Origin of the sequence: Nocardia aurantiaca (assembly GCF_009708175.1) — a bacterium.
GTDB classification, from domain to species: domain Bacteria; phylum Actinomycetota; class Actinomycetes; order Mycobacteriales; family Mycobacteriaceae; genus Nocardia; species Nocardia aurantiaca.
This window is the reverse complement of sequence record NZ_WMBB01000018.1, coordinates 1-115343: the sequence shown is the minus strand read 5'-3', so window position 1 is coordinate 115343 and position 115343 is coordinate 1. Positions and strand designations below refer to the sequence as shown.

At 69.8% G+C, this 115343-nt stretch carries 41 protein-coding genes (1 of these 41 running past the window's edge); 28 read left to right on the top strand and 13 right to left on the bottom strand.

What is annotated here, in order from left to right; all coding sequences use genetic code 11:
* Together GLP40_RS30270 and mftR2 are read right to left on the bottom strand one after the other, a co-directional pair.
* Nucleotides 1–490: the beginning of a ferredoxin--NADP reductase gene (locus GLP40_RS30270; protein WP_154791435.1), read on the bottom strand. The gene continues 566 nt to the left of window position 1, outside the view; only the first 490 of its 1056 coding nucleotides appear in the window; the start codon lies at nt 488–490; its stop codon lies off the left edge, out of view.
* A 71-nt stretch (nt 491–561) separates the two neighbouring features.
* On the bottom strand, nt 562–1182 hold the full coding sequence (mftR2, locus tag GLP40_RS30265; RefSeq protein WP_154791434.1) for a mycofactocin system transcriptional regulator MftR2: 621 nt from the start codon (nt 1180–1182) through the stop codon (nt 562–564).
* Between the two features lie 424 nt (nt 1183–1606).
* On the opposite strand from mftR2, the gene mftF reads away from it, so the two are divergent.
* The gene (gene mftF / locus GLP40_RS30260) at nt 1607–3007 is read left to right on the top strand and encodes a mycofactocin biosynthesis glycosyltransferase MftF (protein ID WP_154791433.1); all 1401 of its coding nucleotides are present in this window, start codon (nt 1607–1609) and stop codon (nt 3005–3007) included.
* 125 nt (nt 3008–3132) lie between these two features.
* Here the strand turns inward: mftF and GLP40_RS30255 are convergent, their stop codons facing one another.
* Entirely contained in the window at nt 3133–4407 is a 1275-nt protein-coding gene (locus tag GLP40_RS30255) for a cytochrome P450 (RefSeq protein WP_196054851.1), read from the bottom strand.
* Nucleotides 4408–4755: 348 nt separating this feature from the next.
* Here GLP40_RS30255 and GLP40_RS34615 point away from each other — a divergent pair, with 348 nt between their 5' ends.
* The 5 genes from GLP40_RS34615 to GLP40_RS30230 all read left to right on the top strand — a co-directional run bounded on the left by GLP40_RS34615 (nt 4756) and on the right by GLP40_RS30230 (nt 44355).
* On the top strand, nt 4756–6108 hold the full coding sequence (locus GLP40_RS34615; RefSeq protein WP_154791431.1) for a GAF domain-containing protein: 1353 nt from the start codon (nt 4756–4758) through the stop codon (nt 6106–6108).
* A 440-nt stretch (nt 6109–6548) separates the two neighbouring features.
* Complete coding sequence (locus GLP40_RS30245) at nt 6549–24680, top strand: non-ribosomal peptide synthase/polyketide synthase (protein WP_154791430.1); 18132 nt, start codon at nt 6549–6551, stop codon at nt 24678–24680.
* Complete coding sequence (locus GLP40_RS30240; protein ID WP_154791429.1) at nt 24680–43843, top strand: non-ribosomal peptide synthase/polyketide synthase; 19164 nt, start codon at nt 24680–24682, stop codon at nt 43841–43843. Before GLP40_RS30245 ends, GLP40_RS30240 begins: the two co-directional genes overlap by 1 nt.
* 30 nt (nt 43844–43873) lie before the next feature.
* Complete coding sequence (locus GLP40_RS30235; RefSeq protein ID WP_154791428.1) at nt 43874–44092, top strand: MbtH family protein; 219 nt, start codon at nt 43874–43876, stop codon at nt 44090–44092.
* A gap of 119 nt (nt 44093–44211) precedes the next feature.
* The gene (locus GLP40_RS30230) at nt 44212–44355 is read left to right on the top strand and encodes a hypothetical protein (protein ID WP_154791427.1); all 144 of its coding nucleotides are present in this window, start codon (nt 44212–44214) and stop codon (nt 44353–44355) included.
* A gap of 311 nt (nt 44356–44666) precedes the next feature.
* On the opposite strand, the gene GLP40_RS30225 is transcribed toward GLP40_RS30230, so the two are convergent.
* Complete coding sequence (locus GLP40_RS30225; protein ID WP_328290825.1) at nt 44667–45125, bottom strand: ester cyclase; 459 nt, start codon at nt 45123–45125, stop codon at nt 44667–44669.
* Between the two features lie 101 nt (nt 45126–45226).
* Between GLP40_RS30225 and GLP40_RS30220 the strand changes: the two genes are divergently transcribed.
* Nucleotides 45227–45892 carry a TetR/AcrR family transcriptional regulator C-terminal domain-containing protein gene (locus GLP40_RS30220; RefSeq protein WP_154791426.1) on the top strand — a complete coding sequence of 222 codons (666 nt, stop codon included), beginning with the start codon at nt 45227–45229 and terminating at the stop codon, nt 45890–45892.
* A gap of 139 nt (nt 45893–46031) precedes the next feature.
* On the opposite strand, the gene GLP40_RS30215 is transcribed toward GLP40_RS30220, so the two are convergent.
* A complete protein-coding gene (locus GLP40_RS30215) occupies nt 46032–46202 on the bottom strand; it encodes a hypothetical protein (RefSeq protein ID WP_154791425.1) in 171 nt (56 codons plus the stop codon).
* A 291-nt stretch (nt 46203–46493) separates the two neighbouring features.
* Between GLP40_RS30215 and GLP40_RS30210 the strand changes: the two genes are divergently transcribed.
* The gene (locus tag GLP40_RS30210; RefSeq protein WP_154791424.1) at nt 46494–46805 is read left to right on the top strand and encodes a hypothetical protein; all 312 of its coding nucleotides are present in this window, start codon (nt 46494–46496) and stop codon (nt 46803–46805) included.
* 3 nt (nt 46806–46808) lie between these two features.
* Here the strand turns inward: GLP40_RS30210 and GLP40_RS30205 are convergent, their stop codons facing one another.
* Nucleotides 46809–48029, bottom strand: a complete 1221-nt coding sequence (locus GLP40_RS30205) for a TetR/AcrR family transcriptional regulator (RefSeq protein ID WP_154791423.1) — start codon at nt 48027–48029, stop codon at nt 46809–46811.
* A gap of 95 nt (nt 48030–48124) precedes the next feature.
* Here GLP40_RS30205 and GLP40_RS30200 point away from each other — a divergent pair, with 95 nt between their 5' ends.
* On the top strand, nt 48125–48568 hold the full coding sequence (locus tag GLP40_RS30200; protein WP_154791422.1) for an SRPBCC family protein: 444 nt from the start codon (nt 48125–48127) through the stop codon (nt 48566–48568).
* A gap of 21 nt (nt 48569–48589) precedes the next feature.
* Nucleotides 48590–49351, top strand: a complete 762-nt coding sequence (locus GLP40_RS30195) for an enoyl-CoA hydratase (RefSeq protein ID WP_154791421.1) — start codon at nt 48590–48592, stop codon at nt 49349–49351.
* A gap of 170 nt (nt 49352–49521) precedes the next feature.
* Here GLP40_RS30195 and GLP40_RS30190 read toward each other — a convergent pair whose 3' ends face one another.
* Complete coding sequence (locus GLP40_RS30190) at nt 49522–50112, bottom strand: SACE_7040 family transcriptional regulator (protein ID WP_328290824.1); 591 nt, start codon at nt 50110–50112, stop codon at nt 49522–49524.
* A gap of 112 nt (nt 50113–50224) precedes the next feature.
* On the opposite strand from GLP40_RS30190, the gene GLP40_RS30185 reads away from it, so the two are divergent.
* The 6 genes from GLP40_RS30185 to GLP40_RS30160 are packed head-to-tail and all read left to right on the top strand — an operon-like array spanning nt 50225 to nt 58271.
* Nucleotides 50225–51820, top strand: a complete 1596-nt coding sequence (locus tag GLP40_RS30185; protein WP_154791420.1) for a carboxyl transferase domain-containing protein — start codon at nt 50225–50227, stop codon at nt 51818–51820.
* Nucleotides 51821–51828: 8 nt separating this feature from the next.
* Nucleotides 51829–53832, top strand: coding sequence for an ATP-binding protein (locus tag GLP40_RS30180; protein WP_154791419.1), 2004 nt, complete (start codon nt 51829–51831; stop codon nt 53830–53832).
* Entirely contained in the window at nt 53829–54989 is a 1161-nt protein-coding gene (locus GLP40_RS30175) for an acyl-CoA dehydrogenase family protein (RefSeq protein ID WP_154791418.1), read from the top strand. The genes GLP40_RS30180 and GLP40_RS30175 overlap by 4 nt, the downstream gene beginning before the upstream one ends.
* On the top strand, nt 54986–55495 hold the full coding sequence (locus GLP40_RS30170) for a MaoC family dehydratase (protein ID WP_328290823.1): 510 nt from the start codon (nt 54986–54988) through the stop codon (nt 55493–55495). Before GLP40_RS30175 ends, GLP40_RS30170 begins: the two co-directional genes overlap by 4 nt.
* On the top strand, nt 55492–56325 hold the full coding sequence (locus tag GLP40_RS30165) for an HpcH/HpaI aldolase/citrate lyase family protein (RefSeq protein WP_154791417.1): 834 nt from the start codon (nt 55492–55494) through the stop codon (nt 56323–56325). Before GLP40_RS30170 ends, GLP40_RS30165 begins: the two co-directional genes overlap by 4 nt.
* An 11-nt stretch (nt 56326–56336) precedes the next feature.
* On the top strand, nt 56337–58271 hold the full coding sequence (locus GLP40_RS30160; RefSeq protein ID WP_328290822.1) for an acetoacetate--CoA ligase: 1935 nt from the start codon (nt 56337–56339) through the stop codon (nt 58269–58271).
* Nucleotides 58272–58303: 32 nt separating this feature from the next.
* Here the strand turns inward: GLP40_RS30160 and GLP40_RS30155 are convergent, their stop codons facing one another.
* From GLP40_RS30155 to GLP40_RS30140, 4 genes are all read right to left on the bottom strand, one after another.
* Entirely contained in the window at nt 58304–58729 is a 426-nt protein-coding gene (locus tag GLP40_RS30155; RefSeq protein WP_154791416.1) for a DUF4254 domain-containing protein, read from the bottom strand.
* Nucleotides 58730–58868: 139 nt separating this feature from the next.
* Nucleotides 58869–59630, bottom strand: a complete 762-nt coding sequence (locus GLP40_RS30150; protein WP_154791415.1) for an SDR family NAD(P)-dependent oxidoreductase — start codon at nt 59628–59630, stop codon at nt 58869–58871.
* Between the two features lie 79 nt (nt 59631–59709).
* A complete protein-coding gene (locus GLP40_RS30145; RefSeq protein WP_154791414.1) occupies nt 59710–60291 on the bottom strand; it encodes a TetR/AcrR family transcriptional regulator in 582 nt (193 codons plus the stop codon).
* 33 nt (nt 60292–60324) lie between these two features.
* On the bottom strand, nt 60325–61035 hold the full coding sequence (locus GLP40_RS30140) for an epoxide hydrolase family protein (protein ID WP_230330087.1): 711 nt from the start codon (nt 61033–61035) through the stop codon (nt 60325–60327).
* A 93-nt stretch (nt 61036–61128) separates the two neighbouring features.
* Between GLP40_RS30140 and GLP40_RS30135 the strand changes: the two genes are divergently transcribed.
* Both GLP40_RS30135 and GLP40_RS30130 read left to right on the top strand, forming a co-directional pair.
* Nucleotides 61129–62097 carry a helix-turn-helix transcriptional regulator gene (locus tag GLP40_RS30135; RefSeq protein ID WP_154791413.1) on the top strand — a complete coding sequence of 323 codons (969 nt, stop codon included), beginning with the start codon at nt 61129–61131 and terminating at the stop codon, nt 62095–62097.
* A gap of 20 nt (nt 62098–62117) precedes the next feature.
* Nucleotides 62118–62258, top strand: coding sequence for a hypothetical protein (locus GLP40_RS30130; RefSeq protein ID WP_154791412.1), 141 nt, complete (start codon nt 62118–62120; stop codon nt 62256–62258).
* Nucleotides 62259–62296: 38 nt separating this feature from the next.
* Here the strand turns inward: GLP40_RS30130 and GLP40_RS30125 are convergent, their stop codons facing one another.
* Together GLP40_RS30125 and GLP40_RS30120 are read right to left on the bottom strand one after the other, a co-directional pair.
* Nucleotides 62297–63022, bottom strand: coding sequence for an ABC transporter ATP-binding protein (locus GLP40_RS30125; protein WP_154791411.1), 726 nt, complete (start codon nt 63020–63022; stop codon nt 62297–62299).
* A gap of 35 nt (nt 63023–63057) precedes the next feature.
* Complete coding sequence (locus GLP40_RS30120; protein ID WP_154791410.1) at nt 63058–64107, bottom strand: ABC transporter permease; 1050 nt, start codon at nt 64105–64107, stop codon at nt 63058–63060.
* 129 nt (nt 64108–64236) lie between these two features.
* On the opposite strand from GLP40_RS30120, the gene GLP40_RS30115 reads away from it, so the two are divergent.
* The 10 genes from GLP40_RS30115 to GLP40_RS30075 form a co-directional block, all read left to right on the top strand.
* On the top strand, nt 64237–65415 hold the full coding sequence (locus tag GLP40_RS30115) for a sensor histidine kinase (RefSeq protein WP_328290821.1): 1179 nt from the start codon (nt 64237–64239) through the stop codon (nt 65413–65415).
* Nucleotides 65412–66047, top strand: coding sequence for a LuxR C-terminal-related transcriptional regulator (locus GLP40_RS30110; RefSeq protein ID WP_154791409.1), 636 nt, complete (start codon nt 65412–65414; stop codon nt 66045–66047). The genes GLP40_RS30115 and GLP40_RS30110 overlap by 4 nt, the downstream gene beginning before the upstream one ends.
* A gap of 102 nt (nt 66048–66149) precedes the next feature.
* Nucleotides 66150–66416 (top strand): type II toxin-antitoxin system Phd/YefM family antitoxin, encoded by a 267-nt coding sequence (locus GLP40_RS30105; RefSeq protein ID WP_154791408.1) that lies wholly within the window; start codon nt 66150–66152, stop codon nt 66414–66416.
* Nucleotides 66413–66802, top strand: a complete 390-nt coding sequence (locus GLP40_RS30100; RefSeq protein WP_154791407.1) for a type II toxin-antitoxin system VapC family toxin — start codon at nt 66413–66415, stop codon at nt 66800–66802. The genes GLP40_RS30105 and GLP40_RS30100 overlap by 4 nt, the downstream gene beginning before the upstream one ends.
* 31 nt (nt 66803–66833) lie before the next feature.
* Complete coding sequence (gene cobM, locus GLP40_RS30095; protein ID WP_154791406.1) at nt 66834–67592, top strand: precorrin-4 C(11)-methyltransferase; 759 nt, start codon at nt 66834–66836, stop codon at nt 67590–67592.
* Between the two features lie 301 nt (nt 67593–67893).
* Nucleotides 67894–112530: a non-ribosomal peptide synthase/polyketide synthase gene (locus GLP40_RS30090; RefSeq protein WP_154791405.1), complete on the top strand. Its 44637-nt coding sequence runs from the start codon at nt 67894–67896 to the stop codon at nt 112528–112530.
* Between the two features lie 97 nt (nt 112531–112627).
* The gene (locus GLP40_RS30085; protein ID WP_154791404.1) at nt 112628–112846 is read left to right on the top strand and encodes a hypothetical protein; all 219 of its coding nucleotides are present in this window, start codon (nt 112628–112630) and stop codon (nt 112844–112846) included.
* Between the two features lie 776 nt (nt 112847–113622).
* Nucleotides 113623–113877, top strand: coding sequence for an epoxide hydrolase N-terminal domain-containing protein (locus GLP40_RS34195; RefSeq protein ID WP_230330086.1), 255 nt, complete (start codon nt 113623–113625; stop codon nt 113875–113877).
* Complete coding sequence (locus GLP40_RS30080) at nt 113874–114632, top strand: alpha/beta fold hydrolase (RefSeq protein WP_230330085.1); 759 nt, start codon at nt 113874–113876, stop codon at nt 114630–114632. The genes GLP40_RS34195 and GLP40_RS30080 overlap by 4 nt, the downstream gene beginning before the upstream one ends.
* Before the next feature lie 266 nt (nt 114633–114898).
* The coding region (locus GLP40_RS30075) for a DUF222 domain-containing protein (RefSeq protein WP_154791403.1) at nt 114899–115343 on the top strand (445 nt) is incomplete at its 3' end.

The following is a 115343-nucleotide window of genomic DNA, read 5'->3' as shown; positions in this document are numbered from 1 at the left end:
CGAAGATGACGGAGTCATGGTCGCGGTTGGCGTAGACCACCACGATGCGGCCGTTGCCGCGGGCCAGCGCCGACTTGAGGATGGACATCACGGGGGTGATGCCGCTGCCGGCCGCGAACAGCAGCATGTCCTCGTCGAGATTCTTCGGCGTGAAGACGCCCGAGGGCGGCAGCACCTCGACGGAGTCCCCGGCTTTCACGTTGTCGCACACCCAGTTCGACGCGTAACCGTCGACGGTGCGCTTGATGGTCACCTTGGGTTTGTCGTCGGTGTGCGGCGAGCTGGCCAGCGAGTAGCAGCGGGCGACGGACCCGGTGAGGTCGCTGGGGATACGCAGGGTCAGGAACTGGCCCGGCTGGTAGGTGAAGCGCTCACGCAGGTCCTCGGGCACGTCGAATACCAGCGAGCAGGAGTCGGCCGTCTCGTTGATGACCGCGGAGACCCGCAGCACGGCCGATCGCGAGCTGTGCGGTACGTCGACGGTGGTCATTTGTGTCCTCTCGAACCCGGCAGTGTGTCGGCCGGTGCAGTCTATCGAAACTAGAACGTGTTCTAATTTCACTATACGTGGCTGTCTCGCTGCCGGACAAGCTGAGCTTCCAGCCCCGCGATCAGCACGTCCATCGAGAAGTCGTAGGCGTATTTGCCGCGCAGATCCGCCAGGTGTTTGGTCGCGCGTTCCACCGCCTCCGGGAGCACCCGGTCCAGTAGCCCCGCGCGGTCGCGCGGGTTCACCTTGGAGCGCCCGAACAGATAGGTGTGGATGGTGGCGTAGGCGGAGAGCACATTGCGTTCGTCGAATCCGGCGTCGAAGAGGATTTCCATGACGGCGGCGATCAGGTCCAGCTGTTTGCCGAGCATCTGCTCGATCAGCACATCACCGAGCCCCGGGTGCTTGCGCAATTTCTCGTCGATCTGGTCGATCAGATCCCGCAATCGCATTTGCCACGTACCGAATTCCGGTGGCGGCTTGCGTACCCCGGCGAGAGCGGCGGTGGCGACCAGATCGAGTAGCTCCCGCTTGTCAGCGACGTAGTAATAGGGCGCCATCGGTGAAACTCCGAGTTCGCGGGAGAGCCGTCGCATCGACAGCTTCTCCACACCGTCCTGCCGGACCACCCGCAGGGCGGCCTCGACGATCTCGGATTCCGAGAGAGTGTTACCGCCCCCGCCTGTCTGCATGCGCCCGACTCCCATACCGCCTCGACCACCACGGGCACGGATTTCCGTCCCCAACCTGTTCAACTGCCTGTTCAACTGCCGATTTTCCTCCCGCAGTGTAGAGCGCCCGACACCCGACCCGTCGACCTACGGCTCGATGCGTGGACAAGCCGAACCTGACGCATGGACAAGCCTGAATCTGATGCGCGGACAAGCCCGAATCCGCAAGCACGACTTCAACCAGGTACTCATCGGTAGGATCTCACCCCCAGTTCGCGGCCGTCTCGATTCTGGACTGACGGAGCGGGGGAGCGAAGCGGAGGAGCGGAGGAGGGAAGAATCGAGACCTCAGGGCCGCGAACCCGCCCCGGAGCGAAGCGGAGGGGCAATTAAACACAGCGCGCCAATCATCATTGCTGGTGGTTCGCTGACTTAGCATTCGAGAATGCGCCATGATCGCCTTCCCGATGGTTTCGGGGTGCGAATCGATCCCAGGGTGCGCACTTATTCCGGTGGACGGCTCCTGGTCGGCGGCACGCCGACGAGGATGCTGCGGCTCGCCCCGGAAGCTGCGGCCTTGATCGGAGACGGGTATCTCGAGGTAACCGACCCCGCGTCGGCCCGGGTTGCCAGACGTCTTCTCGATTCCGGCGTCGCCAATCCACGCCCGCGGCTGCTGCCGTCGGTGGAAGACGTCACGGTGATCGTGCCGGTGCACAACAATGCCCCCGAATTGTCGCGGCTGCTTTCGGCGCTGCGCGGCCACACGGTGATCGTGGTGGACGACGGCTCGGATCAGCCGGTGCGGATCCCGGACATGCGCAGCCGCTGCCGCATCACGGTGCTGCGTCGCGATCGCCGGCACGGGGCTGCAGCGGCGCGCAATTTCGGATTGCGCGCCGCGGCAACCGAATTCGTGGCCTTCCTGGATCCGGAAGTGGTGCCCCGCACGGGCTGGCTGGAGGTCATGCTCGGGCATTTCAGCGATCCCAAGGTTGCGCTGGTGGCCCCGCGCATTCTGGCCATGGACCCGGATTCCACGCTGCTGGCCCGCTACGAGCACACCCGTGGTTCGGTGCACCGCGGCCGTCGCGAGTCGGCGGTGCACGCGCACGGCCCGGTGCCGTACGTGCCGAGTTCGGCGCTGCTGGTGCGCCGTCTGGCGCTGCTGGGCGAGGGCGGGTTCGATGAGGACATGGCGGCCGGCGGCGATGTCGACCTGTGCTGGCGGCTGGACCGCGCGGGCTGGCGGCTGCGCTACGAGCCGGCTGCCCGGGTGGCGCACAGCAATCCGGTGTCGCTGCGAAAGTGGTTCGCCCACAAGGTCACCCATGGCACCGGTGTGGCCCCGCTGGCCGAACGGCATCCGGGGCTGGCTTCCCCGCTGTCGCTGCCGATCTGGACGGCGGTGTCGGCGGTGCTGCTGGGGACGCTGTCGCGCTGGGGCATTGTCGGCGGTGTGCTGACGCTGGGCGCGACCCTGGTCCGGCTCCGTCGGGTCTTCGCCGGGCTGGACAATCCGACACGGGTGGCGGCCATTTATATGACGCGCGGTTTCACCGGCGGCGTGTGGCGGCTGGCGTCGGCCATGTGCCGGCACTACTGGCCCATCACGCTGCTGGGCATGCTGTGCTCGCGGCGGGTCCGGCATGTCGCGATCACCCTGGCCATGGCCGAGGGGTTGGCGGACTGGTTCACCCATCGGGAGCCTGGCAGCCTGGACCCGATCCGGTATGTGCTGTGCCGGCGGCTGGACGATCTCGCCTATGGCACAGGCCTGTGGTGGGGCGCGGCGCGCGTTCGCAGTGCGGCGGCGCTCGAGCCGACCCTGCCGCCGCACTGGTGATCAGAGATCGAACCGAGCTCGAAGGGCGCTATGAGGCTGCGTCGGCAACGCTGCCGACAATCGCCCCTGTGGCTCGATGAACGCGCTCCTGGGGGAAGGCGGTCATCGCGTGCGGTGCGATGACCTCATCGTTCGGAATCTGCACCGTCTCGCGTCTTCATGCGTGGCTTCAATCGGACCGGCATGTGCCGTACGCCGGTGTGCTTGTTGCTGCGGGTGTATTCGACGGGCGCGGTGAGCTCGGCGGTGCCGACGCGGTCGAGCAGGGCGTCGAACACGACGCGCATCTCCATGCGGGCCAGGTTGGAGCCGAGACAGAAGTGGCCGCCGCGGCCGAAGGCCAGATGCGGATTGGGGCGGCGGGTGATGTCGAAGCGGTGCGGGTCGGGGAAGACGCGCGCGTCGCGGTTGGCGGATGTCCACCACAGGGTGACCTTGTCCCCGGCCCGGATTCGCCGAGCGCCGAGGTCGGTGTCGCGGGTGGCGGTGCGGCGGTTGTACGAGGTGGAGGAGGCCCAACGCAGCATTTCCTCGACCGCGCCGTCCAATTGGGAGCGATCGGCCTGCAGCGTCCGCCAAACCTCCGGGCGTTCGATGAGCGCGAGCATGCCGATCGCGATCGAATTGCGGGTGGTCTCGCTGCCGGCCGCGATGAGCAGACTGAACAGCATGGCCTTCTCCATCTCGGTGAGCGGCTGCCCGTCGATGGTGGCGTGCGCGGCCAGCGACATCAGGTCGTCGCCGGGCGCGGCGGTCTTGGCGGTGAAGAGTCTCGCTCCGTAGGCCCGGGTCTCCGCGACCGCCCGCTGGGTCCGCGCGGTGGCCTCGCCCAGCTCTCGATCGTCGTAGTCCAGTGCCACATTCGCCCAGCCGAACAGCTGGTGCCGATCCTCCTGCGGCACGCCGAGCAGCTGTGCGACCGCCTGGAGCGGCAGTTCGGCGGCGAGATCGATCAGAAAGTCGCACTCGCCCTCGGCCAGTGCCGCGTCCACGATGGCCGCGGCGCGTTGCCGCAGGTCGTCCTCGATGAGTTCGAGTGTGCGGGGTGCGACGCTGGGCATGAGCAGCTTGCGTACCCTCGCGTGACGAGGGTCGTCCATCATATTGAGCAGGACGCCGACCGCCCAGTCCACCGGCAGATCCTCGATGAGCGTGCCCCCGCCCCGGCGCTCGCCGCCGCGTTCGGAGGAGTAGGTGGCCGAATCCCCGGCCACGGCAACGATGTCCGCGTATCGGCTGACCACCCAGAACCCCTCCCCGTCGGGGGTGTGCACGGTGGGCGGGTGCCACCACACCGGCTCTTCGGCGCGGAGATGATCGAAGACCGCGTGCGGGAAGCCGTGCGCGAAGCGGTCGAGGTCGGTCAGGTCGATGTCCTCCACGGACCCACCCTGGCACAGTGGACAAGGGTCCGGCAGCGCATTCGGCGAACCGAGCGGTGGTGAAAGGCTGAGCGCTGCAGGCTGATTCGCCACAGCGGCCGACGCGTTTCCGCAATGGAAGTGCTGGGAGTTCGCGGCCTGCCGCGATTGTGGACCCATGGGGCGGGGAAGCGAACGGCTCCGTAGACCCGTGCCTCGGAGGAGAGAAGAATCGGGGTCACGAGGGTCGCGAACCGCCAGAGGCAAATAGACGCACCTCACATTTTGCGGGGCTCTTGTTGGCGTGTGACCTGTCGGACAAACGTCCGGCTTCTGCCTTGGGCTCTCCGATGCGCCGGTACTCTTTGGGGGCGGAAAGAAAGGCAAATGGTCAGCAATCTCGCAGGTGGTGGGCAACCCAACCACGGCGTCGAACCGGGCAGTCAGCTCGGGGCGCTCGAAACATATGCCGCCCAGGCACACGGATACCTCAGTGTGGGCGGGGATCAACTGGGGCAGTTGCCCGGCCTGCTGCGGCCGATGGTGCTGGAATCGTGGCTGCGCAGTCTGCGCGGCGGCGTGGATCCCATGGACGACGGAGACGGTCGCGGCCTGCGCGGCGCCGATCTCGAGCGTTATCGCGACGCGCATCCGATCGCCGCGGTCATGCCGTTGGTGGACAAGCTATTACTGCGCGATGCGACCGGCACCGGCCTGATCGTGGTGGTGGCCGACCAGTTCGGCCGGGTGCTCTCGGTGCACGGCAATGCCGATCGGGTGCAGGCGGCCGCGGAGGCGGGCCTGCGTGAGGGCAATGACCTGAGCGAACGCCGGGTCGGGACCAATGCCGTGGGCCTGGTGGTGCGGACCGGCCGCGCGGCCTGGATCCACGGGCCGGAGCATTTTCTGCACCGTATGCACCAGATCACGGGAGCCGCTGCGCCGGTGCACGATCCGGACGGGCGTCTGGTGGGCGTGCTCATGATCGCCGGCGGAGTGCGGGTGGCGCGTCCGGAGATCCTGGCGCTGGTGAAGGCGGCGGCGACGGCCGCGGAGATGGATCTGCTGCTGGCCGCTGTCCGTTCGGGCCAGGATCGGCGCGCGAACGCCGATGCGCCGGCGCCGGAGCGGCTGGGCCTGGAGGTGCTCGGGCTGGGGCAACCGCAGCTGACGGTGGCGGGTGAGCGAGTTCCGTTGTCACAGCGCCATGCCGAGATCCTGCTGCTGCTGGCCGAGCACACCGAGGGCCTGTCGGCGGATCACCTGGCGCTGCTGCTGGACGACGCCGATCTGGATAATGCCACCATTCGCGCGGCCATGTCGCGGCTGCGGTCGGTGGTGGGCTCGAACGTGTTCGGTTCGCGTCCCTATCGTTTGCGCGTCCCGATCGCCACCGATGTGGAGGCGCTGCGCGCCGCATTGGATTCCGGAGATGTGGACGCCGCGGTGCGTTTGTACGCGGGCCCGGTGCTGCCGCGGTCGACCGCGCCGGGAGTTATAGACATTCGCGATGAATTGCGGGTGCGTTTGCGTACCGCTGTATTACGTTCCGGCGACGCTTCGGTACTGAGTCGGTGGACCGCGGGCGCCGAGGGGCGTGACGATGCGGCCGCGTGGGCGGCCTATCGCGCCACGGTGGACCGCGAGTCTCCGCTATATGCGCAGATCGAGGCGAAGATTCGCGTGCTGGATCGGCGCATGGGCGCCGATGCAACGCAGTTGCAACGTTTCGACTCATAGTCTCCACATCCGAAAGTGTGGTCGGTCACACCGTTGCCTCGTCATGTGGTCGTACCCACATTTATGGCGATCTTCGCGTGAGCGCGCCGCCCAACTAGACGCTCGTCCAACTTTTTTTTTGGAAAAAGTTCCTTTTTATTGTGTAAACGCCTAGTGTTCGCATGCATGAACGGCATCCCTGTGATGCAGGTGACAGTTGGAGGAGATCGGCAGCAGCACAACCCGGATGCGATGACCCGGAGGCAATCGCATCCCGGCCGGTGAGCCAGTAGGGCCCGGCCGCTTCGAGCACTAGTTGGATCACGCGCGGACTCGCCGCGCACTCGTCGAATCACCCAGGGCGGTGCGATTTTTCGCGGCCTGGTGCGCCCTCGTCAGCCGAGCGCACCCCAGGTCCATTTCGCGATGCCCGAAACCGTTGGTCGACATAGCAATTCGCCATGACAAGGGAGGCTCTGGTGCAGGGTACGGACTCGAGTGATCTCGGACCGAGTGAAGTTCAGTCGTCGGATATCTCAGCGCCTTTTCCCCTCGGACCCGCACAGATCGGCGTCTGGTACGCCCAGCTGCTGAACCCTGACGTCCCGCTGACCATGGCCCAGTACGTCGACATCGAGGGCGATTTCGACGTCGACCTGCTGCTCCGGGTATCCGAGGACGGCGTGCCGATCTGGCGCACCTCCCAGCTGCGCTTCACCGAGATCGACGGTCAGCCCGTCCAATACATCGACCCCTCCGCCGGCCACAACACCACGCTGATGGACCTGCGCGCAGCGGCGGATCCCATTGCGGCGGCGCATGAATGGATGCGGTCGCAGATCGTCGAGCCGGTGAACGTGCTCACCGATGGCGAGAAGCTCTTCGCGCCCACGCTGATCCGGGTCGCCGACCAGCGCTGGTTCTGGTTCGTGCTGGGCCACCACATCGTGGGCGACGGCTATGCCGCCATGAACACCATGCAGTGGTCGGCCCGCCGCTACACCGCCCTGCGGCGCGGTCTCGAACCGGAGACAGTGAAGGTCGGCACGCTGCGGGAACTGGTCGAGTCGGAGCTGGCCTACCGCGAGAGCAGCCGCTTCCTGACCGACCGCGCGCACTGGGCCGAGCGCACCGCCGGCCTGGAGGGCGGCACCACCCTCAAGGGTCGCGCGGCCCCGCCCCACGCGGGCAATCTGCACTACGGCGCACCGCTGTCCGAGGACCTGCAGCGGCGGGTCGAAGAGGTTGGCGCGCAGCATGATTCGGGCCTGGCCGGGGTGATCGTCGCGGCTTTCGCGGCCTATCTGGCCCGGCTCACCGGCAAGGACGAGGCGGTGCTGAGCCTGCCGGTGACGGCCCGCACCACCGCGATCATGCGGCGCTCGACGGGCATGCTGTCGAATATCGTGCCGCTGCGTGTCCCGGTCCGCGAGGACACCACCTGGGGTGAGCTGCTGACCTCGGCGCGCGTCGAGATCTCGGGCGCGCTGCGCCACCAGCGCTATCGGCACGAGGACATCCACCGCGATGCCGCGCTCCAGGGCGGGCCGGTGTCGCGGGCGCTGTTCGGCCCGATGGTCAACATCATGCTGTTCCATCCGGAGCTGGAGTTCGGGGATATCAAGGCGCGCTTGCACCTGCTGTCCACCAGCCCCGTCGAGGACCTGAGCCTCAACCTCTTCTACGGGGAGAACGACCGGATCCGCGTCGATCTCGAGGTGAATCCGAACCTCTACACCAGAGCCGAGACGGTCCGGCACCACCGGCGCTTCCTGAAATTCCTGGAGCGGCTGGTCGCACTGGATTCCGCCGAGCGGCCCGCGACGGTGGACATCTGCACCGAGCTGGAGCGCGATGTGGTGCTGCGGCTGTGGAACGACACCGCGTACCCGCGAGACGCCGCGGCCACGCTGGTGTCGATGTTCGACGAGCAGGCGGCCCGCACGCCGTCGGCCATGGCCGTCCGTTTCGCCGGTGAGCCCGCCCGTGACCTCGGCTACGGCGAGTTCGCCGAGCGCGTGAATCGGCTTGCCCGCCATCTGATCTCGCTCGGTGCGGGCCCGGAGTCGCTGGTCGCCCTGCACCTGCGCCGGTCGCCGGAGCTGGTGGTGGCCATGTACGCCGTGCAGGCCGCGGGTGCGGCCTATGTGCCGCTGGATCCGGATCACCCGGCCGAGCGCACCGCGCACATCCTGAAGACGGCCGCGCCCGCGCTGGTGCTGACCACCTCGACCGATCGCCCCGAAACCGATGTCATAGCACTGGATCTGGACGAGCTGGGCGGCGACGCGCTGGCCGGATACTCGGCCGCGCCGCTGACCGACGCCGAGCGCCGGGCGCCGCTGCGCCCGGACAACACCGCGTACGTCATCTTCACCTCGGGCTCCACCGGACGCCCCAAGGGCGTGGCGGTGACCCATGCCGCCATCGTGAACCGCCTGGTGTGGATGCAGCAGACCTACCGGCTGGCCGAGACCGACGTGGTGCTGCAGAAGACGCCCGCCACCTTCGACGTGTCGGTATGGGAGTTCTTCTGGCCGCTGCAGATCGGCGCGACCCTGGTGCTCGCGCAGCCCGACGGCCACCGCGACCCCGCCTACCTGCACGCCGTGATCGCCGAATACGGCGTCACCACAGTGCATTTCGTTCCCTCGATGCTGGACGCGTACATCGCCGAGCTGGAGGGGGAATCCTCGCTGGTTCGCGGCGCGAGCGCGGGGGGACCGAGCGGAGCGGAGGAAGGGGAGAACGAGACTTTCGGCGCCGCGCCCGGAGCCGAGCGGAAGGCGACCGAACTCCGCCGGGTCTTCGCCTCGGGTGAGGCGCTGCCGGCCCGGACCGCCCAGCGGCTGCGCGCGCTGACCGGCGCCGCCCTGCACAATCTCTACGGTCCCACCGAAGCTGCGGTCGATGTCACCTTCCATGAGGTGACGGCCGCGGACACCGTTTCCGTGCCGATCGGCGCACCGGTGTTCAATACCCGGCTGTACGTGCTCGACGCGCGGTTGCGGCCGGTCCCCGTGGGGACCCCGGGTGAGCTGTATCTGTCGGGGGTTCAGCTCGCCCGGGGCTATGTGGCGCGGCCGGGGTTGACGGCCGAGCGCTTCGTGGCCGATCCCTTCGCCGGCGTCGGCGGTGCGCTCATGTACCGCACCGGCGATCTGGTCAGCTGGACCGACAATGGTGAGCTGGAGTACCTGGGCCGCACCGATTTCCAGGTGAAGGTGCGCGGTCTGCGCATCGAGCTCGGCGAGATCGAGTCGGTGCTGGCGGCCGTGGACGGCGTTTCCCGCGCGGTGGTGGTCGTGCGCGAGGACCAACTGGTGGCCTATGTGGTCGCGCCCGCCGAGACGGACGCGACCCGCCTCAAGGCCGCGGCGGCGCGGGCATTGCCGGGATACATGGTGCCGAGCGCGTACGTGGTGCTGGAAGGCTTGCCGGTCAACGCCTCCGGCAAGCTGGACCGGGCCGCGCTGCCCGAACCGGTCCGTACGGCGGCGCGGTACGAGGCGCCGGCCACCGTGACCGAGCAGGCCGTGGCCCGGATGTTCGGCGAGGTACTGGGCGCCGCCGAGGTCGGCCGCACCGACGATTTCTTCGCCCTGGGCGGTAACAGCCTGGTCGCCACCCAGGTCGCGTCGCGCCTGAACGCCGAGCTGGGCTGCCATCTGACCGTGCGCGAGATGTTCTCCGCCACCGGCGTGTCCGAGCTGGCCGCGCTGGTCGACGCCCAATTCCTGGACGCCGACGCGGATTCGCGCAGCGCGGTCGCCCTGGTGCGGCGGGAGCGCCCGGAGTCGCTGCCGCTGTCCCCCGCGCAGCAGCGCATCTGGTTCCTGAACCGCTTCGACACCGGCAGCGCCGGCTACAACATGCCGTTCGTGGTGCGCCTGCGCGGCGAGGCCGACGAGGCGGCGATGCGGGCCGCGCTGGCCGATGTGCTGGATCGACACGAGGTGCTGCGCACCGTATTCCCCTCGACGACAGCGGGTTTCGCACGCCAGGAGGTGCTGCCGGTCGCGGCGGCGGCGGAGCCGGTGGCGCACGAGGCCTGCGATGCCGATGATCTGGACGTCCGGTTGCGGGAGTTCGCGTCCCGCGGCTTCGACCTCGAGCACGAGATCCCGTTCCGGGCAAGATTGTTCGCCGTGACCGGCGCGGTCGCCTCGGATTGCGGCCTCGGCGGTCCGGCAGTGGTGGACGCGGCCGAACCGGATGTGCCCGAGTTCGCCATCGCCATCGTGTTGCACCACATCGCCGCCGACGGTCTGTCGCTCCCGATCCTGGCGCGCGACCTCATCACGGCCTACCTTGCGCGCTCCGAGGGCCGGGCCCCGGCCTGGCAGCCGCTCGCGGTGCAGTACGCCGATTACACGCTGTGGCAGCGGGATCGACTCGGTGCGGCCGACGATCCGGACTCGTTGCTGTCGCGGCAGCTGGACTTCTGGCGGCAGACCCTGGCCGGCGCGCCGGATCTGCTGGAGCTGCCGGCCGATCGCCCTCGCCCGGCGACGGCCACCGGCCGCGGCGCCAAACTCGATGTCGAACTGCCCGTCGAGTTGCATACGCGCGTTGCGGAAACGGCTCGCGCCGAGGGTATTTCGACCTTCATGCTGATGCACGCCGCGCTGGCGGTGCTGCTGTCGCGCCTGTCCGGCCAATCCGACATCGTCATCGGCACCCCCGTCGGTGGCCGCGGTGCGCGCGAACTCGACGATCTGATCGGCATGTTCGTCAATACGCTGCCGCTGCGCACCGAGATCGACGGCAGGCTGAGCTTCCGCGAACTCGCGCATCGGGTCCGCGACGCCGATCTCGCGGCCTTCGCGCACGGGGATGTTCCCTTCGAACAGCTTGTCGAGGTATTGAATCCGGCGCGCTCGCAGTCCCGCCATCCGCTGTTCCAGGTGGCGCTGTCGTTCACGGCCACCGGAGACATCAGCCTCGAACTGCCCGGGCTGCTTGCCACCACGGGTACGCTGGACACCGAGGTGACCAAATTCGACCTGTCGGTCGCGGTCACCGAAAGCTTCGCCGGTGCCGGTCCCGGGGAAGGTCCGGCACCGGCGGGGATCCACGCGGAGTTCGAGTTCGCGGTGGATCTGTTCGATCCCGCCACCGTCGAGGTGTTCGCGCACCGCTATGTGCGCCTGCTGGAGGCCATCACCGCCGATCCGGCCGTGATCGTGGATGCCCTGCCGCTGCTGTCCGACACCGAATACACCGATCTGACAACCCGTTCCGGCGCAGCGGTGGACTCGATCCGGTTGCTGCCGGAGCTGATGGCGGCGGCCGTGGCGGCCGCTCCGGACCGGCTCGCCCTGGTCGAGGGGGACGTCGAGTACACCTACGCAGAACTGGACGCGACGTCGAATCGCCTGGCGCGGCTGCTGATCGAACGCGGTCTGGGCACCGAGGATCTGGTGGCCGTGAGCCTGCCGCGGTCCGTGGAGTACATCGTGGCGGTCTGGGCGATCGCGAAGACCGGCGCCGGATGGGTGCCGGTGGACCCGGCCTACCCCGCCGAGCGCATCGCGTACGTGGTGCGGGATGCGGGTGCCGTGCTCGGCCTGACCGTGCACGCCGTGCGGGACTCGCTGCCGGACACGCTGGCGTGGCTGCTGCTCGACGATGCCGAACTCACGAACGCCTGCGCGGCTTTCCCGGCCGGCCCGATCGCCGACGCGAACCGGGTGCGCCCGCTGCGCGCCGACAATGTCGTGTACTCCATCTACACCTCCGGTTCGACCGGTCTGCCCAAGGGCGTCCTGGTCACCCACACGGGTCTGTCCGGTCTCGCCGAGGCGCAGTACCAGCGCTACCGCGGCGCCGCCGACGCGCGGGTGCTGCAGGTCACCAGCCCCTCGTTCGATATCTCGGTCGGCGAGCTGCTGCTGGCTCTGCGTTGCGCCGCCACCCTGGTGATCGCTCCGACGGGTGCGCACATGGGCGAGGAGCTGGCGGAAGTCATTCGGGCGCAACGGGTGACGCACGTCGTCATGACCCCGTCCGGTATCGGCACCATCGATCCGTCCGATGTTCCGAGCCTGCGTCACATCGCGGTGGGCGGCGAGGCGCTGTCGCCGGAGACGGTGCGGCGGTGGGCCGAGGCCGGGCGCGACATGGTCAATGCCTACGGCCCCACCGAGACCACCGTGGTCGTGAACATCACCGAGCCGCTGGCCGCGGGCCGGCCAGTGACGATCGGTCATTTGGTGCCGGGGTCGCGGGAGTGGATCCTCGACGACCGCCTGCGGCCGGTGCCGGTCGGCGCGATCGGTGAACTGTATGTGGCGGGCCTGCCGGTGACGCGCGGCTACCGCGGTCGCCCGGCCCTCACGGCGGGCCGGTTCGTGGCCTGCCCGTGGGCGCCTGGCGAACGCATGTACCGCACCGGCGATCTGGTGCGCTGGACTGTCGGCGGCGAGGTGGAGTACCTGGGCCGCAACGACTCTCAGGTGAAGCTGCGCGGCTTCCGCATCGAGCTCGGTGAGATCGAGGCGGCGCTGGCGGCCCTGCCGCAGGTGCGCACCGCCGTGGTAGTGCTGCACAACGACGCCGTGCGCGGCGACCAGTTGGTGGCCTACCTGGTGCCGGTCGCGGAGGGCCTGGACGTGGCCGAGGTGCGGACGGCGCTGGCGGGCCGGTTGGCGGCGTACATGATTCCGGCCGCCTTCATGGTCCTCGACGCCGTGCCGATGACCGTCAACGGCAAGCTCGACTACCGCGCGCTGCCCGCGCCGGTCTTCGCCGCGCGGGAATTCCGCGCTCCCGCAACGCCGATCGAGATGCTGGTGGCGGAGGTCTTCGCCGAGGTGCTCGGCCTTGCCCCCGCCGACGGCGCACCCGCGGACACGGCCGGCGCCTCGGAGCTGCTGGCCGCGACGGCGCTGGCCGGCCATTCGGCGGCCGCGGCGGCGACCCCGAGCGCCTCGGTGGCGCAGCAGCTTTCGGCCGAGCCGGCCGCCGCCGGAGTCGGTGCGGACGACGACTTCTTCGAGCTGGGCGGCAACTCACTGGTCGCTACCCAGGTGGCGGCCAGGCTGGGCGCGGCGCTGGATACCCAGGTGCCGGTCCGGCTGCTGTTCGAGGCGTCCAGTGTCGCCGAGCTGGCGGCCCGGCTGGCCGAGCTGGCCGGGTCGGGCGGCCGGGCGCCGCTGGTGGCGGGGGAGCGGCCCGAGGTGGTGCCGCTGTCCTACGCCCAGCAGCGCATGTGGTTCCTGAATCGCTTCGACAACAGCTCCATCGCCGACAACCTGGTCGCCGCCATCCGGCTGGACGGTCCGCTGGACGAGGCGGCGCTGGCGGCGGCGGTCACCGATGTGGTGGGGCGACACGAGACGCTGCGCACCGTGTACCCGGCCGTGGACGGGGTGGGACGCCAGCTGGTGCTGCCGGTCGAAGCGGCGGGTGTCGCACTGGCGTCGGAGCAGGTGCAGGCCGCCGACCTGGAGGCTCGGATCTTCGGGCTCGCGGTGCTGCCGTTCGCGGTGGATGAGCAGGCCCCCGCGCGGCTGACCCTGCTGCGGGTCGCGCCCGAGACCCACGTGCTGGTGCTGGCTGTGCACCACATCGCCGCCGACGGCTGGTCCATCGCGCCGCTGACCCGGGATCTCATGCTGGCCTACGCGTCCCGGCGCGGCGGCGCGGCTCCGCGGTGGACGCCGCTGCCGGTGCAGTACGCCGATTACACCTTGTGGCAGCGTCAACTGCTGGGTGCCGAGGACGACCCGGAATCGTTGCTGGCGGACCAGATTCGCTTCTGGCGTGCCGAATTGTCCGGGCAGCCGGAGACTTTGGAACTACCCGGCGATCGGCCCCGTCCGGCCGTGGCGACCCGCCGGGGCGCGCAGTACCGCTTCGCGATATCCGCCGAGCGGCACGCGCGCCTGCGGGAATTCGCCGAGGGCGATCGCGCCACCCTGTTCATGGCGATGCACGCGGCGTTCGCGACGCTGCTCGCGAAACTGTCCGGCACCAGCGACATTTCGATCGGCTCGGTCGTCGCGGGCCGTGGCGAGCAGGCGCTCGACGATCTCGTCGGCATGTTCGTCAACACCCTCGTGCTGCGCACCGAGGTCGCTCCGCACCGGTCCTTCCGGGAGCTGCTGGCCCAGGTGCGCGAGGTCGATCTGCGCGCCTTCGCGCACGCGGACGTGCCGTTCGAGCGGCTGGTCGAGGTGCTCAGCCCGATGCGCTCGCAGGCTCGGCACCCGCTGTTCCAGGTGGCCCTGGATCTGCAGAACACCACGCAGACGACGCTGGAGCTGGACGGTCTGACGGCGTCACGGATCGATCTGGATCCCGGCATCGCCAAGTTCGACCTGCAGCTGTCGCTGGTGGAGGACAGCGCGGCGGACGGGCTCGACGCCGTGTTCACCTATGCCACCGACATTTTCGACGAGGCCACGGTCGCGGCCTTCGCGCGCCGGCTGGATCTGGTGCTGGACGCCGTCACCACCGCCCCGGACCGCCCGGTCGGCGATATCGACCTGCTCACGGCCGACGAGCGGTCCCGGGTGCTGACGGACTGGAACGACACCGTCCACGACATCCGCGCGGCGCTGCCGGTCGGCGATTCGGGCGAGACCGTCCCCGCGACCTTGGTCGCCCTGTTCGACGCGCGGGCGCTGACCTGCCCGGACGCCCCCGCCGTCGAATTCGAGGGAACCACACTGTCCTACGGCGAGTTCGCCGACCGCGTGCACCGTCTGGCCCGCAAGCTGGTCGAGTCCGGCGTGGGCCCGGAATCCCGGGTGGCGCTGGCTATCCGGCGGTCCACCGAGCTGCTCGTGGGCATGTACGCGATTCTCGCCGCCGGTGGCGCCTATGTGCCGGTGGATCCGGACCAGCCGGAGCAGCGCACCGATTACGTGCTCGACGCGGCGGGCCCGGTGATCATCCTGACGACCGGCCGGGACGGATTCACCACGGCGCGCGACATTCCGGTGCTGGAGATCGACGCCCTCGACCTCGACGGCTACGCCGCCACCCCGCTCACCGACGCGGATCGCCGTGCGCCGCTGCGCGAATCGAACGCCTGCTATGTCATCTTCACCTCGGGCTCGACCGGTCGTCCCAAGGGCGTGGCGGTGTCACACGCCGCGGTGGTGAACCGCCTGGTGTGGGGTCAGGCCCAGTACGGCCTGACCGCCGCCGACGTAGTGCTGCAGAAGACGCCGTTCACCTTCGACGTGTCGGTGTGGGAGTTCTTCTGGCCCCTGCAGATCGGCGCCCGCCTGGTGGTAGCCGCACCGGACGGCCACCGCGATCCCAAGTACCTGGCCGACATCATCGCCCGGGCGGGCGTGACCGTCGTCCACTTCGTGCCGTCCATGCTGACCGTATTCGTCGCAGAACTCGAGATCGCCCATCACAGTGGGCAAGCCGCGAACGCGCCGGAGCGAAGCGGAGGCAAATTGAACACCGTGTTCGCCTCCGGTGAGGGCCTGCCCGTCGGCACGGCCTTCAAGCTGCGCGAGCTCACCGGTGCGCGCCTGCACAATCTGTACGGCCCGACCGAGGCGGCCGTCGAGGTCACCCACCACGAGGTCGTGGACACCGACACCGCGTTCGTCCCGATGGGCCGCCCGGTGTGGAACACCCGGACCTATGTGCTGGACGCCCGGCTGAACCCGGTGGCGCCGGGTGTCGCGGGTGAGCTCTATCTGGCGGGCGATCAGCTGGCCCGCGGCTACCTGGGCCGGCCGGACCTGTCCGCGGACCGCTTCGTGGCCAACCCGTTCGCGGCGGGCGAGCGCATGTACCGCACCGGCGACCTCGTCACCTGGAATGCCGACGGCGAGCTGATCTATCTGGGCCGCACCGATTTCCAGGTGAAGCTCCGCGGTCTGCGCATCGAGCTGGGCGAGATCGAGGCGGCGCTGCTGGCGCAGCCGGGCGTCGCCCAGGCGGTCGTGGTGGTGCGCTCCGACCCGCACGCCGGCGAAGCGCGGGGAGGCGGAGCGCAGCTGGCCGGGTACCTGCTGCGCGATCCCGGCGCCGTGATCGATCTGGACGCGATCAAGATGGCGCTGGGCGCCACCCTGCCGGGTTACATGGTTCCGGCCGCGTTCGTGGTGCTGGATGCCTTCCCGGTCAATGCCTCCGGCAAGCTGGACCGCGCGGCGCTGCCCGCCCCGGTCTTCGAGACGGCCGTCTACCGCGCGCCCGAGACCGTGGCCGAGGAGGTGGTGGCCGGCGTCTTCGCGGATCTGCTGGGCGCCGACCGGATCGGCGCGCACGACGACTTCTTCTCGCTCGGCGGCAGTTCGCTGGTCGCCGCGCGCGTCGTGGCCCGGGTGGGCGCGGCGCTGGACGCCGAGCTGTCGGTGCGCGACCTGTTCGACGCCCCGACGGTGTCCGGGCTCGCGGCCATCGCTGAGGCCCGGTCGGGCAGCGGTACGCCGTTGCCGCTGGTCGCGCGGCCGCGCCCGGAGCGGGTGCCGCTCTCGGATGCCCAGCGCCGCATCTGGTTCCTCAACCGCTACCACGCCGGTGAGGCCGGTATGGGCTCCGGCGCGGCCGCGGACAATATTCCGCTCGTGCTGCGGGTGTCCGGCCACCTGGATATCGCGGTATCGAATGCCGCGCTGCGGGACGTGGTTTCGCGCCAGGAGACGCTGCGCACCATCTACCCGGACGGCCCGGACGGTCCCGAGCAGCAGGTGCTGGCGACCTCCGACGCGGCGCTGCTCACCGAGCGGGTGGCCGCGGACGAGGTGGCCGGCCGAGTGGCCGCCATGATCGGCATGCCCTTCGACCTGACGCGTGAAACGCCCTTGCGCGCAGCACTGTTCAGTCTGTCCGAGACCGAGCACGTGCTGATGCTGGTGGTCCACCACATCAGTGCGGACGGGTTCTCGCTGGGCCCGCTGGCCGTCGACTTCATGACCGCGTACCAGGCCCGCCGCGAGGGCGGCGAACCCGCCTGGACGGCGCTGCCGGTCCAGTACGCCGACTACACCCTGTGGCAGGCCGAGCGCCGCGGTGACGACGCCGACCCGCGGTCCCTGGCTCACCGGCAGCTGCAATTCTGGCAGCGGCGCCTGGCCGGGCTGCCCGAGCAACTGGAACTGCCCGCGGATCGGCCGCGTCCCGCGGTGTCCACCCAGCGCGGCAGTGAGTTCCGCGCGGTGGTCGGCGCTGATGTGCACGCGGGACTGCGTGATCTGGCCCGCGCGCACGACGCCACCCTGTTCAGCACCGTGCACGCGGCGCTGGCCGTGCTGCTGGCCCGGCTGTCGGGGACCACCGACATCGCCATCGGAACGCCGGTGGCCGGGCGCGGGGAGCAGGCGCTCGACGGTCTGGTCGGCATGTTCGTCAACACGCTGGTGCTGCGCACCGAGGTCGATCTGCGAGCCGGTTTCGACATCGTGCTGAAGACGGTGCGCGAGGGCGATATCGAGGCGCTCTCGCACCCGGATGTGCCGTTCGAGCGGCTGGTCGAGGTGCTGGCCCCGGCCCGCTTGCCCAACCGCCACCCGCTGTACCAGGTCGCGCTGTCGTTCCAGAATTACGAACTGCCCGCGCTGGAACTGTCCGATCTGCGGGTCGCGCCGGAGCCGATCGACATCGCCGTGGCCAAGGTCGATCTGCAGTTCACCGTCGCCGAGACCTTCGACGCGCAGGATCGACCGGCGGGCCTGACCATCGACATCACCTATGCCACCGACCTTTTCGACGCGGTGACCATCGTGCGGCTCGCCGAGCGGTTCGAGCGGGTGCTGGCGGCCGTGGTCGCCGAGCCGGGCCTGACCGTGGAGGCGCTGCCGCTGCTGTCGCCCGCCGAATACGCCGATCTGACCACTCGCTCCGGCGGCGCCGTCGAGACCGGCCGCCGGCTGCCGGACCTGATGGCGGACGCGGTGGCGGCGCGCCCGGATCACGTCGCGCTGGTCGACGGGGACCGCGAGCTCACCTACCGTGAGCTCGACGCGATCTCGAATCGGATGGCGCGCTTGCTGATCGGGCGCGGCGTCGGCCCGGAGGATCTGGTCGCGGTCGCCATGCCGCGCTCGCTGAACTCGGTGCTGGCGGTCTGGTCCATCGCCAAGGCCGGCGCCGGCTGGGTGCCGATCGACCCGGCACACCCGGGCGATCGGATCCGGCACATGGTGTCGGATTCCGGCGCCGCGCTGGGCCTGACGATGGCCGCCGCGCGGACCGGGCTGCCGGACTCGATTCCGTGGCTGCTGCTGGATGACTTCGAATTCAGGAGCACCGCAGCCGAATTCAGCGATGCGCCGATCGAGGAGCGGGACCGCGTGCGGCCGCTGCACGCCGGGCACATCGCCTACATCATCTACACGTCCGGATCGACCGGCCTGCCCAAGGGGGTCGTGGTCTCGCACCTCGGCCTGCCGGGGCTGGCCGCCGCCGAGACCGAGCGCTACTTCGGCGCGCCGGAGGCGCGGGTGCTGCACGCCTCCTCGCCGTCGTTCGACATCTCCATCGGCGAGCTGCTGCTCGCCATCGACTCGGGCGCCACCGTCGTGGTGGCGCCGCCGGAGGCCGCCCTGGGCCATGAGCTCGCGGAACTGCTGCGGACACAGCGGGTTTCGCACGTGGTCATGACCCCGTCCGCGCTGGGCACCATCGACCCGGCGGACGTGCCGGAGGTGCGGTACGCGGCGGTCGGCGGCGAGGCGGTCCCCGCGGAGCTGGTGCGCCGCTGGGCAGAGGCCGATCGCGTGCTCGTGGACGCCTACGGCCCCACCGAGACCACCGTCGTGGTGAACGCCACCGCGCCGCTGACGGTCTCGGACCCGGTCACCATCGGCACGCCCTTCGCGGGCGTGCGGGAATGGGTGCTCGACGCCGGGCTGCGGCCGGTGCCGGTGGGGGCCGTCGGTGAGCTGTACGTGGCGGGCTCGCAGCTGGCGCGCGGCTACCGGGGCCGGGCCGACCTGACCGCCGGACGCTTCGTGGCCTGCCCGTGGGCTCCGGGTGAGCGCATGTACCGCACCGGCGACCTGGTGCGCTGGACCGCCGCCGGCACCGTGGAATACCTGGGCCGCAACGACTCCCAGGTCAAGGTACGCGGCTACCGGATCGAGCTCGGCGAGATCGAGACCGCGCTGGCCGAGCACCCGCAGGTGCGCCAGGCCGTCGTGGTCGTGCACACCGATCAGGCGCGCGGTGACCAGCTCATCGCCTACCTGGTTCCCGAGGGCCCGGATCTGGACGTGGACGCGGTGCGCGCCGGTGTCACCGGCCGGTTGGCCGCGTACATGATTCCGGCCGCCTTCACAGTGCTCGACGCCCTGCCGATGACCGTGAACGGCAAGCTGGACTACCGGGCCCTGCCCGCGCCCGTTTTCGAGGGCAATGCCTACCGCCGCCCGGCCACCGTGGCGGAAGAGCTGGTGGCGGGCGTATTCGCCGACCTGCTCGGAGTCGAGCAGGTCGGCGCGGACGACGATTTCTTCGCGCTCGGCGGCAGTTCCCTGGTGGCGGCGAAGGCTGCCGCCCGCCTCGGCGCCGTCTTCGAGTCGACGGTGGGCGTCCGCGTGCTGTTCGAGGCGCCGACAGTGGCCGCGCTGGCCGCCCGGCTGGCGTCCGGCGCGGGTGAGGCGCCGCGGCCCGCACTGGTCGCGGGGGAGCGCCCGCAGCGGCTGCCGCTGTCGCCGGCGCAGCAGCGCATGTGGTTCATCAACCGCTACGACCGCACCTCGACGGCCTACAACGTGCCGATCGCACTGCGGCTCACCGGCGAGCTGGACACCGCGGCCCTGGTGGCGGCGTTCGGCGACGTCCTGGAACGGCACGAGAACCTGCGCACCGTCTATCCGGAGACTCCCGAGGGCCCGACGCAGGTGATTCTCTCCGCCGCGCAGGCCTTCTCGGAGATGGCCGTCCATCCGGTCCGGGAGGACGAACTGCCGGCGCGGATTCACGAGATCCTCACCACCACCTTCGATGTCACCGCCCAGGTGCCGATCCGGGTGGAGCTGCTGCGGCTCGTGGACGCCGAGGGGGCGGCGACCGGCGAGTACGTGCTCGCCGGTGTGCTGCACCATATTTCGGCCGACGGCTCCTCGGTCGTCCCCCTGGTCCGCGACCTGATGGTGGCCTACGACGCCCGCCTGGCGGGCCGCGAGCCGGGCTGGTCCCCGCTGGCCCTGCAGTACGCCGACTACGCGCTGTGGCAGCGCGCGCTGCTCGGCTCCGAGGACGACCCGGATTCGGTGGCCAGCGCGCAGCTCGCCTTCTGGCGCGAGACCCTGGCCGGGCTACCCGACCAGCTGGACCTGCCCGCCGACCACCCGCGCCCGGCGCGGCAGAGCCTGCGCGGCAGCTACATTCGGCTCCCGCTCGACTCCGACCTGCACGCCGCTCTCACCGAGCTGGGCCGCCGCCACGGCGCGACCCTGTTCATGGTGGTGCACGCCGCCTTCGCGGCCCTGCTGTCCCGACTGTCGGGCACGACCGACATCGCGGTCGGCACCCCGATCGCGGGCCGCGGCGACGCCGCACTCGACGACGTGATCGGCATGTTCGTCAACACCCTGGTGCTGCGCACCAGGACCGACGCCGCCGAGCCGTTCACGGCGCTCCTGGCACGGGTCCGCACCGGCGACATCGCCGCCTTCGGCAATGCCGACGTACCGTTCGAACGGCTGGTGGAGGTGCTCAACCCGGCGCGTTCGACCGCCCGGCACCCGCTGGTCCAGGTGGGCCTGTCCTTCCAGAACCACGATCGCGCCGAACTGCGCCTGCCCGGACTGACGGTGTCGGAGGTCGAATTCGACACCCACGTGGCGCAATTCGATCTGCACCTGTTCGCGGTGGACCACTACGGCGAAACCGGTGCGCCCGCCGGTCTGGAGCTGACCCTCGGTTACGCCCACGACCTGTTCACCGAGGACACCGCGCAGCGATTCACCGCCGCCCTGGCCCGGCTGCTGGAAACCATTGCCGCGCAGCCGGACACCGCCGTCGGCGAGATCGACCTGCTGGGCGCGGGCCTGCGGCAGCGCATCCTGCACGATTGGAACGCCACCGCGCACCCGGTCGCATCGGCCACCCTCGCCGATCTGGTCGACGCTCAGGCGGCGGCCGCCCCGGCCGCGGTCGCCCTCCTCGACGGCGAAACGGCGCTCACCTACGCGGAATTCGATGCCCGGGTGAACCGGCTGGCACGGCGGCTGATCACGGCGGGCGTCGGTCCGGAGACCGGCGTGGTGCTCGCCATGCGGCGCGGCATCGACCTGGTGGTCGCCATGTACGCGGTGGTGAAGGCGGGCGGCGCCTATGTGCCGATCGATCCGGACCACCCGGCCGACCGCATCGCCTATATCATCGAAACAGCCGCTCCGGCAGTGGTTCTCACCACCTCGGCCGACGGTGTGCCGTTCGTCGCCGAGGTGCCGGTGCTCGAGGTCGACCGGCTGGATCTCGCCGGCGAGTCCGCCGCGCCGATCGCCGACGGCGAGCGCGTGCGCCCGCTGCGCGAGCAACACCCGGCGTATGTCATCTTCACCTCCGGTTCGACCGGCCTGCCCAAGGGCGTGGCGGTGCCGCACGCGGCCATCGTCAACCAGTTGAGTTGGCTGCGCGCCACCTTCGAGCTGGGCGCGAGCGACCGCGCGCTGCTGAAGACTCCGGCCACCTTCGACCTGTCGGTGTGGGAGTTCTGGTCCGCGCTGACCACCGGCGGCAGCCTGGTGGTCTCGGCCCCGGGCGACGAACGCGATCCGGACCGCCTGCGCGCCCTGATCGAGACCCACGGCGTCACGGTCCTGCACCCGGTGCCCTCGCTGCTGGGGATGCTGCTGGCGGGGGGCCCGCTGCCCGCCTCGGTGCGCGCGGTGCTGGCCATCGGCGAGGCGCTGCCCGCCGCGACTGCCGCCGAGTTCCTCGACCACGCCGCCGTTGACGGCGAGAACATCGGTGGCGCAAAACTTTTCAACCTATACGGTCCCACCGAAGCGGCGGTATCCATCACCGCCTACGAGGTGCGTGAACGCCACCGCCAGGCGGTGCCGATCGGCTCACCCGCCTGGAACAGCCGGGTCTACGTGCTCGACGCCCGCCTGTCGCCGGTCCCGATCGGCGTGCCCGGCGAGCTGTACCTGTCCGGTGCGCAGCTGGCGCGCGGATACCACAACCGCCCGGCACTGACCGCCGACCGCTTCGTGGCCGATCCATTCAGCTCCGCCTCCCCGCGCTCGGGCGGCCGGATGTACCGCACCGGCGATATCGTCCGCTGGCGCGCGGACGGCACGCTCGAGTACGTCGACCGCGCCGACTTCCAGGTCAAGATCGGCGGTTTCCGCATCGAGCTCGGCGAGGTCGAGACGGCGCTGCGGCGGCAGCCCGGCGTGCACGCCGCGGTCGCCGTGGCCCGCACCACCGACGCCGGGGCACAGCTGGTCGCCTACGCCGCGGTCCCGGGCACCCCCGAGGATAGTCGCGACGAGGTGTCCGCCGGGCTGCGTGCCGCCCTGGCCGCGGAGCTGCCCAAGTACATGGTCCCGGCCGCGCTGGTGGTGCTGGACGCCTTGCCGCTCAACGCCAATGGCAAGGTCGACCGGGCGCAGTTGCCGGAACCGGTCTTCGCCGTGGCGGCCTACCGGGAGCCGGTGACCGCCCTCGAACAGGCCGTCGCCGCGGGCTTCGCCGAGGTCATCGGCGCGAATGAGCAGACCCTCATCGGATTGGACACCGATTTCTTCGCCCTGGGCGGAAACTCGCTCATGGCGACCCGCCTGGCCGCTCGGCTGGGCTCGGATCTCGGTGTGCGCGTGCCGGTGTCGGCCCTGTTCGACACTCCGACCGTCGGCGGCCTGGCGGAATGGATCGCCACCGCCGACCGCACCGAACTGCTGCCCGCGCTGACCCGCCGCACCGACACCGGCCCGGCTCCGCTGTCGCTGGCCCAACAGCGCATGTGGGTGCTCAACCGCCTGCACCCGGAGTCGGGCGCCTACAACGTGCCCGCCGCGGTCCGCCTCACCGGCGACCTCGACCGGGCCGCGCTCACCGCCGCCCTGCGGGATGTGCTGGAGCGCCATGAGATTCTGCGCACCCGCTATCCCGAGGTGGACGGCGAGGCCGTGCAGGTGGTGCTGGAGCTCGGCGAGCTCGACGGCGAGCTGACTCCGGTCCCGGTGTCCGAGCACGAGATTCAGGCGCGGATGGTCGAGGTGGCGACGACCGGCTTCGACGTCACCGCCGCCCCGCCGGTGCGGGTGACCCTGTTCGAGCTCGCACCGGCCGACCATGTGCTGCTGGTGGTGCTGCACCACATCAGCGCCGACGGCTTTTCGGTGCTGCCGATGACCCGGGATCTGGTGGTGGCCTACACCGCCCGCCGGGCCGGCGCCGCGCCTGCCTGGGCTCCGCTGGAGATCCAGTACGGCGACTTCGCCGCGTGGCAGCGCGCGATGCTCGGCTCCGACACCGATCCGGACAGTTTGCAGTCACGGCAGCTGCGCTTCTGGGTGGACGAGCTGTCCTCCGCGCCGGAGCAGTTGGCGCTGCCCACCGACCGGCCGCGGCCGGCGCGGCGGGAGATGCTCGGCGAGACCATCGGTTTCGAGGTCGACACCGACACCGTCGAGCGGCTCTCGGACCTGGCCCGTGCGCACGGCGCCACCCTCTTCGGCGTGGTGCACGCCGCGTTCGCGGTGCTGCTGGCGAAACTGTCCGGTCAGCGCGACATTTCGATCGGCGTCCCGGTCGCCGGTCGCGGTGAGCGAGCCCTCGACGACCTCATCGGCATGTTCGTCAATACCGTGGTGCTGCGCGCCGAGGTGGACGGCAAACTCGCCTTCACCGATCTGCTGCGTCAGGTGCGCGACCGCGATCTGGCGGCGTTCGACCACGGCGACGTGCCGTTCGAGCGGGTGGTGGACGCCGTCCTGGCCGTCACCGGCCGCGCACGCTCGGCCTCGATCAACCCGCTGTTCCAGGTGGCCTTCGCCTTCCAGAACATGTCGCCGGTCTCGGCGGCGCTGCCCGGGCTGACGGTCGAGGCGCTCGAGCCCGAACTCACCGAGGCCAAGTTCGACCTCCAGCTCACAGGCATCGAGCGCCACGACGATTCCGGTCGCGTCGTGGGGCTGGACATGCGGCTGGTCTACGCCACCGATCTGTTCGGCGCCGACACCGCGCGCCTGCTGGCGCAGCGGCTGCTGCTGGTGCTGCACGCCGTGGCCGCCGATCCGGAGCAGCCGGTGCGCGCCATCGACATCCGCACCGAGGCCGAACGCACCCGCCGCCCCGGCGCCGGTGCGGCGAAGACCGAAACCGTTGTGCCGCAGCAGCAGTCGGCCGCCACCCCGGCCGACCTGCCCGCGCTGATCGCCGCCGCGGCGGCGGCCGACCCCGCGGCGGTCGCTCTCACCCACGGTGCGCACACCGTCACCTACCGGGACCTCGCCGAGAAGATCGCCGTCACCGCCCGCGCCATGGGCGCCGCCGCGAAGCCGGAGGCGCTGGTGAACGTGGCACTCGCCGGACTGGTGCCCGGCATTCTGGCCGCCCTCGGCGCGGCCGGACTCCACCAGGCCCTGAGCACGCTCACCACGGACGCGCAGGCCCTGGTCCTTCGCTCGGAAAGCACGTCGGAAGGAAGCCTCTGATGCACTACGCAGAGTCGATCGCCACCAGCCGAACCGGACGGGTCACGGCCTTGCGCCGGGCCTACGGCGTGGGCGACCTACCAGGTCTGATCGCCATCGTGGCCGAGCTGGATGCCGACCGCACAGCGCTGCGCTACGCGGGGGACAGTGTCACCTACGGCGCCCTGGCCACCGAGATCGCCATGCTGAGCGAGGCGATGGGCGGCGCGCTGGAGCCAGAGGCGCTCATGCAGGTCGTGGTGTCCGGCCAGCTGCCCGGTCTGATGGACGGCGAGGCGGGCGGGTTGACCGCGGCCCTGGAGGCGCTGGTCGACGACGCCGTGCTGGCCGCCTCCGACGTCCTCGACCCGAAACTGGCCCCGATCGAGACCCTGAGCACCCAGTTCCGGGCCCAGGTGCAGCGCACCCCCGACGCGGTGGCCATGGAATTCGAGGGCGCGACGCTCACCTATGCCGAATTCGCCACCCGCGTCACGGTTCTCGCGCGCCACCTGCGCGGTATGGGCGTCGCGCCCGACGTCCTGGTGGGCCTGGCGGTGCGCCGCTCCTTCGAAATGCTGGTCGGCATGTTCGCCATCCTGGAGGCGGGCGGCGCGTACGTGCCCATCGATCCGGATCACCCGGCCGAGCGCACCTCCTACGTGCTCGAGGTGGCGCGGCCCGCGGTGGTGCTCACCACCACCGCAGACCAGCCGGCCTTCGACATCGACGCCCCGGTGCTGCGCATTGACGAATTCGAGTGCAACGCAAGGGAATACGGCATCGACGGCGATCGGCTGCTGTCGCCGGCCGACGATCCCGAGCTGCCGCAGCCGGGTCCGGACAACCTCGCCTACGTCATCTTCACCTCGGGCTCCACCGGCCGCCCCAAGGGGGTGGCCATCCCGCACCGCGCGGTCGTCGCGTTCCTGAGGTGGCAGCAGCGCCAGTTCCGGCTCACCGACCAGGACGCGGTCCTGTTCAAGACCTCCACCACCTTCGACGCGTCGGTGTGGGAGATCTTCTGGCCCCTGCAGACCGGGGCCCGGCTGGTGATCACGGCGCCGGACGGCCACCTGGACTCCGCGTACCTGGTGCGTGTCATTCGCGAATCAAGGGTCACCACAGCCTTTTTCGTCACGTCCATGCTGGCCGCGCTGGTGGGCGAGGTGATGCGCGGCGGCGAGGAGATGCCCGACTCGCTGCGCTACCTGCTCACCGGTGGCGAGACCGTTCCCGTGGGCATCGCCGCTGACTTCCGCAGCGTCAGCGGCGCGACCCTGTTCGACGTGTACGGTCCCACCGAGTCCACCGTGCTGGCCACCGCCCATGAGGTCACCGCCGCCGATGTCGACTCCATTCCGATCGGCAGCCCCGGCGACGACGTCGAACTGCTGGTCCTCGACGAGGACCTGCGACCGGTGCCGGTCGGCGTGGTGGGCGAGCTGTACGTGGCCGGCCCGCAGCTGGCCCGCGGCTATATCGCCCGCTCGGGTCTGACCGCGGAACGCTTCGTGGCCAACCCCGAGGGTCCGTCCGGCGACCGCATGTACCGCACCGGCGACCTGGTGCGCTGGGTGTCCAGTGCGGACGGCGGCCCCGATGAGCTGGAGTACGTGGGCCGCAGCGACTTCCAGGTGAAGATGCGCGGCCTGCGCATCGAACTCGGCGAGGTGGAGTCCGCCCTGCGCCGCGACGCCGCGGTCGCGCAGGCGGCCGTGCTGATGCACACCCGCCCCAATGGCGAGCAGGCGCTGGTCGGCTATGTGGTCGCGGCCGACGGCGCCGAAATCGACAGCACCGCGGTGCTTTCCACCGTGCGGACGCACGTGCCCGAGTACATGGTGCCGTCGCTGCTGGTGCCCATGGCCGAGATGCCGCTCAATGTGAACGGCAAGGTGGACCGGCGTGCCTTGCCCGAACCGGTCTTCGCCGACGTCACCATCGCCTACCGCGCCCCGGCCACGCCCGCCGAGGAGGCGGTCGCGGCCATCTTCGCCGACCTGCTCGATCTCGCGGTGGTCGGCGCCGACGACGACTTCTTCTCCATCGGCGGCAACTCGCTCATCGCCACCCGCGCCATCGCCCGGATCCGGGAGACGCTGGGCGTCACCGTCGACGTGCGCGATTTCTTCGAGCGTCCGACCGTGGCCGCGCTCGCGGCGCTGGGCGACGGCGCGGGTCCGGCCGCCCGGCCGCCGCTGACCGCCGGACCGCGTCCGGACCACATCCCGCTCTCGCCCGCCCAGCAGCGCATGTGGTTCCTCAACCACTACGCGCGCAGCGAATACGACCCGGCCGCCGATGATTTCGATCCGTCGGCGGTGGACAACATGCCGTTCGCGCTGCGCCTGCGCGGCGAGCTCGACACCGCGGCGTTGGCGGCCGCCTTCGCCGACGTCATCGAACGCCACGAGTCGCTGCGCACCTACTATCCGGCCGCCGAGGCCGGCCCGGCCCAGGTGGTGCTGCCCGCCGCCGCGGTGGACCTCACTCCGCGCGAGGTGCCCGAGGATCAGCTGGCGGCGACCGTACTCGCCCTGGCCGCACAGGGATTCGACGTCACCGCCGAGGTGCCGCTGCGCGCCCGGCTGCTGCGCTCCGGCCCCGCCGACCACACCCTGGTGGTGGTCGCCCACCACATCGCCGCCGACGGCGCGTCCATCGCGCCGCTGGTGCGCGACCTGGTCATGGCCTACGTGGCGCGGCAGTCGGGCCAGCGGCCGCAGTACGAGCCGCTGGCGGCGCAGTACGCCGACTACGCGCTGTGGCAGCGCGCCTGGATGGGTGACGAGTCCGACCCGGACTCGGTGTCCGCCCGCCAGATCGCCTTCTGGGCGAGCGAACTCGCCGACCTGCCCGCCCAGCTCGACCTGCCCTCGGACCGCCCGCGCCCGGCCGTCTCCAGCTTCCGGGGCGCGACATTCGAGACCGTCCTGGACGCCGAGCTGCGCGACGCGGTCGACCGCATGGCCGCCGCGCACCGCGCCACCCCGTTCATGGTGCTGCACGCCGCGCTGGCGGCGGTGCTGGCCCGCCTGTCCGGCACCGCCGACATCGCCATCGGCACTCCGGTCGCGGGCCGCGGCGACCAGGTCCTCGACGACCTGGTCGGCATGTTCGTCAACACCCTGGTGCTGCGCACGGCGGTACGGGGCGCGGACTCCTTCGGCGACCTGATCGCCCATGTCCGCGACCGTGATCTGCGCGCCTTCGCCCACCGCGACGTGCCCTTCGAGCGCCTGGTGGAGGTGCTCAACCCGGCCCGCGCCCGCAACCGCCACCCGCTGTTCCAGGTGGCGCTGTTCATGCAGAACCTGGGCGACGTCACGCTGGCGCTGCCGGGACTGAGCGCAGAGGAACTGGACTTCGATCCGGGCATCGCCAAGTTCGACCTGCAGCTGACGGTCGTCTCCGACGGCGACCGCTACCGCGTCCAGTACACCTACGCCACCGACCTTTTCGACGAACACTCGGTGCGCGAGTTCGCCGCCAAGTTCACCCGCCTGCTGACCGCCGCCACCGCCGATGCCGAGGTGCCGGTCGGCGATATCGCACTGCTGGACGCCGGGGAGCACGATTACGTCGTCTCGAGCTGGAACGCCACCGGCTCCCGCGTCCCGGACCAGTTCCTGCACCAGGGTTTCGACGCCCAGGCGGCCCGCACCCCGAACGCGCGCGCCCTGGTCTTCGGCGATACCGAACTCAGCTACGCCGAGTTCTCCGAGCGCGCGAATCGGTTGGCGCGCCACCTCATCGGCGCGGGTGTCGGCCCGGAATCGCTGGTGGTGCTGGCCATGGCGCGCTCGGTGGAGCTGGTGGTCGCCATGTACGCCGTGTTGCGCGCGGGCGGCGCGTACGTGCCGGTGGATCCGTCCCACCCCGCCGAACGCATCGGCCACATTCTCGCCACCGCCGACCCGCACGCCGTGCTCACCACCCGCCGCGACGGTTTCACCCTGCCCGATACCGTCGACGTGCCACTGCATCACCTCGACGAGCTGGATCTCACCGAGTACTCCGCGGCCAAGATCGGTGACCGGGAGCGGCGCGCGGTCCTGCGTCCCGACCACCCGGCCTATGTCCTGTTCACCTCCGGCTCCACCGGCAAGCCCAAGGGCGTGGCGGTCACGCACCGCGCCATCGCCAACCAGATGGCCTGGATGCAGGCCGAATACGGGGTGCGTGCCCAGGACGTTTACCTGCAGAAGACCGCCACCACCTTCGACGTCTCGCTGTGGGGCTACTTCCTGCCGCTGCGGGCCGGCGCGACCCTGGTGGTCGCCACTCCCGACGGCCACCGCGACCCCCGCTACATCGCCGAAACCATTGCCCGGCACCAGGTCACGCTCACCGACTTCGTGCCCTCGATGCTCGCGGTCTTCGCGGCGCACGCCGAGGCGGGCGAACTCGACTCGCTGCGCGAGGTTTTCGTCATCGGTGAGGCGCTGCCGCCGGAGACGGTCGCCGCCTTCTGGGCCGTCAGCGACGCCGGGCTGCACAACCTCTACGGCCCCACCGAGGCCGCGGTGTCCATCACCTTCCGCGAGGCGCACAGCTCCGACACGCTCACCGTGCCGATCGGCGAGCCGGAGTGGAATTCCCAGGTGTACGTGCTGGATTCGCGCCTGCACCCGGTGGCCATCGGGGTGCCGGGCGAACTGTATCTGGCCGGCGTGCAGCTGGCGCGCGGATACTACCGCCGCGTCGACCTGACCTCGGACCGCTTCGTGGCCAACCCCTTCGGACGGCCCGGCGAGCGCATGTACCGCACCGGCGATCTGGTGAAGTGGACCGAGGACGGCGAACTGGTCTACCTCGAGCGGCTCGACTTCCAGATCAAGTTCCGCGGCCAGCGCATCGAGCTGGCCGAGATCGAGAGCGCGCTGCTGCTGGCCCCCGAGGTCGCGCAGGCGGCGGTGCGGCTCATTACCGCCGAGTCCGGCGACTACCTGGCGGGCTACGTGGTCGCGGCCCCCGGTATCGAACTGGATCCGGAGTCCCTCCGGGAGGGCCTGGCCCGGGTGCTGCCGCCCTACATGGTGCCGACGGCCCTGATGGCGCTGCCCGAACTGCCGCTCAACTCCAGCGGCAAGCTCGACCGCACCGCGCTGCCGGTTCCGGAACTGCGCGCCAAGGACTTCCGCGCCCCCGTCGATGCCGCTCAGCGCCTGGTGGCCGCCGTGTTCGCCGAGGTGCTCAATGCCGAGCGGGTCGGGCTGGACGACGACTTCTTCGCTCTCGGCGGCAGTTCGCTCGACGCCGCCCGGGTGACCTCCCGCATCGGCGCCGAGCTCGGCGCCCGCGTGCCCGTGCGGCTGCTCTTCGAGGCTTCCACCGTCGAGGGCTTGGCCGCCGCGCTGGTCGCCGCGAATCCGGATGCGGCCCGGCCGGTTCTGGCCGCGCGCCCGCGCCCGGAGCGCATTCCGCTCTCGCCCGCCCAGCAGCGCCTGTGGTTCCTCAACCGGATCGAGTCCGAGGACGGTGAGCGCAGCGTCTACAACCTCCCGATCGTCCTGCGCCTGCGCGGCGCGCTGCACATCGCGGCGCTCGAGCAGGCGGCGCTGGATGTGCTGGCCCGGCACGAATCCCTGCGCACCACCTACCCTGACTCCGAATCCGGCCCCTACCAGCACATCCTGGAGGTCGCGGACATCGGCCTGAGCCTGGGACCGGTGCCGGTCGCCGCGTCCGAGCTGACCGGGGCGCTCACCGCCTTCGCTGCGGCGGGTTTCGACGTCACCGCCGAACTTCCCTCGCGCATCGGGCTTTTCGTGATCGACGAGGAGAACGGGGACCGTTCCCCGGAGACCGCCGAATACGTGCTGGCCGTGGTGGTGCACCACATCGCCGCCGACGCCCTGTCGCTGGAACCGCTGATCGCGGATCTCATGCGCGCCTATACCGCCCGCGTCGCGGGCATCGAACCCGGCTGGGAACCGCTGGCCGTCCAGTACGCCGACTACAGCCTCTGGCAGCACGAACTGCTCGGCGACGACAAGGAACCCGGCAGCGTCGCCCATCAGCAGCTCGCCTTCTGGCGTGAGACCCTCGCTGACCTGCCCCCGCAGCTGGCCCTGCCGATCGACCGTCCACGGCCCGCCGTCCAGACCAATGCCGGTGCGTCCGTACCGTTCTCGGTGGACGAGACCGTCGCCGCCGGACTGCGGGAGCTGGCCCGGGCGCACGGCGCGACCATGTTCATGGTCGTGCACGCCGCCTTCGCGGCCCTGTTGGCGCGCAGCTGCGGCACCGCCGACATGGCCGTGGCCTCGCCGATCGGCGGCCGCGGCGAGCGCGAACTCGACGCCCTCATCGGCATGTTCGTCAATACCCTGGTGCTGCGCACGCAGGTCGAGAGCGATCTGTCCTTCACCGAGCTGCTGGACCGCGTGCGCACCGCCGACCTGGCCGCTTTCGCCCACGCCGAGCTGCCGTTCGAACGGATCGTCGACGCCCTGGCCGTGGACCGCACCACCGGCGCGCCACCGCTGGCCCAGGTCATGCTCACCTTCACCGACGCCGCCCGCATGAGCGGGGCCGGCACCTTCGCGTTGCCCGAACTCACGGTGTCCGCGGTCGAGATCGACGACCCCACCGTCAAATTCGACCTGCACCTGGTGGTCGGCGAGCTGGGAGACCGGGCCGGGTTGACCGGCAACCTGCGCTACGCCACCGAACTCTTCGACGCCGCCACCGTCGCCGCGCTCGCCGAGCGTTTCGTCCGGGTGCTCGCGGCGGTCGCCGCCGACGCCACCGTGCGGGTCGGAGATCTCGACCTGCTCGACGCCGCCGAGCGCACCCGAATCCTGCACGAGTGGAACGACACCGCCGCCGTGCTCGACCTGCCCGAGCTGCCGCGGGATACCGCCGTGACGCTGGCATCCCTGTTCGAGGCGCAGGTGGCGCGCACGCCCGGGGCGACCGCGCTCACCTTCGAGCACGCCGACACCTCCCGACCCGGCGATCTGTCCTATGCCGGATTCGCCGCCCGGGTGCGGCGGCTCGCGCGCTGGCTGATCGGGGAGGGCGTCGGACCGGGTTCCCTCGTGGCCCTGGGGATGCGACGCTCGATCGATCTGGTGGTGGGCATGTACGCCGTGACCGCCGCCGGCGCCGCCTATGTGCCGCTGGATCCGGACCACCCGGCCGAGCGCACCGAGTACATCCTCGAGACCGCCGACCCGGTCACCGTGCTGACCTCCGGCGAGGACCTGCTGATGGACACCGCGCAGGTGCGGATCGATCTGCTGGATCTGAGCGGAATCTCCGACGAACCGCTGACGGACGCGGATCGCGTTGCGCCGCTGCGGGAGTCGGATACCGCGTATGTGATCTTCACGTCGGGTTCGACCGGTCGTCCGAAGGGTGTGGCGGTGCCGCATTCGGCGATTGTGAACCGTTTGGTGTGGATGCAGGCCGAGTATGGCCTGACCGCCGGAGATGTTGTCCTGCAGAAGACCCCGGCTACCTTCGATGTGTCGGTGTGGGAGTTCTTCTGGCCTTTGCAGGTTGGTGCGAAGCTGGTTGTGGCCAAGCCGGACGGGCACCGGGATCCGGTGTACCTGGCGGAAACCATTGCCCGCGAGGGTGTCACGACGGCGCACTTCGTGCCGTCGATGCTGGCGGTGTTCGTGGCGGAGGATGTGGCCGCGCGGTGCACCAGCTTGCGTTTGGTGTTCGCCTCGGGTGAGGCGCTGCCGGCGTCCACGGCCCAGCAGCTGCGCCGGGTCACCGGAGCGGCGCTGCACAATCTGTACGGCCCGACGGAAGCGGCCGTCGACGTCACCTACCATCAGGTCACCGACGCCGATACCGAGACCGTGCCGATCGGGCGTCCGGTGTTCAACACCCGGGTGTACGTACTGGATTCGCGTCTGCGGCCGGTTCCGGTCGGTGTCGCGGGTGAGCTCTATCTCGCGGGCGATCAGCTCGCCACCGGCTATGTCGCGCGTCCGGCCCTCACCGCGGATCGCTTCGTGGCCAACCCCTTCGGTGCCGCCGAGCGCATGTACCGGACCGGTGACCTGGTCAAGTGGACCGGTGCCGGTGAACTGGAATACCTGGGCCGCACCGACTTCCAGGTGAAGCTGCGTGGTCTGCGCATCGAGCTCGGCGAGATCGAGTCGGCGCTCACCGCCCTGGATCCCGTCGCCCAGGCGGTGGTCGTGGTGCGCGGTTCCGGCCGCGCCGACGCCGAGCCCCAGCTGGTCGCCTACCTGACGCCCGCCCCGGGCGCGGAACTCTCCACGGCCGAGCTGAAGATCGCGCTCGCGCGGCGGCTCCCGGCCTACATGGTGCCCGCGGTCTACGTGCCGCTGGAAGCCCTCCCGCTCAATGCCTCCGGCAAGCTCGACCGCGCCGCCCTGCCCGCGCCGGCGCTCGCCGCCGCCTTCCGCGCCCCCACCGGACCCGAGGAGCGGATCGTCGCGGAGGTGTTCGCGTCCCTGCTCGGTGTCGAGCGGGTCGGCGCCGAGGACGACTTCTTCGCCCTCGGCGGCAACTCGCTCATCGCCACCCAGCTGGTGGCGCGGCTGGGCAAGGCCGCGGGCGTACGGATTCCGCTGCGCGCGGTGTTCGAGGACGCCACGGTCGCGGGCTTGGCGGCCCGGATCTCCGCGGCCGACGCCGAATCCGTGGTGGAGCTGCCGCCGGTCACGGCGCAGGAGCGCGGCGACCGCATTCCGCTGTCCATCGCACAGCAGCGCATGTGGTTCCTCAACCGCTTCGACGTCCGGGACGGCTACACCATCCCCTTCGCACTGCGGCTCCGCTCCGTCGACCCGCGCTTCGACGCGCTGAACCTCGAGGCGCTGCAGGCCGCCGTCGCCGATGTCGTGGACCGGCACGAGACCCTGCGCACCATCTACCCCGAGCACGACGGTGAGGCGAGCCAGCTCATCCTGCCCACCGGCACCCGGCTGATCGACCTGGTGCCCGAGCCCGTCTCCTCCGACGAGCTGCCGGGCCTGGTGGAAGCGGTGGCGCGCACCGCCTTCGACGTCACCGCCGAGGTGCCCTTCCGCATCCGCCTGCTGGAACTCACCGACGAACCCGGCAGCCACCTGCTGGTCATGGTGGTGCACCACATCGCCGCCGACGGGTGGTCCTTCGGACCGCTCACCCGCGATATCGCCACCGCCTACGTGGCCCGTTGCGCGGGCGAGGTCCCCAATCTCGCACCGCTGCCGGTGCAGTACGCGGACTTCGCGCTCTGGCAGCGCGCCGCCCTCGGCAGCCCGGACGACGCGGACTCGGTGCTGGCCCGCCAGCTGGCGCACTGGACTCGCCGCCTGCACGGGGTCCCCGATGTCCTGGCCCTGCCCACCGACCGCCCCCGGCCCGCGGTCGCCAGCGGCCGCGGCGCGGGCTTCACCGGCCGCTTCGATGCCGAATTGCACTCGGACCTCCTCGATTTCGCCGCGGCCCGGCGGGTGACCCCGTTCATGGTGCTGCACACCGCCCTGGCCGTCACGCTGGCCCGGTTGTCCGGCAGCGGGGACATCGTCATCGGCACACCGGTGGCGGGCCGCGGCGACGAAGCCCTCGATGATCTGGTCGGCATGTTCGTCAACACCCTGGTGCTGCGCACCGAGGTGCGGCCGGACGCGCCGCTGGGCGAGCTGCTCACCCAGGTTCGCGACACCGACCTGGCCGCCTTCGAGCACGCCGTGGTCCCCTTCGAAATGCTGGTCGAGGCCGTGAATCCGGTGCGCTCCCAGGCGCACGCACCGCTGTGCCAGGTGACGCTGACCCTGCAGAACCACACCCGACCCAGCATCCGGCTGAACCGGCTGGCCATCGAGGCTCTCACCGTCGACGCCACCGCCGCCCAGTTCGACCTGGACTGGACCATGGCCGAGACCACAGGCGCAGACGGCGCGCCCGGCGGCATCGAGGTCTACATCACCTACGCCACCGACCTTTTCGACGCCGGCACCATCGGCGCGTTCCAGGACACCTACGAGCGCGTGCTGCGCGCCCTGCTCGCCGATCCGCGCACCAACACCGGCGACGTCGAGATCCTGTCGCGCGCCGAACGCGGTGTGCTGCTCGCGGATCGCAATGCCACCGGCCGGGCCCTGCCCGCCGAGACCCTGGCCGGGCTGCTCGACGCCCGCGCCGCCCAGGACCCCGACGCCGACGCGCTCGTCTTCGAGGGAGCCCGGGTCGCCTACGCCGATCTGGCGCGGCGCGTGAATCGCCTGGCCCGCCTGCTGATCTCGGAGGGCATCGGACCCGACGACATCGTCGGCATCACCGCGCAGCGCTCGATCGACATGGTGGTGGCGCTGTGGGCCGTGGTGGCCGCCGGCGCGGCCTACGTGCCGGTCGATCCGTCCCATCCGGCCGACCGCATCGCGCACGTCCTCGGCACCTCCGGCGTCACCCTGGTGCTCACCGTCGGCGGCGCGGAACTGCCCGAACTCGACGGCGTGCGGGTACTCGACGTCGCCGAGCTCACGGAATCCGGTGCGCTGGACGGTCTTTCGGACGCGCCTATCGCCGAGGCCGAGCGCCGTGGCGTACTGCGCCCGGACAACCTCGCCTACGTGCTGTACACCTCCGGTTCCACCGGCCTGCCCAAGGGCGTGGCGACCAGCCACCGCGCCATCATGAACCAGCTGCGCTGGCTCGAGGACCGCTACGGCGTGACCCGCGCCGACCGCATCATGCAGCGCGCCCCACTGGCCTTCGACGTCTCGGTGTGGGAGTGCTTCCTGCCCGCCATGGTCGGTGCGCCCCTGGTGATTCCGCGTCCCGGCGGACACCAGGATCTGGACTACCTGGCCGGGCTCATGCGCGAGTTCGGCGTCACCATCGCCGAACACGTGCCGTCGGTGCTGGCGGCACTGGTCGCCGAGGGCCACGGCGACGCGCTGCATTCCTTCCGGCACCTGCACACCGGCGGCGAGGCGCTGCCCGTCGAACTGCTCGGCAAGCTGCGCGAGCTGGTGGGCGGTTCGGTGCACAACGCCTACGGCCCGACCGAGGCCGCGATCTCGACCGTCTACCACGAATTCTCCGACGCCGAACCGGATTTCGAGGTCGCCATCGGTCGCCCGAACTGGAACACCCGCGCCTACGTGCTCGATGGCCGGCTGCGCCCGGTGCCGACCGGCGTCATCGGCGAGCTCTACCTGGCCGGCGCGCAGCTGGCCCGCGGCTATCAGGGCCGGGGCGGTCTCACCGCCGACCGGTTCGTGGCCGACCCGTTCGGGGTGCCGGGCGCGCGCATGTACCGCACCGGCGATTTGGTCAAATGGAATCGCGGCGGCGATCTGGTCTATGTGGGCCGCAACGACTTCCAGGTGAAGCTGCGCGGTCAGCGCATCGAGCTCGGCGAGATCGAAGCCGCACTGCTGTCCGCGCCCGGCGTGGCGCACGCGGTCGTGCTGCTGGCCCGCGACACCGCCGGGACCGACTGCCTGGTCGGATACGTCTCCGGCGCCGGACTCGACGCCGAGACCCTGCTCGAGCACGCCCGCACCCAGCTGCCCGCCTACATGGTTCCCGTCCACCTGGCGGTGCTCGACGAGATGCCGCTCACCAGCGTCGGCAAACTCGACCGGAACGCGTTGCCCGCAGTCGAATTCACCGCCGCCACCGTCGCCTACCGCGCGCCGGCGCCGGGCGCCGAGACCGTGCTGGCCACCCTCATCGGCGACCTGCTCGGCGGCGTCACCATCGGCGCGGATGACGACTTCTTCGCGCGCGGCGGCAATTCGCTGCTGGCCATGCGCCTGGTGGCGCGCGCCAATGCCGCCCTCGGCGCCGAGCTGAGCGTGCGGCAGCTGTTCGAGGCGCCGACCGTCGCCGAACTGGCCGCCCGCATCACCGGCGGCGATCGCGGCGTGCCGCTGCGGCGCATGCCGCGTCCGGAGCGAATCCCGCTGTCGCTCGCGCAGACCCGCATGTGGCTGCTCAACCGCCTGGATCCGGAATCCGCGGCCTACAACGTGCCGGCGGCCGTCCGGGTCACCGGCGAGATCGACACCAGCGTGCTGAGCGCCGCCTTCGCCGACGTGGTGGCCCGCCATGAGGCGCTGCGCACCATCTACCCGGCCGACGCGGCCGGGGTCGGCTACCAGCTGGTTCTGCCCGTGGACGGCGCACTGCCGACCCTGGAGATGCGGACCGGCGCCGATGCCGCGGACCTCACCTGGATCGAGAGCTTCGTGGCGCGCGGCTTCGACGTCACCACCACCGTGCCGATGCGCGCCGCCCTGATTCGCGAATCCGAGCACAGCCACGTGCTGGTGGTGGTGCTGCACCACATCGCCGGTGACGGCCAATCCCAGGATCCGCTGCTGCGCGACACCATCACCGCGTACCTGTCACGGGTCGCGGGCCACGCCCCGGCGTGGACGGAACTGCCGGTGCAGTACGCGGATTACACGCTCTGGCAACGGGCCGTCCTGGAACGGTCCGGTTCGCGCGAGCTGGAGTACTGGACCGAGGCGCTGGCCGATCTGCCCGAGGATCTGCCGCTGCCGACCGACCGGCCCCGCCCGGCCGTGGCCTCCGGTCGCGGCGCGCGAGTGCAGGCGCGACTCGACGGCGGCCTGGCGGTGGCCATCAAGCGCATCGCGGAGACGCACAACGTCACCCCGTTCATGGTGTGGCACGCCGCGCTGTCGGTGCTGCTGGCCCGGATGTCGGGATCGGCCGACATCACCATCGGCACCCCGCTCGAGGGCCGCGGCAATGCCGCCCTCGACGACCTGGTCGGCATGTTCGTCAACACCCTGGCACTGCGCACCCGCCCGGAGCTCGACCTCGGCTTCGACGAGCTGCTGGCGCAGACCCGCGATGTCGACCTGGCCGCCTTCGATCACGCGACGGTGCCGTTCGACCAGGTGGTCGATGCCCTCGGCGTGCCCCGCACGCAGTCCCGCAACCCGGTGTTCACCGTGGTCCTGAGCTACATGAACCTGGGCGCGCAGACCTACGCGGTGCCCGGCCTGGTACTGGAACCGGTCGATTTCGAGCACCGGGTGGCCCGGTTCGATCTGCAGTTCACCGTGTCCGACGAACCCGACATCGACGGCCACCTGGCCATCGAATTGAACTACGCCACCGACCTTTTCGACGAGGCCACCGCCGCCGGTCTGCTGCGCCGCCTGGGCCGGGTGCTCGGCGCGATCACCGCCGACGCCACCGTGCGGGTCGGCGAGATCGACCTGCTGTCCCCGTCCGAGCGCGCCGGACTGCTGGATCGGACCGCGACCCGGCGGATCGCACCGCGCACCCTGCGCGACTACTTCATCGAGGCGGCCGCGGCCCATCCGGACAGTGTCGCGCTGCGCTACCGTGACCGGGAGCTCACCTACCGCGAGCTCGACGCCCGATCCTCCCGGCTGGCCCGCGTGCTCATCGGGCGCGGCATCGGCGCGGAAGACTATGTGGCACTGGCCATTCCGCGCTCGGATCTGACCCTGCTCGCGGTGTGGGCCATCGCCAAGACCGGCGCCGCCTTCGTCCCGGTCGACCCGAACTACCCGGCCGACCGCATCGAGCACATGCTGACCGACTCGGGCGCCACCTTCGGTCTGACGGTCTCCGGCAGCCGGGACCGGCTGCCCGGCGCAGCCGAGTGGCTGGTCATCGATGCCCCGAAATTCCTGTCGGCCACCGAGGAATTCGACGCGACACCGATCGCGGAGAGCGAGCTGCGCCGCCCGGTGCGGATCGCCAACCCGGCATGGATGATCTACACCTCCGGCTCCACCGGCCTGCCCAAGGGCGTCGTCGTCTCCCACGGCGGTGTCGCGGGTATCGCGGTCACACAGCGGGAGCGGTACCGGCTCGGGGCCGACGCTCGGGTGCTCCAGGTGTCCTCGCCGAGTTTCGACGCCTACCCGCTGGAGATCCTCATGGCCACGCCGGTAGGCGCGCGCCTGGTGATCACTCCGGCGGAGGTGTACGGCGGGGCCGAGCTCACCGACCTGATGGCCGCCGAGGGCGTCACCCATGCCTTCATCACGCCATCGGTCCTGCAGACCCTGGATCCCGCACGGCTGCCGGAGTTCCGCGAACTGTCCATCGGCGGTGAGGGTTTCGGCCCGGATACCGTCGCCCGCTGGACCACCGGCCGACGCGCCGTGCACAACGGCTACGGTCCGACCGAGACCACCATCACCTGCAATATCAGCGCTCCCCTACTGCCGGGCGAGCCGGTCGAACTGGGCGCCATGACCGCCGGTATGACGGCGGTCGTGCTCGACGCCCGTTTGCGACCGGTGCCGGTCGGCGTGACCGGTGAGCTGTACGTGAACGGTCCCGGCGTGGCCCGCGGATACCATGCGCGGCCGGGTCTTTCGGCCGAGCGCTTCGTCGCCGACCCGTACGGTGCCCCCGGCGACCGGCTCTACCGCACCGGCGACCTGGTGCGCTGGACCGCGCGGCCGGATGACCGCCGCGCCCTCGAATACGTCGGCCGCGCCGACCATCAGGTCAAGGTGCGCGGTCTGCGCATCGAGCTCGGCGAGATCGACGCGGCGCTGACCGCCCACGAGACGGTCGAATTCGCGGTCACCCTCGGCCACACCGATGCCGCCGGCGCGGTGTCGCTGGTGTCCTACGTGGTGGCCGCGCCGGACCACACCATCGACGTCGACGAGCTGGTGGCCCACGCGGGCCGATCCCTGGCCGCGTACATGGTGCCTGCCGCCGTCATGGTGCTCGACCGCATCCCGCTCACCCCGGTCGGTAAGCTGGATCGGAATGCCCTGCCGGAGCCCGTCTTCCGCACCGCCGAGTTCCGGGCCCCGCGCACCGCCGCCGAGCGCACCGTCGCAGAGGTGGTGGCCGCGGTCCTCGGCACGGTGGACGCGGACCGGGTCGGCCTGGCCGACGACTTCTTCGCCCTCGGTGGAAACTCGCTCACCGCAACGCAGTTGGCCGCGCGCCTGAGCGCCGCGTTCGGCGTGCAGGTGCCGGTCCGGACGGTCTTCGAGCACACCAGCGTGGAGGCGCTGGCCGCCGCCGCGCTCGCGGCCGACCCGGCGGCTCCGGTCCGTCCGCCGCTGCTGCCCCGGACCGAAGACGGCCCGGTGCCGGTATCGCCCGCGCAGCAGCGCATCTGGTTCCTGAATCGGCTGGATCCGGAGTCCACCGCCTACAACATTCCGCTCCCCATCCGCCTGACCGGGCCGCTGGACGTGGCGGCGCTGCAGGCCGCGATCGCTGATGTGGTGGTGCGGCACGAGGTACTGCGCACCGTCTACCCGGAGACCGCCGCGGGGCCGACGCAGGTGGTGCTGCCCGCCGCCGCGGTCGCGGATCTGCCTGTGCTCAAGGCGATTCCGGTGGCGGAGGGGACTGTTGCCGTCGCGGTCGCCGAGGTGATCGGCAAGGGCTTCGACGTCACCGCGTCGGTGCCGTTGCGGGCCGCGTTGTTCGAGCTGGCTCCCCAGGACTACGTCTTCGTCGTGGTCATGCACCACATCGCGGGCGATGGCGCCTCGCTGGCCCCGCTGGCCCGCGACATGATGGTCGCCTACGCGGCACGCAAGGCCGGCGCCGCCCCGGTGTGGACGCCGCTGCCGGTGCAGTACGCGGACTACGCGGTCTGGCAGCGTGAACTGCTGGGCGCGGAGGACGATCCCGCCTCGCTGGTCTCCCGCCAGCTGGACTTCTGGACCGAGACCCTGGCCGGACTGCCCGCGCTGCTCACCCTGCCCACCGACCGGCCCCGGCCGCTGGTGCTGAACGCCGCCGGCCGCCGCGTCGACTTCACCATCGACGCGCAGACCCACGCGGCCCTGGCCGACTTGGGCCGGTCCAACGGCGCCACCCTGTTCATGACGGTGCACGCGGCCTTCGCCGCCTTGCTATCGCGGCTGACCGGATCGGCCGACATCGCGGTCGGCACCCCGGTCGCGGGGCGTGACGACGCGGCGCTGGACGACCTGGTCGGCATGTTCGTCAACACGCTGGTCCTGCGCACCGATATCGACCCGGACGAGGGCTTCACCGACCTGCTGCGGCGGGTCAGGACCGGCGATGTCGCCGCCTTCGACAATGCTGATCTGCCCTTCGAGCGGCTGGTGGAGGTGCTCAAACCCGAGCGTTCCACCGACCGCAACCCGCTGGTGCAGGTCGGCTTCTCCTTCAACAACCAGCAGCGGGCCGAGTTCGACTTGGACGGCCTGACGGTCGCCCCCCTCGAATTCGACACCGATGTCACCCAGTTCGACCTGCACCTCGTGGTCATGGACGGCTACGATGCCGACGGCGCGCCCGCCGGGCTGACCGCCACCATGACCTACGCCACCGCGCTGTTCGACGCCGCCACGGTGGAGTCGTTCGTGCGCCGCTTCCAGCGGGTGATCGCCGCGGTGGTCGCCGACGGGTCGGTGCGGACCGGTGAGATCGACATCCTCGATGCCGACGAGCGGACGCTGATCCTCCAGCAGTGGAACGACACCGCCGCCGTCTTCGGCGTCGAGCCGGAGCCCACGCTGGTCTCGCTGTTCGAGGCCGCCGTCGCCGCCAATGCCGGCAGCACCGCCCTGGTGGTGGACGGCGCGGAGCGGCGGGTGCTCACCTATGCCGAGCTCGACGCGCACGTGAACCGGTTGGCGCGCTTCCTGATCGAGCGCGGCGTCGGAGCGCGGGACACGGTGGCCCTGGCCATGCCGCGATCCGCCGACCTGGTGGCGGCGATCTACGCCGTGCTGAAGACCGGCGCGGCCTATGTTCCGGTCGATCCGTCCCAGCCGGGGGAGCGCATCGCCCATATCCTCGATACCGCGCGCCCGGCCGTCGTACTGACCACCGCGGATCTCGCGGCGGGCGAAGGGATTCCGGTCGTCCGGATCGACCATCTCGACCTCGACGCCTATCCGGCGGAGCCGATCACCGCCCGGGAACGCCGGGACGGACTGGTCGCGGACAACACCGCGTACGTCATCTTCACCTCGGGCTCCACCGGCCGCCCCAAGGGCGTGGCGGTGTCACACCGGGCCATTGTCAACCGTCTGGTGTGGATGCAGTCCGAATACCGGCTCACGGCCGCGGACGCCGTGCTGCAGAAGACCCCGGCCACCTTCGACGTGTCGGTGTGGGAGTTCTTCTGGCCCTTGCAGGTCGGCGCGCGCCTGGTGGTGGCGACACCCGAGGGACACCGCGATCCCGCCTACCTCGCGCGGCTCATCCGCGCCGAGGACGTGACCACGGCGCACTTCGTACCCTCGATGCTCGCCGCCTTCGTCGCGGAGTTGGAGAGAACCAACCGGTCGGCCACTTCGCTGGTTCGCGGCGCGTCTCGTTCTGGACTGAGTGGAACGGGGGAGCGTAGCGGAGAAGCGGAGGGAGGGAAGAACGAGACCTTCAGCGCCGCGAACCCGCCCGGAGCGAAGCGGAGGGCAATCGAGCTCAGCCAGGTTTTCGCCTCCGGCGAGGCCCTGCCCGGCGCCGCCGCCCAGCGGCTGCGGGAATTGACCGGCGCGCGGCTGCACAACCTGTACGGCCCGACCGAGGCCGCGGTGGACGTCACCTACCATGAGGTCACCGACGTCGACACCGAGACCGTGCCGATCGGGCGACCGGTGTTCAATACCCAGCTCTACGTGTTGGATTCGCGGCTGCGGCCGGTTCCGGCGGGCGTCGCGGGCGAGCTGTACCTGGCCGGTGCGCAGCTGGCACAGGGCTACGTGGATCGCCCCGACCTGACCGCGGATCGCTTCGTGGCCAACCCGTTCGGCGTCGCGCAGCGCATGTACCGCACCGGCGACCTGGTGCGGTGGAACCGCGACGGCGAGCTGGAATACCTGGGCCGCACCGACTTCCAGGTGAAGCTGCGCGGCCAGCGCATCGAACTCGGTGAGATCGAGACCGCGCTGACCGCGCAGGAGGGCATCGCCCAGGCCGTCGTGGTCGTGTGGCCGGGCCAGGACAGCGCGGGCGAGAACCTGGTCGCCTACCTGGTGCCCGCCGCGGGATCCGGCGAGCCGGACCCGGACGCGATCCGCCGCGCGCTGGCCCAGCGGTTGCCGTCGTACATGGTGCCGTCGGCCTTCGTCGTGCTGGACGCGCTGCCGCTCAACCCGTCCGGCAAGCTGGACCGTCGCGCGCTCCCGACGCCGACCTTCGCCGCGCGGGAATTTCGGGCTCCCACCACCGAGCTGGAGGCGACCGTATGCGCCGCGTACGCCGAGGTCCTCGGCATCGAGCGGATCGGCTTGGACGACAACTTCTTCGAGCTGGGCGGCACCTCGCTGCTGGCCACCCGCCTGGTGGCCCGGCTGGGCGAGGTGCTGGGCGAGCCGGTTCCGCTGCTGTTGCTGTTCACCGCCTTCACACCCGGCGAGCTGGCACGGGAACTGCGCTCGGTCGCGGCGGGCGGCGCGGCCTTCGCCGGTGCGGACGCCGCCTTGGACGTACTGCTGCCGCTGCGGCGGGAAGGGACCGCGGAGCCGCTGTTCTGCATCCATCCGGTCGGCGGCATCTCGTGGTCGTTCGCGGGCCTCGGCGCCTACCTGGACCAGGATCGGCCGATCTACGGTCTGCAGTCGCCCGCGCTGAAAGCCGACGGCGTGCTGCCGGATTCGATCGAGGACTGGGCCGCCGAATACGTGGCGGCGATCCGGTCGGTGCAGCCGTCCGGGCCGTACCACCTGCTCGGCTGGTCGCTCGGCGGTGTGCTGGCGCACGCCGTCGCGGTACGGCTGCAGCAGGAGGGCGAGCAGGTCGGCCTGCTGGCCATGCTGGACAGCCACTTGGCGCCGCGTGGTGGCTGGCGCGGCGCGCCCGCCGCCGATCCGCGCACCGAGGTGGCGGAACTGCTGGGCGGCTTGCTCGGTGACCGGGCCGCCGAGCTGGATCTGGCCGGCGTCACCGATTCGTCCGAACTGGCGGCCCGGCTGGTCGCGCTGTCCGAGCCGGGCGCGGACGGCTGGAGCCTCGCGTCCTTCGGCGTCGACTGGATCGCACGGGTGCTGGATTCGAGCACCCGCTCGATGGAGTTGGCGCAGGCCTACCGGCCGCGCGTATTCCACGGCGATATCACATATTTCACCGCCGCCTTGGAGGAACGGCGCCCCACCGGCGCCGCCGGATGGTCCGGCGCGATCGACGGCGCCGTGCGCGAGCACGCGGTGCAGGCGCTCCACTGGCATCTGACCTCGCCTGCGGCGCTCGCGCATATCGCGCGAATTCTGAATGCGATGTGGCACTGAAAACCCCGGGTGAGAAAGAGTAAATCCACCATGAGCAATCCCTTCGATGACGAAAACGCGCAGTTCTACGTACTTGTCAACGAGGAGGCCCAGCATTCGCTGTGGCCGGTGTTCGCCGCCATCCCCGGTGGCTGGACCGTCGCGCACGGTCCGGCCCGCCGGCAGAGCTGCCTGGACTATGTCGAAGCGCATTGGACCGATATGCGTCCGGCGTCGCTGGTTCAGGCTATGGCGGTCGAGCCCGAATAGTTCTGCGGCACATCAGTTCCGCATCCAAGACCCGGGGTCATCTCGGCCCCGTGCGGCGGTCCCGAGAAAAACCAGAAATCGAGGGGGTCTGTCCGCGTCGTGAAAGAAAGGGAAAAAACATGACCACCACTCCTCCCACGTCCGGCGGCACCACTGTCGACATCGGTGCCATCATCACCCAGGTGCTGACGTTCCTCGGCGCCGGCTCCACCGCGAGCTACACCCCCAAGAAGCCGAAGCTCAAGGGCGACATCGCGAAGTAATTCGCGCAGCACAACCATTAGTTCGAAAGGATTCGCAATGCCCATCTACACCGGAAGCGGTTTTACCGACCTCCTGTTGGCCTTTGCCCACCTGGTCACCTCGGGCTCTTCGACTTCGATCACCCAGGGCTAGGAGTCCCGTATGTTCAGCGGCAGCGCAATTAACGACCTGTTCGCCACGTTGGCCAAGGCGCTGGGCACCGGTTCCTCCTATACCCTCCCGCCGTGGTGACAGCGGTAATCGAGGTGTGAAGGCCGCCAGGACTTTTGGTCCTGGCGGTCCGGGCCCGCGGCGGCTGGCCGACCGTCGCTCAGTCGACGGTCGGCCAGTCCCATCCCAGCTGCAGAAACATGCCCAGCCGGTCGCTGACCGCGCGGATCTCGCTGATGCGCGAGTCGGTCAGGGTGAAGATCCAGATCTGCTCGACATCGCAGGTGCGCCCGGTCGGCTCGGGCATGCGGGCGTGCGCGCCGGTGTGGCGGCCGATCACGCGCAGCCGGGCCACGATCCGGTCGTCCTCACCGATCAGCTCCCGCACCAGGATTCCGCTCTCCGCCTCGTCGGTCGCGCTGAAGGCCGCGAGCTGCTGACGGAAGCCTTCGATGGCCGCACCCGGCGCGTCCTCCTCGCCGAAGATCACCTTGTTGTGATCGATCACCTGGGGGGACAGGTATCGCACCCACTCGGTGCCCCCTTCCAGGCCGTGGTTGAGCGCGTCGATGAACGCGGTGATGACGGCCTTGTTGTCGGCGATGGCGGTGGTGTTCACGAGGTTTCTCCCTTTCCGATCACTCTTACGTCGTAAGAGTTCGTGCCGTGGACTATCGTTCACTTACGACGTAAGAGTTGTCAATCCTGGGAGGAAAACCCATGGCCGCCAAGCGCACCAGAGCCGAACGAGCGGGCATTTCACGCGAGCGGGTGCTCGACGCCGCCCTGGCCATCGCCGATCGGGATGGCCTCGCCGCACTGTCCATGCGCAAGCTCGGCGGTGAGCTGGGTGTGGAGGCCATGACCCTGTACCACTACCTGCCGAACAAGGACGCGCTCCTCGACGGCATGGTCGAGCGCGTCATGTCCAGGGCCGACGCCGGATTCACCGACGGCCCTTGGCACAAGGCCCTCACCGACTACGCCCGCGCCCTGCGCGCGGCACTGCTGGCTCATCCCGGTGCGCTGCCGCTGCTCGCGACCCGGGTCGCGGTCACCCCCGCGACCCTGCGCACCGCCGAACGCGGCCTGAAACTGTTGGTGGAGGCCGGTTTCGGTCTGGGCCCCGCCCTCGACGCCCTGAACTCCCTCACCCTTTTCGTGGTGGCACACGCCAATTCGGAAGCCCGTACGGCCCCCGTCAACGAGGCGGGGGGCCCCGGTTCGGTCGAGTTCCTGAAAGCCTTGGAGCCGAACGAATTCCCGCTCATCCTCGAGGCGGCGCGTACGGGCGCCGGCACCGACGACCACACCCGCTTCGAGTTCGCCGTCGCCGCTCTGATCCACGGCTTCGCGGCGGCCGCCGGACTGAGTTGCCAGGAGTGACCGCGACGATTCTCGTATGCGCGAAACCGCACGCGCACAGCACGATACCGGTGCCCCGGGCGTGGTGCCGCCCTGCGGCTCGATGTGTATCGACCGGTGTGCGCCGACTCCGCCTGCCGGTGGGCCTCGCGCAGATCCATCACGCAGCGGAACACGCGTAATGCGCCCGGGCCGGTTGTCCGGCGCGGTATTGCGCGGTGGCCGGCAGGCCGGCGATTTGCACGCGCTCCGGGTGTTCGTCGACGAGGGTGCGCAGTTCGATGGCGACCTCGGTGGGCCGATTGAGTTCCAGTTCCACCGCGGTCCGCATTTTGCGGTCGTGAGGCGCGGATCGGTGATCCTTCGATGCTGAGTCGGATCGGGCCGGGTACGTGAATCCGCGGTTCGACCACAGGGGAGCAATTAGTCCACCGCGTGGCGGCCACAGTCGGAGGAAACCGGTGAACGAATTCGACTCGCGAGCGCGTCTTGCGATGTAGGCGAATGTTTGGCAAATATATTTGCTCAGAAGAGCCCCAATTACCGCGAAAGAGTCCCGGAAGCGTAGCGACGAATACTTTTCGGTATGACCGCTACTCAGGGATCACCAATGGTGACAGTTGTGAGCAGGAGCGAGGGCTATGAGGCCGTGCTCGTCGCGATCATGCGCGCCGGCGCCCGGCCGCCCGAGGTCATGCAATCGCTCACGGGTAGCTATGAGAGGGAGGCCATGAGTCGGAGTGACACGGTCGAACCGCGCAGCATCGGCCTCTATTGGGACCGCGATGGAGATATCTGGCAGCGGGAGGACGGTGGTTGGCGGCTCATCCTGCAGAACGGCGTGGCCGTCGATCCGATCTCGCTGTGGGACTGGGACAAGGGGCACGTGCGCGACTACGCGCCGTTCACGCCGCTGACGACACTGACCGGCTAGCCGTCAGGACCCCGGCGTTCCGGCTCCGAAGAGGGTGGCCTCCATCAGGCGGATCACTCTGGGCTGCGAGCAGATCGACGGATGTCCGCCGAACTCCCGGCCCAGATCCACCACCAGGCCGAAGGCGGCCTGCACCAGGATGCGTGCCTCGCCCTCGGACAGTTCCGGGCGCACGGCCACCAGCAGCCGTACCCACTCGGCCACGATGAGCCGCTGCACATTGCGCAGCACGGTGCGCTCCTCGGCTGAGACGTGGCCGAATTCCGCGTAGTAGACGAAGGTCAGCTCGCGCTCGGCGAAGGAACCCGCAACGTACAGGTCGACCAGTTTGCTCAGTGCCTCGGCCGGACTGGACGAGGACGCCACCGCCGGCCCGATCGCCCCCGACACCCGATCCGCCGCCCGGCGGAACGCGGCGGCCAGCAGATCGCCCTTGCTGCGGTAGTACCGGTACACCGCCGAGGCCGCCGACAGGTCCGCCGCCGCGGCGATGTCCTCCACGCTCACATTGGGGTAGCCGCGCGCGTGGAACAGCTTCACGGCCTTCTCGAGCAGCAGCTCATGCTTGAAACTCTGCGGGATCTCGGCCGCCCGCGGCGCGGCCGCGGCGGTGCTCTCCGGCGGCAGATCGGTCGCGATGATGGCATCGCAAGCCGAATGCAGCAGGGCGGCCAGCGATTTCGCGGGCAGGGTGGCGTGATGGTCGCCGATGCTGGAGATCACGCTGAGCAGCGATACCGCCCGCACCGCGCGATCGTGGCCGTCGAGTTCGGGCCGGACGTCGGCGATGAGCGCGCGCAGCGTGGTCAGCGCCGAGGTGAATTGCTCCTCCAGCGTCCGCCGATCGGTGTCGTCGAGGTAGCGGCGCTCCCAGCGCACCAGCGTGACGGTCGAGCGATTGGCGATGGTCTCGGCAATCATCCGGTCCAGCACCCGGTCCAGCCGCTCGCGCGGGGACAGGACCTCGGATTCGTCCGGCGGGGTGGCCGATTCCGCGGTCAGCCGCGCCAGCCGTAGCAATTCCTCGCGGAAGAGCGCGTACTTGCTCGGATAGTGGCGATACAGTGCGGCCGAGGAGATGCCGAGCCGGGCCGCGATGTCCTCCATGCTGACGCCGTGATAGCCGAGCGAGCCGAAGGCGGCGGCCGAGGTGGCGGCGATCTGGGCGCGCCGGTTCTTCGGGCGGCGGCGGATCACGCGCTGCGGCTGGTCCTCGACGGTCATAGTCGCAATGGTAGTCACCAGGCATTTCCGTCGACGCCGCGCCGCCGATCTCATAGGCTGAACGAAGGATCCGCGTCCATCAGAACGGAGCCGGCATGCGTACGGTTGACGTCGAACGCACCATCGCGGCACCGCAGCCCGATGTCTTCGACTGGCTCACCGATGTCGCCAATTATCAACGGGTGCCGCTGGTCCGCCGTGTCACGCTGGTGCGCCCCGGCGATACCGCGGGCAATGGCGCGGGCGCGGTCCGCCTGGTGGTGACCCCGCTGCTGCGGCTCACCGAGGAGATCGTGGAATACGATCCGCCCCGGCTCATGCGCTACCGATTGCTGAATTCCGTTCCGCCCCTGCGGCATCAGGAGGGCTTCATCACCTGTGAGCCGGTCGCGGCCGGCACCCGGGTGCACTGGTCGTCCACCTTCGAGATCGCCGCGCCCCTGCTCGCGCCGTTGTGGACGCGCATCTTCCTGCCGGTGGTGCACGGCGGCTTCGTCATGGTGCTGCGAACCGCGGAGCGCGAACTGCGCGGCCGGTGACGCCGGTTACCATCTGGGGCCATGGCGGAGATCAAAGTGGAGCGCCTGAACTCAGTGGCGCTCGTAACGGTGCACGACCCCGACAAGCGGAATGCGTTGACGCTGGACCTATCCGCCGATCTCGCGGACGCGGTGGCGGACGCGGAGGCCGATGAGTCGGTACATGCCCTGGTGGTGACCGGCACGCCCCCGGCCTTCTGCGCGGGCGCGAACCTGACCGCGCTGGGCGAGGCCAGGGAGGAGGGCCTGCGGGCCATCTACGAGGGCTTCCTGGCGGTGGCGCGCTGCAAGCTGCCGACGGTCGCCGCGGTCGGCGGCGCGGCCGTCGGCGCGGGTCTGAACCTGGCCTTGGCCGCGGACCTGCGTTTCGCGAATCCCAAGGCGCGCTTCGACGCTCGTTTCCTGCGCCTGGGAATCCACCCGGGCGGCGGCATGACCTGGATGCTGCAGCGCGCGGTGGGCCCGCAGCAGGCGGCGGCCATGACGCTGTTCAGCGAGATCCTCGACGCGCATGCGGCGGAGAAGGCCGGTCTGGTGCACCGCGTGGTGGACGGCGACCACGCGGCCCTGGTGGCCGCCGCCGTCGAATTCGCCGCTGCCACCGCGGAAGTCCCGCGTGAGCTGCTCATCACCACCAAGCGCACCATGCGCGCTACGCGCGCGCTGGCCGCCCACGCCGAGGCGGTGAACACCGAGGTGGTGCCCCAGCTCGCCTCCCTCGAATCCCCGGAATTCGCCGCCCGTCTGGCCGCGGCGCAGACCCGGATCACGGGTACGAAGTAGCCTCGAGCGCCGGTCCGAGGGCGTCCCGCCATTCCAGCGTGTTCTCGGGCCAAGGCCTCCTCGTCATTCCCGGCATGATTCTGGCCGGAATCCGCAGCACCGCAATGGATCCCGACCAACTATGCCGGGGTGACCGCGGAACGTCCATCCGGCTCGGGAATTCGGCCCGGTCACCCCAGGGCCGCGAGCGCCATGCGCCGCAGCACCGGCCGCGCCCGGGTCGCGCTGGCCGGCGCGCTGTGCGGCGTGGAGTTGATCAGACCGAAGGTGGCGTGGGCCTGCACGCGGGCGGCTTGTTCCGGCAGCTCCGGACGTAGTTCCCGCAGCACGGCCACCCAGACCTCCACGTACTGCCGCTGTGTGCGCCGCACCTGACGACGCGCCGACTCCGGCAGGTTCTCCAGATCGCGATCCTGGATCCGGATGAGTTCCGGTTCGCCGAGCGCGAAGTCGAGATGGAAGTCCACCAGCCTGCTCAGCGCCTCGCGCGGCGACTGCGCCGCCTCGACGACGGCCCGGCCGCCGTCCAGCAGCCGCTGACTGATGCCGACCAGCAACTCGACCAGCAGCGCCTCCTTGTTGGGGAAGTGCCGGTACACCGCGGGCCCGCTGATCCCGGCCGCCGCGCCCAGGTCGTCGAGCCGCATGCCGAGGAAGCCGCGGTCTGCGATGAGCCGTGCCCCCGCCTCCAGCAGCTGCTGCCTGCGCTGGGCTTTGAGCTGCTCACGACGGGTGAGCGTGACGGTTTCCGCATTGTTCACCGTGATTCCCTCGCGTCGGTGCTGGACAACTCAGTTAGTGAAGATTATCTTATTTTCCAGTTATTGGTGACTAACCGAACGGCCGGGTCGGCCGCGCGGGGAGGCGGAGCGAATGACGCTGACCGAGGCGGAGTTGAAGCAGGGCGCGCGGACCGGGAACCGGGCCGCGCACCTGGCGTTGGTCGACGAGCTGCGCGAGCGGCTGGCCGTCAGCGCGCTGGGCGGACCGGAGAAGGCCCGGGAACGGCACCTGGCCCGCGGCAAACTGCTGCCGCGCCAGCGGGTGGACCAGTTGCTGGACACCGGCAGCCCGTTCCTGGAGCTGTCGCCGCTGGCGGCCAACGGCATGTACGACGACGAGTCCCCGGGCGCGGGTGTCATCGGCGGCATCGGCCGAGTCTCCGGGCGCGAGTGCGTGATCATCGCCAATGACGCGACCGTCAAGGGCGGAACCTACTACCCGATGACGGTCAAGAAGCACCTGCGCGCCCAGGAGGTGGCGCTGCAGAACAACCTGCCGTGCATCTACCTCGTCGACTCCGGCGGCGCCTACCTGCCGCGCCAGGACGAGGTGTTCCCCGACCGCGAGCACTTCGGCCGCATCTTCTACAACCAGGCGAACATGAGCGCCAAGGGCATCGCGCAGATCTCCGCGGTGCTCGGGTCCTGCACCGCTGGCGGCGCGTACGTGCCGGCCATGAGCGACGAGACCGTCATCGTGCGCAATCAGGGCACCATCTTCCTGGGCGGCCCGCCGCTGGTGAAGGCGGCCACCGGCGAGGTGGTCACCGCCGAGGAGCTGGGCGGCGGCGACTTGCACTCGCGCACGTCGGGCGTCACCGACCACCTGGCCGAGAGCGATCAGGACGCACTGCGCATCGTGCGCAATATCGTGGCCACGCTCGGCCCGAAATTTCCGACGCCGTGGGAGGTCGCGCCCACCGTGGATCCGATCGCGCCGCAGGACGAGCTGTACGACGTGGTGCCGGTGGACCTGCGCACCCCCTACGACGTGCGCGAGGTCATCATTCGCATGGTGGACGGCGGCGAATTCCAGGAGTTCAAGGCCGAGTACGGCAAGACCCTGGTCACCGGCTTCGCCCGCATCCACGGCCACCCGGTCGGCATCGTCGCCAACAATGGCGTGCTGTTCAGCGAATCCGCCATGAAGGGCGCGCATTTCATCGAACTGTGCGACAAGCGCACGATCCCGCTGCTGTTCCTGCAGAACATCACCGGTTTCATGGTCGGGCGCGACTACGAGGCGGGCGGCATCGCCAAGCACGGCGCGAAGATGGTGACCGCGGTGGCGTGCGCTCGGGTGCCCAAGCTGACCGTGGTCATCGGCGGCTCCTACGGCGCGGGCAACTACTCCATGTGTGGGCGCGCGTATTCGCCGCGCTTCCTGTGGATGTGGCCGAATGCCCGCATCTCGGTCATGGGCGGTGAGCAGGCGGCCTCGGTGCTGGCCACCGTGCGCGGTGACGCGCAGGGTGGCGGAGCGCCGTCCGAGGCGGATATGGAGGCGTTCAAGGCCCCGATCCGCGAGCAGTACGAGCATCAGGGCAACCCGTACTACTCCACGGCCCGCCTCTGGGACGATGGCGTCATCGACCCGGCCGACACCAGAACCGTTGTGGGCCTGGCCCTCTCGGTCTGCGCGCAGGCCCCGCTCGAGCCCGTCTCCTACGGCGTCTTCCGGATGTGATGACCTTGATGAACACAGCCCACCCCGTCGCCTTCGACACCGTGCTGGTCGCCAATCGTGGCGAGATCGCGGTGCGGGTCATTCGCACCCTGCGCGCCATGGGGATTCGATCGGTCGCGGTCTACAGCGACGCCGACGCCGGCGCCCGCCACGTCCGCGAGGCCGATACCGCGGTTCGCCTCGGCCCCGCCTCCGCGCGCGAGTCCTACCTGAGCATCGACAAGGTGATCGCCGCCGCCGTGCGCTCCGGCGCGCAGGCCGTGCACCCGGGATACGGCTTCCTGTCGGAGAATTCGGCCTTCGCGGCCGCGCTCGAGGCGGCGGGCATCGCGTTCCTGGGCCCGTCCGCCCGCGCCATCGAAGTCATGGGCGACAAGATCACCGCCAAGAACGCGGTGGCCGCCTACGGCGTGCCGGTGGTACCCGGCATCGCCAAGCCCGGCCTGACCGACGCGGAATTGATCGACGCCGCGACCGAGATCGGGTACCCGGTGCTGGTGAAGCCGTCCGCGGGCGGCGGCGGCAAGGGTATGCGGCGCGTCGAGAATCCGGCCGACCTGCCCGCCGCCCTGGTCAGCGCCCGCCGCGAGGCCGGTGCGGCCTTCGGCGACGACACCCTGTTCCTGGAGCGCTTCGTCACCCGCCCCCGCCACATCGAGGTGCAGATCCTGGCCGATCAGTTCGGCCACGTGCTGCACCTGGGCGAACGCGAGTGCAGCCTGCAGCGCCGGCACCAGAAGGTGATCGAGGAGGCCCCCTCGCCGCTGCTGGACGCGCAGACCCGCGCCCGGATCGGCGCGGCGGCCTGCAATACCGCGCGCAGCGTGGACTACGTCGGCGCGGGCACGGTCGAGTTCATCGTCTCCGCCGACAAGCCGGACGAGTTCTTCTTCATGGAGATGAACACCCGTCTCCAGGTGGAGCACCCGGTCACCGAACTGGTCACCGGCGTCGATCTGGTGGAGTGCCAGGTCCGCATCGCGGCCGGGCAGAAGCTGGCCGCGGCGCAGGACGACATCCGCCTCACCGGCCACGCCATCGAGGCGCGCGTCTACGCCGAGGACCCGGGCCGCGACTTCCTGCCCACCGGCGGCACCGTGCTCGCGCTGTTCGAGCCGGAAAGCCCCGGAGTGCGGGTGGATTCGGGCCTGCGCGCCGGCACCGTGGTCGGCACCGATTACGACCCGATGCTGTCCAAGGTCATCGCGCACGCCGCCGACCGCGCCGCCGCCATCGCCAAACTCGATGCGGCCCTGCGGGACACGCAGATCCTGGGCGTGCGCACCAATACCGACTTCGCGCGCTTCCTGCTCGCCGACCCGGATGTGCTCGCCGGGCGGCTCGACACCGGGCTGCTGGACCGCCGCGCGGTCGACTTCTCGCCCGCACCGGTGACCGACGAGCAGTTCATCGCCGCCGCCGCCCAGCAGTGGCTGCGCAACTGGCCGGCCACCCCGGTCGATCCGTGGCAGCAGCCCACCGGCTGGCGAGTCGGTGCGCACGCGCCCGTCGGCATCCGCCTCACCGGCGGTGACCGCACCGCGCACGTGTACCTGTCCGGCACCCCGGAACAGGCCACCGTATGGGTCGAGGGGGGCGAAAAGCGTGTCCTGACAGTCGAATCCGACGGCGACACGCTGACCCTGGCCCTCGACGGACTGTGCACCGGCTATCGCGTCGCCACCCAGCCCGGTCAGATCTGGGTCGCCGACCGCACCGGTACAGTCCTGCTCCGAGAGGTCGCCGAGGCCGACGTCCGCGGCGCCGACGCCCACGTCGGCGACGCCGAGATCCAGAGCCCCATGCCGGGTTCGGTCATCGCCACCCCCGCCGCCGACGGCGAGATCGTCGCCGCGGGCACGCCCATCGTGGTGGTCGAGGCCATGAAGATGGAACACACCCTCACCGCACCCATCGCCGGCCGCGTCGAACTGCTGGTCGAGCCCGGCGCGCAGGTGAAACTCGAACAGCCGCTGGCTCGCATCATCGCCGAGGAGAACGCCCAGTCATGACCGATTTCCTGTCCACCGGCACGCTGCCGGACGAGTACCGCGAACTCGCCCTCACCGTCCGCGATTTCGCCAACCAGGTGGTGGCCCCGGTCGCCGCGAAGCATGACGCCGAGCACAGCTTCCCCTACGAGGTGGTGGCGGGCATGGCCGATATGGGCCTGTTCGGCCTCCCCTTCCCCGAGGAGTTCGGCGGCATGGGCGGCGACTACTTCGCGCTGTGCCTGGCCCTCGAGGAACTCGGCAAGGTCGACCAGAGCGTGGCCATCACGCTGGAGGCGGGCGTCTCGCTGGGCGCCATGCCCATTTACCGCTTCGGCAACGACAAGCAGCGGGAGGAGTGGCTGCCGCTGCTGGCCAGCGGCCGCGCCTTGGGCGCCTTCGGCCTCACCGAGCCGGGCGCGGGCAGTGACGCGGGCGGCACCCGCACCACCGCGGTACTCGACGGCGACACCTGGATCATCAACGGCTCCAAGCAGTTCATCACCAATTCGGGCACCGACATCACCCGGCTGGTGACGGTCACCGCGGTCACCGGCGGGGTGGATGGGAAGAAGGAGATCTCCACCATCCTGGTGCCGACCGACACCCCCGGATTCACCGCCGAGCCCGCCTACCGCAAGGTCGGCTGGCACGCCTCCGACACCCACCCCCTCAGCTTCGATGACGTCCGGGTGCCCGCGGAGAATCTGCTGGGCGAGCGCGGCCGCGGCTACGCCAACTTCCTGCGCATTCTGGACGAGGGCCGGATCGCCATCGCGGCGCTGTCGGTCGGCGCGGCGCAGGGCTGCGTGGACGAGAGCGTGCGCTACGCCAAGGAGCGCGAGGCCTTCGGCCGCGCCATCGGCAGCAATCAGGCCATCGCCTTCAAGATCGCCCGCATGGAGGCGCGCGCCCACATGGCTCGCACCGCCTACTACGACGCGGCCGCGCTCATGCTGTCCGGCAAGCCCTTCAAGAAGCAGGCCGCCATCGCCAAGCTGGTCGCCAGCGAGGCCGCCATGGACAATGCCCGCGACGCCACGCAGATCTTCGGCGGCTACGGTTTCATGGACGAATATGCTGTGGCCCGGCACTATCGCGACAGCAAGATCCTGGAAATCGGTGAGGGCACCACGGAGGTGCAGTTGATGCTGATCGGGCGGGAGCTCGGCCTGTGAGCGAGCGGAGCGAGAAGCGGGTCGTTCAGCGCGGTCTGTGGTTCGACGAATTCGAGATCGGCGTGGTGTACGAGCACCGACCCGGCCGCACCATCACCGAGGCCGACAATGTGCTGTTCACGACGCTGACCATGAACACCCAGGCGCTGCACTTGGACGCCGCGTTCTCCGAGGCGCTGCCGCCTTTCCACCAGCGGCTGGTGAACTCCATGTTCACGCTGTCCACGCTGGTGGGCCTGTCGGTGGCGCAGCTCACGCAGGGCACCATCGTGGCCAATCTGGGCTTCTCCGAGATCGCCTTCCCCAAGCCGCTCTTCCACGGCGACACCCTGTACGCGGAGACCGTGGTCACCGACCTGCGTGAGTCCAAGAGCCGTCCGGGCGAAGGCATCGTGACCTTCGCCCACACCGGGCGCAATCAGCACGGTGACATCGTGGCCACCGCCACCCGCAAAACTCTGGTGAGACGGAGTCCGACATCCAGCTCGGTGGAGGCGCCGGCATGAGTTGGGAAATGCCCGGCCCCGCTTGGCTTTTCTGCCCCGCGGACCGACCCGAGCGCTACGGCAAGGCGCTCGCGGCGGCCGACGTGGTCATCATCGACCTCGAGGACGGCGTCGCGGAGGCCGACAAGGCGGCGGCCCGCGAGGCGCTCATCGCCACCCCGCTGGATCCCGAGCGCACCGTCGTCCGCGTCAACGCCGCGGGCACCCTCGAGCACATGCTCGACCTGGATGCCCTGGCGCGCACCGAGTACCGACGCATCATGCTGCCCAAATGCGAATCGGCCGAACAGATCACGCGGCTGACCGACTACGAAGTCATCGCGCTCATCGAATCCCCGCTGGGCGCGCTCGCGGTCGGCCGGGCGGTCATGGTGCGCAATGCCATCGGTGTCATGTGGGGCGCGGAGGACCTGGTCGCAGCGCTCGGCGGCAACTCCAGCCGGCACGCCGACGGCGGTTACCGGGATGTGGCGCGGCACGTGCGCTCCCAATCCCTGCTGGCCGCCAAGGCGTACGGCAAGTTCGCGTTGGACTCGGTGTACCTGGACATCAAGGATCTGACGGGACTGGCGGCCGAATCGGCCGACGCGGTGGCCATCGGCTTCGACGCCAAGGTGGCCATTCATCCCGGCCAAGTGCCCGTCATCCGGACCGCCTACGCGCCCGTACCCGACGAAGTCGATTGGGCGCGAAGGCTATTGGCGGAAGCACCGAACCATCGGGGTGTCTTCACCTTCGAGGGGCGGATGGTGGACATGCCGGTCATCCGGCATGCCGAGCGAATCGTGCAGCGGGCCGCCATGGCCGGCAGCGCGGGATTCGCGTCGTAGGAGGTATTGCGGTGGAACCACAGTGGGTGCCGAGCGAGCAGGACATCGCCGAGGCGCAGGTGACGAGTTTCGCGCTGTTCGTGGAGAAGCGCACCGGATTGTCCCTGCCGGACTATCGGGCGCTGTGGCAGTGGTCGGTGGACGACCTGCCCGGCTTCTGGGCGGCGATCTGGGACTACTTCGATCTCGGCGAGCGGTCCGACGAGGTGCTCGCGACCACGGACATGCCTGGCGCGCAGTGGTTCCCGGGCACCACGCTGAACTATGTCGAGCAGGTGATGCGGCAGGTCCGCGACGACCGGCCCGCGATCCTGTCCGTCGACGAGACCGGTGAGATCACCGAGATCTCCTGGGCCGCGATGATCGCCACCGCCGCCGCCTTCGCCCGCACTCTGCGCGCGCTGGGTGTCGGACCCGGCGATCGCGTCGCCGGGTACCTGCCGAACATCCCCGAGGCCGTCATCGCCTTCCTGGCCACCGCCAGTATCGGCGCGGTCTGGAGTGCCTGCGGCCAGGACTATTCCGCGCACGCCGCGCTGGACCGGCTCGGGCAGCTGGATCCCAAGGTGCTGGTCACCGCCGACGGCTACCGGTTCGGCGGCAAGGCGCACGACAAGACCGGCGATATCGCAGAACTGCGCGCGGGACTGCCCTCGCTGGTGGCGACCGTGCTGGTGCCGCGCCTCGGCGTTCCCGTGCCGGACACCCTGCCCTGGGAGAACGTCGATCCCGGGAACGAGTTCGTCGAGCTCGCGATCGAACAGGTGGATTTCGCGCACCCGCTGTGGGTGCTGTACTCCTCCGGCACCACCGGCAAGCCCAAAGGCATTGTGCACGGGCACGGCGGCGTGCTGCTCGAGCACCTGAAAGCCGTTGCCGTGCAATCGGATATCGGCCCCGAGGACACCTTCTTCTGGTACACCAGCCCGAGCTGGATGATGTGGAACTTCCAGGTCGCCGGATTGCTGGTCGGCGCGACCATCGTCTGCTATGACGGCAGCCCGGCCGCGCCGACCCCGGATGCGCTGTGGCAGTTGGCCTCCCGCACGCACGCGACGGTGCTCGGTACCAGTCCGGGTTATGTGCTGGCATGCGCCAAGGCCGGATCGGTGCCGCGCGTCGACCACGACCTGTCGGCGCTTCGGCTGGTCGGCATCACCGGTTCGTCGCTGCCCCCGTCGTCCTCACTGTGGTTGCGCGACAACGTCGGCGAGCACGTACCGGTGGCGTCGATCAGCGGCGGCACCGATGTGGTGTCCGCCTTCATCGGCGGTGTCCGCACCGTCCCCGTCTGGCCCGGCGAGCTGTCGGCCCCGTACCTCGGTGTGGCCCTGGATGCTTGGGACGAGCAGGGCAAACCGGTCCGCGATGAGGTCGGCGAACTCGTCATCACCGAACCGATGCCGTCCATGCCGGTGTCCTTCTGGAACGATCCGGACGGCTCCCGCTATCGTGAGGCGTATTTCGAGATGTTCCCGGGCGTCTGGCGGCACGGTGACTGGATCACCATTACCGAGCGCGGCAGCATCGTGGTGCACGGCCGCTCCGATTCCACCCTGAATCGCCAGGGCATCCGCATGGGCAGCGCCGACATCTACCAAGCGGTGGAACGCATTCCGGAAATCGCCGAGGCGCTGGTCATCGGTGCCGAGCAACCGGACGGCGGCTACTGGATGCCCTTGTTCGTGGTGCTGACACCTGGCACGGAATTGACCGACGAGTTGCGAACCCGCATCAATGCGACCATTCGCGCCGAGGTGTCCCCGCGACATGTCCCGGACGAAATCATCGCCGCCCCCGGCATTCCGCACACCCGCACCGGCAAGAAACTGGAAGTGCCCATCAAGAAACTATTCCAGGGCGCGGAGGCGTCCACGGTGGTGGCCCCCACGGCGGTCGATGTACCCGAACTCCTCGCCTGGTACGCCGCGCGAAAGCCGCGGTGAACCGGGAAAGTCCGTGGTGGATCGGGAAAGGCTCAATGGGCGCCGGGTAAACGCCGCCGCCCCGTGCAGACTTCCGACGCCAAATCCTCATAGCCGACCGCCAATTCGGCCAGATGCTCCCAGGCGATGGTGAGTTCCCGGCCGGATTGGCTCGCGAGCGCGGCATAGGCCGCTGCGGTCAACCGGGCCAGCCGATCGATGACCGCGCCCAGGGTTTCGGTGTGCACCCGGGCCGCGCCGTGCGACGGCGGCAATTGCGCGGTCACCCAGCGGTCGATCTCGTGCACCAAATCCGTTCGGATCGTGTCGAGTTCGGCCAGCTGCCCCGGTTCGGCACTGAGCAGGCGCCCGTGCAGCGCGGTCAGGTCCTGCGCGGCGCGTAGTAGCGGATGGCCGGGTTGACCGGAACCTCGACAAGCCTGAAGGACTTGGTTCTTGGATGGCAGTGTGTCCCTCATCGCTACTGCTCCTATTACGCGTCCTGCGAATTCCAAGCACGTTAGTCAGCGCAGATGACAAGGACATGTCTCCTGGTTCAACAACCCACTTCCATTCCGCTATTGGAAGCTCGCCACACCCGGCGGACAAACGGTGAGATCAGGCGGTGGCGCCACCGTCGACGACCAGGTCGTGCCCGATGACGAAAGCGGATTCCGGGGAGGCCAGCCATACCACGGCGGCCGCGATCTCCGCCGGATCACCGACTCGGCCGAGCGGAATCGCCGAGCTCGCCCGCGCATCGCGATCCGCGCGAGTTTCGCCGGGGCGGAAGGACATTCGAGTATCGGTGGCGCCGGGGCTGACCGCATTGATGCGAATGCCGTCGCCGATATGGTCGCGCGCCGCGGTCTGCGTCAGCACGCTGACCGCGGCTTTGGACGCCGCATAGGCGGCCAGTCCCGGACGGCGGCCGTGCGATCCGATATTCGACGCCATATTCACAATGACGCCGCCGCCATTGCCGCGCATATGGGCGATCTCGTGCTTCATGGACAGGAAGACGCCGGTCAGGTTGACATCCAGCACTCGATGCCAGTCCACATCGTCCAGATCACCGACCGCGGCGGGCGTGCCCAGGATTCCGGCGTTGTTGAACGCCACGTGCAGCCCGCCGTGCCGGCGCACGACCTCCTCGACCATGGCCGCTACCTGGTAGCCATCGGTGACGTCGGCGACCACCCGGTCCGCCGCGCCGCCCTCGGCGCGGATGCGCCCGGCAGCCTCGCCCAGCTGTTCCGCATCGCGCCCCGCCAGCACCACCGTGGCTCCGAGATCGGCGAAGGCATGGGCCGTGGCGCCCGCGATCGTGCCCGCGCCGCCGGTGATCAGCACAACTTTGTCATCGAAACGTGCGCTCATGACGGTCGACAGCTCCTTTATAGAACGATCAGTCTTGAATATGGGAGTGGTGAAACCTGTGGATGAACGGCAAAACCGCTCAGCCGAGCAGGGATACGGCCATGCGTGACGCATCCTTCAGGCGCGCAGTCGAATTCGGGGTCCGCTCGAGTACGCGAATTCCCTGAAAGAAGACGAGGAGGAATCGGGCAAGCGCGCGCGGATCCGAATCCGCGGGCAATTCGCCCTGTGCGCGGGCGCGGAGCAGCGCCGAAGTCAGTGTCGTTTCGAGGTGCGCCCAGCTTGACTCCACCAGGCGTGCGACGGCCTCGTCGCAGCGGGCCGATTCGACCGCGCTGTTGACGACCATGCAGCCGAGATACGAATCGGGACTGGATGCTTCGCGCACATAGCGCTCCACCAGTGCGCGCACCGCCGGCAGGACCGGACCCGGCTGCGACAACTCGTCCATGATGACCGGATCGGTCATCTCGAGGTAGCGCTGGAGAGCCTTCAGGTAGAGGTCGCGCTTACCTCCGAAGGTCGAGTAGATGCTCGCCTTGGCAATCCCGAGATGCGCAACCAGATCCGACATGGATGTCGCCTCATAGCCACGCTCCCAGAACAATTCGAGAGCGCGGCGCAGCACGGTGTCGGGGTCGAACTCCTTGGTCCTCGCCATGCCGAGAAACTTACGTCTTTCGAGACTGTTCGGTCAAATATTAAGGTCGGCGGACCTTGCCGAAGAAGGTTTGGATATCGGCCGCGTGCGCCCGGGGTACGTCCATGGCCAGGAAGTGGTTGCCCGTACTGCCCTCGGGCCAGTACGCGATCGTATTGTCGCGGTCGGCGCGGCGGCGCATGAGCGGTGAACCCCCGGCGTACACGCCCACCGGGACCGGTTTCTGGCCGGGGGGCCAAGCGAATCCACCGTCACCGCCCACATGAGGGCCACCGTGCGCGGTCTCATCCCCATCTCGCGCGGTGCCGCCGAGTAGCCGAATCCGGGCACCGACGAAATCACCACGTGGAACGCCTGCGCCGACTCCATTGCGTGTGAATGCGGATTCGTCAGCAGGGGAATGGTTTTCGTGAACTCCACGAAGCTGTTCGGCCAGCCGTGGGTGAGGACCAGCGGCAGCGCGTCCGGTTCGCTCGAGCGCACGTGCAAGAAATGCACGTGCAGGCCGTCGATCTCGGTCAGGAACTGCGGGTAGTCGTCGAGCGCCGCTTCATTTGCACGCCAATCGAATTCGGTCCACCAGTGCGCGGCCAGCTCGCGCAGGTAGTCCACCGGCACGCCGCGTTCCCAGCCCTGCCCGGGCAGCTGCCGGGTCCAGCGGGCGCGGGCCAGGCGGGCGTTGAGATCATCCAGATCGGGCTGCGGCACGGCGATGCGGAACGGGCGGATGGCGGTGCTGCTCATCGTGACTCCTGATGGTCGGGCGAACGATCCGATCGCCACGCCAGGTGCGATCCAGGACTGTCCTCGTCCTATTTCGATCGGAGAATGGCGACCATGAGCGATACGTCGGCACGACTGCTGCGGTTGCTGTCCCTGCTGCAGACCCCGCGCGAATGGCCCGGCAGCGAACTGGCCGAACGGCTCGGTGTCACCGTCCGTACCGTCCGCCGCGATATCGACCGCCTGCGCGACCTCGGCTACCCGGTCGAGGCCAGCATGGGCGCGACCGGCGGCTACCGCCTGGTCGCGGGCGCCGCCATGCCGCCCCTGCTGGTCGACGGCGAGGAGGCCGTCGCCATCGCCGTCGGCCTGCGCGCCGCCGCGGGCTCCGCCATCGCGGGCATCGAGGAGGCCTCGGTCCGCGCCCTCGCCAAACTCGAACGGGTCCTCCCGGCCAAACTCCGCCGGCGGGTCCGGGTCCTGGGCGCTGCCACGGTCACCCCGAGCCCGGGGGTGAATCCCGTGGACCCCGAACTCCTCACCGCGCTGGCCGCGGCCGTGACCAACAGGGAGCGAGTACGTTTCGCTTATGCCGCCGCCGAGGGCGCCCAAACCCGCCGCGATGTCGAGCCGGTGGGCCTGGTTCCGCACCGGCACCGCTGGTACCTCGTCGGCTTCGACCTCGACCGCGATGATTGGCGCGTCTTCCGCGCCGACAGAATCCACCGCGTTCACCCGACCGGCGTCCGATTCACGCCCCGGGAACTTCCCGCCGCCGACCCGGCCGCCTACGTCACCGGAAGTCGAACCGACCGGGGCACAACCGGATTGCGCTTCCTGGTCGACATCGACGCCCCAGCCGAGGCCGTGATCGGCCGACTGGGAGAGGCGGCAGGCGATGTCGTGCCGCGCGGACCGGATACCTGTGTGCTGGATACGTGGCGAGACGACCTACCCGAATGGGTGGCGCATCGACTGCTGGAGTTGGGCGTCGAGATCCATGTGCACGGCCCCGATCAGTTGGTCGAAGCGATTCGAAGGATTCGCGATCGAGCGGGACGTGCGGTCGAACACCCGAACTGATCGAGGACCCGGACAAGTCGTTGCCGCATACCCTGTCCTGGAAATATCTCGGCATCGATCCTCCGGAGGAGCCCGAAGACGTCCGTCGGCTCATCGTCCGCGTGACCCCGCAGAAGGTCACCGGATTCGCCGGCGCCGGATCGACGGACTCCCCGCAGTGAGACCGCCTCTTACACGGCCAATTTCGCCTTCGACAACTTCATGCGGCCAACGCCGCTTTCTGTTGCGTGAGAACCCCATCCACCATCCGGTAGACGCTGTCCATCTGATCCAGGTGCGACAGGTCATGGGTGACCAGGAGTGTGGCCGCGCCGTGCTCGCGCACGATGCCGACGATCAGATCGATGATGGCCGCGCCGCGCTCCTGATCCAGGGCGCTGGTCGGCTCGTCGATGACCAGCAGAGACGGGTTGTTCATCAGGGCGCGTGCGATATTGACGCGCTGCCGCTGACCGCCGGAGAGCTGGGCGGGGCGCTTGTTCTCGTGCCCGGACAGTCCGACGGCCGCCAGCAGATCCCTGGCATGGGAACGCGTTGCGCGCCGCTCGGCGGGCGAGACGAACCAGCTCTGCCCCAGGTGCACCATGGCCTCGAGCTGCTCGATCGCCGTCAGCGCCGGGACCAGGTTGGACTGCTGGAACACGATGCCGATGGAGTCGCGGCGCAGGGTCGCGGCATCGCGGCGGCTCAGTGCCGCGAGATCGATGGTGCCCGTGGCGGTTTCGAGCTCAACCCGGCCGGACTCGGGGCGCAGCAGGGTGGAGACGGTGGCCAGCAGGGTGGACTTGCCCGAGCCGGACGGTCCCGTGATGGCGGCGATCTCGCCGCCGCCCACCCGCAGGTGCACGTGGTCGAGCGCGGTGATGCGTTCGGCGCCGTCCGGGAAGGTGAGGGTCAGGTCGGAGACGGTGAGTGCGTTGGTCATCGCAATGCTCCTGGTACGCAGGGGAAGTGAGGTCATCAGCGGGCCTGGTTGAGGGCGGTCAGCGGATCGGTGGTGACGAGGAAGCGCAGGGCGAAGGCCGCGCCCAGCAGACCGAGCCCGATCAGGGCCGCCGCCGGGAGCAGCGTGGTGCTCAGGCTGAGCACGAAAGGCACCGCGCCGCCCATGAATACGCCCGCCACCGCGGTGAGGCCGACACCGACGCCGACACCCAGCAGCAGCACGATCAGCGCCTGGCTCAGGGCATCTCGGACCAGCGAGCCGGTGGTCGCGCCGAGCGCCTTCAGGGTGGCGATGTCCGGCTGCCGCTGCACCGTCCACACGGTGAAGAACGCGCCGATCACCAGTGCCGAGATGGCGAAGAGCATGACGGTCATGAGTGTCAGCGAGCCGTTCTCGGCTTTGTAGGAGGCCATGGCGGACAACGAGTCCTTGCTGCTGGTCGTGATGGTGTGCGCGGTGGCGTCGACGGCCTTCTCATCGCTCACGCCGGAGACGGCGAGGATGGTGGCCGCGCCCGCGTGCGGGTTGAGCGTCCGCCAGTCCGACAGGGTCATCCACACCACCGGGGTGTGCGCGTACCAGTCGTCGTCGGTCACGCCCCCGACGGTGTACGCGGCTGAGCCCAGCTCGACGGTGTCACCGGCCTTCGCGTTCAGATCCTTCGCGGCCGCCTTGGACAGGATGACCGCGCCCGGTTCGGTAGCCACACGCTTGCCGAAGGGTGTGCCCTGCACGCCGAACAGCGCCACCTGGGTCGGCGACGCACCGTCCCGCGTGGCGCGGGTCCGGCTGATGCCGATCGGATCCACCGTGCCGCCCGCCTGCTCCCAGGTCTGTACCTGCTCCTGACTCAGCGTCGAGGCGTCGAAGGACGGGGACGAGCCGGTGTCGGAGAAGACGACCGTGCCGGTGTTCAAGGACTGGATGGCCGAGATGTTCTGGTGCGCCAGCCCGGCCGTCAGGCCGCTGAGAAAGCTCACCAGCAGCGCGACCAGCGTGACCACCAGGGTAATGAGGAGGAAGCGGCCGCGGGCGGCCCGCAGATCTCTGAGTGCGACGAACATACTTACACCCTGTCGAGGAAACCCCCGCCGGCCATCGCGCCGCGGAACGAATCCCGCTCCGCCGACGGCACGGCGGCGTTTCCTACTTTCGATGGATGCCGGGCCAATAGCCGGGCATAAGCTGGTCGCGTGCATCGCTCGCCCCTGACCCCCGTCTTCTCCGCCCTGCAGCTCGGACTGCACGTGCTGGTGGTGGCGCTGACCGCGGTGGTGACGGTGCAGGAGGTCATCTCCGGGTCGCATCCGACCGTCGTCGTGGTGCTGGCCGCGCTGTTCCTCGGCGTCTACTTCGCCGGGGGCCGATTCCGGCGCAACCTGCCCGCCGCCCGGGTGTGGCTGGCGGTGCTGACGTTGATCTGGCTGGGTCTGGTGACCGTCGCCCCCCTGGCCGTCTATCTGGTCTTCGGCCTGTTCTTCCTGTATCTGCATCTGCTGCCGCGATATTGGGGCCTGGTGGCGGTGACCGCCGCGACCGTGGTGTCCGTGGTCGGCTTCGCCGCGCACCGCGGCTGGACCGTCGCCGGTGTGATCGGCCCGCTGCTGGGCGCGCTGGTCGCGGTGGCGATCGGGCTGGGATACGGGGCACTGTTCCGCGAGGCCGCCGAACGTCAGCGCCTCATCGACGAATTGCTCGCCACCAGAAACACTCTCGCGGAGCAGGAACGCACCGCGGGCAAGATGGCCGAGCGCGAGCGCCTCGCCCAGGAGATCCACGACACGGTCGCCCAGGGGCTCAGCAGCATTCAACTGCTGCTGCACGCCGTCGAGCGCGCCGCCCCCGATCATCCCGCGCTGGAGAAGATCCGGCTCGCCCGCGAGACCGCCGCCGACAGTCTGATCGAAACCCGCCATCTCATAGCCGAACTCACGCCGGCCGCGCTGGAGGGTCAGTCCCTCGCCGGTGCGCTGAACCGCATCGCCGAGCGCGCCGCCGCGCCGGGCCTCGACGCCCAGGTGCTGGTCGAGGGCGAGCCGCAGGCGCTGCCCATGCCCATCGAGGCCGCGCTGGTGCGCATCACCCAGGGCGCGGTCTCGAATGTGGTGCGCCACGCCCAAGCTCGGCGCATGCGCGTCACCCTCACCTACGCCGACGACGCCGTGCATCTGGATGTGGTCGACGACGGTGTCGGCATCGAGCCCGCGGTGCTGGCCGAATCCCCCTCCGGCAGCTTCGGTCTCACCGCCATGCGCAACCGAGTGGAACAGCAGGGTGGCACCATGAACGTCGAATCCGAACCCGGCCACACCGCGGTCACCGTCTCCTTCCCCCTGGAGGAGCAGAGCCCCATCCCCTCGGAGCAGAAATGATCCGCATCCTCCTCGCCGACGACCACGCCATCGTCCGAGCGGGCCTGCGCGCCCTGCTGGACTCCAGCGTCGCTGAAACCGATTCCGACGACATCGAAGTCGTGGGCGAGGTCGCGACCGCCGAAGAGTCCGTGGCCTTCTGCTCCACCACCCCCGTCGACCTGGTCCTCATGGACCTGCGCTTCGGCCCCGGCAAGTCCGGCGCGGAAGCCACCGCCGCCCTGCGCGAGCTGGCGAATCCGCCGAACATCCTGGTGGTCACCAACTACGACACCGACGCCGACATCCTCGGCGCCATCGAAGCGGGCGCGGTCGGCTACATCCTCAAGGACACCCCGCCCGCCGAACTCCTGGCCGCCGTCCGCTCGGCCGCCGAGGGTGAGAGCGTGCTGTCCCCGTCGGTCGCCTCCCGGCTCATGACGCGAGTCCGCAAGCCCGACACCACCTTGAGCCCCCGCGAGATCGAGGTCCTCCGTCTGGTCGCCGACGGCCATTCCAATCGCGAGATCGGCAAACGCCTCTTCCTCTCCGAGACCACCGTCAAATCCCACCTGGTCCACATCTATTCGAAGCTCGGCGTCAAATCCCGAACCTCCGCGGTGGCCCGGGCTCGTGAGCGCGGCGCCATCTGACGTCGCACGGTGTGGCCCATGGCCTCACTGTCCGATCAGCGCGTTCGCGAATTCCTGTCTCGATACCTGTAGCACGCTGTAGCAAAAGGGCTACATCATCGTATGAGTCAGCCGGAGCGGGTATCCGTGCGGGAGCTTCGCAATCATGTCACCGAGGTGCTCCGTCGCGTGGAAGGTGGCGAGACACTGGAGGTCACCGTGAACGAGCGCCCCGTCGCTCTCCTGGTGCCGCGCAATGAGCGTCCCTCGACCGCTCCGTCGCGCTCCTTCTTGGCCGAATTGCCGCTCGCGGATTCGGGTCTACGTGATCAGTTGGCCGAGGCGCTGACCGAGACCACCGACGAGACCCGGGATCCGTGGCAGGTATGACGATCGGACTGTTGGACACCTCCGTTTTCATAGCCCGTGAGGTGCGTCAGCGCATCGATCTGGAGCTGATGCCCGAGGAGTTGGCGATCAGCGTTATCACGATCGCCGAGTTGCGATGGGGCGTGCTGATGGCCACCGATGACGACTCGCGCGCTCGGCGTCTCGACACGTTCACGGCGGCTCAACGCCTTGCGCCCATCCCGATCGATGAGCGTGTTGCGGCCGCGTGGGCGTTGCTGCGGCAGCGGCTGAAAGCCGCCGGAATCAAGCTGGAAATCAACGATTCGTGGATCGCGGCCACGGCGATTGCCCGGGGCTGGCCAGTGGTGACCCAGGACAACGGCTTCCCCGATTCGGTTCCGGAACTGGCCGTCATCAGGGTCTGACGCTCCCTGTGGCGTGTGCGAGACTCGGCCCATGACAGTGCACTTCATCGGGGCCGGGCCCGGGGCGGCGGATCTGCTGACCGTACGGGCCGTCGAACTGCTGCGGCGGTCGCCGGTGTGCCTGTACGCGGGGACGTATCTGGATCCCGAGGTGCTGGGTCACTGTGCGCCCGATGCCGAGTTGATCGACACCCAGAAGCTGGATCTGGACGAGATCATCGGACACTGTGCGCGGGCGCACGCCGAGGGCAGGGATGTCGCGCGGTTGTGCTCGGGTGATCCGTCCATATATTCGGCCCTCACCGAACAGAAGCGCAGACTGGACGCACTGGGAATCCCCTGGGATGTGACGCCCGGCGTTCCGGCGTACGCGGCGGCGGCGGCGCTGCTGGGGGCGGAGCTCACGGTGCCCGAGCAGGTGCAGTCGGTGGTGTTGACTCGCGCACAGGCGCGCTCGACCGCTATGCCCGAATCGGAGTCGCTGGCAAACTTCGCGCGCACCCGGTCGACCTTGATATTGCATCTCGCTATCACCCGGATCCGTACCCTGTCGCAGGAGTTGGTTCCCGACTACGGGACGGATTGCCCGGTGGCCGTGGTCTACCGCGCCACCCAGCCTGACCAGCGGATTCTGCGGGGCACCCTGGCCGATATCGCCGATCGGGTGCAGGCGGCCGGACTGCGGCAGGCGGCGGTGATTCTGGTCGGTGGGGCACTGGCCGAAACCCTCAACTGTGCGCAGTCACACCTGTACGATCCTGCGCGTGATAGGTCGCACATCACTGGCTGAATGAGCGAAATGCGTTGATAGCGAAGGGCTATGGCCCTTTCTGATTGCGGCTTGCGCGCTGACGGTAGATTGGACCGAGTGTCCGTCACCAGATTCACGACTATGACCCGGCAGCGGCCGGTGGGTGTGGTCGCGCCCATGTAACAAGATCGGCCAGCTGGGGGGATATCCCAGAGAGTCTCAAATTTACGGTGAAGTGTGCCCCGAACACCGGACGCCACGCTGAAGTAGGCGTGGCGTCCTGTTCGGGTTTTCGGCGGGGAGCGCTGCGCGGTGTGGTGTTCCGGAAGCGAGGTTAGGGTTGGACCGGCTGGATTTCGGCGGCAACGGCGAAGCTGGCAGCGAAATCGCACCGGGATCGGGCGAACTTTTCCCGCTGTCGCCGGCGCAGCTCGGCATCTGGTATGCCCAGCACCTGGACCCACAGGTCCCGATCAATATCGCTCAGTACGTGGAACTGCGCGGCGAACTCGACCTCGAGTTGCTCGAACGCGCCATGGTCCGCGGCTCGGAGGAGTTCGGGTCGGGTTTCCTGCGCATCGTCGAGCGTGACGGCGAGCCCATGCAGATGGTGGACTACTCGCTGGACCGCACCATCTACCACGTCGATCTGAGTGACGACGCCGATCCGTCCGCCGCCGCACAGGCCTGGATGCGCGCCGACTACAGCGCCCCGCTGGACCTCACTCGCGACCGCCTCATCCGCACGGCCATGCTGAAGCTGGCCGACGGCCATTACTACTGGTACGCGCGCATCCACCACATCGTGCTCGACGGCTTCGGCGCGGTGACCTACATGACCCGGGTCGCCGAGCTGTACACCGCGTACGTCCGGGGCGTCGAGCCCGCGCCGCACAAGCTGACCGACCTGCCCACCCTGGTCGAGCAGGAATTCGCCTACCGCGAGAGCAGCCGCTTCAAGTCCGACAAGGAGTACTGGGCCCAGCGGGTCGCCGGGCTCGAGGACGGCACCAGCCTGGTCGGCCGCTCCGCGCCGCCGGCCGCCGTCAACCGCATCGCCACGGGCGCGCTGACCGAGGATCAGACCTCGCTGCTGGACGCGGCCGTGGCCCGGCACGGGTCCTCGCCCGCGGGTCTGCTCATCGCGGGTTTCGCCGCCTACCTCGCGCAGTGGACCGGCAGCGAGGACGTCATCCTCAGCCTCCCGGTGACCGCGCGCACCACCGCGATCATGCGCCGCTCCGGCGGCGCCGCGTCCAATATCGTGCCGCTGCGCCTGCACGTCGGCCACGCCTCCACCGTGACCGACCTGCTCGGGCAGGTGCAGGTCGAGGTCTCCGGCGCGCTGCGCCACCAGCGTTACCGCGCCGAGGACATCCGCCGCGATGCCGCCGGCGAATTCAGCGGTGGCGAGGTGGGCGCGCAGTTCTTCGGCCCGTGGGTCAACATCATGTTGTTCCACAACGAGGTCGTGCTCGGCGACATCACCGGCGAATACAGCGTGCTGTCCACGGGTTCCATCGAGGACCTGGGCGTCAACTTCTACCAGTCGGTGAAGGGCACCCGGAATCACATCGATTTCGAGACCAACCCCAACCTGTACTCCGAGGACGAGACGCAGCGTCACCACGCGCGGTTCCTGGAGTTCTTCGACCGCTTCCTGGCGGCGGGCGAGGATCAGCCCGTCTGGGGGCTGCCCATCACCACCGCCGCGGAGCGCGCCCGCACCCTGGTGGAGTGGAACTCGGCCGGGCACGAGGTGCCGGTCACCACGCTGCCGGAGCTGCTGGACCGTCAGATTCCGCTGACGCCCGACAACGTCGCCGTCGAGTTCGAGGGCGAGCAGCTCACCTACGCCGAGTTCGGCGAGCGCGTCAACCGCCTCGCCCGCTTCCTCATCGAGGACGGCGTCGGCCCGGAATCGCTTGTGGCCCTGGGCATGCGGCGTTCGCTGGAACTCGTCGTGGGCATGCACGCGGTGCTGCGCGCCGGTGGCGCGTACGTGCCGATCGATCCGGACCACCCGGCCGACCGGACCGCCTACATCCTGGAGTCCGCGGCACCGGTCTGCGTGCTGACCACCTCGCGCGACGAGCTCGAGCTGCCGGCGGCGTTCGATGGCCGCTCCGCGAGCTCCGCGGCCAGGGCGCGGCGCTTGGAGATCGACACGCTGGACGTGTCGGCGTATTCCGCCGAGCCGGTCACCGACGCCGATCGCATCGCCCCGCTGCGCCCGGACAACACCGCCTACGTCATCTACACCTCGGGCTCGACCGGCCGTCCCAAGGGCGTCGCGGTCACCCACCACGCCATCGTCAACCAAGAGCTGTGGATGCTGGACGAGTATCCGCTCACGGCCGATGACGTCTACCTGCAGAAGACCGCCACCACCTTCGACGTGTCGCTGTGGGGCTACTTCATGCCTCTGCTGGTCGGCGCGAAGCTGATCGTGGCGACCCCCGACGGCCACCGCGATCCGCTGTACGTGGCGGAGATGATCGAGCGCCACGGCGTCACGGTCACCGACTTCGTGCCGTCCATGCTGACGGTCTTCGTCGCGCACGCCACGCGGGCCCAGTGCGCCTCGCTGAAGTACGTTTTCGTGATCGGTGAGGCGCTGCCGCCGGAGACCGGCGCGGGCTTCCGCGAGATCAGCTCGGCTGGACTGCACAATCTGTACGGCCCCACCGAGGCCGCGGTGTCGGTCACCTACTGGGAGAACACCGCCGCCGATACCGTCACGGTGCCGATCGGCCTGCCCGAGTGGAATGTCGAAGTCTACGTTCTGGATTCGCGCCTGCGACCCGCCGCCATCGGCGCCGCGGGTGAACTGTATCTGGCGGGCCGCCAGCTGGCGCGCGGGTACAAGGGGCGCCCGGATCTGACCTCGGATCGCTTCGTGGCCAACCCGTTCGGGACTTCCGAGCGCATGTACCGCACCGGTGACCTGGTGCGCTGGAACACGGTGCCCAATTCACCGCACGGGGTGGCGGGCGCCCTGGAGTACATCGGCCGCACCGACTTCCAGGTCAAGTTCCGCGGCCAGCGCATCGAGCTCGGCGAGATCGAGACCGACCTGCTGGCCCACCCCACCGTCAGCCAGGCCGCCGTCCTGGTCATGGACACCGCCACCGGTCAGCAGCTGGTCGCGTACGTGGTCCCGGTTCCGGGTCAGTCCATCGATCCGGCCGAGCTGACCCGCTTCGCCGCCGAGAAGCTGCCGTCGTACATGGTTCCGGCGTCGATCATGGTGCTGGATGCCTTCCCGCTCAACACCTCCGGCAAGCTGGACCGCAAGGCCCTGCCGGAGCCGGTGTTCAGCGCGGACGCCGCCGGCTACCGCGCACCGCGCACCGCCGCCGAGGAGATCGTGGCGGGCGTGTTCGCCGATGTGCTCGGCCACGACCGGGTCGGCGTCGACGACAACTTCTTCGATCTGGGCGGCAACTCGCTGGTCGCCACCCAGGTGGTGGCCCGCATCTCGGCGGCGTTCAGCACTCGCCTGGGTGTGCGCGCGCTGTTCGAGACCCCGACCGTGGCGGGTCTGGCCGCGCGCGTGGAAGCCGCTGGGCCGTCGGATGTCTCGCGGCCGCCGCTGGTGGCGCGGGAGCGCCCGGACCGGGTGCCGCTATCGCTTGCGCAGCAGCGTATGTGGTTCCTCAACCAGTTCGACCCGAACGTCCCCACCTACAACCTGCCGTTCGTGGTGCGGTTGCGAGGACAGGTCGATATCGAGGCCCTGCAGCTGGCGCTGGCCGACGTGGTCGCGCGCCAGGAATCCCTGCGCACCATCTTCCCCGAGTCCGGCGATGGCGGCTTCCAGCAGGTGCTGCCCATGGCCGAGGTGGATCTGGGCATCGAGGTGACCGACCTCGCCGAGACCGAATTGCCGTCCGCGCTGGCCGAATTCGCGTCCGCCGGTTTCGACGTCTCGACCCAGCTGCCGATTCGCGTACGGGTGTTCCGCGTCGTCGACGAGGCCGGGCTGGGCGACGACGAGGTCGATCTCGCGGTCGCCTTCGTGGTACATCACATCGCGGCGGACGGCTTCTCGTTCGGGCCGCTCTCGCGGGACATGACCGCCGCCTATCTGGCGCGCGTGGCCGGTCAGGAGCCCGCCTGGCCGCCGCTGCCGGTGCAGTACCAGGACTTCAGCATCTGGCAGCGTGAGCTGCTGGGCTCGGAATCGGATGCCGAGTCCATGGCCGCCCGCCAGATCGCCTACTGGCGCGGGGCGCTGGCCGGGCTGCCGGATCAGCTGGACCTCCCGGCCGATCGCCCGCGCCCGCCGGTGCAGAGTTTCCACGGCTCCCGCGTCACCTTCGACATTCCGGCCGAGCTGCATGTGCGGCTCGCGGGTCTGGCTCGGGCCCAGGGCGTTTCGCTGTTCATGGTCATGCACAGCGCGCTGGCCGTGCTGCTGGCCCGGCTCTCGGGCACCGGCGACATCGCCATCGGCACCCCGGTCGCCGGTCGCGGTGAGCAGGCGCTCGACGACCTGATCGGCATGTTCGTCAACACCCTGGTGCTGCGCTCGGAAGTGGATGGGGCCGAACGCTTCACCGACTTCCTGGCCCGCACCCGGGAGACCGATCTGGCGGCCTTCGCCAATACCGACGTCCCGTTCGAGCGGCTGGTCGAGGTGCTCAACCCGACCCGTTCGCAGGCGCGGCACCCGCTGTTCCAGGTCATGCTGTCGTTCCAGGAGATGTCGCACGGCTCCATGGAGCTGCCCGGCCTCACCGTCTCCGCGGACGAGCTCGAGGTGGACATCGCCAAGTTCGACCTGCAGTGGACGCTGACCGAGCAGCGTGGGCTGGCCGGTGAGCCCGCCGGACTGTCGGTGGTGCTGTCCTACGCCACCGATCTGTTCGACGCCTCGACCGTCACCGAGTTCGGACAGCGCTACCTGCGCGTACTGGAGACCGCCGTCGCCGCACCGCACACTGTGGTGCGCGACATCGATATCCTCGACGCCGGTGAGCGCGAGACCGTGCTGCACGCGTGGAACCGCACCGCGCGTGAACTGTCGGGCGCGGAGCGCTCCGGCGCCCCGCGCTTGGTTCTCGACCTGTTCGAGAAGCAGGTCCGGATTCGCCCGCACGCCACGGCCCTCATCTTCGATCCGGGCGAGCGCAGCGGCAGCATGTTCGGCCCGGCCGAGGAGCTGAGCTACGCGGAGTTCTCCGCCCGCGTGAATCGCCTGGCGCGCAGGCTGATCGAGGCGGGTGTGGGTCCCGAGTCCCTGGTGGCGGTGGGCATCCGCCGCTCGGTGGACATGCTGGTCGCCATCTACGCCACCCTCACCGCCGGTGGCGGCTACGTGCCGATCGACCCGGATCACCCGGCCGAGCGCACCGACTATGTGCTGCGCACCGCCGAGCCGGTGGCGCTGCTCACCACCGCCGACGATGCCGTGGAATTCACCGATTGCCCGGTGCTGCACCTGGATTCGCTGGATCTGAGCGACTACAGCGATGCCCCGGTCACCGACGCGGACCGGTTGGCGCCGCTGCGGCCGACCAACGCCGCCTACGTGCTGTTCACCTCCGGCTCGACCGGCCGCCCCAAGGGCGTGGCCATCCCGCATGAGGCGGTGCTCAACCAGATCGCCTGGATCACCAGCGAATACGAGATCGACGACACCGATGTGATCCTGCAGAAGACGCCGGTCACCTTCGACGTCTCGGTGTGGGAGCTGTTCGGTTCGCTGGCGGTCGGCGCGCAGCAGGTCATCGCCGCGCCGGACGGCCACCGCGATCCGATGTACCTGTCCGAGGTCATCGGCCGCCACCGGGTCACCATGACCTCCTTTGTGCCGTCCATGCTGTCGGTCTTCGCCTCCAGCGCCTCGTCGGCCGAATGCCTGTCCCTGCGTGCGGTTCTGGTCGCGGGTGAGGCGCTGCCGCCGGCCACCGTGACCGCCTTCCGCCGTTTCTCCACGGCCGCCGTGCACAACCTGTACGGCCCGACCGAGTTCACCGTGCACGCCACCTACGCGCCCATCGACGCGCCCGTGGTCAACTCGGTGCCCATCGGCCGCCCGGTGTGGAACGCGCAGACCTATGTGCTGGATGAGGGCTTGCGCCCGGTGCCCGCGGGCGTCCCAGGTGAGCTCTACCTGGGCGGTGTCCAGGTGGCGCGCGGCTACTTCGGCCGCCCCGACCTGAGCGCCGAGCGCTTCGTCGCCAATCCCTACGGCGAACCGGGTTCACGTCTGTACCGCACCGGTGACCTGGTGCGCTGGAGCCATGGGCGCTCCGCAGACTCCGCGCCCGCAGACGGCATTCTCGAATACATCGGCCGCACCGACTTCCAGGTGAAGTTCCGCGGCCAGCGCATCGAGCTCGGCGAGATCGAGACCGCGCTGCTGGACCACCCCAAGGTGCAGCAGGCCGTGGTGCTGGTCATCGACACCGTGGCCGGCGATCAGCTGGTCGCCTACATCGTCACTCGCGGCCCGGTGGACCTGGACGGGGTCAAGGCCTCGCTGCAGCGCACCCTGCCCGCGTACATGGTGCCCGGCTCCATCATGGTGCTGGACGCTTTCCCGCTGAACGCCTCCGGCAAGCTGGACCGCAGGGCCCTGCCCGCGCCGCGCTTCGAGGTGCGCGAATTCCGCGCTCCGACAACGCCGATCGAGGAGATCGTCGCCCAGATCTTCGGCGAGGTGCTGGGCATCGCCCGCGTCGGCGTCGACGACGACTTCTTCGAGCTGGGCGGCAACTCGCTCATCGCCACCCAGGTGGCGACCCGGCTGGGCACGGCCCTGGACACCCGGGTGCCGGTGCGGATGCTGTTCGAGGCCGCCACCGTGGAAGCCCTTGCGGCCCGAGTGGAATCGCATGTCGGCGATGGTGGGCGCAAGGCCCTGGTCGCCCGTGAGCGGCCGAACGAGGTGCCGCTTTCCCTGGCGCAGCAGCGCATGTGGTTCCTCAACCGCTTCGACACCGCCTCGGCGGTCAACAACATCCCGGTCGCGATCCGCCTGTCCGGCGAGCTGGATATCGCGGCCCTGCAGGTCGCGGTCATCGATGTCATCGACCGCCACGAGTCGCTGCGCACCGTCTTCCCGGAGACCGCGCACGGCCCGGTGCAGCGGGTGCTGGACGCCGCGCAGATCGTGCCCGACCTGACGCCGGTGCCGGTCACCGAGGCCAACCTCATCGACCACCTGGTCGAGCTGGCCACCATGGCCTTCGACGTCACCGACGAAGTGCCGTTGCACGCCGCGCTTTTCGAGATCAGCGAGACCGAGTACATCCTCGGCATGGTGGTCCACCACATCAGCGCCGACGGCTGGTCGATGGGTCCGCTGGCCCGCGACGTCATGGTCGCCTACGCCGCCCGTACCTCGTGGGAGGCCCCGGCCTGGGCCGAGTTGCCGGTGCAGTACGCCGACTACGCGCTGTGGCAGCGCGAGGTGCTCGGTTCCGAGGACGATCCGGATTCGCTGATCTCCAAGCAGATCCGCTACTGGACCGAGGCACTCGCCGACCTGCCCGACGAGTTGGTGCTGCCCGCCGACCGGCCGCGTCCGGCGGTGGCCAGCTACCGCGGTGGCACCTACCCCTTCGCCATCTCGGCCGAAACCCAGCAGGCCCTGGTCGATCTGGGTCGCCGCCACAATGCCTCGCTGTTCATGGTCATGCACAGCGCTTTGGCGGTATTGCTGGCCCGGCTGTCCGGCACGTCCGATATCGCCATCGGCACCCCGGTACACGGCCGCGGTGAGGCCGCGCTCGACGATCTGATCGGCATGTTCGTCAACACCCTGGTGCTGCGTACCGAGGTGGACGGCTCCGAGACCTTCGCCGACCTGCTGGCCCGCTCCCGCGACACCGACCTGCACGCCTTCGCCCACGCGGACGTGCCGTTCGAGCGGCTGGTCGAGGTGCTCAACCCCGCCCGTTCGCAGGCTCGCCACCCGCTGTTCCAGGTCATGCTGACCTTCCAGAACACCCGGCAGGCCAGCCTGGAACTGCCCGGGCTCTCGGTCAACGGCATCGACTACGACGCCCGCCTGGCCAAGTTCGACCTGCAGCTGACCCTGCAGGAAACCCAGGACGACCACGGTGAGCACGCGGGCATGTCCGCCGAGATCTCCTACGCGCTGGACCTTTTCGACGAGCCGACCATCGAGGCGTTCGCGCGGCGACTGGATCTGATTTTGGCCGCCGTGGTGGCGGACCCGGATCGGCCGCTCGGCGATATCGACCTGATGGTCGCCGACGAGCGCGAACGCGTGCTCGACGACTGGAACCACACCGCGTTCGATCTCACCTCGGTGCTGCCCGCATTGCCGGAAGGCGAGGCCGCCACGTTGGTTTCGCTGTTCGAGGCACAGGCTCTGACCAGCCCGAACGCGCCCGCGGTCGAGTTCGAGGGGACAGGTCTGTCCTATGCCGAGTTCTCGGCACGGGTGCACCGGCTGGCCCGCAAGCTCATCACCCAGGGCGTGGGCGCGGAATCGCATGTGGCGCTGGCCATCCGGCGCTCGCTGGATCTGGTCGTCGCCATGTACGCGGTGCTGGAGGCCGGTGGCGCGTACGTGCCGCTGGATCCGGATCAGCCGGACGAGCGCATCGACTACGTGCTCGACACCGCGCGCCCGGTCGCGATCCTCACCACCAGCCGCGACGACTTCGTCACCGGCCGCAATGTGCCGGTGCTCGAGGTCGACACGCTGAACCTGGAGGCCTACTCCGACGCGCCGATCACGAATGCCGAACGGGGACAGGCGATCCGGCCCGACCACACGGCCTACGTCATCTTCACCTCCGGTTCGACGGGCCGCCCGAAGGGCGTGGCCGTTGAGCACGGCGCGATCGTGAACCGCCTGCTGTGGATGCAGCACGAGTACCCGATCGACGCGAACGACGCTGTCCTGCAGAAGACCCCCGCCACCTTCGACGTATCGGTCTGGGAGTTCTTCTGGCCCTTGCAGACCGGCGCCCGCCTGGTGGTCGCGAAGCCCGACGGCCACCGCGACCCGGTGTACCTGGCCAAGGTCATCGCCGAAACCGGCATCACCACCGTGCACTTCGTGCCGTCCATGCTGGCCGCCTTCGTCACCTCTCTGGAGTCCAACACCCAAGAGGTTGGCGGCGCGTCGCGTTCTGGACTGAGTGCAGCGGGGGAGCGAAGCGGAGGAGCGGAAGGAGGGAAGAACGCGACTTTCAGCGCCGCCGACCGGCCGGAGCGAAGCGGAGGCAAATTGAACACAGTGTTCGCCTCCGGTGAGGCGCTGCCCGCGCCGACCGCGCGGAAGCTGCGCGAGCTGACCGGTGCGCGCCTGCACAACCTGTACGGTCCCACCGAGGCCGCGGTCGACGTCACCTACCACGAGGTCGTCGACGCCGACACCGTGTTCGTGCCGATCGGCCGCCCGGTCTGGAACACCGAGGCCTATGTGCTCGACGCCCGCCTGCACCCGGTCGCGCCGGGCGTCGCGGGTGAGCTCTATCTGGCGGGCGATCAGCTGGCGCGCGGCTACCTCGGCCGCCCCGACCTGTCCGCGGATCGATTCGTGGCGAACCCCTTCGTCTCCGGCGACCGCATGTACCGCACCGGCGACCTGGTGTCCTGGACCGCCGACGGTGAGCTGAACTACTTGGGCCGCACCGACTTCCAGGTCAAGCTGCGCGGCCTGCGCATCGAGCTCGGCGAGATCGAGGCGGCGCTGCTGGCGCAGCCGGGTGTCGCGCAGTCGGTCGTTGTCGTGCGCACCGACCCCCATGCCGGTGATCAGCTGGTCGGCTACGTGGTCCGCGAGCCCGACGCCGTCGTGGACGTCGGCGCGGTCAAGGCCGCGTTGAGCGGTTCGCTGCCCGCCTACATGGTCCCGGCCGCGCTCGTGGTGCTGGATGCCTTCCCGGTCAACGCCTCGGGCAAGCTGGACCGCCGGGCCCTGCCCGCTCCGGTGTTCGAGGCCAAGCGTTTCCGCGCTCCCTCGACCCCGATCGAGGAGATCATCGCCCAGATCTTCGCCGACCTGCTCGGCGTCGAGCGCGTGGGCGTGGACGACGACTTCTTCGAGCTGGGCGGCAACTCGCTGGTCGCCACCCAGGTGGTGGCCCGCCTGGCGGCCGCGCTGAACGCCGAGATCGGCGTGCGAGTGCTGTTCGAGGCCCCGACCGTGGCCGCGCTGGCCGCGCGCGTCGAATCGCATGCGGGAACCGGTGTGCGCCAGGCTCTCACCGTCCGGACCCGTCCGGAGTACCCGCCGCTGTCGCTCGCGCAGCAGCGCATGTGGTTCCTCAACCGGTTCGATCCGGAATCGGCCGCCAACAATATCCCGGTGGCCGTAAGACTCACCGGCACACTGGATCTCGACGCCATGCGTGGCGCCATCGCCGATGTCGTCGGCCGCCACGAGTCGCTGCGCACCGTGTACCCGTCGCATGAGGGCGTCGCGTACCAGAAGGTGCTGCCCACAGGGCATGCCATCCCGGAGCTGGATGTGCTGGATGTGGCCGAGGGCGAGCAAGCGATGGCCGCGGTCTACGACTTCGCCGCGCGCGGCTTCGATGTCACCACCGAGACCGCGGTTCGCCTGCGCGCCTATCGTCTGGCCGCCGACGACCACATCCTGGTCCTGGTGGCCCACCACATCGCCGCCGACGGTTTCTCCATGAACCCGCTGGTGCGCGACCTCATGACCGCCTACATCGCGCGCAGCAACGGCGAGAACCCGGGCTGGACCGAATTGCCGGTGCAGTACGCGGATTACGCGCTGTGGCAGCGGGAAACGCTGGGCTCGGAAGAGGATCCGCGCTCGCTCATCACCGAGCAGCTCGACTACTGGCGCGACACCCTGTCCGGTCTGCCGGACGAGCTGCGGCTGTCCGCGAAGCCGCGTCCCGCCGTCGCCTCCTACAACGCGGGCACGCACCGCTTCCAGGTGCCGGGCGAGCTCATCGCCGGGCTGAACCGGGTGGCGCAGGCCCATGGCACCACCCTGTTCATGGTGGTGCACAGTGCCTTCGCCGCGCTGCTGGCCCGCCTGAGCGGCACCGATGACATCGCCGTCGGTATTCCGGTGGCGGGACGTGGCGAGCAGGCGCTCGACGATCTCGTCGGCATGTTCGTCAACACCCTGGTGCTGCGGTCGCCGGTGGACGCCGGCATGAGCTTCACCGAGCTGCTGAAGACCGTGCGCGAGCGCGATCTGCAGGCCTTCGCCCACGCGGATGTGCCGTTCGAGCGCCTGGTCGAGGTGCTCAATCCGGCCCGTTCGCAGGCGCGGCACCCGCTGTTCCAGGTCATGCTGTCGTTCCAGAACCTGGGCCGCGCCTCGCTGGAGCTGCCGGGCCTGAGCGTGTCCGAGCTGGCCATCGACCAGCAGTCGGCCAAATTCGACCTGCAGTTGACGCTGAGCGAGGTCATCGACGGTGCCGCGGCGGGCCGCGAATTCGACACCGTGGCGATGGATGCCGAGCTCGTCTACGCGACCGACCTTTTCGACGCGCAGTACGCCGATGTCTTCGCGCAGCGCTTCGTCGCCATGCTCACCGCCGTGGCCGCCGATCCGACCCGGTTGGTCGGCGATGTCGAGCTGCTGAGCGAGGGCGAGCGTCGCAAGCTGCTGGTCGGGTGGAACGAGACCGCGTTCGAGCTCGATACCGCGCTGCCTGAGATCGCCGAAGGCGCCGCGGCGACACTGGTTTCGCTGTTCGAGGCGCAGGTCGCGTTGACGCCCGAAGCGACGGCTGTCACCTTCGAGGGGACCGGTCTGTCCTACGCCGAGTTCGCCTCCCGCGTGCGCACACTGGCGCGTTGGCTCATCGCGGAGGGTGTCGGACCGGAATCCTTTGTCGCCCTGGGCATGCGCCGCTCCATCGACCTGGTCGCGGGCATGTACGCGGTCACGATCGCCGGTGGCGCGTACGTGCCGCTGGATCCGGATCACCCGGCCGAGCGCACCCAGTACATTCTCGACACCGCGCAGCCGGTCTGCGTGCTGACCTCCGGTGATGATCTGGAAGGCGTTGAGGCGCAGCAGGTCCGGATCGACGAGCTGGATCTGTCCGGCTTCGCCGATACTCCGGTCGCCGACGCCGAGCGCCGCGCGCCGCTGCGCCCGGCGAACACCGCGTACGTGATCTTCACCTCCGGCTCGACCGGTCGCCCCAAGGGTGTGGCCGTGAGTCACGCGGCCATCGTCAACCGCCTGGTGTGGATGCACGCCCAGTACGGGCTGGCCGCCTACGACGTGGTGCTGCAGAAGACCCCGGCCACCTTCGACGTGTCGGTGTGGGAGTTCTTCTGGCCCTTGCAGGTCGGCGCGCGCCTGGTGATCGCCAAGCCGGACGGTCACCGCGACCCGGCCTATCTGGCCGAGATCATCGTCCGCGAAGGCGTCACGGTCACCCACTTCGTGCCGTCCATGCTGGCGGTCTTCGTGGCCGAGCCGGCCGCGGCCGACTGCGTCAGCCTGACCAACGTCTTCGCCTCCGGCGAGGGCCTGCCCGCGCCGACCGCGCAGAAGCTGCGTCAGCTCACCGGAGCGCGCCTGCACAACCTGTACGGTCCGACCGAGGCCGCGGTCGACGTCACCTTCCACGAGGTCACCGACGCCGATCTCGCCTCGGTGCCGATCGGCGCGCCCGTCTTCAACACCCAGGTCTACGTGCTGGATTCGCGCCTGAGGCCGGTTCCGGCGGGTGTCGCGGGTGAGCTGTATCTGGCGGGCGATCAGCTGGCCACCGGCTACGTGGCCCGACCCGACCTGACCGCGGATCGCTTCGTGGCCAACCCGTTCGGCGACGGCGTCCGCATGTACCGCACCGGTGACCTGGTCACCTGGACGGGCAATGGCGAGCTGGAATACCTGGGCCGCACCGACTTCCAGGTGAAGCTGCGCGGTCTACGCATCGAGCTCGGCGAGATCGAGTCCGCGCTCACCGCGCTGCCCTCGATCGCCCAGTCGGTCGTGGTGGTACGCCACGACGAGCGCACCGGCGATCAGCTGGTCGCCTACCTGATCGCCGCCGACGGCCACCTCGACCTCGAGATGGTCAAGGATGCGCTGTCCGAACAGCTTCCGGCCTACATGGTCCCGGCCGCCTTCATGGTGCTGGACGCCTTCCCGCTCAACGCCTCCGGCAAACTGGACCGCAAGCAGTTGCCCGCGCCGACCTTCGCCGCCAAGACCTACCGCGCCCCACGCACGGAGGTTCAATGGACGATCGCCGGCACCATCGCCGATGTGCTCGGCCTGGACCGGGTCGGCCTGGACGACGACTTCTTCGAACTGGGCGGCAACTCGCTCATCGCGACCCAGGTGATCGCGCGCCTGTCCGCCGCCTTGGACGCCGACATCCCGCTGCGCACGCTGTTCGAGGCCACCACGGTGGCGTCGCTCGCCGCGCAATTGGAATCGCGCGTCGGCACCGGGGCGCGCGCGGCGCTGGTCGCGCGGGAGCGCCCGGAGCCGGTGCCGTTGTCGCTCGCGCAGCAGCGCATGTGGTTCCTGAACCGCTTCGACAACCGGACCGCGGTCAACAACATCCCGGTCGCGCTGAAGCTGACCGGCACGATCGATATGGCCGCCTTCACCGCCGCCATCGGCGACGTGCTGGCCCGCCACGAATCGCTGCGCACCATCTACCCCGAGATCGAGGGCGACGGCTACCAGCGCATCCTGCCGCTGTCCGAGGTCGACTTCGAGGTGCGGACCGAGACCGTCAGCGCGGCCGAACTCCCCTCGCGCATCACGCAACTCGCGAGCGTGTTCTTCGACGTCACCCGCGAGCTGCCGTTCCGCGCCACCGTGCTCAGCCTCAGCGAGACCGCCCCCGATACGGCGGTCGCGGGGCCCTCCGTGATCACGCGGGCGAGCGCGGGGAGTCGGAGCGACTCCTCCGGGCCTGACGCGCCGGCCGAGCACGTGGTCGTGCTGGTGCTGCACCACATCAGCGCGGACGGCGTCTCACTGCGCCCGTTGCTGCGGGATGTGGTGGCCGCCTACCTGTCCCGCAGCACCGGCGAGGCCCCGGCCTGGTCGCCGCTGCCGGTGCAGTACGCCGACTACACGCTGTGGCAGCGCGAGATCCTCGGCGCGGAAACCGATTCCGAGTCCCTGGCTGCCCAGCAGATCGCCTATTGGACCGACCGGCTGGCCGACCTTCCGGAGCAAATCGAGCTGCCCGCCGACCGGCCGCGGCCGGAGATCGCCACCAATGCCGGTGGCACCTACGACTTCTCGATCGACGCTGACCTGCACCGCGCCCTCACCGGCGTGGCCCGCGAGCATGACGTCACCCTGTTCATGCTGGTGCACGCCGCCCTGGCCACCTGGGCCGCGCGTCTGTCCCGCGCCACCGACATCGCCATCGGCACCCCCATCGCGGGCCGCGGTGAGCGGGCGCTGGACGATCTGGTCGGCATGTTCGTCAACACCCTGGTGCTGCGCAGCGAGGTGCGGCCCGACGCCGCCTTCCGTGACCTCCTGGCCCAGGTGCGCCGCACCGATCTGGCCGCCTTCGCGCACGCCGACGTGCCGTTCGAGCGGCTGGTGGACGTGCTCAGCCCGGTTCGTTCGCAGGCGCACCACCCGCTGTTCCAGGTGGCGCTGACCTTCGAGGCCGCCGGGGCCAAGGACGTCGCGGCGCTCGCACTGCCCGAAGCGCCGGGAGGCGGATCGCTGGAGCTCGAGGTCGTCGAATTCGATCCGGGCACCGCCAAGTTCGACGTGCAGCTCACCGTGAGCGAGCGCGCCGACGGCTCCCTGGGCCTGTCCTGGAACTACGCCACCGACCTGTTCGACGCCGAGACCGTCGTCTCCTTCGCCGAGCGCCTGGTGCGCATCCTGCGCGCGGTCGCCGAGGATCCGGCGGCGCTCATCGGCGACATCGACCTGCTGGGCGAGGGCGAGCGCCACAATGTGGCCGAGCACTGGGTCTCCGCGGGCGAGGACATCGTCGCCCTGGCGCGGACCGCGGACGCGGAACGCGCGGTCGCCGAGGGCGCCTCGGGCGTCGCACCCGAGGCCGCCGCCCTGGTCGCGCCGGCCAGCCCGTTCGTCGAGGCCGACGCCACCCTGTCGAGCCTGTTCGACCAGACGGTGGCCGGACATCCGGATCGTGTCGCGGTGCGCTTCGGCGATGAGGAGCTCACCTACTCCGAGCTGGACCGCCGCGCGAATGCGCTGGCGCGCAGGCTGATCGGCGAGGGAGCGGGTCCGGAGTCGCTGGTGGCCGTGCTGCTGCCGCGGTCGGCGGATCTGGTCGTGGCGCTGCTGGCCGTGATCAAGACCGGCGCGGGCTACGTGCCGATCGATCCGACCTACCCCGCCGACCGCATCGCCTTCGTGCTGTCGGACGCGAAGCCCACCAGCGTGATCACCGACTCGACCGTGCACGTCGAGCTGCCGGGCGAGCTGAGCACCGTGCTGCTGGACGGCTTCTCGCTGGAGGCGGGCGATATCGAGGACGCGGCCGATACGCCGATCACCGATGCCGAGCGCCGCGCCGTGCTGCGCCCGGACCACATCGCCTACGTCATCTACACCTCCGGCTCCACCGGCCGCCCCAAGGGTGTGGCCGTGGCGCACCGGAATGTGGTGCGCCTCATGGCGAACACCGATCGCGAATTCGGCTTCGGACCCGGCGACGTGTGGACCCTGTTCCACTCCTATGCCTTCGACTTCTCGGTGTGGGAGCTGTGGGGCCCGCTGCTCTACGGCGGCAAGCTCGTGGTCGTCGACTACTACGTCTCGCGCTCGCCCGAGCAGTTCCTGGAACTGCTGCGCCGCGAACGGGTCACGGTGCTCAATCAGACCCCGTCGGCCTTCTACCAGCTGGCCGAGGCGGACCGGATCGCCGCCGCGGCGGGCGATCAGCAGGCGCTGGCGCTGCGCTACGTGATCTTCGGCGGTGAGGCGCTCGAACTGCGCCGCCTGTCGGATTGGGTAGCCCGCCACGGCGCTGGATCCGATGGCCGCTCCGCGGCCGGCACGCCATGTCTGGTCAATATGTACGGCATCACCGAGACCACCGTGCACGTCTCCGTGCGCGTGCTCGACGCCGACACCATCGCCGCCGCCACCGGTTCGGTGGTCGGCCGCGCCATCGCGGGCCTGCGCGTGTACGTCCTCGACGACCGTCTGCACCCGGTCCCGGTCGGTGTCGCGGGCGAAATGTACGTCGCCGGACCGCAATTGGCGCGCGGCTACCTGGGGCGCCCGGACCTGTCCGCGGCCCGCTTCGTGGCCGACCCCTTCGGAGCGCCGGGCGAGCGCCTGTACCGTTCGGGTGACGTGGCCCGCTGGAACCGTCTCGGCGAGCTGGAATATTTGGGCCGCGCCGACGACCAGGTCAAGGTGCGCGGTTTCCGCATCGAGCTCGGTGAGATCGAGTCCGCCGTGCTGGCCCAGCCGGGCGTCGCCCAGGCCGCGGTCATCGTGCGCGAGGATCAGCCGGGCGATCAGCGCATCGTGGCCTATGTGGTGCCGGCGGCGGCGAGCGGCGAAATGGAAACGGACGGCATCGCCTTCGCTGTCGACGCGGTCCGCGACGGCGCGGCCGAACTGCTGCCGTCCTACATGGTTCCGTCCGCCATCGTGGCGCTGGACCGAATCCCGTTGACCGTCAACGGCAAGCTGGACCGCCGCGCCCTCCCGGCCCCGGCCGTGCAGGCGCGGGCCTTCCGCGCCCCGGAGACCCCGGTGCAGGAGACGGTCGCCGCCGTCTTCGCCGAGGTCCTCGATCTGGCGCGGGTCGGCCTGGACGACGACTTCTTCGACCTGGGCGGCAACTCGCTCATCGCCACCCGGGTGGTGTCGCGCATCGGCGCGGCGCTGGACACCACGATCGCGGTGCGCACCCTGTTCGAGGCGAGCACGGTCGAGGCTTTGGCGGCCCGCATCGAGTCGCACGCCGACGGCGCGTCCCGCGCCAAGCTGGTGGCCCGCACCCGCACGCCCGAAGCGCAGGCAGGTGGAGCGGAGCTGGTGCCGCTGTCGTTCGCGCAGCAGCGCATGTGGTTCCTGAACCAGTACGACACCTCCTCGGCCGCCTACAACCTCCCCCTGGCCATCCGGCTCACCGGCGAACTCGACACCGCCGCACTGGAACTCGCGGTCGCGGACGTGGTCCGCCGCCACGAGTCGCTGCGCACCCGGTATCCCGAGCACGGCGGCACCCCGATGCAGGTCGTCGTCCCGGCCGAGGAGATCGCCCTCGACCTGCGCCCGGTCACGGTCACGGCCGCCGATCTGACGGCGACGGTGACCGCGTTCGCGACGCTGGGCTTCAACGTCTCCGAGCAGGTCCCGCTGCGCGCCCGCCTGTTCCGTGTGACCGACTCCGGTACCGAGCACGTGCTCGTGGTCGTCGTCCATCACATCGCGGCCGACGGCTTCTCGATGTCCCCGCTGGCCCGCGATGTCATGCTCGCCTACACCGCGCGCACCCAGGGCGCGGTCCCGGGCTGGGCCCCGCTGGCCGTGCAGTACGCCGACTTCGCACTGTGGCAGCGCGAAGTGCTGGGCTCCGAGGAGGATTCGTCCTCGATCATGGCCCGCCAGGTGGCCTACTGGCAGCGCGTGCTCGGCGGCGTGCCGGACGAGCTCGCACTGCCCACCGATCGCCCGCGCCCCCCGATCGCCTCGCACCGCGGCGCGACCCTGCGGCGGACGCTGTCGCCGGAACTCGTCGCGGCGCTGGAAGACGTTGCCCGCCAACGTGGTTCGTCGCTGTTCATGGTCATGCACAGCGCCCTCGCGGTGCTGCTGGCCCGTCTGTCCGGCGGCGACGACATCGCGGTCGGCACTCCGGTCGCCGGTCGTGGTGAGGCCGCGCTGGACGACCTGGTCGGCATGTTCGTCAACACCCTGGTGCTGCGCACCGGCATCGATCCGGCCGAGTCGTTCACCGATCTGCTGGACCGGGTGCGGCACACCGACCTCGACGCCTTCGGCAATGCCGACGTGCCGTTCGAGCGGTTGGTGGAGCTGCTCGCGCCCGAGCGCTCGCAGGCCCGCAACCCGCTGTTCCAGGTCATGCTCGCCTTCCAGAACCTGGATCGCACCAGCCTGGAACTGCCGGGACTGACGGTCTCCACGCTGGACCTCGAGGAGAACATCTCCCGCTTCGATCTGCAGTTCACGTTGTCGGAGCAGGTCTCCCCGGACGGCGCGGGCACGGCCATGGCGCTGGCGCTGACCTATGCCACCGACCTGTTCGACGAGGCCACCGCGGTCGGATTCGCGCAGCGCTGGATGCGGGTGCTGGAGGCCGTCGCGGCTGACCCGGAGATCGGTGTCGGCGCGATCGACATCCTGGATCAGGACGAGCGCGCCGATCTGACCGCCCGTTTCGGCCTGCCCGCCGTCCCGGCGCGCACGCTGCCCGAGCTCATCGCCGACGCCGTCGCCATCGACCCGGACGCGACCGCGGTCGTATTCCAGGGGCGCAGTCTGTCCTACGGTGAGCTGGAGGCCCGCTCGAACCGCCTGGCGCGCTTGCTCATCGAGCGCGGCATCGGCGCCGAGGATCTGGTCGCGGTCGCCGTGCCGCGGTCGGACGACTCCTACTTCGCCGAATGGTCGGTCTCCAAGACCGGTGCGGCCTTCGTGCCGGTCGATCCGAACTACCCGGCCGACCGCATCGCCCACATGGTCACCGACTCCGGTTCGCCGGTCGGCCTCACCGTGGCGTCGGTGCGCGCGGACATGCCGGACTCGGTCGAGTGGCTGGTCCTCGACGAGCTGGACCTGAACGGGTTCGCGGACACCGCGATCGCCGACGCCGAACGGGTGCGCCCGCTGCGCCCGGAGCACCCGGCCTACGTCATCTACACCTCCGGTTCCACCGGTGTGCCCAAGGGCGTCGTGGTCACCCACGCGGGTCTGGCCAACTTCAGCGTCGAGCAAGTCGAGCGGTATGCGCTCGACTCCTCCTCGCGCGCACTGCATTTCGCGTCGCCCTCGTTCGACGCGTCCATGCTGGAATTCCTGCTCGCCACCGGTGCCGGCGGCACCCTGGTCGTGGTCCCGCCGGGCGTCTACGGCGGTGAGGAGCTCGCCGAGCTGATCCGCAGCGAGCAGGCCACCCACGCGTTCATCACCCCGGCCGCGCTGTCCACCTTCGGACCGGCGGGCCTGGACTCGTTGCGCGTCCTGGTCGCCGGTGGTGAAGCCGTCCCGGCCGATCTGGTCGAGAAGTGGGCGGTTCCGATCGGAGCGGGGACAGAGTCGGACGGCACGATTCGTGCCTTCCACAACGGCTACGGCCCGACCGAGACCACCATCATGACCAACATCAGCGACGCGCTGACGCCGGGTGATCTGGTCACCATCGGCGGGCCCATCCGAGGCATGCAGTCGCTGATCCTCGACAATCGCCTGCGCCCCGTTCCGGTGGGCGTCGCGGGTGAGCTGTACCTGTCGGGCATTCAACTGGCGCGCGGCTACCATGCGCGACCGGGCCTGACCGCCGAGCGGTTCGTCGCCAACCCGTACGGCGCGGGCGAGCGCATGTACCGCACCGGCGACGTGGTGCGCTGGACCCCGGACGGCGAGGTCGAGTACGTCGGCCGCTCCGACTTCCAGGTCAAGGTGCGCGGTTTCCGCATCGAGCTCGGTGAGATCGACGCCGCGCTGGCCTCGCACGAGTCCGTCGACTTCGCGGTCACCGTCGGCCACAAGAACGCCGCGGGCGCGACCTCGCTGGTGTCGTATGTGGTTGCCGCGCCGGGTCATTCGATCGATGTGGCCACCGTGACCGCGCACGTCGAGCAGCGCCTGCCCGCCTACATGGTGCCGTCCTCGGTCATGGTCATCGACCGGGTGCCGCTGACCCCGGTCGGCAAGCTGGACCGCCGGGCCCTGCCCGAGCCGGTCTTCGCCACCGAGGTGGTCTTCCGCGCCCCGCGCAATGCCCTCGAGCACACCATCGCCGAGGTCTTCGCCGAGGTGTTGGGTCTGGAGCGGGTCGGCATCGACGACTCGTTCTTCGCCCTGGGCGGCGACTCCATCGTCTCCATCCAGCTGGTGTCGCGGGCCAAGGCGCGGGGTGTGGTGTTCAGCCCGCGCGACGTGTTCGAGCAGCGCACCGTCTCCGGCCTGGCGGCCATCGCGGAAACCGCTGACGGCCAGGGCGATTCGGCCCCGCAGCTGACCGAGTTGCCGGGCGGCGGCGTGGGCGTCATGCCGCTGACCCCGGTGGTGCGGTTCATGGCGGGCCGGCCGGGCGAGTTCGGCCGCTTCAACCAGAGCATGGCCCTGGAACTGCCGATCGGCATCGATCGCGCGGGCATCGCCGCCACCGTCGGCGCGGTCATCGACCGCCACGACATGCTGCGGGCGCGCCTGCGCCGGGTGCCGGACGCGGACTGGATCGTCGAGACCGGTGCTCCCGGCACCGTCGACGCGGATTCGCTCATCGACCGCACCGAGTTCGACGCGTCCGTCACCGACGCGCAGCTGGTCGAGATCGCCACGGCCGCGTTGGATGCCACGCTGGACAAGCTGGATCCGGCTGCGGGACAGGTGATCCGGTTCGTGTGGCTGGAGCCTTCGGACCGCTCGCGGGCCGGACGTCTGGTGGTCGTCGCCCACCACCTCGTGGTCGACGGTGTCACCTGGCGAATCCTCGTGCCGGACTTCGTCACCGCGTGGGGCCGGCTGTCCGCCGGACAGACCCCCGAGCTGGTCGCACCCACCACCAGCATGCGCACCTGGGCGCACGCCCTCGAACGCGAGGCGGCCACCGACGAGCGGGTCGCCGAGCTCGAGTTCTGGCGCACCGTGGTCGAGGGCCCGGACCCGCTGCTCACCGAGCGCGCCATGGACCCGGCCGTGGATGTCACCGCCACCGTCGTCAAGCACCGCGTCGAGCTGTCGGCCGAGGCCACCAGGTCGCTGCTGACCACCGTGCCCGCCCTGTTCCACGGTGGTGTGAACGACGGTCTGCTGACCGCGCTCGCCTTGGCGGTGGCCAAGTTCCGGGCCGGGAAGGGACTGGGGGAGAAGGCCGGGGGGCAAGACGCCGGGGGGCAAGACACAGCCCTCGTCCGCCTGGAGGGTCACGGCCGTGAGGAAGAGGTCGTGCCGGGCGCCGACCTGTCCCGCACGGTCGGGTGGTTCACCGCCATCTTCCCGGTACGCTTCGACCTGTCGGCCATCGAGGTGGACGCCGCCCTCACCGGCGGCCCCGCCATGGGCCGCGCCATCAAGGCCGTCAAGGAGCAGCTGCTCGCGGTGCCGGACAAGGGCATCGGCTACGGCCTGCTGCGCTACATGAACTCCGAGACCGCGGCTCAGCTGCCCAAGCAGCTACCGGGCCAGGTCAGCTTCAACTACCTGGGCCGCGTCAACGAGGGCGATGTGCCGGAGGCGCTGCGCGGCTTCGGCTGGATCCCGGCGCCCGAGCTGGCGGAACTGGCCGGGGCGTACGACGCCGATATGCCCGCCATGGCCCCGATCGACATCAATGCCATCGTCGTCGGCGACAAGCTGACCGCGAACATCGGCTACCCGAGCACGCTGCTGAGCGCCGCGGAGATCGCCGAATTCGCGGCGCTGTGGACCAACGCGCTGGAAGCCGTTGCGCGGCACGCCGATTCCGCGCAGGCGGGCGGGCACACCCCGTCCGACTTCGGGCTGGTCCGCGTCACCCAGCGCGATATCGACGGCTGGGAGAAGCGGTACGGCGAGCTGGACCAGGTGTGGCCGCTGTCCGCGCTGCAGGCCGGTCTGCTCTTCCACGCGCAGCTGGCCGCCACCTCCGTGGACGTGTACACCGCGCAGGCGGTGCTCACCCTCGAGGGCCGCGTCGATGCCGACCGGCTGCGGTCGGCCGCGCAGGCGCTCATCGATCGGCACGAGATCCTGCGCACCGCGTACGTGAACGACGCCGCGGGCGTCCCGGTACAGCTGGTCATCGACGGCGTGAAGGTGGCGTGGACCAACCACGACCTCACCGACATCGCCGACGACGCGGCCCGCGCCGCGCGCGCGGCGGAGATCATCGCCGCCGACCGGGTGCAGCGCTTCGATCTGACCGAGCCGCCGCTCATCCGCTACACGCTGGTGCGCACCGGCACGCGCAGCTATCAGCTGGCCGTGGCCAACCACCACATCCTGCTCGACGGCTGGTCCATGCCGCTGCTCATGCAGGACCTGCTGGTGCTGTACGCCACGCACTCCGACACCGCGGTGCTGCCGCCGGTGCGGTCCTACCGCTACTTCCTGGAATGGGTTGCGGCGCAGGATCGTCCGGCTTCGCTGGCGGCGTGGCAGCGCTCGCTGCACGGCGTCTCCGAGCCGACCCTGCTCACCCGCCCCGACGCGGGCCGCGAGATCACCGCCCTGTCCGGCGAGTACTTCTTCGACCTGGACGAGGCCGCCACCGCGCGTCTGACCGCACTGGCCGCCGATCTCGGCGTCACCCCGAACACCGTGCTCCAGGTCGCCTGGGGCATCCTGCTCGGCCGCCTCACCGGCCGCGAGGACGTGCTCTTCGGCACCACGGTGTCCGGCCGGCCCGCGCAGCTGTCGGGCGTCGAGTCCATGGTGGGTCTGTTCATCAACACCGTCCCGGTGCGCGTCGCCTTCGACCCGGCCGAGCCGGCGAGCGCGCTGCTCACCCGCACCCAGGGCGAGCAGGCCGACCTGCTCGACCACCACTACGTGGGCCTGGCCGACATCCAGACTGCCGCGGGCATCGGCGGGCTCTTCGACACCCTGGTCGTCTTCGAGTCCTATCCCGTCGACGCCGACGGCATCCGGTCCCAGGCCGCCGATATCGACGGCATGGCCGTCACCGGCCTGGACGCCGCCGACGCCACCCACTACCCGCTCACCCTCATCGCCCAGCTCGACACCCGCCTGCGCATCCGCGCCGGCTACCTGCGCGACCTGTTCGACGAGGACACCGTCCACCGCATCGCCGACCGGCTGATCCGCGTGCTCACCGCCATCACCACCGAACCCGCCGCGGCGGTGGGCGATATCGAACTAGTCGATGCCGCCGAGCGCGAACAGGTTGTGACGCAGTGGAACAGCACGGCATTCGATGTGGATGCCGCGCTGGCCGACACCTACGGGCTGCCGTCCGCCGGAATGGCGGCGGAGACGTCCGGGGACGCGGTGCGGACGCTGGTCGCGCTGTTCGAGGCGCAGGCCGCTCGCACTCCGGACACGACCGCGCTGACGTTCGAAGGGACGAGTCTGTCCTACGCCGAGTTCGCCGACCGGGTGCACCGCCTGGCCCGCTGGCTCATCGAGCGCGGTGTGGGCGCGGAATCGTTTGTGGCGCTGGGTATGCGGCGCTCACTCGATCTGGTCGTCGGCATGTACGCGGTGGCCGTCGCCGGCGCCGCCTATGTGCCGCTGGATCCGGACCACCCGGCCGAGCGCACCGAGTACATCCTCGAGACCGCCGACCCGGTCACCGTGCTGACCTCCGGCGAGGATCTCCCGGTCGACACCGCGCAGGTGCGCATCGACCTGCTGGACCTGTCGAGCTACTCGGCCGCACCGCTGACGGACGCGGATCGCCGCGCGCCGCTGCGGGATTCGAATACCGCGTATGTGATCTTCACGTCGGGTTCGACCGGTCGTCCGAAGGGTGTGGCGGTGCCGCATTCGGCGATTGTGAACCGTTTGGTGTGGATGCAGGCCGAGTATGGCCTGACCGCCGGAGATGTTGTCCTGCAGAAGACCCCGGCTACCTTCGATGTGTCGGTGTGGGAGTTCTTCTGGCCTTTGCAGGTTGGTGCGAAGCTGGTTGTGGCCAAGCCGGACGGGCACCGGGATCCGGTGTACCTGGCGGAAACCATTGCCCGCGAGGGTGTCACGACGGCGCACTTCGTGCCGTCGATGCTGGCGGTGTTCGTGGCGGAGGATGTGGCCGCGCGGTGCACCACCCTGCGTTTGGTCTTCGCTTCCGGTGAGGCGCTGTCGCCGAAGTCGGCGCACAAGCTGCGTGAGTTGACCGGTGCCGAGCTGCACAATCTGTACGGGCCGACGGAGGCCGCGGTCGATGTGACCTTCCATCGGGTGGTCGATGTCGATGTGGACTCGGTGCCGATCGGGCGTCCGGTGTTCAACACGCGGGTGTACGTGCTGGATTCGCGTCTGCGGCCGGTTCCGGTCGGTGTCGCGGGTGAGCTCTACCTCGCGGGCGATCAGCTGGCGCGCGGCTATGTCGCGCGGCCCGACCTGTCCGCGGATCGCTTCGTGGCCAACCCGTTCGGGACTTCCGAGCGCATGTACCGCACGGGTGACCTGGTCAGCTGGACCGCGGACGGCGAGCTGGAGTACATCGGCCGCACCGACTTCCAGGTGAAGCTGCGTGGTCTGCGCATCGAGCTCGGCGAGATCGAGTCGGCGCTCACCGCCCTGGATCCCGTCGCCCAGGCGGTGGTCGTGGTGCGAAGCGATGTGCATACCGGCGACCAGTTGATCGCCTATGTCATCCCGGCAGCGGGCCACACCGTGGACGCCGAGAAGGTGCGCGCCGAGATCGGCGAGAGCCTGCCCGCCTACATGGTGCCGTCGATCCTGATGGTGCTCGACGAGTTCCCGCTCAACGCGTCCGGCAAGCTGGACCGCAAGGCACTGCCCGCGCCGGTGTTCGAGGCCGCGGTGTTCCGCGCGCCCGTCACGCCGGTCGAGCAGATGGTGGCCGGTGTGTTCGCCGAGATCCTCGGCCTGGAGCGGGTCGGCCTGGACGACGACTTCTTCGCCCTCGGCGGCAACTCGCTCATCGCTACCCAGGTGGCGGCGCGGCTGTCGGCGGCGCTGGACGCGCAGCTGGGCGTGCGCGAGATTTTCGAGGCGCCGACCGTGGCCGCCCTGGCGGCGCGGGCCGAAACCCATTCCGGCGCCGGGACTCGCCGACCGCTGGTCGCACAGGAGCGGCCCGAGCGGCTGCCGCTGTCGCTGGCTCAGCAGCGCATGTGGTTCCTCAACCGGTTCGATCCCGAATCGGCCGTGGACAATATCCCGGCGGCCGTGCGCCTGTCGGGTCTGGTGGACCGCCAGGCCCTGCAGATCGCCGTCGCCGACGTGCTGGCGCGGCACGAGTCGCTGCGCACCCGCTACCCGGAGATCGACGGACAGGCGTTCCAGGAGATCGTCCCGACCGGCCAGGTCATTCCGGACCTGACCCCGGTCGAGGTCGCCGAAGCCGATCTGCCGCAGGCGCTCTCGGAACTGGTGCTGACCGGATTCGACGTCACCGTCGACGTGCCCTTCCGGGCCCGCCTGTTCGAGGTCAGCCCCACCGAGCACGTGCTCGCGCTGGTGGTGCACCACATCTCGGCCGACGGCTTCTCCATGGGTCCGCTCACCCGGGATGTCATGACCGCCTACGGCGCTCGCGTCGAGGGCGGCGAGCCGGGCTGGCACGCCTTGGACGTCCAGTACGCCGACTACGCGCTGTGGCAGCGCGCCGTGCTCGGCGACGAGACCGATGCCGAATCCGTGATCTCCCAGCAGATCTCGTACTGGCGTGACTCGCTGCGCGGCCTGCCCGACCAGCTGGACCTGCCCGCCGACCGGCCGCGGCCGGCCGTGGCGAGCGGCCGCGGCGCCACCCACGTCTTCACAGTGGACGCCGAAACCCACGCCAAGCTGGCCGAACTCGCCCGCACCCGGGGCGCGACGCTGTTCATGGTCATGCACTCGGCCCTGGCCGTACTGCTGTCGCGCCTGTCGGGTGAGCAGGACATCGCCATCGGCACCCCGGTCGCCGGTCGTGGTGAACGCGCCCTCGACGACCTCATCGGCATGTTCGTCAACACCCTGGTGCTGCGCACCGAGGTGGACGGCGGCGTTGGTTTCACCGAACTCCTGGACACGGTGCGCGCCACCGACATCCAGGCCTTCGGTCACGCCGACCTGCCCTTCGAGCGCCTGGTGGAGATCCTCAACCCGGCCCGCTCGCAGGCCCGCCACCCGCTGTTCCAGGTCATGCTGTCGTTCCAGAACACCGGCATCACCGAACTGGAACTGCCCGGCCTGACCGTCAGCGCTGTCGATCTGCCGATCGACACCGCCAAGTTCGACCTCCAGCTGGTCCTCACCGAGCAACTGGGCGCCAACGACGTGACCGGCAACGGCCACGGCTCCGCCCCGTCCGGCATCACCGCCGAGCTGATCTACGCCACCGACCTGTTCGACGCGGCCACCATGGAGCGCTTCGCGGACCGCTTCGACCTCCTGCTGAAGGCCATTGCCGCGCAGCCGGAGCGGGCCGTCGGCGACATCGATCTGCTGCTCTCCGGCGAGCGCACCCGGGTGCTGCGGGACTGGAACCGGACCACCGCCGACGTCGACTCCGTACTCGCGGAACTGACCTCCGGCACGCTGTCCGACGAGACCACCGCCGTGGGCGAGGTCGTGCGCAGCGCCTCCGGCGACGCGGGCAAGACGCTGGTCGCGCTGTTCGAGGCCCAGGCCGAGCGGACACCCGACGCGACCGCGGTCAGCTTCGAGGGCACAGGTCTGTCCTACGCCGAGTTCGCCGGACGCGTGCACCGGCTGGCGCGCAAGCTCATCGAGGCCGGGGTCGGCCCGGAGAGCCTGGTGGCCCTGGGCATTCGCCGCTCGCTGGACCTGGTGGTCGCCATGTACGCGATCGTCGAGGCCGGTGGCGCGTACGTGCCGCTGGACCTGGACCAGCCGGCCGAGCGCATCGACTACGTACTCGACACCGCGCAGCCGGTGTGCGTGCTCACCACCGCGCGCGACGGGTTCACGCACGCGAGCGTGCCGACCGTCGCGGTGGACACGGTGGACCTGTCGGGTTACTCCGACGCCGTGCTCACCGACGCGGATCGAAATGCGCCGCTGTGTGCTTCGAACACCGCGTATGTGATCTTCACGTCGGGTTCGACCGGTCGTCCGAAGGGTGTGGCGGTGCCGCATTCGGCGATTGTGAACCGTTTGGTGTGGATGCAGGCCGAGTACGGCCTCACGGGCGACGATGTTGTCCTGCAGAAGACCCCGGCTACCTTCGATGTGTCGGTGTGGGAGTTCTTCTGGCCTTTGCAGGTTGGTGCGAAGCTGGTTGTGGCCAAGCCGGACGGGCACCGGGATCCGGTGTATCTGGCGGAAACCATTGCCCGCGAGGGTGTCACGACGGCGCACTTCGTGCCGTCGATGCTGGCGGTGTTCGTGGCGGAGGATGCGGCCGTGCGGTGCACCAGCTTGCGTTTGGTGTTCGCCTCGGGTGAGGCGCTGCCGGCGACTACGGCCCAGCAGCTGCGCCGGGTCACCGGAGCGGCGCTGCACAATCTGTACGGCCCGACCGAAGCGGCCGTCGACGTCACCTACCATCAGGTCACCGACGCCGATACCGAGACCGTGCCGATCGGGCGTCCGGTGTTCAACACGCGGGTGTACGTGCTGGATTCGCGTCTGCACCCCGTTGCCCCGGGCATGGCGGGCGAGCTCTACCTCGCGGGCGCGCAGCTGGCGCGAGGCTACGTGGCGCGCCCCGACCTGTCGTCGGATCGCTTCGTGGCCAACCCCTTCACGCCCGGCAAGCGCATGTACCGCACCGGTGACCTGGTTACCTGGACCGCGGACGGCGAGCTGGAGTACATCGGCCGCACCGACTTCCAGGTGAAGCTGCGCGGTCTGCGCATCGAGCTCGGCGAGATCGAATCCGCGCTGACTTCCCACGAGTTGGTCGCCCAGGCGGTCGTGGTGCTGCGTTCGGACGCCCGCACCGGTGATCAGCTGGTCGCGTATGTGGTTCCGGCTCAGTCGCCGTCGACCGAGCCGATCGCGCTGGATGCGAACACCCTCGATGTGGAAGCGTTGCGTGAGCATCTGGCTGCGCAGCTGCCGTCCTACATGGTCCCCGCGGCCTTCGTGGCCCTGGACGCGTTCCCGCTCAGCGCCAACGGCAAACTGGACCGCCGCGCGCTGCCCGAGCCGGAGTTCGCCGCCCGCGAATTCCGCGCTGCCGCAACGCGTGCCGAGGAGATCGTGGCGGACGTCTTCGCCGAGGTGCTCGGACTCGAGAACCCGGTCGGCGCGGACGACGACTTCTTCGAACTGGGCGGCAACTCGCTGATCGCCACCCAGGTCGTCGCGCGACTGGGCTCGGCGCTGGACACCCGCATCCCCGTCCGCACCCTCTTCGACGCCCCGACCGTGGCCGCCCTGGCCGCGCGTGTGGACGCGCAGGCCGGCACCGGCGGCCGTCGTGAACTGGTCGCCCAGGTGCGGCCGGACGAGATTCCGCTGTCGCTGGCCCAGCAGCGCATGTGGTTCCTCAACCGCTTCGACACCGCCTCGGCCGTCAACAACATCCCGCTCGCTGTGCGCCTGACCGGCGATCTGGACGTGGATGCCCTGCTGGCCGCCGTCGGCGACGTGCTGGAGCGGCATGAGGTACTGCGCACCGTCTACCCGGAGAACTCCGAAGGCCGTGGCGTGCAGGTCATCCTGCCCGCCGACCAGGTCCGACTGGACTCGGCCGCCGATGCCGGCATCCACGGAGGCGGCACCGGTCTGGCCCCGGTCGAGGTGGCCGAGGCCGATCTGCGCCAGCGGATCGCCGAACTGGTGCTCACCGGCTTCGACGTGACCGCCTCGGCGCCCGTGCGCGCCGGGCTGCTGCGGGTCGCGGATGCCGAACAGCCCACGCACGTGCTGGTTTTCGTGGTGCACCACATCTCCGGCGACGGCTGGTCGGTGCGGCCGCTGGCCCGCGACGTCATGGTCGCCTACGCGGCCCGCGCGAACGGCGAAGCGCCGCACTGGGCCCCGCTGCCGGTGCAGTACGCCGACTTCGCGCTGTGGCAGCGCGAGACCCTCGGCGACGAGGACGACGCCGACTCGCTGATCGCCCAGCAGGTCTCCTACTGGAGCAGCGAACTGGCCGGGCTGCCCGATCAGATCGACCTGCCGTCGGATCGCCCGCGCCCGGCCGTCGCGTCCAATGCCGGTGGCGTGCACGAATTCTCGATCGACGCCGAGCTGCTGGCCGGGCTCAACGGCCTGGCCCGCGAGCACGGCGCATCGCTGTTCATGGTCGTGCACGCGGCCTTCGCGGCCCTGCTGGCGCGCCTGTCCGGCGGCGACGACATCGCCATCGGCACCGCGGTCGCTGGCCGTGGCGAGCAGGTGCTCGACGATGCCATCGGCATGTTCGTCAACACACTGGTGCTGCGCACGGCCGTCGACTCGGGCGAGAAGTTCGCCGAGCTGCTGGCCCGCACCAAGGACACCGACCTGGCCGCCTTCGGCCACGCCGACCTGCCCTTCGAGCGCCTGGTGGAGATCCTCAACCCGGCCCGCTCGCAGGCGCGCCACCCGCTGTTCCAGGTCATGCTGTCGTTCCAGAACACCGGCGCGGCGACCTTCACCCTGCCCGGCCTGGAAGTGGCGGGCGTGCCGCTGGACGTGGTCACCGCCAAGTTCGACCTGCATCTCAACCTCACCGAGCGGGCCGACGGCGCCGGCATGACCGCCGAATTCGCCTACGCCACCGACATGTTCGACCCGGCCACGGTCGCCGCCTTCGGCGACCGCCTGGTGCGCCTGCTGTCGGCCGTGGTCGCCGAGCCGACCGCGCTGGTCGGCGATATCGAGCTGCTGGACGCGGCGGAGCGCCGCCAGGTGCTGCGCACCTGGAACGCCACCGAGTACGACGTCAAGCGGGTCGCGCTGGGCGGCAAGAAGATCGACGCCGAGGTCACCCTCGCCTCGATGTTCGAGACCCAGCTGAAGCAGACCCCCGACCTCACCGCGCTGGTGTTCGAGGGGACCAGTCTGACCTACGCCGAGTTCGCCTCCCGCGTGCACAGGCTGGCCCGCCACCTCATCGCCGAGGGCGTCGGACCGGACACCTATGTGGCCCTGGGCATGCGGCGCTCCTTCGAGCTGCTGGTCGGCATGTACGCCGTCACGGTCGCCGGTGGCGCCTACGTGCCGCTGGACCCCGACCACCCGGCCGAGCGCAACCAGTACGTGCTCGACACCGCACAGCCGGTCTGCGTGCTCAGCACCGGCGGCGACCGGTTCGAAACCACCACGCGCACACTGCTCATCGACGAGCTGGAAGCGCGAGAAGGCGGAGCGCTGTCCGGCTACTCCGACGCCCCGATCACCGACGCCGACCGGATCGCCCCGCTGCGCGGCGACAATGTCGCGTACGTGATCTTCACGTCGGGTTCCACCGGCCGCCCGAAGGGCGTGGCGGTGAGCCACACGGCCATCGTCAACCGCCTGGTCTGGATGCAGACCGAATACGGCCTGTACAACGACGACGTGGTGCTCCAGAAGACCCCGGCCACCTTCGACGTGTCCGTCTGGGAGTTCTTCTGGCCCTTGCAGGTCGGCGCGACCCTGGTCATCGCCAAGCCGGACGGCCACCGCGATCCGGGCTACCTGGCCGATCTGATCATCGAGACCGGTGTCACCACCGCGCACTTCGTGCCGTCGATGATGTCGGTGTTCGTGGCGACTCTAGAAGAGGGCAGGAGAAATACCGGGGAGGGAATCGCGTCGGAATGCGTCTCGCTGCAGCAGGTCTTCGCCTCCGGCGAGGCGCTGCCCGCGCCGACCGCCCAGAAACTGCGCGAACTCACCGGCGCCCGCCTGCACAACCTGTACGGCCCGACCGAAGCGGCCGTCGACGTCACCTACCACGAGGTCGAGGACACCGACACGCTGTCGGTGCCCATCGGCGCGCCGGTCTTCAACACCCGTGTGTACGTGCTGGATTCGCGTCTGCATCCCGTCGCCCCCGGTGTCGCGGGTGAGCTCTACCTGTCGGGCATCCAGCTGGCGCGCGGTTACGTCGGCCGGCCGGAGCTCACCGCGGATCGCTTCGTCGCCGACCCGTTCCACGACGGCGAGCGCATGTACCGCACCGGCGACCTCGTCAAGTGGGCCGGCCGCGGCGAACTGGAATACCTGGGCCGCACCGACTTCCAGGTGAAGCTGCGCGGTCTGCGCATCGAGCTCGGCGAGATCGAGGCCGCGCTGACGGCCATCGACGCCATCGCCCAGTCGGTGGTCGTGGTCCGCAGCGACGAGCGGCTCGGCGAGCAGCTGGTCGGCTATGTCATCCCGACCGCCGGCCACAGCGTCGATCTCGACCGTGTGCGCGCCGAACTGCAGGACGGCTTGCCCGGCTACATGGTCCCGGCCGCGTTCGTGGTGCTGGAGGCCTTCCCGCTCAATGCCTCCGGCAAGCTGGATCGCAAGCGGCTGCCCGCGCCGGTGTTCGAGGCCAAGGTCTTCCGCGCCCCGTCCACCCCGATCGAGGAGATCGTCGCGGGCACCTTCTCCGACGTGCTCTGCGTCGGCCGGGTCGGCCTCGACGACGACTTCTTCGAGCTCGGCGGCAACTCGCTGATCGCCACCCAGGTCACCGCCCGCCTCGGCGCGGCCCTGGACACCCAGCTGGCGGTCCGCGATCTGTTCGAGGCGTCGACGGTCGCGGCGCTGGCCGCGCGCGTGGAGCGCAATGCCGGTTCGGGCGCGCGCCCGCGCCTGGTCGCCGGTGAGCGGCCCGCGCACCTGCCGCTGTCCCCGGCGCAGCAGCGCTACTGGTTCCTCAACCAGTTCGACACCAGCACTTCGGCGGTCGACAACATTCCGCTGGCGGTCCGCTTCACCGGTGCGCTGGACCTGTACGCCATGAAACAGGCCATCGGCGATGTGATCGCCCGCCATGAGGTGCTGCGCACGGTGTACCCGCAAGCGCAGGGAGGTGGAGCGTCGGCCGAGGGCCCGCACCAGGTCGTGCTGCCCGCCTCGCAGACCGACCTGTCGCTGGTGCCGGAGGGGGTGACCGAGGGCGAACTGCTCGGCAAGGTCATCGAGTTCGCCATGACCACCTTCGACGTCACCGTCGAGGTGCCGCTGGCGGTCAAGATGTTCCGCATCGTGGACAGCGAAACCACCCAGTACGTACTGGCTTTCACCGTTCACCACGTTTCCGCCGACGGCTCCTCCATGGGTCCGATGGCGCGCGACATCATGGCCGCCTATGTGGCACGCGTGAACGGAGACGTCCCGCAGTGGGCCCCGCTGCCGGTGCAGTACGCCGACTACGCCCTGTGGCAGCGCGAGGTGCTCGGCCGCGAGGACGACGCGGAATCGCTTGCCGCCAAGCAGGTCTCATACTGGACCCGGACCCTGAACGGGCTGCCGGACCAGCTGGAGCTGCCCACCGACCGCCCGCGTCCCCCGGCGCAGTCGTTCCACGGCAAGGCGCTGCGCTTCGATATCGACGCCGAGCGTCACGCCAAGCTGCACGAGCTGGCGCGGGCCAACAACGCCTCGCTGTTCATGGTCGTGCACGCGGCCCTGGCGGTGCTGCTGGCCCGCCTGTCCGGCACCGACGACATCGCGGTCGGCACCCCGATCGCGGGCCGCGGTGAACGCGAACTCGACGATCTGATCGGCATGTTCGTCAACACCCTGGTGTTCCGCACCCAGATCGACGGCGGCGCGAGCTTCGCCGATCTGCTCTCCGAGGTCCGCGAGCGCGACCTGGAGGCCTTCGCCAACGCGGACGTTCCGTTCGAGCGCCTCGTCGAGGTGCTCAACCCGGTCCGCTCCACCGCCCGCAACCCGCTGTTCCAGGTCGGCCTGTCGTTCCAGAACTTGGCCGAGACCGCCTTCGAACTGCCGGGCCTGCACGTGGCCGCGGTCGAATTCGACTCGCAGCTGGCCAAGACCGACCTGCACGTCACGCTCTACGACCGGTACACCGAGGACGGCACCCCGGCCGAGATCCTCACCGAATTCGGTTACGCGACCGACCTGTTCGACGAATCGACCGTGCGGTCCTTCGCCGACCGGTTCGTGCGGGTGCTGGACGCCATCCTGGCCGACACCACCGTGGCCGTCGGTGACATCGACCTGCTGGACGAGGACGAGAACGCGCGGATCCTGCGGCGGTGGAACAACACCGCCCAAGACATCGGCTCGGTCTTCGAGGGCGGCTCCGACGCCACCCTGGTCTCGCTGCTCGATCGGTCCGTCGCCGACGACCCGAAGGCCGTCGCCATCGTCGCCGACGCCCCCGACGGCGCCGAGACGCTGACCTACGCCGAGCTCGACGCCCGCGTGAACCAGCTCGCCCGCGAGCTCATCGCCCGCGGCATCGGCGCGGAGGACCGGGTGGCCCTGGCCATTCGCCGCTCCACCGACCTGGTGGTCGCCATGTACGCGGTCGCCAAGTCCGGCGCCGCCTACGTGCCGATCGATCCGGATCAGCCCGCCGAGCGCGTCGGCTACATCCTGGAGACGTCGGCGCCCGCGTGTGTGCTCACCACCTCGCGCGAGGGTTTCGAGCCCCCCGCACCGATCGACGTGCTGCGCATCGACGAGCTGGACCTGTCCGGCCACTCGACCGGGCCGATCACGGCCGCCGAGCGGGTGCGCGAGCTGACCGCCGCCAATACCGCGTACGTCATCTTCACCTCCGGCTCCACCGGCCGACCGAAGGGTGTGGCGCTGCCGCATGGCGCGGTGGTGAACCAGTTGCTGTGGAAGGTCACCGAATTCGGTCTCGACCCGGCCGACGCGGTGCTGCTCAAGACCGCCGCCACCTTCGACCTCTCGGTCTGGGAGTTCTGGTCCGGCGTGGCCTGCGGTGGCCGCATGGTCATCGCAGCGCCCGACGGGCACAAGGATCCGGCGTACCTGAACGAGCTCATGGCCCGCGAATGGGTCACCACCCTGCACGTGGTGCCGTCGATGCTGGACGCGCTGCTCACCGACGGGCTGCCGGATTCGCTGTGGCGCATCCTGGCCATCGGCGAGGCGCTGCCCGGCCCGCTCGCGCAGCGGGTGCGGCGGGAGCGTCCGCGCACCGAGTTGTTCAACCTGTACGGCCCGACCGAGGCCGCGGTGTCCATCACCAACCACCGGGTCACCGAACGCGACGAACTGTCGGTGTCCATCGGCTCGCCCGAGTGGAATTCTCAGGTGTACGTGCTGGATTCGCGCCTGCGACCGGTGCCGGTGGGCGTCTCCGGCGAGCTGTACCTGGCCGGCGCGCAGCTGGCGCGCGGCTACTTCGGCCGCCCGGACCTCACCTCCGACCGGTTCGTGGCGAACCCGTTCGCCGACAACGGTTCCCGCATGTACCGCACCGGTGACCTGGTGGCCTGGCAGGAGAACGGCGAACTGGAATACCGGGGCCGCACCGACTTCCAGGTGAAGATCCGCGGCTTCCGCATCGAGCTCGGCGATATCGAATCCGCGCTGCTGCGCCTGGATTCCATCGCCTCCGCGGCCGTGGTCGCGCACACCGACCCGGCGCTGGGCGACCGCCTGGTGGCCTATGTCGTCGGCGCCGACGGCGAGCCCGACAAGCAGCAGTTGCAATCGGCGCTGGCCTCCGAGCTGCCGTCGTACATGATCCCGTCGGTCTTCATGCCGCTGACCGCGTTGCCGCTCAACGCCAATGGCAAGCTGGATCGCAAGGCGCTGCCGCAGCCCACCTTCGAGAAGGCGGTCTTCCGCGCCCCCGTCAGCCCGATCGAGCAGATCGTGGCCGGCGTGTTCGCCGAGGTGCTGCGCGTCGAATCCGGCCGCATCGGTCTGGACGACGACTTCTTCGCATGGGGCGGCAACTCGCTGCTCGCCACCCAGGTGGCCGCGCGGCTCGGCGAGGCGCTCAATACCCGGGTGCCGGTGCGACTGCTGTTCGAGGCGTCCACGGTGGCCGCGCTGGCGGCCCGCGTGGAACGCGACGCCGGGGCGGGCGGCCGCAAGGCGCTGACCGCCGGACCGCGGCCGGAGAACATTCCGTTGTCGCTGGCCCAGCAGCGCATGTGGTTCCTCAACCGCTTCGACACCGCCTCGGCCGCCTACAACGTGCCGGTCGCGGTGCGCCTGTCCGGCCTGCTGGACGAGGCCGCGCTGCGCGCCGCCATCGCGGATGTGGTTGCCCGCCACGAGATCCTGCGGACCATCTACCCGCAGACCGAGGACGGCCCGGTGCAGGTCATCCTGCCGCCGGCGCAGGCCGTGCCGGAACTCGAGGTGCGCACCGTCACCGCCGACGAGGTCGTGGGCGCGGTGGTCGAGCTGACCTCCACCGCCTTCGACGTCACCGTCGAGGTGCCGATCAAGGTGGCGCTGTTCAAGATCGAGGGAGAGATCCCGGCTCCGGTCGCGCCGTCGGAGGCCGCGGCGCACGCGGCGGCCTACACCTTCGACTTCGCCGATATCGAGCCCACCGGCCAGTTCCCGGCCGTGGACCCGAACGCCCCCGCGCCCGCGGAATACGTGCTGGCCCTGGTGATCCACCACATCTCCGGTGACGGTTCCTCGGTGGCCCCGCTGACTCGCGATCTGATGACCGCCTACGCGGCGCGCTCCATCCGGCAGGAGCCGGGCTGGGCCGCGCTGGCGGTGCAGTACGCGGACTACTCCATCTGGCAGCGCGAACTGCTCGGCAGCGAGGACGATCCGGAATCGCTGGCCTCCAAGCAGGTCGCCTACTGGAAGCAGGCCCTTGCCGACCTGCCCGATCAGCTGGACCTCCCGGCCGACCGGCCGCGTCCAGCGGTGCAGTCCTTCGCCGGCGGCAAGATCGATGTGCGCATCGACGCCGACTTGCACGCGGCGCTGGTGGAACTGGCCCGCGCCGAGGGCGCGACGCTGTTCATGGTCGTGCACACCGCGCTCGCGGTGCTGCTGTCGCGACTCTCCGGCTCCGACGACATCGCCATCGGCACCCCGATGGCGGGCCGTGGCGAGGCAGTCCTCGACGACCTGATCGGCATGTTCGTCAACACCCTGGTGTTCCGCACCAGAGTGGACGCGGGCGAGCCGTTCAGCGAGCTGCTGGCGCGTCAGCGCGAGACCGACATCCAGGCCTATGCCAACGCCGACGTGCCGTTCGAGCGCCTGGTCGAGGTGCTCAACCCGGCGCGTTCGACCGCGCGGCATCCGCTGTTCCAGGTGGGTCTGTCCTTCCAGAACCTGACCCGCTCCACCCTGGAACTGCCGGGCCTGACCGTGTCCGGCCTGGACGTGGACACCGAGCTGTCGCAGTTCGATCTGCATCTGATCGTCTCCGACATCTACGGCGAAGACGGTGCGGCCCAGGGCATTACCGGCATCCTGACCTATGCCACCGACATCTTCGACCACGACACCGCGCGCGGCTTCGCGGATCGGTTCGTGCACCTGCTGCGCGAGATCGTGACCGCGCCGCAAGCGCAGGGAGGCAAAGCGACCGCGGTCGGTGCGATCGAGCTGCTGTCCGCAGCCGAGCGGGCCGAGATCCTGGAGCTGCGCAATGCCACCGCGCACCAGGTGGATTCGGGCGCGACGCTGGTGTCCATGCTCAATGCGACGGTGGCGGCCAAGCCGACCGCCATCGCGCTCATCGGACCGGACAGCGAGACGCTGACCTACGCCGAACTCGGCGCGCGGGTCAATGGCCTTGCCCGCCACCTGATCTCGCTCGGTGTGGGACCGGAGGATCGGGTCGCGCTGGCGTTGCGGCGCTCGATCGACCTGGTCGTGGCCATGTACGCGGTGTCGGTCGCCGGTGGCGCGTACGTGCCGGTGGATCCGGACCAGCCCGCCGAGCGGACCGGGTACATCCTGGAAACCGCCGCGCCGGTGTGCGTGCTGACCACTGCCGCCGCCGAGTTCGCCACCGACGTCGCGCCACTGGTGCGGATGGACGAGCTCGCGCTGTCCGGCGCGAACCTCGGCCCGGTCACCGATGCCGAGCGGGTGGCTCCGCTGCGGCCCGAGCACACCGCCTACGTCATCTTCACCTCCGGCTCCACCGGTCGCCCGAAGGGCGTGGCGCTGCCGCACGCGGCCATCGCCAACCAGTTGCAGTGGAAGAGCGCGGAATTCGGGCTCGGCGCGGACGACGCGGTGCTGCTCAAGACCGCCGCCACGTTCGACCTGTCGGTCTGGGAGTTCTGGTCGGCCGCCGTGTCCGGTGGCCGCCTGGTGATCGCCGCGGCCGACGGGCACCGGGATCCGGCGTACCTCAACGAGCTGATGGCGCGCGAGCGTGTCACCACCCTGCACGTGGTGCCGTCCATGCTGGACGCGCTGCTCACCGATGCCGAAGGGACGCTGAACGATTCGCTGCGGCGGGTCCTCGCCATCGGTGAGGCGCTGCCCGCCGCGGTGGCGCAGCGCTTCCGTGCGGGCAATCCGGACGCCGGGCTGTTCAACCTGTACGGCCCGACCGAGGCCGCGGTGTCCATCACCAGCCACCGGGTCACCGACGCCGATCAGGGTTCGGTGTCCATCGGTGCGCCGGAATGGAATTCGCGGGTCTACGTGCTCGACGCCCGCCTGAACCCGGTGCCCGACGGCGTCTCCGGCGAGCTCTACCTCGCCGGAGCGCAGCTGGCCCGCGGCTACTTCGCGCGCCCGGATCTGACCGCGGATCGCTTCGTGGCCAACCCGTTCGCGATCGGCGAGCGCATGTACCGCACCGGTGACCTCGTCGCCTGGTCGGCCGCCACCGCGAGCGGTGAATCAGGCGCTGTGGAGCTGGAGTACCGGGGCCGCACCGACTTCCAGGTGAAGATCCGCGGCTTCCGCATCGAGCTCGGCGAGATCGAGGCCGCGCTGCTGGCGCTGCCGGAGATCGCGCAGACCGCGGTGCTGGCCAAGCAGGACGCCAAGACCGGCGACCGCCTGGTCGCCTACCTGGTGCCCTCCGGCTCGGGTGTCGATGTGCCGCTGGTGAAGTCGGCGCTGACGGCTGCGCTGCCGTCGTACATGGTGCCGTCCGCCTTCGTGGTCCTGGATGCCCTGCCGCTCAATGTGAATGGCAAGCTGGACCGGAAGGCGCTGCCGGAGCCCGAGTTCGAGACCACCGCGTTCCGTGCGCCGTCCACCCCGATCGAGGAGATCGTGGCGGGCGTCATCGCGGAGGTGCTCGGTATCGAGCGGGTCGGCGCGGACGACGACTTCTTCGCCCTCGGCGGCAACTCGCTGCTCGCCACCCAGGTCGCCGCGCGCATCGGCGCGGCCTTGGACGCGCGGGTGCCGGTGCGCGCCGTGTTCGAGGCGTCGACCGTCGCGGGCTTGGCCGCCAAGGTCGAGCAGCACGCCGGCGGGGGAGGCCGCAGGGCGCTCACCGCCGGAGCACGACCGGACCATGTGCCGCTGTCGCTGGCGCAGCAGCGCATGTGGTTCCTCAACCAGTTCGACACCTCGTCGGCCGCCTACAACGTCCCCGTGGCGGTGCGTCTGACCGGTGCGCTGGATGTGGAGGCGCTGCGGCAGGCCGTGGCAGACGTGATCGGCCGGCACGAGACGCTGCGCACCCTCTACCCGCAGGTGGATGGTGCCGCCGCGCAGGTGATCGTGCCCGCGGCGCAAGCGGTTCCGGACCTGACGCCGGTGCTCGTCTCGGCGGAATCGGTGACCGAGCGGATCGCCGCGCTGATCACCACCGGCTTCGACGTGACCACCGAGGTGCCGCTGCACGCCGCGCTGTTCCGCGTGGACGCGGGTTCTCACGGAATCGACACGGATGCCGTGGATCCCGGCCGAGAACACGCGGGGATGACGGGGCAGGAGGTCGAGCACGTGCTCGTCTTCGTCACCCATCACATCGCCGCCGACGGCTGGTCCATGGGCCCGCTCACCCGCGACGTCATGGTGGCCTACGCCGCCCGCGCCGCCGGCGTGGCGCCGGGCTGGGCGCCGCTGCCGGTGCAGTACGCGGACTTCTCGATCTGGCAGCGCGAGGTCCTCGGCTCCGAGGACGACGCGAACAGCCTGATCGCGGCGCAGGCCGAATTCTGGCGCACCGCGCTGGCGGATCTGCCCGACGAGCTGAACCTGCCCTCGGATCGCCCGCGCCCCACCGCGCAGTCCTTCCGCGGCGGCCGGGTGCGGTTCCCGATCGGCAACGACCTGCACCGCGGACTCCAGCAGATCGCGCGCACCAACAACGCGACCATGTTCATGGTCGTGCACACCGCCCTGGCGGTGTTCCTGGCGCGCCTGTCCGGCACCTCCGACATCGCCATCGGCGCGCCCATCGCGGGCCGCGGCGAGGCCGAGCTGGACAACCTGATCGGCATGTTCGTCAACACCCTGGTGCTGCGCACCGAGGTGACCGGACAGGCCAGCTTCACCGAGCTGCTGGCCAAGGCCAAGGACAGTGACCTGCAGGCGTTCGCGCACGCGGACATTCCGTTCGAGCGGCTCGTCGAGCTGCTCAACCCGGAGCGATCCACCGCGCGGCACCCGCTGTTCCAGGTGGCGCTGTCGTTCGAGAACCTGCCCGACAGCTCCTTCGAGCTGCCCGGACTGCGGGCTTCGGCGGTCGACTTCGAGAACGAGATCGCCAAGTTCGACCTCATGCTCACCCTGCGCGAGGCCGGGCCGGACGCGGACGCGGGCATGTACGCCGAATTCGGTTATGCCCGTGACCTGTTCGACCAGTCGACGGTGGAGGGCTTCGCCGAGCGGTTCCTGCGGCTGCTATGGGAGATCGTGACCGCGCCGCGCACGGCCGTGGGCGATCTGGAGATCCTGGCCGCCGACGAGCGCGCCGACCTGATCGCCCGCACCGGCGGTCCGGCCATCGAGCCGCGGGTGCTGCCCGAGTTGCTGGCCGAGGCCGTCGCCAACAACCCCGTCGGCGAGGCGGTCGTCTTCCAGGGCCAGGCCCTGGGCTACGCCGAACTCGACGCGGCCTCCTCGCGGCTGGCGCGGGTGCTCATCGAGCGCGGCGCGGGACCGGAAACCCGTGTCGCCGTGGCCATCCGGCGCTCCTTCGAATCGGTGCTGGCCATCTGGGCCGTCGCCAAGTCGGGTGCGGCCTTCGTGCCGGTCGATCCGTCCTACCCCGCGGACCGCATCGCGCACATGGTCAACGACTCCGGCGCGGTGCTCGGCCTGACGGTCGACGCCGAGCTCGAGGGGCTGCCGCCGGTCAAGAGCCTGGCGGGCTGGATCTCGCTCGACGATCCGATGGTGCAGGCCGAGATCGCCTCGCACTTCGCCGAACCCGTGACCGACGCGGAGCGCTGGGCCCCGGTCCGGCCGGACCACGTGGCGTACGTGATCTACACCTCCGGCACCACGGGCATGCCGAAGGGCGTCGTGGTGACGCACTCCGGTCTGGCCAACTTCGCCACCGAGCAGATCGTGCGCTACAACCTCGACTCCGGTTCGCGCGCACTGCACTTCGCCTCGCCGTCGTTCGATGCGTCGGTGCTGGAGTACCTGCTCGCCATCGGTGCGGGCGGCACCCTCGTGGTGGTCCCGCCGGGCGTCTACGGCGGCGAGGAACTGGCCGAGCTGATCAAGCGCGAGCGGGCCTCGCACGCCTTCATCACCCCGGCCGCGCTCGCCACCCTCGACCCCCAGGGTCTGGACTCGCTGCGGGTGCTGGTCGCCGGTGGTGAGGCGGTCCCGGCCGATCTGGTGGAGAAGTGGGCGGTGCCCATCGGAGAGGGGACGCAGCAGAACCGCGCGATTCGTGCGTTCCACAACGGCTACGGCCCGACCGAGACCACGATCATGACCAATATCAGCGATGCGCTGATGCCGGGCGATCCGGTCACCATCGGCGGTCCGATCCGCGGTATGCAGGCCCTCATCCTGGATGCGCGCCTGCGGCCGGTGCCGGTCGGCGTAGCCGGTGAGCTGTACCTGTCGGGTATCCAGCTCTCGCGCGGCTATCACGACCGCCCAGGCCTGTCGGCCGAGCGATTCGTCGCCAACCCGTTCGTGGCCGGCGAGCGCATGTACCGCTCCGGCGACGTGGTCCGCTGGACCCCCGCCGGCGAGGTGGAATACGTGGGCCGCAACGACTTCCAGGTGAAGGTGCGCGGTTTCCGCATCGAGCTCGGTGAGATCGACGCCGCGCTGGCCTCGCACGAGACGGTCGACTTCGCGGTCACCGTCGGCCACCGGACCGAGGCCGGGGCCACCATCCTGGCGGCCTATGTGCTGCCGGTGGCGGGCCGGACCATCGACATCGCGGCGCTGACCGAGCATGTCGCGGGCCGCCTGCCGGAATACATGGTGCCGACGGCCATCACGGTCCTGGACCAGATCCCGCTGACCCCGGTCGGCAAGCTGGATCGCCGGGCGCTGCCCGAACCGGTGTTCACCGCGCGCGACTTCCGCGCTCCGGTCACCGAACTGGAAGCGGCCATCGCCGAGGTCTTCGCCGACGTGCTCGGCGTGGACCAGGTGGGCGCGGACGACTCGTTCTTCGCGCTCGGCGGCGACTCGATCCTGTCCATCCAGCTGGTCTCGCGGGCCAAGGCGCGCGGCATCGTGTTCTCGCCGCGTGAGGTGTTCGAGAAGCGGACCGTCGCGGGGCTGGCCGAGGTCGCCACCCTGGGCGGGGACACCGCGCAGGAGAAGCTGGCGGAACTGCCGGGCGGCGGGGTCGGCGACATTCCGCTGACGCCGATCATGCACGCGATCCTGTCGAGTGGCTCGTCCTACGAGCGGTTCTCGCAGACCATGCCGCTGCGGCTGCCGGACGGCATCACGCGGGCGGTGCTGGTCGGAGCCATCGGCGCGCTGTTCGACCACCACGACGTGCTGCGGTCGCGCCTGCGCCGCAGTGCCCCCGGAAACGACGCCACGGCGGGCTTCGAATTCGAGGCGCTGCCGCGCGGGGCGGTCGACATCGACGCTCTGGTGCACCGGGTCGAGCTGGCCGCCGACATCTCCGACGAGGAGTTGACCCGGGTCGGCAGCATCGAATTCGATGCCGCGCTGGGACGTCTGGATCCGGCGAATGCCGCCATGGTGCAGTTCGTCTGGTTCGCCTTCGCCCCCGAGGGTTCCGACGAGGCGCGCGTCCGTCGTGACGTGCTGCTCATCGTCGCGCACCACATGGTGGTCGACGGTGTCTCCTGGCGCATCCTGATTCCGGATTTGGGCCTGGCCTGGTCGCAGGTGGCCTTCGGACAGCCGGTGGCGCTGCCCGAGACCGGCACCTCCATGCGGCGCTGGGCGCACGCCCTGGTCGAGGAGTCGCGCAATGAGGCGCGGGTCGCGGAACTGCCGTTCTGGCAGCGGGTTACCGAGACCCCGGATCCGCTGCTCGGGTCGCGGGAGTTCGACCCGGCGGTCGACACCTTCGCCACCGTCGAACGGATCGAGATCAGTGTTCCGGCGTCGGTCACCGAGGCCGTCCTCACCGCCATCCCGGGCCGGTACCGCGGCGGTGTGAACGACGGTCTGCTGTCGGCGCTGACCATGGCGGTCGCGCGCTGGCGCGGAAAGACCGCGGGCGGCTCGGCGCTGATCAAGCTCGAGGGCCACGGCCGTGAAGAGGAAATCGTTCCGGGCGCGGATCTTTCGCGCACGGTCGGCTGGTTCACCGCCGCCTTCCCGGTTCGACTGGACCTGAACGGCGCTGACCTCGACGAGGCGTTCGAGGGCGGAGATGCCCTGGGCGGCATCGTGAAATCGGTCAAGGAACAGCTGCTGGCGCTGCCCGACAAGGGCCTGGGCTGGGGTCTGCTGCGCTACCTCAACCCGGAAACCGCCACGCGGTTGCGCGATGTCGGCCAGATCAGCTTCAACTACCTGGGCCGGATGTCCGCGGGCGAGGTGCCCGAGGGCATGGCCGAACTGGGCTGGGTGCCGGTCGACGACCTGGGCCGCCTCGACGGCGACATGGACGCGGATATGCCCGCGAACGCCACCCTCGACATCAACGCCATCGTCACCGACGGCGCGGACGGCCCGCAGCTGGGCGCGGCCTTCTCCTACCCGCGCGGGCTGCTCGAGCGCGAGCGGGTGCAGGAGTTCGCCGACCTGTTCGTGGCGGCGCTGACCGCGCTGGCCGAACACGCCAAGCGTCCGGAGGCGGGCGGCCTCACACCGTCCGACCTGTCGCTGGTGCGGGTGGGTCAGTCCGATATCGAGGTGTGGGAGCGGACCTATCCGGGGCTGTCCGATGTGTGGCCGCTGTCGCCGCTGCAGTCGGGTCTGCTGTTCCACGCGCTGCTCACCCAGAACACGGTGGACGTCTACACCATTCAGACCGTGCTCGACCTGAGCGGCGTGGTGGATGTGGATCGTCTGAAGGTGGCCGCGCAGGCCATCCTGGACCGGTACCCGAGCCTGCGGACCGCGTTCGTCACCGACTCCGACGGTCAGGCCCACCAGGTGGTGCTGGACAAGGTCGAGGCGCCGTTCCACGTCATCGATCTCACGGATCTGCCGGAGGCCGAACGCAATCCGCGCATGCGGGAGATGATCGAGGCCGATCGCGCCGATCACTTCGATCTGTCCGCGGCGCCGCTCATGCGGTTCAACGTGTTCCGGATCAGCGACGACCTGGTGCACCTGGTCATCACCACCCACCACATCCTGGTGGACGGCTGGTCCATGCCGCTGCTCATGCAGGACCTGCTGGTGCTGTACGCGGTGCGCGGCGACATGTCGGTGCTGCCGCGGGTGGCGTCGTTCCGGAACTACCTGGCCTGGCTGGCCGGACGGAACCGGGACGAATCGCTCGCCGCATGGCAGCGGGCGCTGTCCGGTGTGAGCGAGCCGACTCAGCTCGCGCCCGCCGCGACCCGCGACGAGAAGTACGAGATCGGCCGCTACACACTGGATATCGACGCCGACCGCACCCGCGCGCTCACCAAGCGCGCCGGAGAACTCAATGTCACGCTGAACACGCTGATCCAGACCTCCTGGGCGGTGCTGATCGGCCGCCTCACCGGGCGCAGTGATGTGGTGTTCGGCGCGACCGTCTCCGGTCGCCCGGGTGATCTGCCCGGTGTCGAGTCGATGGTGGGTCTGTTCATCAACACGGTGCCGGTGCGTATCCGCGTCGATGACCGGTTGACCATCGCGGCGCTGCTGCAGCGGGTTCAGCATGATCAGGCCGATCTGCTCGAACACCACCACATCGGGCTCACCGAGATCCAGAGACTCGCGGGCGCCGGAGCGGAATTCGACACCATCATGGCGTTCGAGTCCTACCCGGTGGACAAGGACGCCATCGCCGCGGCCAGTTCCATCGACGGCATGTCGGTCAGCGGTGTGGGCATCAACGACAACACCCACTATCCGATGAGCCTGGTCATCATGGCGGGCGAGACCATCGACATCTCCATGCGCTACCTGGCCAGCCGGTTCACCGCCGACGAGGTCGCCATCCTCGCCGCGCGCTTCAACCGGATCCTGGACGCGCTGGTCGGAGACGCGCAGAGCCTGGTCGGCGATATCGACATCCTCGATGCCACCGAACGCGCCCGCATCCTCGCCGAAAGCGCGGTCACCCCCGCCGATTCGTCGGCGGACGCGGCCCGCGTCGGCACGGCGACCGTGGCCAATGTCCTGGCCGAGGTCGTCGAAGAGGACCCGCAGGCCCCGGCGCTGCTGTCCGGCGGCGAGGAGATCGCCTACCACGTCCTGGACCGCCGCAGCTCCCAGCTCGCCCGCCTCCTCATCGACCGCGGCGCCGGCCCCGGCGACATCGTCGCCGTAGCCCTGCCGCACACGGTCGACGCGGTGGTCGCGGTCTGGGCCATCCACAAGGCCGGTGCCGCGGCGTTGTTCGCGGACGGCCTCTCCTTCGGTGAAATCCTCGAGGCCGGAGCCGGTTTCGGCATCGCCCAGGAACCGGCGGCAAGTTCGGTCCGCTGGCTGGACCCCTCCGACCCGAAGATCCAGTCCGACCTGTCCGCCCGCCCTGCCCACCCGGTCTCCTACACCGACCGAGTCCGCCCCCTGTCCGAAGCCGACCCCGCCTTCGTCTACCGCGACGCCGAAACCTGGGCCACCCTCACCCAGTCCGAGGCGCTGGATCGTGCGGCCACCCTCCGCGCCGACAACGGCATCGACTACGAGTCGACGACGTACACCACCGCCTCCACCGGCCGCCCAGCCATCGACGAGTTCCTGGCCTCGGCGAGCGCGGGCGCCCTCTCGGTCCTGCCGACCGGCGACCTCACCGCAGACCTGGAGGACGGCGAGGTGACCCACTGGTTCACGGCACCGGGTGACCCGACAGATGAGGCGGGCGAGGATATCCGCCTCATCAACTGACACCGGTGCGCCGGTGACGGACTTCCGTCCGTCGCCGGCGCCGTCCGGGCCGTCGCCGACCCTCGCAAGCCAAACCAGCCCCATCTACCCTCTGTATATGCCCGACGCCGACAGAATGTCCGACGCCGACTACCGCCAACTCCTCAGTCTCCTCAGGAAATTCAGCGACTCCGAGTTGGACCAATGGGCAAACCTGATCATCCCCAGCCGATACGGCGACGTCTACGTCTCCCTCAGCCGCAAACCCCTTGTCGCCGAGCTCGAGCCCACGTACAACCGCGTCCCCGAAACCTGGTTCGATCAGCCAACCACCTGAAGGCCCACCACAACCCGAAGCAGCCCGCAACCCAGGCCTGACTCGGAGATTTCCCCACCGGCCCGAACCGAGGAGGTAGGGTCCGGGCTGCGGCCGTACCCGTGCGGGGGAGCTGGTAACGACTTCATCATCAGTCGGCCACGATCGGGCACTGACCAGTTACGAAGGCCGACCTGTTGGTATGTGATGAGATGTCGGCGCAGCACGCGAGCCGGGTGTCCGAGCCGATACGAGGGTCGCGCCCCACGTGCACTTCCGGGACGCTGGGGCGAGACCCTTGTCCATCCGATCGGATGTAGGTTATGACGGCCGAATCCAGGAAAGGTTCGGCCGCGTCGTTGGCGGGTAAGGCCGGGGTGGAAAGCCATCCTGGCCATGGCGGCATCGATACTCGCTACGACGAGCTGACCAACCTTCCGGCTCCGTACCGTCAGGTTCCTGAGAATGCGCGAAACCTCGTGGCCGAGACGCGATTCGACAACGGTGATCGCTGTCGAGTCGGGGCGCCGATATGTGGTTCCGATGGCATCCAGCGAGTGCGTTCTCATGGGAGGTCGAAGCTGACGGCCGTTGTGGTACATGAGGTTTTGTCCTCCGCGGACGCTCGAGATGCGGTGACGAGATCAATACCGCGGCGGTCGGCGCGCCGACCCGGTAGCCGAGCCGAGCCTCGGTATCGGATGCCCACCGATTGAACGGTCACAGGTCGGTGTGGTGGGCGGAATAACGAATTGTCGTGATGTGGAGACCACCTCTTAATCGGAAGACTCAATATCATGAGCGACAACGACATCCGCCCCTTCCGCATCGACATCGCGCAGGCCGACCTCGACGACCTGCGTCGGCGCCTGACTCGCACCCGGTGGATCGACGAGATCCCCGGCACGGGCTGGGAGCGCGGTGTGCCCACCTCCTACCTGCGAGAGCTCGCCACCTACTGGGCCGAGAAGTTCGACTGGCGCGCGGTCGAAGCCAGGCTCAACGCTTATCCGCCCCCGCAGAGGCCGACGCGCCTGTCTTCGATCTGGTGATCCCGACGTTGCCCGGGCACGGGTTCTCCGGACCGCTGACCGAAACCGGTTGGAACGATGGGAAAGTCGCTGCCGCGCTGGCCGAGCTCATGACCCGGCTCGGATATGAGCGGTTCGGGGTGCACGGTGGGGACCACGGCGCATTCGTGGCGCCGCGCGTGGGTCGCGATTTCAGTGAGCGGGTGATCGGGGTGCATGTCAACGCGCTGGTCACCTTCCCCACGGGCGATCCGGCCGACATGGCCGCTCTCACCGAGGCGGAACAGCAGCGATTGGCGGCGATGAAGCAGTTCCAGGACGACGGCTCCGCCTACATGAACCTGGCCGGGTCGCGGCCGAACACGATCGCGCAGCTGCTGGCCGATTCCCCGGCGGGACAGTTGGGGTGGATCGTGGAGAAGTACAAGGAGTGGACAGACGCCGGTCACGAACTGCCCGACGATGCCATCGATCGGGACAAGATCCTGACCACCGTGGCGATCTACTGGCTCACCGATACCGCGCGCAGTGTCGCGAACTACTACTACGAGCGGTTCCACGACTACACGATGTTCGCGCCCAATCCACGGGGGACGGTCCCGACCGGGGTCGGGGTGTTCACGACCGCTGACTTCGCGATTCGCCGATTCGCGGAGAAGGCCCACAACATCGTGCATTGGTCGGAGTTCTACTCCGGCGGCCACTTCCCCGCCCTCGAAGCCCCCGACCTGCTCACCGGCGACATCCGCGAATTCTTCAGCGGCCTCACGCGCTGACCGGTGGCGGGACTCGCCGGTGACGAGCGAACAAATGTTCGTGACCGGCGAGTGGTCATCGAGATCGAGCTACCGTCGGGCCTTGTTGTTCTCGGTTCCCATCCAAATTGGATCGAGGGGTGTTTGCCTCGGCGATGCCGGTGTCCGAGCTGAACAATTCCCTGCCCTGCGACGAGGACGGTGTGGGGCCATTCGAAATCTGAATATTGTTGATTCACAATAGAATTCACGTATATCGGCGTGAATCGCATTGATAGAATTGACGTATGAAGTGGAGGGAGTTGGTTCACGCTGAGGTGCCCGCGGCGGTGTCCGCGGTGCGCGAGGCGACCGATGACCTCCTGGACCTGCCTCTGGTGCCGTATGCCGACGACGAGATCGTGGACGCGATGCGTGAGGTCGAGGCGGTGCGTCGGCAGTTGGATGTGGTGGCGCGGCAGTTGGCCGCCGAGGCGCAGTCACGGTGCCTGCCCCAGCGTGCCGGGTCGGGCAAGTTGTCGACGTTCCTGCAGGAAACCCTGAACCTCGGGCGGGGTGAGGCGGCGGCGCGGGCCGCGGCGGTGGATGTGCTCGCGGACACGGCTGATCCGGTCAGTGGTGTGGTGAAGGCCCCGGTGTTGGTGTGGACCGCCGCCGCCCAGGCCGGTGGGCTCGTCTCGGGTGAGCATGCGCGGGTGATCGGCAAGATCATGGCCCGGATCCCCGGCAGCG

Bases quoted from the DNA above. Each gene is read 5' to 3' on its own strand.
- GLP40_RS30195 (WP_154791421.1), top strand. From the start codon at position 48,590: ATGGCGGAGATCAAAGTGGAGCGCCTGAACTCAGTGGCGCTCGTAACG.
- GLP40_RS30180 (WP_154791419.1), top strand. From the start codon at position 51,829: ATGAACACAGCCCACCCCGTCGCCTTCGACACCGTGCTGGTCGCCAAT.
- GLP40_RS30110 (WP_154791409.1), top strand. From the start codon at position 65,412: ATGATCCGCATCCTCCTCGCCGACGACCACGCCATCGTCCGAGCGGGC.
- GLP40_RS30215 (WP_154791425.1), bottom strand. From the start codon at position 46,202: ATGCGGACCGCGGTGGAACTGGAACTCAATCGGCCCACCGAGGTCGCC.
- GLP40_RS30235 (WP_154791428.1), top strand. From the start codon at position 43,874: ATGAGCAATCCCTTCGATGACGAAAACGCGCAGTTCTACGTACTTGTC.
- GLP40_RS30085 (WP_154791404.1), top strand. From the start codon at position 112,628: ATGCCCGACGCCGACAGAATGTCCGACGCCGACTACCGCCAACTCCTC.
- GLP40_RS30145 (WP_154791414.1), bottom strand. From the start codon at position 60,291: ATGGCGAGGACCAAGGAGTTCGACCCCGACACCGTGCTGCGCCGCGCT.
- GLP40_RS30125 (WP_154791411.1), bottom strand. From the start codon at position 63,022: ATGACCAACGCACTCACCGTCTCCGACCTGACCCTCACCTTCCCGGAC.
- GLP40_RS34195 (WP_230330086.1), top strand. From the start codon at position 113,623: ATGAGCGACAACGACATCCGCCCCTTCCGCATCGACATCGCGCAGGCC.
- cobM (WP_154791406.1), top strand. From the start codon at position 66,834: ATGACAGTGCACTTCATCGGGGCCGGGCCCGGGGCGGCGGATCTGCTG.
- GLP40_RS30100 (WP_154791407.1), top strand. From the start codon at position 66,413: ATGACGATCGGACTGTTGGACACCTCCGTTTTCATAGCCCGTGAGGTG.
- GLP40_RS30240 (WP_154791429.1), top strand. From the start codon at position 24,680: ATGCACTACGCAGAGTCGATCGCCACCAGCCGAACCGGACGGGTCACG.
- mftF (WP_154791433.1), top strand. From the start codon at position 1,607: ATGCGCCATGATCGCCTTCCCGATGGTTTCGGGGTGCGAATCGATCCC.
- GLP40_RS30185 (WP_154791420.1), top strand. From the start codon at position 50,225: ATGACGCTGACCGAGGCGGAGTTGAAGCAGGGCGCGCGGACCGGGAAC.
- GLP40_RS34615 (WP_154791431.1), top strand. From the start codon at position 4,756: ATGGTCAGCAATCTCGCAGGTGGTGGGCAACCCAACCACGGCGTCGAA.
- GLP40_RS30205 (WP_154791423.1), bottom strand. From the start codon at position 48,029: ATGACCGTCGAGGACCAGCCGCAGCGCGTGATCCGCCGCCGCCCGAAG.
- GLP40_RS30140 (WP_230330087.1), bottom strand. From the start codon at position 61,035: ATGAGCAGCACCGCCATCCGCCCGTTCCGCATCGCCGTGCCGCAGCCC.
- GLP40_RS30220 (WP_154791426.1), top strand. From the start codon at position 45,227: ATGGCCGCCAAGCGCACCAGAGCCGAACGAGCGGGCATTTCACGCGAG.
- GLP40_RS30230 (WP_154791427.1), top strand. From the start codon at position 44,212: ATGACCACCACTCCTCCCACGTCCGGCGGCACCACTGTCGACATCGGT.
- GLP40_RS30105 (WP_154791408.1), top strand. From the start codon at position 66,150: ATGAGTCAGCCGGAGCGGGTATCCGTGCGGGAGCTTCGCAATCATGTC.
- GLP40_RS30120 (WP_154791410.1), bottom strand. From the start codon at position 64,107: ATGTTCGTCGCACTCAGAGATCTGCGGGCCGCCCGCGGCCGCTTCCTC.
- GLP40_RS30150 (WP_154791415.1), bottom strand. From the start codon at position 59,630: ATGAGCGCACGTTTCGATGACAAAGTTGTGCTGATCACCGGCGGCGCG.
- GLP40_RS30165 (WP_154791417.1), top strand. From the start codon at position 55,492: ATGAGTTGGGAAATGCCCGGCCCCGCTTGGCTTTTCTGCCCCGCGGAC.
- GLP40_RS30175 (WP_154791418.1), top strand. From the start codon at position 53,829: ATGACCGATTTCCTGTCCACCGGCACGCTGCCGGACGAGTACCGCGAA.
- mftR2 (WP_154791434.1), bottom strand. From the start codon at position 1,182: ATGCAGACAGGCGGGGGCGGTAACACTCTCTCGGAATCCGAGATCGTC.
- GLP40_RS30200 (WP_154791422.1), top strand. From the start codon at position 48,125: ATGCGTACGGTTGACGTCGAACGCACCATCGCGGCACCGCAGCCCGAT.
- GLP40_RS30155 (WP_154791416.1), bottom strand. From the start codon at position 58,729: ATGAGGGACACACTGCCATCCAAGAACCAAGTCCTTCAGGCTTGTCGA.
- GLP40_RS30135 (WP_154791413.1), top strand. From the start codon at position 61,129: ATGAGCGATACGTCGGCACGACTGCTGCGGTTGCTGTCCCTGCTGCAG.
- GLP40_RS30245 (WP_154791430.1), top strand. From the start codon at position 6,549: ATGACAAGGGAGGCTCTGGTGCAGGGTACGGACTCGAGTGATCTCGGA.